The following is a 112,451-nucleotide window of genomic DNA, read 5'->3' on the forward strand; positions in this document are numbered from 1 at the left end:
GAGAATTTTTCCGACGGCATCGTCGCGCCCGCCTTCTGGACCGGCGTCGGCGGCCTCGCCGGCGGCGCCGCCTACAAAGCCGCCAACACCGCCGATTCGATGATCGGCCACCGCACGCCGCGCCACGAGGCTTTCGGCTGGGCGGCGGCGCGCTTCGACGATTGGATCAACCTGCCGGCATCGCGGCTAACGGCGCTGCTGATCGTGCTGGCGGCTTTCCTGGTAAGGGGCGCCGATCCCCGCACCGCCTGGCACGCGGTGTGGCGCGACGCGAAGAAACACCGCTCACCCAATGCCGGCTGGCCGGAGGCGGCGATGGCCGGTGCGCTCGGTCTGGCGCTCGCCGGGCCGCGCAGCTATGGCGGCGTGCTGGTCGACGACGCCTTCATGGGCGAAGGCGGCCGGCGCGACGCAGACAGCATCGACATCAGGCGGGCGCTGAAGCTCTATCGCGTCGCCGACTATCTGCTGATCGGGCTGTTCGGACTGATCTCGGTGATTGTCATTGTGGCGTGATCTCACCCTCCCCCTTGTGGGGAGGGTCGGCGCGCGGCGCCGGGGTGGGGGGCGGCGGCGAGCACCCCCACCCCGCTCCGCTTCGCGGATCGACCCTCCCCACAAGGGGGAGGGTAAGAAGTTCAGAACTCGATCCCCTGCTGCGCCTTCACGCCGGCCGAGAAATGGTGCTTGGTCACGCCCATTTCGGTGACGAGGTCGGCAGCCTCGACCAGTGCCGGCTTGGCATTGCGGCCGGTGACGACGATATGCAGACCCTCGCGACGAGCCTTAAGCGCCGCAACCACCTTGTCGAGATCGAGGTAGTCGTAGCGCAGCGCGATGTTCAGTTCGTCGAGCACCAGCAGGCTGATCGACGGATCGGCCATCAGTTCGAGCACCTTGGCCCACGCAGCTTCGGCGGCGGCAATGTCGCGCTTCAGATCCTGTGTCTCCCAGGTAAATCCCTCGCCCATCGCATGCCAGACGACGCGGTCGCCGAAGGCGGCAAAGGCGTCTTTCTCGCCGGTATGCCATTTGCCCTTGATGAACTGGACGACGCCGACGCGCTTGCCATAGCCGAGCATCCGCAGCGCAAGACCAAAGGCGGCTGTCGTCTTGCCCTTGCCTGGGCCGGTGTTGACGATAAGCAGGCCCTTCTCGATGGTCTTGGCCGCGACCTCGGCATCCTGCACCGCCTTGCGCTTGGCCATCTTGGCGCGATGGCGTTCTTCTTCCTTTTGGTCGATCTCGGTCATGTCATTTCACCTTGAGCGGCAGCCCCGCCACCATCAGCAGCACCGTATCGGCGACCGCGGCGACCTGCTGGTTGAGCCGGCCGGCGGCATCGCGGAAACGGCGCGCCAGTGCATTGTCCGGCACGATGCCTTGCCCGACTTCATTGGAAACCACGAACCACGGCCCGCGTGGCCGCGACAGCAGAGCCGCCAGCCGCCGACATTCGAGGTCGAGATCATGTTCGGCCAGCATGTGATTGGTCAACCACAGCGTCAGGCAGTCGACAAGCACCGGCTGATTGTCCGGCACGGCCCCGAGCGCGCCAGTCAGATCGAGCGGCGCGTCGAGGGTCGTCCAGCCTTCGCCGCGTCGCGACCGGTGCAGCGCGATGCGTTCACGCATCTCGTCATCATAGGCTTGCGCCGTGGCGATATAGGTCCATGGCGAGCGCCAGGCCGTCGCCAGCGTTTCGGCGTGCGCGCTCTTGCCGGAGCGCGCACCGCCGATGATGAAGGTCAGCTTGCTGCGATCAGGCAAAGCTGTCGCGCAGGCTGGTCGCGGTGCCGGTGAAGCGGCCGCGCACCACCCCGACAACCACGCCAAGCACCAGCCAGAACACCAGATTGGTGAGCGTCACCGCCACCACGAACTGGTGGTGCAAGCCCTCCGGGATCGCTGTCTCGAAGCTGTCGGGCTGTGGCGCGCCGACGACATGCGGTGCCACGATCAAGGCCACACCCAGGATCGCCAGCGGCAGCGACTTGCGGAAGGCGATCAGGCCAAGGCCGGCCGCGGTCGCCGCAACCGTTGCCCACCACCAGATCTGGCGCTGGGTGAGATCGGCCGCCGGCATGGCCGGCAGTTCCGGCGGCAGGCCGAGGCCGGGCGCCAGCGTGAACACGGCAAAGCCGGCCAGTCCCCAGAATACGCCCTGACGCCAGTTGCCGATTCCCCCGGCGAATTCGGAAACCGCGACCAGGATCAGGGCGAAGCCGATTCCGGTGACGATATTGGCAAGCACGCTGAAAGCGAAACGCTCGAAACCGTCGGCCGGAGACCAGCCTTCGTCTTCCGCCGCCGGAGCAGCTGCTTGCGCCGGCGCCGGCGCGGCGGAACTCATGGCATTCCCCGCCGGGGCGGCCGTGCTCATGGCATTGGTATCCGTTGCGGCCGGTGCGGCATCGTCATGGTGATGGCCGCCGCCGGCCTGTTCGTAGACTTCCGCCTTCAGGATCAGCGGCACGGTGGCGTAGGCCTGCATGCTGGCGAGAACGACGCCGGCCACGAGCCCTGCGATCGCCGCGATGAACACGACGTTGCGAAACAGGTTCATGATGTCAGACCCTTGTCAGTGGCAGGGAAAGGCCATCGAGTGGCGATAGTCGTGGGCGGCATTGTGGACCGCATCGATATGCGAGAAGCCGACAAAGCCCATCACGAAAATGCCGAGAAACGCAGCAAGAGCCAGCTGCATGAAGCGCGACTGCGAGGAGACGGAAGCGCCGAGCGAGACGGAAGCGGTATTCATATCTTGTCCTTTCGCCCTCCACCCGAGGGCATCGAAGTCAGTTTCCTGTCGCCGGCAGGTCTCCTGGCTCGCGGTTCAGCGCCCTTCCCCACCTTCCCGAAGAGAAATCTTCAGTGGCATATGGAGAGGACTACCGCACACAGTTGCGGGGGCAGCCACGGCATTGGGCGAAACTCGCCCGCACCGCATTCCCTCTTGGCTCCAAAATGGAACCGACGACATCAGCGACTATAGGCAGAATCGTCGCCTCCGGCAAACCAAATTCCGCCGCCAACCATTGTGAATGCGTCGTGCCACCAGGCGGTCCACCGGTGCGGTAATTGACAATTTTCCTGGCCGGGTGTCGGCTGCCGCGTCACAGGACGCCAGCCATGCCCAGCCCGAGCCAGCACGATCCCTATAACGGCCTCACCCGGACCGAACCGACGCTGCCATCGTCAGCCTACTGGGACGCGGACAGCTATCAGCGCGACCTCGATGCGATCTGGTACAGAAGCTGGCTGCTCGTCTGCCGCGAAGCCGACCTGGCCCAACCGCTTTGCTTCCGCACCTTCCGCATCGGCACGCAGGAAATCGTCCTGTTGCGGGACGAGACCGGCGAACTGCGCGCCTTCCACAACACGTGCCGACATCGTGGCTCGCAGCTTTGCCAGGAAAGCGAGGGGCGGCTGAAGGCGCGGCTAATCACCTGCCCCTATCATGCCTGGTCCTACTCGTTGCGTGGCGATCTCGTGCGCGTGCCGTCGAAATCGCTGCCGGACGGCTTCGACAAGGCCAACCATCCGCTCTATCGCGTCGCGATGTCAGTGTGGCGCGGCTTCGTCTTCGTCAATTTGCAGGAGGACGCCGCCGGCGCGGCGCAGGCATCCTTCGACCCCGCCTCCGGCGATCTCGGCAACTGGCCGCTGGAGACACTGGTGAGCGGCCATGTGCTGCGCAAGGTGATGAACTGCAACTGGAAGATTTTTTGGGAGAACTTCAACGAATGCCTGCATTGCCCGGGCGTTCACAAGGACCTGTCGCGGCTGGTGCCGATCTATGGCCGCGGCCTGATGAGCCGGCACGACGACCCCGAATGGGCCCGCCACGCCGACAATGACGCGCCGGAGTTTTCCGGCGGCCTGCGCGCCGGCGCGCAGACATGGTCGCGTGACGGCCAGGCGCACGGGCCGGTCTTTGCCGGCCTGTCTCCCGCCGAACGCGCCGCCGGCCAGACCTATGCCACCAACCTGCCGTCGATGTTCATTGTCGGCCATGTCGACTATGTCAGGACCGTGCGGCTGGTGCCGCTTGGCCCCGAGCAGACCGAGCTTGTCGCCGAGTGGCTGTTTGCACCCGAGGCGCTCCCAGCGACCGATATGGACAACATCATCGCCTTTGGCCGCCAAGTGCTGGAAGAGGATGCGGCAATCTGCGAGGTCAACCAGAAGGGCCTGCGCTCGATGCGCCACAAGGCCGGCGTGCTGATGCCCGAGGAGTATGATCTGCACCGCTTCCACAACTGGGTGCGCGAGCGGCACGCGGCGCGCGATGCAACCGGCTAGTCGGCCTTCAGAATTCGCTCCGGCGAGGCATATGGAGTGGTTTTGGAGAACCGGCGCGCAACGGACGTTTGGGTCCGAGAGCACCGGAAGCGGAGAAAATCGCGACAGATGTCCGCCGGATTAGAATTATCAAGGTCGACTAAAGCGACTTCGGCAGATACCGCCAGGTCACCAAGCCGCAAACCGCGGCCAGCAGGCCGAGCGTGACGAACACCGAGCCAAGGCCGAAGAAGGCCAGCACCACCGAATAGACCAGCGGCGGCGTCAGCTCGGAAAAGTCGAGATAGGTGCGGTAGACCGCCGCCATCTGCGCCCGCTCGTAGGAGCGCACCGAGCGCATGAAGGCGGTCGAGCCGAGCGCGTCGAGCGCAATGGTGAAGAAGGCGCCGCACAGCAGGAAGGCACCGGTAAGCAGCGGCGCGGTTTCGCCCACCGCGCCCGCCGCCATAAGCATCGCCGACATAGCGAAATAGGCGAATGTCATGGTCTTGCGGCCACCGAAGCGCTTTCCCGCCTTGCCCCAGAAGATAGCCATGAACAACAGTGCATTGCCGGCCGAAACCAGGAGACCACCGGCCAGCTTGCCCTCGCCGGTGATCACCATGAACAGCGGCCCATAGACGAAGAACGTCGTCCAGAAGCAGGAACGGCCGAAGGCGATCAGCCAGGCCAGCCTCAACCTTGGTTGCGCGACGAAGCGGCCGATATTGGCGAGCGGGTTGGCGGGCCGGGTCTTGCCCGGGCGGATCGAGGGGTTGTCGCCAAGCCGGTAGGTCCAGAACAGCGCCAGCAAGGCCATGGCGAACACAGCCACGGCACCATGCGCGGCATAGATGCCGAAGCGCGTGTAAAGGAAGATGCCGAGCGTCGGCCCGCCCGTCCAGGCGAACATCGACCACGCCATGCGCAGCGATTCGGCCTGCATGAAGTCGGTCTTGCGGATGTTGTCCATGATGTAGAGGTTGAGCGTGATCGACAGCGCGCTGGCGCCCATCACGCGGCACAGCATGCCGGCCAGTTGCCCGGCAAGCGTGTGCGTGACGAAGAACAGCGAGCCGATGGCCAGCAGGCACGCACCGGCGGTGTAGACCCAGCGTCTGGCAAAGCGGCGGATCAGCATCGGCATGAACAGCGTCACCGACAGGCCAAGCAGCGCCACGATGGTGTAGAGGATCGAGACGATCTGTTCGTTGTGGAGGATCTCGTACGCCTGGATCGGGATGACGCTCGAGACCGTGGCGCGCGCGAAGGATTCGACGGCATACAGCGAAGCGAAGGTACGCGCATCCGCGGCCTTGAGGGCCGGAAGCCAGATCGGATGGCGCACATGGGTGGACATTGCTTCCCCAAAGCAGAATCGCGGCATCGAATCTGCCGCCGCGATCCATTCCCCGGTAACAGGAAACCGACGCCTTCCCGGTAAAATGCGAAATCGGTCAAAGGCTTTCCGGCACTGGCCTAAAGCCGCGCGTGATCCAGCGTCCATTGCGCCGTCCATGCCGAAGCTCCCGACCTTCTTTTGTCAGGTGCAACCGTGATAGTCGTCTTGCGGGGCTGAATCAGATCGCGAGACCATGAGCATCCATACGCCGACCGCACCCGTCCAGGATCAACCGAAGCGTATCATCGCCATCGACATCGTGCGCGGCATCGCGCTCATCGCCATGGCGAGCTACCATTTCACCTGGGATCTGGAATTCTTCGGCTACACCGATCCTGGCCTGACCGCCTTCGGCTGGTGGAAGATCTACGCGCGCTGCATCGCCTCGACCTTCCTGTTCCTGGTCGGCGTCAGCCTGTACCTCGCCCATGGCCGGCGAATCCGCTGGAACGGCTTCTGGAAGCGTTTCGCCATGGTCGCCGGAGCGGCGGTCGCCATTTCGGTCGTCACCCGCATCGCCACGCCGGACGGTTTCATCTTCTTCGGCATCCTGCACGAAATTGCACTCGCCAGCCTGCTTGGCCTGCTGTTCCTTCGGCTGCCGGCTTTGCTGACGCTTGTCGTTGCCGCTCTCGTCATCGCGGCGCCCGTCTATCTGCGCCTCGAGGCCTTCGACCATCCGTGGCTGTGGTGGGTCGGCCTCTCGGCAACCAGCCCGCGCTCCAATGACTACGTTCCGCTGTTCCCATGGTTCGGCGCGGTGCTCCTCGGCATCGCCGCGGCGAAACTCGCCTCCGCCTCCGGTGTACGGGCGCGCCTGGCGAGCCTCACGCCGGGTCGCTGGGCCAATCCGCTGGTCTTCATCGGCCGGCACAGCCTCGCTTTCTACCTGATCCACCAGCCGCTGCTGATCGGCTCTGTCTGGCTGTTTTCGCAGGTGATGCCGGCCAAGGTCGAAACCCCGCAGGTGAATTTCCTGAAGACCTGCCAGTTGTCGTGCGAGCAGTCGCGCGACACCGAATTCTGTGCGAGCTATTGTGTATGCATGCTCGATACGCTCGAGGGCGAGGCCTCTCTTGATCGGCTCTACAACAACGACCAGACTGCAAACTGGAAGGCGCATCTGTCCGACCTTGCCGGAATGTGCACCGCCAAGACCGAAGACAAGATGACGGAGGGAGGGGCACAATGACCGACAGCCAACCCAAGCCTGGGGTGATCCCTTGGCCGCCGCTGATCTACATCGCCGCCATCGTCATCAGCGTCGCCCTCGGTCTTTTCTATCCCCTGCCCTGGATCGGCGACCTGCTCGGCGACATCCTGTTCGCCGCCGGCTGGGTGGCGCTGTTCGGCGTCGCGGCACTCTGGTTCACCGCGATCCGCACCATGACCCGGGCCAAGACAACGCTCAACCCCAACGCGGTGCCCAATCACCTCGTCACCACAGGTCCCTTCGGCATCACCCGCAATCCGATGTATCTGGCCAACACGCTGCTGTTGATCGGCGTCGGCTTTGTTTCGGGGATCGCATGGTTCCTGCCGTTTGCCTTCATCGCCGCCTTCGCCACGCAGAAGGTCGCGATCGAGGGGGAGGAAAAGATCCTGGCGGCGAAGTTCGGCAAGAAATACCGGGACTACGCCAAACGCGTGCGGCGCTGGATCTGAGGAGCGGCAGGATCAGTCCGAAGCCTTGCCTGGCGCGCCTGCCGTGTCCGGAAGCAGTTTCCGGCCGACATGAAACAGCACCGGGATCAGCAGCACGATGGCCAGGACAATGGCGGGCGCTGTCAAGGCGAAGCCGGTCGCCGAAATATATCCCTCGCGAAATGCCCGATGCAGCAGAGCCGCGGTGACAGGCAGGTTCAGTGCAAGAGCGGTCGCGGTCCCCGGCATATAGCGGCGCGTGACCATTGTGACGAGGAGATGTGGAAAAGCCACGTTGAGCAGCATCGCAAGCGCATAACCCGACAGGACGTAGGCGCCGAAACTCTCCCGTCCCTGCACGGTGGCGAGCAAAGCCGCAACGACAGCAAGAACAACCAGAACGACCACCGCGAACCGGAATTCGTTGGCTCCGACGGGGCGGTGCCAGCGGCCCGACTGCTCGGACCAGGCGGGCAGGAAAACCGCCTCCTCCAGATTGTGGACGGTGACAGCGGCGGCAAACAGCCAGGCGAGAGTGATGAACATGACGTGATCGATCGCCGGTTCAAGCCTTCACGGTTCCTGGCGGCGGGATATCGGAGCAACCGCACCGGTCAGGTGTTGACGCCGAGCTCCACCAGCCGCTCGACGCAGGACTCTTCGGCCTGGTCGAGTTCGGCCAGCGTCTCCTCGAGGTCGCGGCGCTTCTGCCGCAGATCCTCTCGCTTTTCCTCGATCCGCCTGATCATCAGCTTGAGTTGACCGACCTCGCCCGGCGGCTCCTTGTACATCTGGATGATTTCGCGGATCTCGTTGATCGAGAAGCCGAGCCTCTTGCCGCGCATGATCTGGCGGATGAGGTGGCGATCGGATGGGCGAAACAGCCGCGTGCGGCCACGCCGCACCGGCTGCACCAGCCCCTCGTCCTCATAGAAGCGCAGCGTCCGCGTCGACACCTCGAATTCGCGGGTCAGCTCGGTGATCGTATAGTATTCCCGCATTGTCACTCCAAATGCCGGAATCCCGGGCGATCGCAATGCGGCGTTCCCTTCTGTCCCGAACCAAACCCATGACATGCCGGAATCGTCGCAGCACCCCGCGCAAGCCTCGCACGGCATTTACGTAAAAGTCAATTGACGGCGCGACGCATGCTTCAGGACACCCCGAACCACCACGTGGCAATGCCAAGGAAGGCGAAGAAGCCGACGACATCGGTGACCGTGGTGACGAAGACCGCCGAGGCGACCGCCGGGTCGATCTTGAAACGGTCAAGCAGCAGCGGGATCAGAATGCCGGCCAAGGCGGCCGCGAACATGTTGATGATCATCGCCGCGGCAATGATGCCGCCCAGATTGTTGTCGTGGAACCAGGTCGCGGCGACGATGCCGATCAGGATGGCGAACACGATACCGTTGATGAAACCGACGCCCATCTCGCGGCGGATGATGCGGCCGGCATTGTAGATATCGAGATCCTTCGTCGCCAGCGCGCGCACCGTCACCGTCATCGTCTGCGAGCCGGCATTGCCGCCCATGCCGGCCACGATCGGCATCAGCACCGCCAGCGCCACGATATGCTCGATCGTGCGGTCGAACAGGCCGATCACCGAAGCCGCCAGGAAGGCGGTCAGAAGATTGACCAGCAGCCAGGGAACGCGCGAACGCGAGGTCGAAAAAATACTGTCGGAAAGCTCTTCGTCGCCGACACCGCCCATGCGCAGGAGGTCTTCTTCCGCTTCCTGCTGGATGACGTCGACGACGTCGTCGATGGTCAGCACGCCAACCAGCCGCTCGTTCTCGTCGACGACGGCGGCCGACAACAGGTCATATTGCTCGAATTCCCGCGCCGCCTCTTCCTGGTCCATGGTGGCCGGAATGGCGTGCCGCGTCTCATGCATGACCTCCTCGACCTTGACCGCGCGCTTGGTGCGCAGGATCTGGTCGAGGTCGATGGCGCCGAGCAGCTTGAAGGTCGGATCGATGACGAAGATCTGGCTGAAGCGCTCAGGCAAGTTCCTGTCCTCGCGCATGTAGTCGATGGTCTGGCCGATCGTCCAGAACGGCGGCACCGCGACGAATTCGGTCTGCATGCGCCGCCCGGCCGTCTCTTCCGGATAGTCGAGCGAGCGGCGCAGCCTGATCCGCTCGGTGAACGGCAGTTGAGACAGGATCTCGTCCTGGTCTTCCTTTTCGAGGTCTTCGAGAATGTAGACGGCGTCGTCGGAATCGAGATCCTGCACCGCCTGCGCGATCTGCGCGTTGGGCAGGTTGTCGACGATCTCCATGCGGATCGCCTCGTCGACCTCGGTCAGCGAGGAGAAATCGAAGTCGGCGCCCAACAACTCAACCAGCAGGCGGCGCTGTTCGGGATGCAGCGCCTCGAGCAGGTCGCCAAGCTCCGACTGGTGCAGATCGTCGACTTCATGCTTGAGCGTGAGCGTGTCGCGATCGGCGATCGCCGCGCCGATCTGGGCCAGGAAGGACGAAAGGACGACGCCGTCCTCGCCATAGATGTCGGCGTGGTGCTCGTCGGCGGCCCTGGCGCCGGTCGTCCGTTCGTCCTGGCCTTCTTCCACCAGCGCCTCCCGCCTTCGCGATCCCGGAAAAGGTGCCTCTGAGGTCTAAAGCATCGGACTCAAAAGTGGAAACCGGTTTGGGGAAAATCCGATGCTCAAAAAGAAAGCTGCGAAACGCGCGGGAATATCAAACGGGGTGAGCCCCGCCCCATTGAGCCGGAGGCTGACACAGATCGGAGTCTGGGAAGAGAGAATGGTGCGGTCGAGAAGACTCGAACTTCCACGGGTTGCCCCACAGCGACCTCAACGCTGCGCGTCTACCAATTCCGCCACGACCGCACGTGGTAGGAGCCGGAACCGACCGGCTCGCGGCGTGTAGCAAATCGTTTCCGGCGAAACAAGTGCACGGCAAGCAATAATCTCCAGCGATTGGCATAACACTCCACAGGATTGGAAAACACGGCCGGAACTGGACGTTTCGGCCTGATATCGCCATATGGTGGGCAAATGCATATCGCCCAGAAGTGCAAGGCGGTTTTGGGGTACGATATGCATAAGCAAAAAGCGACACGCCATGCCAGAACGCAGCCAGATCGCCACGTCGTTCCTGCCGTTGCCCGGTTCAGCGCCGGTCGAATGGCGCATCGAGCCTGGCCTGACCGCCTATCCCGATGCGCTCGCCTTCATGGAGGCTCGCGCCGAGGCGATCCGAAGCGGCACCGCCGGCGAAATGGTCTGGCTGGTCGAGCACCCACCGCTCTACACCGCCGGCACCAGCGCCCGCATCGAGGACCTGATCGACGCCAACCGCTTCCCGGTGTTCGCGGCGGGGCGCGGCGGCGAATACACCTACCATGGGCCGGGCCAGCGGGTCGCCTATGTCATGCTCGACCTGAAAAGCCGGCGCGAGGATGTCCGCGCCTTTGTCGCCGCGCTCGAACAGTGGATCATCGGCACGCTCGCCGCCTTCAACGTGCGCGGGGAGCGCCGCGAAGACCGCGTCGGCGTCTGGGTGGTGCGGCCGGATCGCCCTGCCCTGCCGGACGGCTCGCCGGCCGAGGACAAGATCGCCGCCATCGGCATCAGGCTGCGGCGCTGGGTGAGTTTTCATGGCATCGCCATCAATGTCGAACCCGATCTCGACCATTTCGGCGGAATCGTGCCCTGTGGCGTGCAGGACCACGGCGTCACCAGCCTCGTCGACCTCGGCCTTCCCCTGACAATGGCCGATCTCGACCTGGCGCTGAAATCCGCCTTCGAGGACGTCTTCGGTCCCGCCACGGCTTCGCATCTGGAAGTGGCCCGCAAGGCCGGTTGACGCTTCCGGTCCGGGGCTGATCAGGTCAACTGCGCCGACGCCCACAAGACGCCATAGCCATGGATGGCGAATACCGCCAGCAGCGCTGCCGCCATGGCGAGGCGATCGATGGTGCGGATTGGCTTCAGCTCGTGGCGCGGCTTTACCCCGCTGCCCACGGTCAACAGGCTGAGGATTGAAAAGATCGCTCCGGCCGCGAGCAGAAAGCCAGAGGAGAAGCCGGCCTGCCGGCCAAGCACCAGGAAGGCCGAGAGCAGGAAGAAAGAGGCCAGCGCCAGCACGATCGGCCCCGGGCAGATCTGGCGCAGCACCTGGCCGCCGTCGAACTTCCAGACCGGCACAAGATTGCCGATGTTGAACAACGCGACGCAGCCAGCCAGCGTTGCCAGCAGCATCGCCGCCAGCCGATGTCCTTCCGCGCCGGCCAAGGTACTGGCGGCGATGACGACCGGCACCAGGAAGGCGGAAAAGCCGGCGCCCATCAACGCCACGAAGGCCACCTCGAACCGGCTGTCATAGGGCCGGCCGCCAATGGCGATGCCACCGAGCAGCGGGATGAAGATCATCCGCGCCTTGCTGTGCCCCATCAGGCGAAACGCCGCCATGTGGCCGAGCTCGTGCAAGGCCACGACCGACGTCAGGATCGCGGCCAGAGCCAGCCCGCCGAGGTGAAGGCCGAAGAATGGCCACAGAATCAGTGCCGAAAGACCCGCGAAGCCGACCTGGCTCAGCGGATGCTCGAACCAGCCGCCCTTGCGATACTGTCCGGTCCTGGCCCAGCGCTGCAGCTTGCCGAGTTCGCGGCGCATGGCGAAATAGCGAAACACCAGGAAGGCAACGCCACGATAGCGATCGGTCTGCCTGAACGTCACCCGCGTGCTGCCGCCCTCGGAAACGAGTTCGACGCTTTCGCGGTAGTTCGCCCAGAACGAGGCATCGAGCGCCGTGTCCTCGATGACGCGCATTGAGAAATGGCTGCCCTCGACAACCTCCTCGAACTGCGACCTGCGCTCGATCGGCTCGCCGTCGCGGCCTTCCCAGGACAGCACGATGCGGGCCAGGCCCTTCCCATCCAACGCCTCGGCGGAAAGGATCTCGCCGGACCAGCCGGCATCGCTGCCCAGCGGCCACAGCGCCTGCCAGAGGCTGTGACGGTCCATCGCAACCAGGCGGCTCAGCCTGACCGTGCGCAAACCAAGCGGCACGGTCATCAAAAGAAAGATCAACCCGAGATTGCTGGCCACGAGGATGGCCGTAACGATGGGCGGCACGTGAGATTGCTCCTTGCCTTAGCAGGGATACCCTAACGTCACGGCGGGCAAGAAAAGCTTAACGGCGGAGCGGTCTTTGCCTGCCCGAGCAGTTCATCGTTTCACGGAAACGCGGAACTGCTTTGTCCCTTTGTTCTGGCTCAATTGCCAACGGAAAGCGCTATGCGCTTTTTCCGGGAAAACCGTTTCACACATTTCCTGGAATTGCGCGGCAACAGCGGCGGCTGATGCCTTCAGCTCACATGGCTCCGATCCAGATCGCCATGGAAATGAGAAAGGTGCTCATGCAGACCAGCGAGACGACATCCTGAACCAGATCGGTCATAACTCTCTCCTGTTGTTGATATGTTCTCAATTTGTTCTAATTTTGTGCTATTGTCAACGACCAGAATCCGACCGCATCCGGAATTTCCAGCGATCAGATCGGCAGGGTTAAGGAAAGGTTGACGAGCGTGCGGCGAGCAAATGGTGGAGTGCAGGCACGCTCTGGTGGCGGACTATCGGTGAGCCCGCCAGGCTATGGCGAGACTGAAGATCAGCCCGAGCCGAGAGGCACCACCTTGCCGTCGGCGAGCGTGACGCGCCGGTCCATGCGCGCTGCCAGTTCGTGATTGTGGGTGGCGATCAGCGCGGCGAGGCCCGATTGCCTGACCAGTGCGCCCAGCGCATCGAACACATAGGAGGCGGTGACCGGGTCGAGATTGCCTGTCGGCTCGTCCGCCAGCAGCACCAGCGGCGCGTTGGCAACCGCACGCGCGATGGCAACGCGTTGCTGCTCACCACCGGAGAGTTCGGATGGCCGGTGCGACGCGCGCTTGCCGATCTGCATGTAGTCGAGCAGCTGCGCCGCGCGCTCTGCCGCCTCCTTGCGCGGCAGCCCCTTGATGAGCTGCGGCATCATGATGTTTTCCAGCGCCGTGAACTCCGGCAGCAGGTGATGGAACTGGTAGACGAAGCCGACATCGTTGCGACGGATCGACGTGCGTTCGTCGTCGGAGAGCCGTCCGCAGGCACGACCGGCCAGAATCACGTCGCCGGCGTCGGGGCGCTCCAGCAGGCCCGCGGTGTGCAGCAGCGTCGACTTGCCGCTACCGGACGGCGCCACCAGCGCCACCATCTCGCCGCGCTTCAGCGAGAAATCGGCGCCGTTGAGAATGGTGAGCTTGCGCGGACCCTGGACGTAGTGCCGCTCAACGCTCTTCAACTCGATAATGGCCTCGGCCATCATTCATACCTCAAGGCTTCGACGGGATCGAGCCGGGCGGCCCGCCACGCGGGAAACACCGTTGCCAGGAAAGACAACCCGAGCGCCATGATGACGACGTAGGTGGTCTCGCGTGGATCCATCTTCGCCGGTAACTGGCTGAGGAAGTAAAGCTCTGGGTTGAACAGCACCTTGCCGGTCATCCAGGAGAAGAACTGGCGGATCGATTCGATGTTGGTGCAGATGACGATGCCTAGCAGGACGCCGGCGAGCGTACCGGTCACGCCGATCGCAGCCCCCGTCATCAGGAAGATGCGCAGGATGGCCCCTCGGGTAGCGCCCATGGTGCGCAGGATGGCGATGTCGTGCCCCTTGTCCTTCACTAGCATGATCAGGCCGGAGATGATGTTGAGCGCCGCCACCAGCACGATCAGCGTCAGGATCATGAACATGACGTTGCGCTCGACCTGCAGGGCGGAAAAGAAGGTCTCGTTGCGTTGGCGCCAGTCGACGAGGTCGATCGGCCGCTGCGCGGCCTCCTCCACCTTCGGCTTCAGCGCGTCGACGTTGTCGGGATTGTCGACATAGATCTCGATCGTCTGCGCCCGGCCGTCCATGTTGAAATAGAGCTGCGCTTCCGAAAACGGCATGTAGACGATCGAACTGTCATACTCCGACATGCCGACTTCGAAGATCGCGGTGATCGGATAGCCCTTCATGCGCGGCGTCGTGCCGAGCGGCGTCACGTCGCCGTCGGGCGATATCAAGGTGATGGTGTCGCCGAGCGCCAGGCCGAGATTCTCGGCCATGCGCTTGCCGATGGCGACGCCCTCGCCCGTATCGAAACCGGCGATCGAGCCCTGCTTGATGTTGCCGGCGACGATGGCGATTTTGCCCAGATCCTCGCCGCGTATGCCGCGCACCAGCGCGCCGGTGCCGCCACCGACATTGCCTTGCGCCAGCACCTGGCCGTCGATCAGCGGGATGGCGTATTTGACGCCGGGCACGCCGTTGATGCGGCCGGCGACCTGCGCAAAGTCCTCGAGCGGCGAATCGAGCGGCTGCACGATCAGATGGCCGTTGACGCCGAGGATGCGCGTCAACAGCTCCGCCCTGAAGCCATTCATCACCGCCATGACCACGATCAGCGTGGCGACCCCCAGCATGATGCCGAGGAAGGAGATCGAGGCGATCACCGAAATCACCGTCTCCTTGCGCCGTGAGCGCAGATAGCGCCATGCAACCATGCGCTCGAAGATGGAAAAGGGTCCGGCGCCCGCCGATCTTGCCGCCACCGCCTCGCTCATGCGGCGGCACCGAAGCGCTTTTTCGCGGCGGCGACCGGCAGCGTCTCGCGCTCGCCGGTCTTGCGATTCTTGATCTCGATCTCGCCGGCGGCGACGCCGCGCGGGCCGACAATCACTTGCCATGGCAGGCCGATCAGATCGGCGGTGGCGAACTTGCCGCCAGGCCGTTGGTCGGTGTCGTCGTAGAGCACGTCCTTGCCGGCGGCGACGAAAGCGGCATGCAGTTCATCGCAGACGCGGTCGCACTCGGCATCGCCCGCCTTCATGTTGATCAGCCCGATGTCGAACGGCGCCACCGCTTCCGGCCAGATGATGCCGTTGTCGTCATGGCTGGCTTCGATGATCGCCGCCACCAGCCGCGACGGCCCGATGCCGTAGGAGCCCCCGGAAACGAAATGATCCTTGCCGTCGGGTCCGGTCACCTTGGCTCCCATCGGCTTGGAATATTTGTCGCCGAAATGGAAGATATGGCCGACCTCGATGCCGCGCGCCGAAACCTTGTCGTTTTCGCCGATCTCTTCCCAGGCCGCCTCGTCATGCATCTCGTCGGTGGCGGCGTAGGGCGTCGTCCACGTCTTGACGATGTCGCCGATCTCGGCGTCGTTGGCGAAGTCGGTATTCTCGCCGGGCACATCGAGCGAAAGATAGTCGCGATGGCAGAAGACCTGACTCTCGCCAGTGTCGGCGAGAATGATGAATTCGTGGCTGAGATCGCCGCCGATCGGCCCCGTGTCGGCCCGCATCGGAATCGCCTGCAGCCCCATGCGCGTAAAAGTCCTGAGATAGGACACGAACATGCGGTTATAGGCCGCCTTTGCGCCCTCGAAGTCGAGATCGAAGGAATAGGCGTCCTTCATCAGGAATTCTCTGCTGCGCATGACGCCGAAGCGCGGCCGCACTTCGTCGCGGAACTTCCACTGGATGTGGTAGAGATTGAGCGGCAGGTCCTTGTAGGATTTCACGTAGGCGCGGACGATCTCGGTGACCACTTCCTCATTGGTCGGACCGTAAAGCATGTCGCGGTCCTGGCGATCCTTGATGCGCAGCATCTCCTTGCCATAGTCGTCATAGCGACCGCTTTCGCGCCACAGATCGGCCGATTGAATGGTCGGCATCAGGATTTCCAGCGCACCGGCGCGGTCCTGCTCCTCGCGGATGATGCGGCAGACCTTGTCCAGCACCCGCTTGCCGAGCGGCAGCCACGAAAAACTGCCTTGCCCCTGCTGGCGGATCATGCCGGCGCGAAGCATCAACCGGTGCGAGACAATTTCGGCCTCTCGCGGATTTTCTTTGAGGATAGGCAGGAAATAGCGCGACAAACGCATGGACTGTTCCGTGAGAGAGTATGGCCCCGCCGGAATCGGCGCGACGCAGGCTGCTTGCCCCGGCTTCATAGCCATTTCATGACGGAATGGAAACCCGGCGAAGGCGGCACATCGATGCCTTCGCGCCCGCAATCGTCCGGTTCCTGGATCTTGTCGCGCCGGCTTGCTTGCGCTGACAAGCCGTGGGAGTCTGTCAGTTGCGGGTGGATTGGGTCATTGCGGTTTTACCTGGCAGTCATCCTAGCGATCTTTTTCGTCTCGGCGGCCCACGCCGAGCGGCGGGTCGCGCTCATTCTGGCGGCCGACGACTACCGGAATGTGCGTCCACTGAAGAACGCGGTAAACGACAGCCGAACGATCGAATCCGCGCTGAAAAAGCTCGGCTTCGACGTCACCACCGAAGCGAACCGTGACTTGAAGCGTATGCGCCGGGCGCTGGAGGACTTTCGCGACGATGCGGCCGGCGCGGATGTCGCGCTGATCTATTTCTCCGGTCATGGCGTCGAGATCGCGGGCGACAACCGGCTTCTGCCGGTCGATGCCGATCCGTCTTCGCTGGATCGATTGAAGGCCACAACCCTTCTGCTTGAAGAGGTGCGTGAGACAGTGACTGCGGTCGGCAAGATCGGCCTCGTGGTGCTCGATGCGTGCCGCAACGATCCTTTCGGCCAATCTGGGGGCAGCGAATCCGGCGACAGCAAATCTGGCGAAGGGCGCGGCGTGGTGTCCATCGCGCCGGAGGTGAAAGGCGAGGCCAAGCCGGGGCTCGGACGCATGGGCCGGGCGGAAAACGTGCTGTTCGCCTTCTCCGCGGCGCCCGGACAGACGGCGTCTGACGGCGCATCCGGCAACTCCGAATTTTCCGCCGCATTGGCCAGGTTCCTGCCCACGGACGGGCTGGAAATACGATCCGTGCTGACGCTGGTGCAGCAACAGGTCTACGACCTGTCGCGCGGCAAACAGCTTCCCTATGTAGAGAGCGGCTTGCCTCAGCTTTTCTTCGCCGCACAGGCCAGCAAGGACGCCCTGCCCGAGCGCGACCGGCTACTGCTCGCCATGGCCGACGTCACGCCGGACTTGCGCGTCGAGGTCGAGGCCGTGGCGGCCAAGGCCGACATGCCGCTAGCGCCGCTATACGCCGCGCTTATCACCTCCGGCGGCAAGGCGATGGCGCCAAGGCAGCGCCAGCAGAAACTCCAGGAAGCGGCCGACGCTTTCACGAAGGTCCGGACCGATTTGCGCAACTTCGCCTCCTCCGATCCGCAGGTGACGGCGCTGCGCCAACAGGCCGAAGCGCAATTGGCGCTTGGCTCATTCGACGAGGCACGTGCGCTGCTTGGCAAGGCGGCGGATATCGACGGCAAGTCGCGCGACGATCTGAAAACCCGTTTCATCGAGCGTACGCTGTCGGAGGCAACGACGCATTATCTCGCTGGCGGCGCGTCGCAGGCGCAATTGCGTTACGACCTCGCCATCGAGGACTACCGCAAGGCCGTGGCGCTCTACGCCGATGTCGAGGGTTTCCACATACCGGACGACGCCCGCTACCAGCAGACACTGTCATGGGAACTGATCGGCACGCTGGAAACGACCGTCGGCCATTTGCAGGAAGCCGGCAAGGCATACGATTCCATGGTCCGATCCGCTGAGAAACGCGCGGCTGCCGAGCCTGACAAGATCGACCACCAGCGCGATCTTGTCGTGGCACAGAACAAGGTCGCCGACGTCAAGAAGACGATGGGAGATAGCGCCGGCGCGATCGCGCTTTACGAGCAGGCGCTCGCCACAATGAAGGCTATCGTCGAAAAGCAGCCTACGCTTGGCTATCTGCGCGACTACGCCGTCTGCTTCAACCGTATCGGCGACGCCATGCGGATTTCGGGCGACGGACCCGGCGCGCTGGCGAACTACCGTTCGGCGCTCAAGGTCGCCGAATTCCTGGTGGAGAAAGCGACGGATGATGATGGCTTTCGGCGCGACCTTTCCGTCAGCCATTCGAAGGTCGGATTGGCGCTCAGGCTGACGAACGATCTGCAAAGCTCGATCGCCGAATATGACGTGTCCTTGCAGATCACCGAGGCGCTGGCGAAGAAGACCCCAGACGACGCGGAATTGCAGCGCGACATAAGCGTCAGCCTCAACGCAATCGGAGACCTGCAGCGGCTGACCGGGCACAACGAAAAGGCTTTCGAGCTCTACCAGCGCAGCGTCGAGATCGGGCGCAAGCTGGTGTCGCGGGACCCTGGAAACACATTGTGGCGGCGTGACCTCGAGCTTGCGCTGGGCAAGGTGGCCGACGCCCGAAACGAGGCCGGCGACCTCGATGGTGCACTCGCCAACCATCGCTCCGCGCAGGCCATCGCGGACTATCTGGCCGAACTCGACCCCGACAATGCCGAATGGCAGCGCGACCTCGCGGTCGGCCACAACCGCATCGGCGACGCGCTGATGAGCAAGGGGGCCAAAGTGGACGCGGCGGCGGAATACCAGGCCGGTTTCGCCATCGCCAACGCGCAGTTGCAAGCCGACCCGGGCAATGCACAGCGCACGGTCGATGCCGCCTACAGCCGCTATAAGCTGGCAGTAGCTGGCGTTGATCCGTCGACAAATCTCAAGGCCGCGCTGGCCATGCTGACCGGCCTGAAATCGCAGGGACGCCTGCCGGGTGCCAACGAAGGCTGGATCGGCATGATCGAGAAAGCGATGGCTGGGGCTGGCTTCGCAAAGTAGGTTCCAGCCGACTGTGAGACAGAGCCCAACCTCTTCGGGTTCGGCGCTCCAGTTCTTTACGCGCGCCAATTCAGGAAGGGTTAAAAGCTCCGCCGATCCTATTGGTCGTTTCCCAAGCAACGCCTGCCGCACTATTGTGCAGTGCAGCACGAGAATGCCCGTTTCAAGGCAAAATTCTTCGTGACATTTTCATTCGCGTTAGGCTAATGTGCCCGGATAACCGAGAGGGTAGAGAAAAATCTGCTCTCCTACGCGGTCAAAGTCTTGGGAGGATGCGATCTAGGCGCGGTTACTCGCTGCCGCCGGAAACCGGAAACAGATCGGACGCGTTTAAATTGCAAGGCCTCGTGCCTTGCATTTTTTTTGTGCAATCACCTGCTTAGCGCAACGAGTTGCCAAACCGCTTTACCCTGCGTCAGCGCCCGTCGAACCGGAAGAACGGTACGGCGCCTCAAAGCGAAGCCCTCGGCTCCACCATACAGAAATGCAGTCGTCAGACGGTCTATTTTGCTGGAGTCTGGCCGAAGTCCGGCACGATGTGCGGGATGTCGTTGAGGCTGTATCCCAGCCCATGCGTCAGGCCGTAGAAAATGCCCATCAGAACCGCCGTGGCGATGGTGGTGCGCACCACGGCGCGCAGCATATGGGGGCCGCGCGGCGCGCTTGGAACCGTGCCCAGCGTCACGTCATGATCGTCATCCTGCGTCCTCATGCTGAACGGCAGCACGGCAAACAGCACCACCCACCAGGTCGCGAAGAACAGCGCGGTGAACGAAACCCAGCTCATGATTGCTCCAGTTCGATCAGCGTGCCGAAGAAATCCTTCGGGTGCAGGAACAACACCGGCTTGCCATGGGCGCCGGTCTTCGGATTTCCGTCGCCCAGCACGCGGGCGCCGGAAGCCTTGAGCTGGTCGCGCGCGGCCAGGATATCGGCGACCTCGTAGCAAAGATGATGCATGCCGCCGGAAGGGTTCTTGTCGAGGAAGGTGGCGATCGGCGAGCCCTCGCCCAACGGCTCGAGAAGTTCGATCTTGGTGTTGCCGACATTGACGAAAACCACCGTGACGCCATGCTCCGGCAGCGCCTGCGGCTCGGTCACTTCGGCGCCGAGCGTGTTGCGATAGGCGGCAACCGCCGCGGCCAGGTCCGGCACGGCAAGCGCGACATGATTCAGGCGTCCGAGCATAGGGTGCTCCGTCGAAAGTCAGGGGAGGAGCAGGGCCTGCTCCCCTATTCCTCACCTGGTGACGAACACCGTCACCAGTGGTTTCTTGCCCCAGGCTTCGTTGGCCGCACCGCGCACCGCGCGCCGTACGGCTTCTTGCACGAGGTCGAGGTCTTTTCGGCGCTGACGGGGGATCGAGTCCACCGCGCCGATTGCCGCATCGATCATCAGGTCCTCGAGCGTCTCGCCACCGGCGTCGGCCTCGGCAACGCCAATGGCCACCAGATCGGGATCGCCGGCGAGCTCGTACTTCTCGTCAAGCACGACATTGACCGCGACGTGGCCGGCAAAGGAGAGCTTGCGCCGGTCGCGAATGCCCATCGCCTGGTCGGTGCCGATCAGCCTGCCGTCCTTGTAGATGCGGCCGAACGGCACCTGGTCGATGATGGTGGCAGGGCCAGGGGCAAGCCTCAGCATGTCGCCGTCGCGCACTTGCGCCACCTGGCCTATGCCTGAGGTCGACATCAGCGACCCCTGCGCCACCAGATGCGCCGCTTCGCCATGCACCGGCACGCCGATCCGTGGCCGCACCCACTCATACATCTTGCGCAATTCGCTGCGGCGCGGATGGCCGGAGACATGCACCAATGCGTCGCCATCCTCGATGATCTTGATGCCGAGATCGATCAGGCGGTTCTTGATCTCGAGGATCGCCTTCTCGTTGCCGGGAATGGTGCGCGAGGAAAACACCACCGTGTCGCCAGCCGTCAGCGACACCGATTTCATCTCGTCGCGTGACAGCTTGGCAAGGGCCGCCAGCGGCTCGCCCTGGCTGCCGGTGCAGATGATGACGAGGTTTTCGCGCGGGATGAAGCCGAAATCCTCTTCGGCGATGAACTCCGGCAAGCCGTCCATGTAGCCGAGTTCGTCGGCCACATCGATGACTCGCTTCAGCGAGCGGCCAAGCACCAGGCACTGGCGGCCAGCATCGCGCGCCGCCTTGGCAATGGAGACGATGCGCCCGACATTGGAGGAGAATGTGGTGACGGCGACGCGGCCCTTGGCGGCCTGGATGACACCCTTGAGGCCTTCGCCGACGGCCACTTCCGAAGGCGACTCGCCTTCCCTCATCGCATTGGTCGAATCGCAGATCAGGGCAAGGACGCCCTTGTCGCCATAGGCGCGGAAGCGCGCCTCGTCGGTCTTCGGGCCGATCGTCGGTTCCGGATCGATCTTCCAGTCGCCGGTGTGGATGACAGTGCCGGCAGGCGTGGTGATCGCCAGCGACATCGGCTCAGGGATCGAGTGCGCGACAGGAATGGCTTCGATCTCGAAGGGGCCGACAGTGAATTTCTCCCCTGCCCGATAGATCGTCAGCGGGATCTTCGGCGCGCCCTGCTCGCCCTGGCGCTTGGCTTCCAGCAAGCCGGCGCTGAACGGCGTCATCCACACCGGCGCCTTCAGCTTCGGCCAGGTGTCGAGCAGCGCGCCATAGTGGTCTTCGTGCGCATGGGTGATGATGATGCCGCGCAGATTGGCGAGATTCTCTTCGATGAAACGCGTGTCGGGCAGCACCAGATCGACGCCAGGCAGGCTGGCATCAGGAAAGGTGACGCCGACATCGATGACGATCCACTCGCGCGCGCTCGGCGGGCCGTAGCCGTAGAGAGCGAAGTTCATACCGATCTCGCCGACGCCGCCGAGCGGCACGAAGACGAGTTCGGCGTTTTCCGCTTTCGCCATGATTTTTCCCTTCCTGGCCCTCAGGCCAAGCCCGTTAGATCCGGGCAGACGCGACCGCGCCAAAATGCACGTCGCCGGCGGCGATCGTCAGAACCGAACCTTCATCGTCGCGGATCACGAAACGGCAGTCCTCGTCAATGGTTTCAAACACCCCACGCACCACATTACCGTCAATTCTGACGGCAACCTCGCCGCCGAGCCCCGCCGCACGAGCCAGCCAGCGTCGTCTTACAGCGGCAAGTCCGCGCCCCTCATCCCACAGCCGGGCATTCTCGCTCCAGGCATCCGACAGCGCCAGGAACAGCGTTTCGGCGTCGCATGTCGCGCCCAATGCACTGAGCGAAGTCGCCGGATACGGCAAATCCTCGGGATAAGCCACCACATTGACGCCGATGCCAACCGCAACCGCGAAGCGGCCGCCTTCCAGTATCGCCGATTCCAGCAGGATGCCGGCCAGCTTGGCGCCCGAGGCAAGCACGTCATTCGGCCATTTCAGCTCGAAACGGTTTTTGCCCGCGCCTGCACCGTCGAGGCCAATGGCGATCCGGCCCTTCGGTACGACGGCGTCGAGTGCATCGGCAAGCGCCAGGCCGGCGACAAAGCCGAGCGTCGCGGCAAGGCGAAGCTCGGCATTGGTGATGACAAGCAGCGTCGCCGCCAGATTGCCTTCGGGCGTCGCCCACACACGGCCGCGGCGGCCGCGCCCGCTTTCCTGCCTCTTGGAAACGACCCACAATTTGCCCGGGTCGCCTGCCCGGGCGTGATCCAGCGCCAGCGCATTGGTGGAGCCGACGCTGTCATGCGCCTCGAGCCGGAACCCTTCCGACGCCGAGGTTGGGGCCAGCCGAAATGCCATGCCGGCTAGAAAAAGGTCTTGGCGGCGGCTTCGGCATAGGTGCCGATCGGACCGCCGATCAGCACGTAGAACAGCACGAAGGCGCCGGAGACGCCGAGCACGAGGCGCAGTTCACTGGCCATCGGCACGAAACCGCCGACCGGTTCGTCGAACCACATGATCTTGATGATGCGCAGATAGTAGTAGGCGCCCACCACCGAGGCCAGCACGCCAATGATCGCCAGCGCGTAGAGGTTGGCATTGATGGCGGCGAGGAACACGTACCATTTCCCCCAGAAGCCGGCGAGCGGCGGAATGCCGGCCAGCGAGAACATCAGGATGGTGAGGATCGTCGCCATGATCGGATTGGTCGACGACAGGCCGGCCAGATCGCTGATCTGCTCGACATTGCCTTCCTTGCGCCGCATGGCGAGGATGAAGGCGAAAGTGCCGAGCGTCATCACCAGGTAGATCAGCATGTAGATGGCAACGCCACGCACGCCGGCCTGGCTGTTGGCGGCAAGACCGACCAGCGCGTAGCCCATATGGCCGATGGAGGAATAGGCCATCAGCCGCTTGATGTTGGTCTGGCCGATGGCGGCGAAAGCGCCGAGCGCCATCGAGGCGATGGAGATGAAGACGATGATCTGCTGCCAGTCGGCGGCGATCGGCTTGAACGCGCCCATGGTGACGCGCACGATCAGCGCCATCGCCGCCATCTTGGGTGCCGCCGCCAGGAAGGCCGTTACCGGCGTCGGCGCGCCCTCATAGACGTCGGGCGTCCACATATGGAACGGCACCGCCGAGATCTTGAAGGCAAGGCCGGCCAGCACGAAGACGAGGCCGAAGACAAGACCAAGCTGGCGCTCGCCGCTGCCCAGCGCCGTGGCGATCTCTTGGAAACCGGTGTTGCCGGTGTAACCATAGACCAGGCTGATGCCATAGAGCAGCATGCCCGACGACAGCGCGCCGAGAACGAAGTACTTCAGGCCGGCCTCGGTCGAACGCAGATTGTCGCGGTTGATCGCCGCCAGCACATAGATTGCCAGCGATTGCAGTTCGAGGCCGAGATAGAGCCCGATCATGCCGTTGGCCGAGATCATCAGCATCATGCCGAGCGTGCAGAGCAGGATCAGCACCGGGTATTCGAACTTGTCGAAATGCTCCGACTTGGCAAAGCGCATCGACATGACCAGCGTCACAGCCGAACCGATCAGCGCCAGCACCTTCATGAAACGGGCGAAGGAATCCTGGATGAAGGCGTTGCCATAGGCGCTGCCCTGCCCCGTGTAAAAGATCAGCCAGGCGCCAGCGATCACCAGCACGGCGACGGCAAGGCCGGTCACGGTGTTGGCGGTGTTGGCGCGCGAATAGGCACCGACCATCAGCAGCGCCAGCGCGCCGATGGCAAGGATCAGCTCTGGCGTCGAAAGCGACAGGCTGGAGAGAAGGTCCGGCGTCATGGTTCGCAAAACCCCTGGTCAGTTCGCCGCCGCGGTCTGCGCGGCGCCGATGGATGCAGTGACATTGGTGACGAGCGACTTGACCGATTCGGCCGTCGCGTCGAAGACCGGTGCGGGATAGACGCCGAAGAAGATGACCAGCACGACCAGCGGATAGATGATGACCTTCTCGCGCGTCGACAGGTCGAGCAGGCCCTTCAGGCTGTCCTTGGTCAACGCGCCGAAGATCACCCGGCGATAGAGCCACAACGCGTAGGCGGCCGACAGGATGACGCCGGTGGCGGCGAAGAACGCCACCCAGGTGTTGACCCGGAACACGCCGAGCATGGTCAGGAACTCGCCGATGAAGCCGCTGGTGCCGGGCAGACCGACATTGGCCATGGTGAAGATCAGGAACACGGTGGCGTATTTCGGCATGTTGTTGACCAGGCCGCCATAGGCGGCGATCTCACGCGTGTGCATGCGGTCATAGATGACGCCGACGCACAGGAACAGCGCGCCGGAGACGAGGCCGTGGCTGAGCATCTGGAAGATGGCGCCCTGCACGCCTTCCTGGTTCATGGCGAAGATGCCCATGGTGACGAAGCCCATATGGGCCACCGACGAATAGGCGATCAGCTTCTTCATGTCCTCCTGCATCAGCGCCACCAGCGAGGTGTAGATGATGGCGACGACCGACAGCGCGAAGACCAGCGGCGCGAACATTTCGGACGCCAGCGGGAACATCGGCAGCGAGAAGCGCAGGAAGCCGTACCCTCCCATCTTCAAGAGGATGGCGGCCAGAATGACCGAACCGGCCGTCGGCGCCTCGACGTGCGCGTCCGGCAGCCAGGTGTGCACCGGCCACATCGGCATCTTCACCGCGAAGGAGGCGAAGAAGGCGAGCCACAGCCATGTCTGCATGTTGGCCGGGAAGTTGTGCGTCAGAAGCGTCGGGATATCCGTCGTTCCGGACTGATAGAACATCGCCATGATGGCGAGCAGCATCAGCACCGAACCGGCCAGCGTATAGAGGAAGAACTTGAACGAGGCATAGACGCGCCGCTTGCCGCCCCAGACGCCGATGATGATGAACATCGGGATCAGGCCGGCTTCGAAGAAGACGTAGAACAGCACGATATCCAGCGCGCAGAACACGCCGATCATCAGCGTCTCGAGCAGCAGGAAGGCGATCATGTAGGCCTTGACGCGCTTCTCGATCGATTCCCACGACGCCAGGATGCAGAGCGGCATCAGGAACGTCGTCAGGATGACGAACAGCATGGAAATGCCGTCGACGCCCATGTGGTAGGAGATGCCGGAGTCGAGCCAGGCGACCTTCTCGACGAACTGGAAGCCGGGCTGCGAATTGTCGAAGCCGGTCCAGATGAACAGCGAGATGATGAAGGTGAACGTCGTCGTCAACAGCGCGATGGCGCGGATGTTGCGGCGCGCGTTTTCGCTGTCATCGTTGATGAACAGGATGAGCAGCACACCAACCAACGGCAGGAAGGTGACCAGCGAGAGGATTGGCCAGGCGGTCATCAGAGCATCATCCAGGTGACGAGTGCGGCAACGCCGATCAGCATGGCGAAGGCATAGTGGTAAAGGTAGCCGGTCTGCAGCTTGACGACGCGGTTGGTGACATCGACGACACGTGCCGAAATGCCATCCGGACCAAGACCGTCAATGACGGTGCCATCGCCGGTCTTCCACAGGAAATGGCCGAGGCGCTTTGCGGGCCGCACGAACAGGAAGTCGTAGAGCTCGTCGAAATACCATTTGTTGAGCAGGAAGGCGTAGAGCCCGCGATGCTGCGCGGCGAGGTTCACCGGCATTTCCGGCGAGCGGATGTAGAACTTCCAGGCCAGCGCGAAGCCGATCAGCATGGCGATGAAGGGCGACAGCTCGACCCACAGCGGCAGTTCGTGGATCTCGTGCAGGATGTGGTTGTCCGGCAGCGTGAACAGCGACGCCTTCCAGAACTCGGCATAGCCCTCGCCGATGAAGGCGCCGTGGAAGATGATGCCGGCAAACAGCGCGCCGGCGGCCAGGATGAACAGCGGCACCAGCATCACCGGCGGCGATTCGTGGACATGGTGCATCACCTCGTGGCTTGCCCGCGGCTTGCCGTGGAAGGTCATGAAGATCAGCCGCCAGGAGTAGAAGGAGGTGAAACAGGCGGCGATGACCAGGGCCACGAAGGCGAGGCCGGCAACCGAATTGTGGCCGGCAAAGGCGCTCCCGATGATGGCATCCTTGGAGAAGAAGCCGGCGGTGCCGATGACCGTCACCGGAATGCCGACGCCGGTCAGCGCCAGCGTGCCGATCACCATCATCCAGTAGGTGGTCGGGATCAGCTTCCGCAGGCCGCCCATCTTGCGCATGTCCTGCTCGTCGGAGACGGCATGGATCACCGAGCCCGAGCCGAGGAACAGCAGCGCCTTGAAGAAGGCATGCGTGAACAGGTGGAAGATCGCCGCGCCATAGGCGCCGACGCCGAGCGCGACGAACATGTAGCCGAGCTGCGAGCAGGTCGAATAGGCGATGACGCGCTTGATGTCGTTCTGGACGAGACCGACGGTCGCCGCGAAGAAGGCGGTGAAGGCGCCGATGAAGGTCACGACCGTCAGCGCCGAATGCGACAGCTCGAACAGCGGCGACAGGCGCGCCAGCATGAACACGCCAGCCGTCACCATGGTGGCGGCATGGATCAGCGCGGACACCGGCGTCGGGCCCTCCATGGCGTCCGGCAGCCAGGTGTGCAGCGGCACCTGCGCCGACTTGCCCATCGCGCCCATGAACAGCAGCAGGCAGACGACGGTCATTGCCGCCTGCTTGTCCAGCGCATGGCCGAGGAAGGTCAGCACGGCAGCACCCTGCGGGGCGCCTTCGGCGGGGATGAACGTCGCCGCATTGGCGAAGATGGTGCCGAGATTGACCGAGCCGAACAGCACGAACAGGCCGAATATGCCGAGCGCGAAGCCGAAATCGCCGACGCGGTTGACGACGAAGGCCTTGATGGCGGCGGCGTTGGCCGACGGCTTCTTGTACCAGAAACCAATCAGCAGGTAAGAAGCGAGGCCCACCCCTTCCCAGCCGAAGAACATCTGCACCAGATTGTCGGCCGTCACCAGCATCAGCATGGCGAAGGTGAACAGCGACAGATAGGCGAAGAAGCGCGGCCGGTTCGGATCGTGGTGCATGTAGCCGATCGAATAGATGTGAACCAGCGCCGACACGGTGTTGACCACCACCAGCATCACCACCGTCAGCGTGTCGATCCTCAGCGCCCAGGATGCTTCGAGCCCGCCGGACTGGATCCAGCGCAGCACCGGTACGGTGAACACCTCGCCATGGCCGAAGCCGACGCTGAAGAAGGCGATCCACGACAGCACCGCCGCGATCACCAGGAAACCGGAGGTGATGTATTCGGACGCCTTGGCGCCGAGCGACGTGCCGAACAGGCCGACGATCAGGAAGCCGAGCAGTGGAAGGAAGACGATGGCCTGGTACATGGTGGTTCCGTCAACCCTTCATCATGTTCACGTCTTCGACCGCGATCGAGCCGCGGTTGCGGAAGAAGACGACGAGAATGGCAAGTCCGATGGCAGCCTCGGCGGCCGCGACCGTCAGCACGAACAGCGCGAACACCTGGCCGACCAGATCGCCGAGCGAGGCCGAGAAGGCGACGAAGTTGATGTTGACCGCAAGCAGGATCAGCTCGATCGACATCAGGATGACGATGACGTTCTTGCGGTTAAGGAAGATGCCGAACACGCCGAGCGTGAACAGGATCGCCGATACGGTCAGATAATGCGCGATGCCGACAACCATCTCAGAGTCCCTCGCCCGTCTTGACCTTGCGGATTTCCATGCCGGTCGCCGGCGTGCGGCCGACCTGGGCTGCGATCGACTGCCGCTTGACCCCTTCCTTGTGGCGCAGCGTCAGCACGATGGCGCCGATCATGGCGACCAGCAGGATGAGGCCCGAAATCTGGAAGTAGTAGAGGTAGTCCGTATAGAGGATGTCGCCGAGTGCGGCCGTGTTCGAACGCGTAGCGAGATCCGGGATGGGTTTCGAGACCGTCGAGGCAAGCTGCGGCGCGAATGTGTAGCCGCCGAGCACGATGATCAGTTCCGCCGCCAGGATCAGCCCCACCAGCGCACCGACCGGCGCGTATTGCAGGGCGCCGCTCTTCAGTTCGGCGAAATCGACGTCGAGCATCATGACGACGAACAGGAACAGCACCATCACCGCGCCGACATAGACGACGAGCAGGATCATCGCCAGGAACTCGGCGCCCGTCAGCATGAACAGGCCGGCGGCGTTGAAGAAGGTCAGGATCAGGAACAGCACCGAATGCACGGGGTTGCGCGACGAAATGACCATGAACGCCGACGCCACCGCGATAAAGGCGAAGAGGTAGAAAAAGGCCGCCTCTAGTCCACTCAACATGGGGTTCCCCCGGGTTCCTGTCCGAACATGACGCTCGCGTCCTGCCCGATCTTGCTTGCCGCCGCCTCCGGTCGGCAAGTTTCGTTGTGTCCTAGCCCATGTTCCGATCGGGTTGAAAGACCCGATCGACAGAAACATGGGCCACTGTGAATTCCGGAGGATGATCTGGTCCGAAAAGTCTGCAACTTTCGGGATCATCCTCTGGACGAGGCCCCTCGCCCCGTCCATGCGTCAAATATCAGCGATACGGCGAGTCCAGCGAGATGTTGCGCGCCAGTTCGCGCTCCCACCGGTCGCCATTCGCCAACAGCCTGTCCTTGTCGTAGTAGAGTTCCTCGCGCGTCTCCGTCGCGAATTCGAAATTCGGCCCTTCGACGATGGCGTCGACCGGGCAGGCCTCCTGGCAGAAGCCGCAATAGATGCACTTCACCATGTCGATGTCGTAACGCACCGTGCGGCGCGTGCCGTCATTGCGGCGCGGGCCGGCCTCGATGGTGATCGCTTGGGCCGGGCAGATCGCCTCGCACAATTTGCAGGCAATGCAACGTTCCTCGCCGTTGGGGTAGCGGCGCAAGGCGTGCTCGCCACGAAAGCGCGGGCTGGTCGGCCCCTTCTCGTGCGGATAGTTGATCGTTTCCTTTGGCGCGAAGAACTGGCGCATCGACAGGAAGAAGGCGCTGACGAAATCCTGCAGCAGCAGCGATTTTGCGGCCTGGGACAGAGCGGACATCACGCAAACCCCGTGATCTTGAGGAAGGCTGCGGTGGCGACCACCATGAACAGCGAAATCGGCAGGAACACTTTCCAGCCGAGCCGCATCAGCTGGTCGTAGCGGTAGCGCGGCACGAACGCCTTCACCATGGAGATGCCGAAGAACACGAAGCAGACTTTCAGCACGAACCAGATGACGCCCGGCACCCAGGTGAACGGCGCGAAGTCGAAGGGCGGCAGCCAGCCGCCGAGGAACAGGATGGTGGCCAGCGCACACATCAGCACGATGGCGACATACTCGCCGAGGAAGAACAGCAGGAACGGCGTCGATGAATATTCGACCATGTGGCCGGCGACCAGTTCCGATTCGGCTTCGACAAGGTCGAAAGGCGGGCGATTCGTCTCGGCCAGCGCCGAGATGAAGAAGATGATGAACATCGGGAACAATGCCAGCCAGTTCCAGTCGAGGAAGGTGTTGGGCAGGCCAAGCCGCGTGCCGAGCCCGTCATGCTGCGACAGCACGATGTCGGACAGGTTGAGCGAGCCGGCGGTGAGCAGCACGGTGACGATGACGAAGCCAATCGAGACTTCGTAGGACACCATCTGCGCCGCGGAACGCAGCGCGCCGAGGAATGGATATTTCGAATTGGACGCCCAGCCGCCCATGATCACGCCATAGACCTCGAGCGAGGAGATGGCGAAAACATAAAGAATGCCGACATTGATGTTGGCGATCGCCCAGCCCTGACTGACCGGAATGACCGCCCAGGCCGAGATCGCCAGCACCGCGGACACCAGCGGTGCCAGCAGGAAGACGCCCTTGTTGGCGCCGGACGGGATGATCGGTTCCTTGAAGACGAACTTCAGCAGGTCGGCGAAGGCTTGCAGCGTGCCCCAGGGGCCGACGACGTTCGGACCGCGGCGCAGCTGCACCGCCGCCCATATCTTGCGGTCGGCGTAGAGGATGTAGGCGACGAAGACCAGCAGCACGACGATCAGCACGACCGACTTGAGAAGGATCAGCAGCGCCGGCAGCACGTAGAAGGAGAAGAAGGTGTCCATGCTTATTCCGCCGCCTGCTTGAAGCCGCTCTTGGCCAGCGCCGAGCATTCCGCCATCACGGCCGATGCCCGCGCGATCGGGTTGGTCAGGTAGAAATCCTTGACCGGCGAGGTGAAGGTGCCCTTGTTCAGCCGCCCGCCGAGCTTCGCCACCCTGGCGATGTCCTCGGCATTGCCGGCCGCGACCTGGTCGATGCGGGCCAGATGCGGATACTCGCCGTAGAGCTTGGCGCGCAGCTGCGGCAGCGAATCGAACGGCAGCTTCTTGCCCAGCACATCCGACAGCGCCCTGACGATCGCCCAGTCTTCGCGGGCATCGCCGGGTGCGAAGCCAGCGCGGTTGGTCTGCTGCACGCGGCCTTCGGTGTTGACATAAGTGCCCGACTTTTCGGTGTAGGCAGCGCCCGGCAGGATGACGTTGGCGCGGTGCGCTCCGGCGTCGCCATGGGTGCCGATATAGACCACGAAGGCGCCACCGGTCTTGCCCATGTCGATCTCGTCGGCGCCGAGCAGGAACAGCACGTCCATCTCGCCCAGCATGCCGGCAACGCTCTTGCCGCCCTCGCCCGGCACGAAGCCGAGATCAAGACCGCCGACGCGCCCAGCCGCGTTGTGCAGCACGGCAAAGCCGTTCCAGTCCGCCCTTGCGGCGTTGACGGCCGTGCTAAGCTTCGCCGCCTGGCCGAGCACGGCGGCACCATCGGCGCGTGCCAACGCGCCCTGGCCGACGATGATCAGCGGATGCGTCGCCTTCTTCAGCGTCTGGAAGAACTTGCCATTGCCGTCGGCCAGATCCTTGAGCGAATCCGGCCCGGCACCCAGCTGTTCATACTCGTAGCGCGTGTCGCCGATATCGCCGATGACGCCGACCGGCAGGTTGCCAACCCGCCAGCGCTTGCGGATGCGGGCATTGAGCACGGAGGCTTCATAGCGCGGATTGGCGCCGATGATCAGCACCGCGTCGGCCTGCTCGATGCCTTCGATGGTCGGGTTGAAGATGTAGCTGGCCCGGCCGAGCGCCGGATCGAGTGCCGCCCCGTCCTGACGACAGTCGGTGTTCTTCGAACCAAGCGAAGCCATCAGCAGCTTCAGCGCGTAGATTTCCTCGACCGCGGCGAGATCGCCGGATATGGCGCCGATCTTGTCGGGTGCCGCCTTCGATACCGCGTCCTTGATCGCCGAAAAAGCCTCGGCCCAGCTCGCGGGAACCAGCTTGCCGTCCTTGCGCACATAGGGGCGGTCGAGGCGCTGCGTGCGCAGACCGTCCCAGATGAAGCGGGTCTTGTCGGAGATCCACTCCTCGTTCACCTGCTCGTTAACGCGCGGCAGGATGCGCATCACTTCGCGGCCCCGGCTGTCGACACGGATCGCCGAGCCGACGGCGTCCATCACGTCGATGGATTCGGTCTTGCTCAGCTCCCACGGCCGCGCCTGGAAGGCGAACGGCTTCGAGGTCAGCGCGCCGACGGGGCAAAGGTCGATGACGTTGCCCTGCAGCTCCGAGGTCATCGCCTGTTCGAGGTAGGTGGTGATCTCGGCATCCTCGCCGCGGCCGATCAGGCCGAGCTCGGAGATGCCGGCGACCTCGGTGGTGAAGCGGACGCAGCGCGTGCAATGGATGCAGCGGTTCATCACCGTCTTGACCAACGGGCCGATATACTTGTCTTCGACAGCGCGCTTGTTCTCTTTATAGCGCGAGGAATCGACGCCAAAGGCCATCGCCTGGTCCTGCAGGTCGCACTCGCCGCCCTGGTCGCAGATCGGGCAATCCAGCGGATGGTTGATCAGCAGGAATTCCATCACGCCTTCGCGGGCCTTCTTGACCATCGGCGTGTTGGTGAAGATTTCCGGCGGCTCGCCATTTGGGCCGGGACGCAGGTCGCGCACGCCCATGGCGCAGGAGGCCTGCGGCTTGGGCGGCCCGCCCTTCACCTCGACCAGGCACATGCGGCAGTTGCCGGCGATCGACAGCCGCTCATGGAAGCAGAAGCGCGGCACTTCCGCGCCTGCGTCCTCGGCCGCCTGCAGCAGCGTATAGTGGTCGGGTACAGTGATCTCTTTCCCGTCGACCTTGAGCTTTGCCATTCGCCTCAAACCCCTGCGGATTTCCCGCAATCTCTTTTTCCGGGCGCGATCGAAACCGCGTCCCGCATTTCATTCACTTCTTGACGGCGAGCGCCGCCGCCTGGGCAGTCCAATCGTCGCGGCCGATGCGGCCGGAGAGCGACAGATAGTCCTCGACCCAGGCAACCTCTTCCTGCGTCCATGCCGCGATCTGGGCATACGTCCAGATGCCGAGGCCGTTCAGCACCTTCTCCAGCTTCGGGCCGACGCCCGATATCGCCTTGAGGTCCGACGGCTTCGCCGGCTTGTCCATGGCCTTGGGCTGCCTGTAATCCTCCGGCATCAACCCGGCCGGAACCGCGCCCGCCATTGGGCCGGCATCGACGACTGGCGCCGTGTCGGCTGCCTCCCTGGCGACCATGTCGGTCACATCCTGCGCGAAGGACTGGGCTTCGGCGATCAAGGTCTTGGTCGCCGCGCGCGCCTTGGAGTCGTTTCTTTCCATCTCCGACAAGCGCTCGGTGCGCGCCTCGAAGTCGTCGACAATCGGCTGCAGCAGCCGCTGCGAGGCTTCGGCCGCGCCCGAAAGCGCGCCCATCCAGACGCCGAAAGCGTGGTTGGCGAGCCCAATGCCGAGCGCCGACATGGCCGCAACGCCAGCGACAGGGTGCGCGAGAAGGTTGACGGCGCTCGCCATCTCCTTCGGCATCATCCTGGTCAGGTCCTGGTTCATCTTCTCGAGCTGGTCCAAATTGGGCATCAATGGGTGGGGTGTCGAATACGGCGCCATAGATATCTCCTGGTCGTTTGTTCGTTCGCCCGCCCCGGCTTTCTCGCTTCAGGCTTTCGCCCGCATTCCCGAATTCGTCTATTCCGCCGCCACCATCACCGGCTCGGCCCGATGCGCGTTGCGCGAAAACTCGTCGATCCGCCGCTCCACCTCGCCGCGGAAATGCCGCATCAGGCCCTGGATCGGCCAGGCCGCCGCGTCGCCCAGCGCGCAGATCGTGTGGCCTTCGACCTGCTTGGTGACGTCGAGCAGCATGTCGATCTCGCGCTTCTGCGCCTCACCGCGCACCAGCCGCTCCATAACCCGCCACATCCAGCCGGTGCCTTCGCGGCACGGCGTGCACTGGCCGCAGCTCTCATGCTTGTAGAAATAGGAAAGCCGCGCGATCGCCTTCACGACATCGGTCGACTTGTCCATGACAATGACAGCCGCCGTGCCGAGGCCGGACTTGAGGTCGCGCAACGCGTCGAAATCCATCGGCGTGTCGATGATCTGCTCGGCCGGCACCAGCGGCACCGAGGCGCCGCCCGGGATGACCGCGAGCAGATTGTCCCAGCCGCCGCGAATGCCGCCGCAATGCGTCTCGATCAGCTCGCGGAACGGGATCGACATCGCCTCTTCGACGGTGCACGGGTTGTTGACGTGGCCGGAGACGCAGAACAGCTTGGTGCCGACATTGTTCGGCCGGCCGAAGGACGAGAACCAGGCGGCCCCGCGACGCAGGATAGTCGGCGCCACCGCGATCGATTCGACATTGTTGACGGTGGTCGGGCAGCCATAGAGGCCGACATTGGCCGGGAATGGCGGCTTCAGCCGGGGCTGGCCCTTCTTGCCTTCCAGGCTTTCGAGCAGCGCCGTCTCCTCGCCGCAGATATAGGCGCCGGCGCCGTGATGCATGTAGATGTCGAAGTCGTAGCCGGACGTGTTGTTCTTGCCGATCAGCTTGGCTTCGTAAGCCTCGTCGATGGCCCGCTGCAGTGCCTCGCGCTCGCGGATGAACTCGCCGCGCACATAGATGTAGGCGGCAATCGCGCCCATCGCGAAACCGGCGAGCAGCGCACCCTCGACCAGCGTGTGCGGATCATTGCGCAGGATGTCGCGGTCCTTGCAGGTGCCGGGCTCGGATTCGTCGGCATTGATGACGAGGTAGCTCGGCCGGCCGTCGCTCTGCTTGGGCATGAACGACCATTTCAGGCCCGTCGGGAAGCCGGCGCCGCCGCGTCCGCGCAGGCCAGACGCCTTCATCTCGTTGACGATCCAGTCGCGCCCCTTGGCAACGATGCCGGGCGTGTTGTCCCAGGCGCCGCGCGCCATCGCGCCGGCCAGCGACTTGTCGAAGAGGCCGTAGATGTTGGTGAAGATACGGTCTTTGTCCTGGAGCATTTTTCGTCCCTCAGACCGGCTTCTTGCCGAAGACGCGGATGTATTCGGCGACGCCACCCTTGGCGAGCGCCTTGGCCTGCTTGACCCAGTCGTCGCGCTCGATACGGCCTTGGAAAGAGAGGTAGCCATCCACCCACTCGCGCTCGGCCTTCTTCCACGACGCGACCTGCGCGAAGGTGAAGATGCCCAGCGTATGCAGGATGCCCTCGATCTTCGGGCCTACGCCGGAGATCAGCTTGAGATCGTCGACCAGCGCCGGTCTGTCTACACCAGCCGGACGGTTCTTGTCTTCCAGCGACGGCTTGGCCGCAGCCTTCGCGGCTGGCGCCTTGGTTTCCGGGGCCTTGTAAGCAGCGGCAGGCTCGGCCTTGGTCTTGGGACCGTTGCGCTGCTTGGAGACCTGCTCGACCTCTGGAGCGGACGTGTTGGCATTGGCGGCCGAATGCAGCGGTGCGGCCACACTCGCCGCCTTTTCAGCCGCCGGCGCGACCTTGGTCTTTGATGGCGTCTTCAAGGCCGGGCTGGTTTCAGGAGCATCCGTCTTCGGCTTGCTGGCATTCGAAGGCGCCACCGGTGCGGCTGCGGCCGAAGCGGTGGCAGCAGCTGGCGCCGCGTCCTTGGCGGCCTTGGTGGCTGCCTTGGCTTCCTTGTCGCGGGTCGACTTGAGGATCGCCTTTTCGCTCTTCAACGTCGTCAGGCCAGAGGCCGGCTCCGAGCCGGTGCGGCCGTTCTGTGGTCCCGGAGCCACCGAGGCACCCTTGCCGGCGCCGTAGAGATCGATGATTTCGGCAAGCCGTTCCGGCGTCAGATCCTCGAATGTGTCCTTGAAGATCATCACCATCGGCGCGTTGACGCAGGCGCCGAGGCATTCGACCTCTTCCCACGACAAGGTGCCCTTGTCGTTGGTGTGGAACTGGTCGTGATGGATCTTCGTGCGGCACACATCCATCAGCGCTTCGGAGCCGCGCAGCATGCAGGGCGTGGTTCCGCAGACCTGGATATGGGCGCGCGTGCCGACCGGGTTCAGCTGATACTGCGTGTAGAAAGTCGCGACCTCGAGCCCGCGAATCCGAGGCATGCCGAGCATGTCCGAAATCGTCTCGATCGCCGCCTTCGTCACCCAGCCTTCCTGCTCCTGCGCCAGCATCAGCAGCGGGATGATCGCAGACTGCTCACGGCCCTTCGGGTACTTCTTGATCCATTGCTTCGCCGCTGCCGCGTTCGCCCGGTTGAAGGCGAAGGAGGCTGGCTGGACACTGGCTTCTGCGAGACGGCGGACTGACATTTAGCGATCGACCTCACCAAACACGATGTCGAGGGAGCCGAGAACGGCGGTGACGTCGGCCAGCATGTGGCCGCGGCAGAGGAAATCCATGGCTTGCAGATGCGCGAAGCCTGGCGCGCGCAGCTTGCAGCGGTAGGGCTTGTTGGAGCCGTCGGAGACCAGATAGACGCCGAACTCGCCCTTCGGCGCCTCGACGGCGGCATAGACCTCGCCGGCCGGCACGCGGTAGCCCTCGGTGTAGAGCTTGAAATGATGGATCAGCGCTTCCATCGAGCGCTTCATCGCCACACGCTTCGGCGGCACGACCTTGCCGTCGAGGTTCGAAACCGGGCCGGTGCTTTCCTTGCCGAGCAAAAGATCGACGCACTGGCGCATGATCTTGGCCGACTGGCGCATTTCTTCCATGCGCACGAGGTAGCGGTCGAAGCAGTCGCCGTTCTTGCCGATCGGAATGTCGAAGTCCATTTCCGAATAGCATTCGTAGGGCTGCGACTTGCGCAGGTCCCAAGGGGCGCCCGAACCACGCACCATGACGCCCGAAAAGCCCCAGGCCCAGGCATCGGCCAGCGAAACGATGCCGATATCGACATTGCGCTGCTTGAAGATGCGATTGCCGGTCAAAAGCGCGTCGAGGTCGTCGATCGACTTCAGGAATGGGTCGATCCACTTGCCGATGTCCTCGACCAGCTTCTGCGGCAGGTCCTGGTGGACGCCGCCGGGACGGAAATAGGCGGCGTGCATGCGCGAGCCGGAGGCGCGCTCATAGAACACCATCAGCTTTTCGCGCTCGACGAAGCCCCACAGCGGCGGCGTCAGCGCACCGACGTCCATCGCCTGCGTCGTCACATTGAGGATGTGCGACATGATGCGGCCGATTTCGCAGTAGAGCACGCGGATCAGCTGGCCGCGCTTCGGCACTTCGATGCCGAGCAGACGCTCGGCCGCCAGCGCGAAGGCATGCTCCTGGTTCATCGGCGCGCAATAATCGAGCCGGTCAAGATAGGGCACCGCCTGCAGATAGGTCTTGGCCTCGATCAGCTTTTCCGTACCGCGATGCAGCAGCCCGATATGCGGATCGACACGATCGACGACTTCGCCGTCGAGCTCCAGCACGAGGCGCAAAACGCCATGCGCCGCCGGATGTTGCGGACCGAAATTGATGTTGAAGTTGCGGACGGAGGTTTCAGCCATTCTGGCGCCTCAATTCGTCTTGGCTTTTTCATCGCCCGGCAGGACGTAATCCGTCCCTTCCCATGGCGAGAGAAAATCGAAATTGCGGAATTCCTGCTTGAGCTCGACCGGCTCGTAGATGACGCGCTTGGACTCGTCGTCGTAGCGCACCTCGACGAAGCCGGTGAGCGGGAAATCCTTGCGCAGCGGATGGCCTTCGAAACCGTAATCGGTCAACAGGCGGCGCAGGTCGGGATGGCCCGAGAACAGCACCCCATAGAGATCGTAGGTCTCGCGCTCGAACCAGTCGGCGCCGGGATAGACGCCGGTGATCGACGGCACCATCGTCTCCTCGTCGGCCTGCACCTTGACCCGGATGCGCACATTCTGCTTCGGCGACAACAGGTGATAGACGACATCGAAGCGCTTGGCCCGCGACGGATAGTCGGCGCCGCAGACGTCGATGATCGAGATGAACTGGCAGCGCGCATCGTCGCGCAGGAAGGTCATCACCTCGACCAGGTCGCGCGGCTCGACATGGACGGTGAGTTCGCCATAGGCGATCGCCGTGTCATTCACGCGGCCGATCAGCTTCTCGCCGAGATAGGTCGACAGTTCGCTCAGGGATGCGGTCATGGATTTACCGTTCGATCGTGCCGGTGCGGCGGATCTTCTTCTGCAGCAGAAGAATGCCGTAGAGCAGCGCTTCGGCGCTCGGCGGACAGCCGGGCACATAGATGTCGACCGGCACGATGCGGTCGCAGCCGCGCACCACCGAATAGGAATAATGGTAGTAGCCGCCGCCATTGGCGCAGGAGCCCATCGAAATAACGTAGCGCGGCTCCGGCATCTGGTCGTAGACCTTGCGCAGCGCCGGCGCCATCTTGTTGGTCAGCGTACCGGCGACTATCATGATGTCGGACTGGCGCGGAGACGCGCGCGGCGCGACACCGAACCGCTCCGAATCGTAGCGCGGCATCGAGGTGTGGATCATCTCGACCGCGCAGCAGGCAAGGCCGAAGGTCATGAACATCAGCGAGCCGCTGCGCGCCCAGGTGATCAGCGCCTCGGTCGAGGTGACGAGAAAGCCCTTGTCGGCCAGCTCGTTGTTGATCTCGAGGAAAAAGGGATCGTCCTCCCCAACCGGCCTGCCGGTGTTGGGATCGATCAGGCCCTTGGGCTTCGGCGCGATGAGCGTGCCGGAACTGTCGTTCAATCCCATTCCAGCGCTCCTTTTTTCCATTCATAGGCAAAGCCGATGGTCAGCACCGCCAAAAAGACCATCATCGACCAGAAACCGAGCATGCCGATCTTCGAGAACGACACCGCCCAGGGAAACAGGAAGGCGACTTCCAGATCGAAGATGATGAACAGGATCGACACCAGGTAGAAACGGATGTCGAATTTCATGCGGGCGTCGTCGAACGAGTTGAAGCCGCACTCGTAGGCGGATAGCTTTTCGGGATCGGGATTGCGGTAGGCCACCAGGAAGGGTGCGGCCAGCAGCGCCAGGCCGACAACCAGCGCCACGCCGATGAACAGGACGATGGGCAGGTACGAACTGATAAGTGCGTTCATGCAGCGGCTTTCCGTTGGCGCCAATCCATTCTGATTACAGCACCGGACCCTAATGCGGAAGCGTGACAGTTTAACCGCTGAACCGTTTTAAGGGCCTATGCTGCAACGCGGCGAGGGTTAGCGCAGCACTTCCGGCGAAGCAAGTCAAACCTTGTTCAAAACGTGGTGCTGGATGGCATATACGGGGAAACTGGTCCGATCCGCTCCTGTTTGATTTCCTTCATTTTTTACTCCACTTTTCTCTCCTGACATGGTTGCCGCCAAATCCCTGCTAGCATGGGCTGGAATCACCCATCGGACCCTCGGCTGAAACGCCCTCAGAGTAATACCTGCATGAAGGAAAATATCTCGCTCGCCACAGCCCGGCGTATCGCACTCGCCGCTCAGGGTTTTCTCGATCCCCGCCCAAATGGCACGCCCGACCGCCGCCACTTCGCCCGCGTGCTTGCCCGCACCGGCTTGCTGCAGATCGATTCCGTCAGCGCTGTCGTGCGCGCTCATTATATGCCGCTCTATTCGCGCCTTGGCCCCTACCCGCTCGCTCTGCTGGACAACGCCGCCGTGACCCGCAAGCGCACGGTCTTCGAATATTGGGCGCATGAGGCCTCATTCCTGCCGGTCGAGACCTACCCGCTGATGCGCTGGCGCATGCAGCGGGCCGAACGCGGCGACGAGATGTATTCGGGCCTGGCCAAATGGGGCCGCGAGCACGCCGCCTATATAGAAGAGATCTACCGTGCGGTCCTCGAGCGCGGCCCGATCGCCGCTTCGGCACTGGAAGGCCAGAAAGGCTCGGGCGGCTGGTGGGGCTGGAGCCATGCCAAGCACGCCTTCGAATGGCTGTTCTGGGCCGGCCGCATCACCACTGCGCACCGCCGTGGCTTCGAGCGCTTCTATGACCTGCCCGAGCGCGTGCTGCCGCAGGCGATCCTCGATCTGCCGGTGCCGGCCGCCGAGGACGCACACCGCGAACTGCTGCGCATTTCCGCTCGTGCCCATGGCATCGCGACATCAGGCGATTTGCGCGACTATTTCCGCCTGTCGCCGGCCGACATGAAGGGCCGGCTGGAGGAGCTGGTTGAAACGGGCGAGTTGCTGCCGGTGCGTGTCCAAGGCTGGGACAAGCCGGCTTACCTTCACAAGGATGCCCGCATCCCCCGAAAAATCGAGGCGCGCGCGCTGCTGGCGCCGTTCGATCCGGTCGTCTTCGAGCGCGCGCGCACCGAGCGGCTGTTCGATTTCCGCTACCGCATCGAGATCTACACGCCGGCAGACAAGCGCCAATACGGCTACTATGTCCTGCCGTTCCTGCTCGGCGACAGGATCGTCGCCCGCGTCGACCTCAAGGCTGACCGGCCGGCAAGCATACTGCGCGTCCATGCCGCTTATGCGGAACCAGGCGCGCCGCCGCAAACCGCCGCCGAACTGTTCGAAGAGCTGAAGCAGATGCAGGGCTGGCTAGGCCTCGAACGCATCGAAGTGACGCCGGCGGGCGACCTCGGACAGCCACTTGCCGACATTGCCGCGTCGTAGACGTGCGTTGACACGGCTGTCCCTACAAGCCTAAATCCGGTCCAGACGGTCTCCTCTCGGCAAAGGGAGGAGCCAAGAGGGAATGCGGTGCGGGATCGCAAGATTTCAAATCCGCGGCTGTCCCCGCAACTGTAAGCGACGAGCCTGGGCCGAAAACCACTGGGATGTTCCCGGGAAGGCGGCACCCGAGGCGATGACCCGCGAGCCAGGAGACCTGCCGTCTGAGAGATAAAGAATCCGATCGCCTGGCGGGTTTTCCGGGCAAGGAGCCTGATTTGGAACGCGACAGCAGTTTTTCGGCTGAGACAGCGGACATATTGTCCGGTGACGCCTTGACCGGCGTTACCGTGATCGTCTGCGCCTCCTGTCGCGACGAAACCGGTTCCGACGCCCATCCCCGTGCCGGCGAGATGCTCGCGCAGGACACGCGCCGCGCCGCCTCTGGCGAAGATATCCGCATCCGCAGCGTCGAATGCCTCGGCAATTGCAAGCGCCGGCTGAGCGCCGCGATCCTGCGCGACGGCTGCTGGAGTTACGTCTTCGGCGACCTGACCACGACCAGCGGCGCCGACCTCATCACCGGCGCGAAACTCTTCGCCACCTCGACGGATGGCCTCATCCCATGGCGAGGCCGTCCCGATTCCCTCAAGCGCGGCCTCGTGGCCCGCATTCCTCCCCTCGACACGCTGAAGGACCAGATATGACAGCCTCCGTCTCCCGCGTTCCCTGCACTGTCGTCACCGGCTTCCTCGGCGCCGGCAAGACGACGCTGATCCGCCATCTCCTGGAAAACGCCGGCGGCAAGCGTATCGCCATCATCGTCAACGAGTTCGGCGACATCGGCATCGACGGCGAGATCCTGAAGGGCTGCGGCATCGACACCTGCCCGGAGGAAAACATCGTCGAATTGGCCAATGGCTGCATCTGCTGCACCGTCGCCGACGATTTCGTGCCGGCGCTCGACCAGATCCTGTCGCTGACGCCGAAGGTGGACCACATCCTGATCGAGACCTCCGGCCTGGCTTTGCCCAAGCCGCTGGTCCAGGCCTTCCAGTGGCCGTCGGTCAAGAGCCGCGTGACCGTCGATGGCGTCATCGCGGTGGTCGACGGCCCGGCGCTGGCCGAAGGCCGCGTCGCCAACGACATGGACGCCTTGCAGGCGCAGCGCGCCAAGGACGAGACGCTCGACCACGACGACCCGGTCGAGGAAGTGTTCGAGGACCAGATCGCCTGCGCTGACCTCATCATCCTGTCGAAAAGCGACCTGATGGACGCCGCCGGTTCGGCCCGCGCCAACGCCATCGTCAACGAGCACGCCGCCCGTGCCGTGAAAATCCTGCCGGCGTCTCACGGCAAGGTCGATCCCTCCATACTGCTCGGGCTCGGTCTCGCCGTCGAGGACGACATCGAGAACCGCAAGTCCCATCATGACGGTGCATTCGACCACGAGCATGACGACTTCGATACGTTCATCGTCGACATTCCCTCGATTGCCAATCCGGACGAGCTGGCCAAGCGCGTCGCCACCGCTGCCGAGGAAGAAAACGTGCTGCGCGTGAAAGGTTTCGTCGAGGTCGGCGGCAAGCCGATGCGGCTTTTGCTTCAGGCCGTCGGGCCGCGCGTCAATCACTACTATGACCGCGCCTGGACCGTCGCGGACGACCGCCGCTCGCGCCTCGTCGTCATCGGCCTGAAGGGGCTGAACCGCCCGGCGATCGAGCGTATCCTCGCCGGCTGATTTCGGACACGAGCCGCGATGCACATCCTCACCACGACCTCCGCCTCGCTCGACGACCTCGCCGAGCCGGTCGATCTGCGGCAGACGCCGGCGGATGTCGTGGCACTGTCCTTCACCGACAGCGATCTCGCCGGATTGGCGGCAGCGTGGAAGTCCGACGCCGGTCGCCTGCCTGCGATGCGGCTGGCCGCACTGCGCGACCTGCGCCATCCGATGTCCGTCGACCTCTGGGTCGACAGCGTCGCCCGCCACGCCAAGGTCATCCTCGTTCGCATTCTCGGCGGCTACGACTGGTGGCGCTATGGCTGCGACCAGCTTGCCTCGATAGCCCGCGACCGCGGCATAAAACTGGCGCTGCTGCCCGGCGAGTGCCGCGACGAGGATCTTCGCCTGATCGAGGCCTCGACGCTGCCGCGCGACGAGCTTGACGGCCTGCTCGACTATTTTCGCGAGGGCGGCCCGGCGAATATGAGCGCGCTGGTGCACCGGCTTGCACGGTTGGCGGGATCGGATGCGGCTGTCGCCGAACCAGTCGCGGTTCCGAAGGCTGGGTTTTACGCGCCGGGACATGGCGTCATGGAGCCCGGCCTACCCCTCCCCTTCGAGGGAGAGGGAAACGTCGTGCCCATCCTGTTCTATCGCTCGATGCTGCTCGCCGCCGATGTCGCGCCCATCGATGCCCTTTTTGAAGCGCTGCGGCAGCGCGGCATGCGCCCGGCCCCCATTTTCGTCTCCAGCCTGAAAGACCCGGCCTCGCTGGCGTTCGTCGAGACCGCGCTCGCCGCGCTGAAACCCGCCGCCATCATCACCGCGACCGCTTTCGCCTCCGGCGCCGAACCCGGCATCGAAACCCTGTTCGACCGCACCGGCGTGCCAGTCTTCCAGGTCATCGTCGCCACCACCCGCCGCGACATCTGGGAGACCAACCAGCGTGGACTGGCACCCGCCGACCTCGCCATGCATGTCGTGCTGCCCGAGTTGGACGGCCGCATCCTTGCCGGCGCGATTTCCTTCAAGGGCGAGAGCGAGACTGATCCCGCGCTTGGTCACCGCGCCTTCGCCAACCGGCCAGAAGCGGATCGCGTAGCGCAAGTGGCGAACCGCGTCGCGGCCTTCATCAGGCTGCAGCAGGCCCCTCGCGCCGAACGCAAGCTCGCCATTCTCATCCCGGACTATCCAAGCGCTCCTGGTCGCACCGGCTATGCCGTCGGCCTCGACGTGCCGTCCAGCGTGCTGGCGATGCTGCACGATCTGAGGGAACAGGGCTACGCCGTTGAGGGGATTCCGCAAACGTCGCGCGAGCTGCTGGATTTGCTGGAACGCGGCAATGACGGGCTGGGGCTGTGGGACTATCTGGACTTCTCAAAGGGCCTTCCGGTTGAGGCAATAGCTGCGGTCGAGGCTGCGTGGGGCGCTGCCGATACTTCACCCTCCCCCTTGTGGGGAGGGTCGGTTCGCGACATTCGCAAAACGGATGGCGCGAAACGGGGTGGGGGTAGCGGCGCACCGCCCCCATCCGGCCCTGCGGGCCACCCTCACCACAAGGGGGAGGGTAAGAGCGCGTTTCCCTTCCGCGCCGCGACCTTCGGCAACATCACCGTCGCGCTCGCCCCCGATCGCGGCCGTTCCGCCGACCGCCGCGCCGACTATCACGATCCGACGCTCCCCCCGCGCCATGCGCTGATCGCCTTCGGCCTCTGGCTGCGCAAGTCGCTCGGCGTCCATGCGCTTATCCATGTCGGCGCCCATGGCACGCTGGAATGGCTGCCGGGCAAGACGGTTGCCCTCTCGCAAAACTGTTTTCCAGAGATCGTCACCGGTCCCCTGCCCGTCATCTATCCCTTCATCGTTTCCAACCCCGGCGAGGCGGCGCAGGCCAAGCGGCGCATCGCCGCCGTCACCCTTGGCCATCTGCCACCGCCGCTGACCGGCGCCGGACTGGACGAAAACCAGCACAGGCTTGAGCGCCTGGTCGACGAATATGCCCAGGCAGACGGCCTCGACCGCCGCCGGCGCGACCGCCTGGCCAAGCTGATCGTTGACACGGCGCAAAAGACCGGCCTCGCCTCAGAAGCCGGCGTTGCCAGGACCGACGCGCCCGACGAGGCGCTGCGCCGCATCGACGCCTGGCTATGCGACCTCAAGGATTTCGCCATCAAGGATGGGTTGCACATTTATGGCCGCGCCTCTGACGACGAGCCAGACGCCACGCGCCGCCAAAGTGCGGCAGCCGAAAAGACGGCGCTGCTTGCCGCGCTCGATGGCCGCCACGTCAAGGCCGGTCCGGCCGGTGCGCCCGCGCGCGGCCGTTCCGACGTTCTGCCCACCGGCCGCAACCTGTTCACCTCGGACCCGCGCACCATGCCGACCCCAACCGCCTATGATCTCGGCCGAGCGGCGGCGGAAGAAGTGGTGCGCGGCTACATGCAATCGCATGGCGACTGGCCGCGTTCGCTGGTCATCGACCTGTGGGGCTCGGCATCGCTGCGCACCGGCGGCGAGGAGATCGCTCAAGGGTTGGCGCTGATGGGATGCCGGCCGCAGTGGGACGCCGCGACCGGCCGCATCACCGGCATCGAAGTGTTGCCGCCGGCCACGCTTGGCCGCCCGCGCGTCGACGTCACCTGGCGCATCTCAGGCCTGTTCCGCGATATGTTCCCGACCCAGATCGCGCTGATCGATGCCGCCGCCAACGCGGTTGCCGCCCGTGATGAGGAGGATTCCGAAAATCCGCTCGCGGCGAGAACCCGCGCTGACGGCAAGATCAGCCCGCGCATTTTCGGCACCTCGCCCGGCACCTACGGCGCCGGCGTCGAGGATTTGCTGTCGAGCGGCGACTGGGCGGCGCGCGAGGAGATCGGCCGCGCCTATCTCGACGCCACCTCGCATGCCTATGGTGGCGAAGGCGGCGAAGGCGTCTCGACGCCCGGCGCCTTCGAGGGACGCATCGCCGAGGCCGATCTTCTCGTCCACACCGGCGACGACCCCGGCCGTGACATTCTTGAAGGTTCCGCCGACGTCGCCTTCATCGGCGGCTTTTCGGCAGCGCTTGCGGCCCTCGGCAGGAATGCCGACGTCATCGTGCTCGACACCACGGATCCGCAGAAGCCGAAGCCGCGCTCGATTAGCGAGGCGGTGGCCCGCACCGTGCGTGCCCGCGCCGTCAATCCCCGCTTCATATCAGGCCAGATGCGCCACGGCCCACGCGGCGCTTCCGAATTCGCCGAGACGGTCGACCGGCTGGTCGGCTTCGCCGAAACCACCCACGCCATTGCGGGCACGCTGATCGAGGCCGTTCATGATGCCTATGTCGGTGATCCCGAGGTCCGCGCCTTCATCCTGCGCGAAAACCCTGCCGCCGCGAAGGTCATTGCCGAGCGCTTCCTGTCGGCGCGCCGGCGCGGTCTGTGGCATCCCTTGCGCAATTCCATCGACGACGATCTGGCCGCGCTGATTGCCGAGGCCGAGGCGCTTGGGGTGGCAGCATGAACGCCTTTTCGCGCCGTGGCGCCTGCCCCGCTTTGGCAGCTCCCATGCAGACCGGCGACGGCCTGCTGGTGCGGCTTAACCCTGTCGCTGGAGGATTGTCACCGAAGTCTTTGATCGGGTTAGCCGAATCCGCCCTGCGGCACGGCAACGGCATCATGGAAGTCACCGCGCGCGGCAGTTTGCAGATACGCGGCCTGACACCGGATGGCGCGCGACTTCTGGCGATTGAGGTTGATGCGCTGGGCATTGCAGTGCGCACCGGCGTGCCGGTCGAGATCGGACCGCTGGCTGGCATCGATCCCTATGAAATTGCCGACCCGCGCCCGCTGGCTGAACGAATTCGGGTAGCGGTTGAAGAAGCTGGGCTCACGCCACGGCTCGGCCCAAAGGTTGCGCTCGTTGTGGACGGCGGTGGGCAGCTGATGATGGATACGTTGACGGCCGATGTGCGGCTAAAGGCGGTACGAGCCGACAACGACATCATTTGGAGCGTATCGGTTGCCGGCGACGGCCGAAACGCGAAGGTTTTGGCAAAGGTCGATGCGGATGCCGCGAGAGACATAGCCGTCGCTGCACTGAGGATGGTCGCTGAAAAAGGCCGCGAAGCGCACACGCGGGATTTGTCGGGTCGACAGTTGGCCTCGCTCGCAGGTTGGCATTCCTTCGCGCCCCCCTCCGGCAGGACAGAGCGGGACGCCATAGAGCACAATCGCCCGTCAATCGGCCTCTTCGATCTGAACAACGGCACCGCCATCGGCATCGCCCTACCCTATGGCAGCATGCCCGCGGACAAGATCATCGGCCTCGCGCAACGCGCCCTCGCACTCGGCACAACCGAAATCCGCCTCGCCCCGTGTCGCGCCCTGCTTTTCCTCGGTCAGCCGGCAGCCGCCAACCTGCCCCTCAGGGACACAGCCGCCAGCCTCGGCTTCGTCACCGACGCCTCCGATCCGCGCACGCGCATTGCCGCTTGTCCCGGCGCGCCGGCCTGCGCATCCGGCCGGATCGCCACGCGCGACATTGCCGAGACGATCGCCGCTGAAAATGCCGACATCCTCGACTTCATCCTGCACATTTCCGGCTGCGCCAAGGGCTGCGCCCACCCCGGCCCGGCGGCGCTGACCGTCGTCGGCGACGAAAACGGAGCCGGACTTGTCGTGAACGCGACGGCAAAGGCCCTTCCTGCCGGGTACAGGCCGGGCTATGACGCCGCGCGCGGCATCAGCCGCGTCGCGGCGATGATCCGCAGCGCACGACTTCCAGGCGAAACAGCCGCCGCTTGCCTGACAAGGCTTGGCGCGGCGGGCATCGCCGAGGCTTACCGACAGGCCCAAACTAAAAAACGGAAATGAGCATGGCCGCCTACGACTACATCCACGACGGCACGGCGATCTACGAGTGCTCCTTCGCCATCATTCGCGCCGAGGCGGACCTGTCACGCTTCTCCGAAGCCGAGGCCGATGTCGCCATCCGCATGATCCATGCCTGCGGCCAGGTCGAAGCCGCCAGGCATTTTGTTTTTTCCACCGATTTCGTGGCCGCGGCGCGCAAGGCAATTTCGACCGGCGCACCGATCTTCTGCGATGCGGAAATGGTCTCCCACGGCGTCACCCGCGCCCGGCTGCCTGCCGGCAACGAGGTGATCTGCACCTTGCGCGACCCGCGCACACACGAAATCGCCAGGGAGATCGGCAACACCCGTTCGGCCGCCGCGATCGACCTGTGGGGCGAGCGCATGGCCGGTTCGGTGGTCGCCATCGGCAATGCACCGACCGCGCTCTTCTATCTGCTGGAAAAACTGCGCGACGGCGCGCCGAAGCCGGCGGCCATCATCGGCATGCCGGTCGGCTTTGTCGGGGCCGCGGAATCCAAGGATGCGCTGGCCGACAATTCCTACGGCGTGCCCTATGCCATTGTGCGCGGCAGGCTTGGCGGCAGCGCCATGACCGCCGCCGCGCTCAATTCATTGGCGAGGGCTGGCCTGTGAACGCGCTTTCCAAAGGCCGTCTCGTCGGCGTCGGCACTGGTCCCGGCGACCCCGAACTGTTGACGCTGAAGGCCGCGCGGGCCTTGGCCGAGGCCGATGTCGTGGCCTATTTCGCCAAGCGCGGCAACAACAGCAACGCGCGCGCCATCGTCGAAGCGCGGTTCCGCCCCGGCATGACGGAACTGCCGCTGCTCTATCCCGTCACCACCGAAATCGACAAGGATCACGACGACTACCGGTCGCAGATCACGGGTTTCTATGAGGCGTCGGCCGAAAAGGTCGCCGAGCACCTCGAAGCAGGCCGAATGGTCGCCGTTCTTTCCGAGGGCGATCCGCTTTTCTACGGGTCCTACATGCATCTGCATGTGCGCCTGGCTCATCGTTTTCCGACCGAGGTCATTCCCGGCATCACCGCAATGTCTGGCTGCTGGTCGGCGACCGGCCTGCCGATCGTCCAGGGCGACGACGTGCTGACCGTGCTGCCCGGCACGATGAGCGAGTTCGAGCTGACGCGCCGGCTTGCCGACACCGATGCCGCCGTCATCATGAAGGTCGGCCGCAACCTGCCCAAGATCAGGCGTGCGCTGGAGGCGACCGGCAAGCTGACGCGTGCCGTCTATGTCGAGCGCGGCACGATGCCGGGCAGCATCTCGATGAAGCTTGCCGACAAAAAGGACGACAAGGCCCCCTATTTCGCGATCGTGCTGGTCGCCGGCTGGTCCGGCAGGCCCGGCGCCGTGGGAGCCGAGGCATGAGTGGCCGTCTCACCGTCATCGGGCTTGGGCCCGGCAATTCCGATCAGGTCACCCCTGAAGCCAGCCGCGCCGTGGCGCAGGCAGAGTTCTTCTATGGCTACAAGCCCTATCTCGACCGGCTGGAGCTACGCCCGGACCAGACCCGCGTCGCCTCCGACAACCGCGAGGAACTCGCCCGCTCCAAGGATGCCTTGACCAAGGCGGCCGAGGGCCATGACGTCGCCGTGGTTTCTGGTGGCGATCCCGGCGTGTTCGCCATGGCTGCCGCCATCTGCGAGGCGATCGAGGCCGGCCCGGCCGAATGGCGCGCGGTCGATGTCGCCGTGGTGCCCGGAATCACCGCCATGCTGGCCGTCGCCGCGCGCATCGGCGCGCCGCTCGGCCATGATTTCTGCGCCATCTCGCTCTCCGACAATTTGAAGCCCTGGGAACTGATCGAACTGCGCCTGCTGGCCGCGGCCGGCGCCGGCTTCGTCATCGCGCTCTACAACCCAATCAGCAAGGCGCGCCCCTGGCAGCTTGGCCGCGCCTTCGAATGCCTGACCGCGATCCTGCCGGGCACCACGCCGGTGATTTTCGGCCGCGCTGCCGGCCGCCCGGACGAGCGCATCGAGGTCTATCTGCTGGCCGACGCCGATGCGCGGAAGGCCGACATGGCGACCTGCATCATCATCGGTTCGCCGGAAACCCGGATCATCAAGCGCGGCGACAAGCCGGCGCTGGTCTACACACCGCGTTCGGCAGCGGGCTCGACAAAATGATCGGCCCCAAGTTGATCAATAAGCGCGCCCAGCGCTTCGACGGTTTCAGCCGAAGGCACGTCCGGCAGCATTGGCCTGCGGACCATGATCACATCGATGCCAAGCGCCCGCGCAGCGGCGATCTTGCCGTAGGTCGCCTCACCACCGCTGTTCTTGGACACGACGACATCGATGTGGTGCTTTTCGAGCAGCGCGCGTTCATCGGCTTTCCCAAACGGTCCCCGAGCCAGGAGATAATCAGCATCGGGAACCGTGAGCTTCGGTTCGACCGGGTCGACGCTGCGGACGAGGTAATGGTGCTGGGGCGCGGCTTCGAAGGCCACGACCTCCTGTCGGCCAAGCGCCAGGAAGACACGGCGCGGTGCCGGCCCAAGCGCTCGCACGGCATCGCCAACCGTATCGACCGGCGTCCAGCGGTCGCCTTCGACAGGCGCCCAGCCGGGGCGCCGCAGGGCAAGGATGGGCACGCCGGTAGCGCGCGCGGCTTGCGCGGCATTGGCGGAGATTTGCGCCGCATAGGGGTGCGTGGCGTCGATCAGCAGATCGGTGCCCGTTTCCCGGAGATGGACGGCCAGACCATCGGCGCCGCCAAATCCTCCGCTTCGCACAGGCACGCCTTGCGCAACCGGGCTTTCGGTACGGCCGGCCAGCGACAGCGTGACGGAGAGATCTGCACACGCTGCCAGTTTTCCAGCCAGCTGCCGGGCTTCCGTGGTTCCGCCGAGGATCAGAATGCGGTGGGTCATCATGCCTGCTGAGGGTCCGCGCGGTGCCAAATTCAACTCACGATGGCTGACGGTCGTCGGCATCGGCGAGGACGGTTTAGCGGGTCTCGGCGACGAGGCCAAGCAACTGATTGCCAAGGCGGAAGTCATCTTCGGCGGCAAGCGGCACCTGGCCCTCGTCGCTTCCTTCGCCAAGGGCGAGCCGCGCCCCTGGCCGGTTCCCTTCGATGCCGGGATGGCTGACGTGCTGGCGCTTGCCGGCAGGCGCGTCTGCGTACTCGCCTCCGGCGATCCGTTCTTCCATGGCGTCGGCGCTACCCTCGCCCGCAAGGTCAAGCCGCGGCAGATGCGTGTCATTCCCGCACCGTCGGCCGTTTCGCTGGCCGCCGCGCGACTGGGCTGGGCGCTGCAGGACATCGAGACCGTCTCGCTGCATGGCCGGCCGCTCGACCTGATCCGGCCGCTGCTGCAGCCGAACGCACGCATCCTGGCGCTGACGTCGGATGCGGAAGCACCGGCGGCAATCGCCCACCTGCTCGCCGAACTCGACTTCGGCGCGTCGCGACTGACGGTTCTGGAGGCTTTGGGCGGGCCGAACGAGAATCAGCGCTCGGCCAGCGCCGACGCCTTCGATCTCGGAAACATCAATCCGCTCAACGTTCTGGCCATCGAAATTGAATCCGGTCCGGATGCTCGCATTCTGCCGCTGGCGTCCGGCCTTGCCGACCACTTGTTTGACCATGACGGCCAAATCACCAAACGCGAAGTCCGCGCCGTCACCCTGTCGGCGCTGGCGCCGAGGCGCGGCGAACTGTTGTGGGACATCGGTGCCGGCTCCGGCTCCATCGGCATCGAATGGATGCTTGCCCATCCCTCGATGCGCGCCATCGCCATCGAAGCCGACCCCACGCGCGCCGCCCGCATTGGCCGCAACGCCGCCGCTTGTGGCGTTCCCGGTCTCGTCGTGGTGGAAGGCAGCGCGCCCAAGGCGCTTGCCAGGCTGGACACGCCGGACGCGATCTTCATCGGCGGCGGCGGCAGCGATGCCGGCGTGTTGAACGCCGCCATCAAGGCTTTGCGTACTGGCGGTCGCCTCGTCGCCAACGCGGTGACGCTGGAGATGGAAACCTTGCTTCTTGCCCGCCATGTCTCGCTGGGCGGCGATCTCATCCGCATAAACATATCCCGCGCTTCACCGGTCGGCACGATGCAGGCATGGCGGCCGGCGATGCCGGTCACGCAATGGAGCTGGGTGAAGCCATGATGGTCGCGGGCATCGGCAGCCGAAAGGGCGTGAGCGTCGAGGACGTGCTTGCGGCGATAGAAACCGCTGTCGAAGCGCATGGCCTGACGATGACGGCGCTGTCTGCCTTGGCGACCGTTCCTCTGAAACAGGACGAAAAGGCCATCCTTGCCGCCGGACATCAGCTCGATCTGCCGGTCATCGTCGCCGATGCGGCCGCGATCGCGGCTTCCGCATCAGCCACAATCAGCCGCTCCAGCCTGTCGCAGGATTTGTCCGGAACACCATCGGTTTCCGAGGCATCCGCCCTTGCCGTTGCCGGCAAAGGCGCCAGGCTGCTCGGCCCCCGCACGGTGCTCGGTCCGGTCACCTGCGCCATCGCCATCAGCGGAGATGCGCCATGACCGTTCATTTCATCGGCGCCGGTCCGGGCGCGGCCGACCTCATCACGTTGCGCGGCGCGAAGCTGCTGGCAAGCTGCCCGGTCTGCCTCCATGCCGGTTCGATCGTCGCGCCCGAGCTTTTGCAGCACTGCGCGCCGGGAACCAAACTGATCGACACCGCGCCGATGTCGCTGGACGAGATCGAGGCCGCGTATCTCGACGCTCACCGAGCCGGCCATGATGTGGCGCGCCTGCATTCCGGCGACCTGTCGGTGTGGAGCGCCGTTGCCGAGCAGATCCGCCGGCTGGAAAAGCATGGCATTCCCTACACGCTGACGCCGGGCGTGCCCTCCTTCGCCGCGGCAGCAGCGGCGCTTCGGCGCGAACTGACCATCCCCGAAGTGGCGCAGAGCCTGGTGCTGACCCGCATTTCCGGCCGCGCGTCAAAGATGCCGCCTGGCGAGACGCTGGCCGGTTTCGGCCGCACCGGCGCCACGCTTGCCATTCATCTGGCCATCCACGCCATTGATCGCGTCGTCGCCGAGCTGACGCCGTTCTATGGCGACGATTGCCCGGTGGCGATCGTCTTTCGCGCCTCCTGGCCGGACGAGCGCGTGCTGACCGGAACACTTGCGACCATCGAGGCGCAGCTCGCCGCCGATCCGATGGAGCGCACAGCGATCATCTTCGTCGGCCGCTCGCTGGCGGCGGAGGGTTTTGGCGAGAGTTCATTGTACGACGCCCACTACCAGCGGCGTTTTCGCGGACGGGACGGATTGTGAGCGGCGGTATCAAAAAAAACGGCGAGAACGCCACGCTCGAACAGGCGCTCGCCCGGCTGAACTTCAAGCCGCGCCGGCTCGAGCCGGGCCATGTCTGGCTGGCCGGCGCCGGCCCCGGCGACCCAGGCTGCCTGACCCTGGAAGTGCTGGCAGCCTTGGCCGAGGCTGATGCGCTGGTCTACGACGCGCTGGTCTCCCCCGATGTCGTCGCCGTCGCCGGGAATGCAGAGCTTTTCTTTGCCGGCAAGCGCGGCGGCAAACCGTCGATGAAACAGGACGACATCACCGCACTGCTGGTGCGGCTGGCGCGCGACGGCCGCCGCGTCGTCAGGCTGAAGGGTGGCGATCCCTATATTTTCGGCCGTGGCGGCGAAGAAGCCCTGGCGCTGGCGCGCGAAAATATCCCGTTCCGCGTCCTGCCCGGCCTGACCTCGGGCCTCAGCGCGCTCGCCGCCACCGGCATCCCGGCCACCATGCGCGGCATCAACAAGGCGGTGATCCTGGCCACCGGCCATGCCGCCGGCACCGATGACGACATCGACTGGGGCGCAATCGCCCGCACCGGCCAGCCTGTCGTGGTCTATATGGGCATGGCCAATTTGCCCCTGATCGCCGCCGCCCTGCTCGATGGCGGCTTGGCGCCATCGACGCCGGCGGCGGTGATCGTCGCCGCGACGACGCCGCAGGAACGAACCGTCGTCGCCACGCTCGCAACCATTGCCGAGCAAGCAGCAGCAGCCGGGCTGGCCTCGCCGGCGCTGATTGTCGTCGGCGGCATCGTTGCCATGCGCGCGGCACTGGCGGGGCAGGCATGACGGCCCGTGCCATCATCATCGGCGCGCCGCGCTCCGGCTCGGGCAAGACCAGCGTCACCATCGGCATCTTGCGCGCGCTCACCCGGCGCGGCCTGAAAGTGCGCGGCGCCAAATCCGGCCCGGATTATATCGATCCCGGTTTCCACACCGCCGCCACGGGGCTTTCCGGCGTCAATCTCGACAGCTGGGCGATGCCGCCGTCGCTGCTCAACGCGCTCGCCGCGCAGGCGGCCGACGATACGGATTTCGTCATCCTCGAAAGCGCCATGGGCCTGTTCGACGGCATTCCGGCCGCGCCGGGGCGCACCGGCTCCGCCGCCGATCTCGCCCGGCTCTACGGCCTGCCGGTGCTGCTGGTGCTTGATGTTTCCGGCCAGTCGACCACGGCGGCGGCCGTCGCCAAGGGCTTTGCCACCTACGATCCGGACGTCCGCATGGCCGGCGTGGTGCTCAACCGGCTGGGCAGCGAGCGCCACCGCCGGCTCTCGGGCGACGCCATCGAGGCGCTCGGCCTGCCGGTCGTCGGCGCCATCCTGCGCGATCCTTCGCTGAACCTGCCCGAGCGCCACCTGGGCCTCGTCCAGGCCGGCGAATATGATGACCTGATGGCGCATCTCGACCGGCTGGCCGACATGGCCGAAAAATCACTCGACCTCGACGCCATCATGTCCCTGGCGAGCCCCCTCACCCCGGCGCCCGGCGGCTTCGACTATGCCCTGGCGCCGCCCGGCCAGCGGATTGCCCTGGCCGAGGATGCCGCCTTCACCTTTCTCTATCCGCATGTCGCGGCCTATTGGCGCAAGGCCGGCGCCGAGATCGTCCCGTTCTCGCCGCTCGCCAACGAGGCACCGGACGAGGACTGCGATGTCTGCTGGCTGCCGGGCGGCTATCCAGAGCTTCATGCAGGCCGCCTTGCGGCAGCCGAGACTTTCAAAACCGGTATGGCAAGTTTCGCCGCGGCGAAGCCCATCCATGGCGAGTGCGGTGGCTTCATGGTACTCGGCGAAGCGCTGGAGGATGCGGCTTCCGAGACGCACAAGATGCTCGGCCTGCTCGGCCATTCCACCAGCTTTGCCAAACGAAAAATGAATCTTGGTTATCGCGAGGCACGGCTGCGTGCCGATTGCCCGCTCGGTGCGCAAGGTGCACTGATCCGCGGCCACGAATTCCACTATGCGCAGATGACCGGCACTGGGAACGACGACCCGCTGGCCGACCTGGCCGATGGCCAGGGCAATCCGATCGGTGCCTCCGGCTACCGGCGTGGCCATGTCAGCGGCACCTTCTTCCACGCCATTGCGAGGGGCTAGAGCATGATCCCGAAAAGTGGCAATCGGTTTTCGGAAAAAATCCGGCTCATGTTCCAGAACATGAGCCTTTCGCCCAGGCATATCCTCGATGATATCGCGCTCTGCCTGGTCTTCTTCACCCGCCTGCCGTTGCCCGTCTTCGATTTTCGCGGCCGCAGCCTTGCCGCCGCGATCTGGGCCGCACCGGTCGCTGGCCTCGCCATCGGGCTGATCGGCGCGATCGTCTATGCCACGGCGGAGAGGTTTGGCCTTGCCATGGGCCCGGCGGCCGCCCTTGCCCTTGCGGCAACTCTGCTCACCACCGGCTGCCTGCATGAAGACGGTCTTTCCGATGTCGCGGACGGTTTCGGCGGCGGCAACTCGCGCGGCCGCAAACTCGAGATCATGCGCGACAGCCGCATCGGCGCCTATGGTGCCGCGGCGCTGGCCCTGTCGCTGCTGATCCGCTGGAGCGCGCTTTCGGAATTCGTCGACCCCACACAGGCGCTGTTCGCCCTCGTGGCCGCACACGCGGCCTCGCGCGGCGTGCTAGGCGCCTTCATGCATCTCTTGCCCCCCGCGCGGTCCGAAGGCCTCTCTGCCGGCGCCGGCGCCGTCTCTGCTGAAACCGCTATCGCTGGCGCTGTGCTCGGTGCGATCCCGCTCCTCCTGCTGGGGCTCGGTGGTGCGGTTTTCGCGCTCATCCTGCTTGGCCTGCTGTTTGCCGCCTTCCGCGCCCTTTGCCTCACCCAGATCGGCGGCCAGACCGGCGACACGATCGGCGCCTTGCAGCAGGTGAGCGAAATCGCCGTGCTGCTCGTCGCTTCCGTAGCCCTTTCTTGATTCCCTTTGTCCTGATTCCCTTTCGGAGACTTTGCCCCCATGCCCTTCAAATCACTCGATGAACTGCGCGCCGCCTGCCTCGACCTGCCCGCCGGCAGCGATGCCGCCGCCAATGCGGTCGCTCGCCGCCAGGACACGCTGACCAAGCCGCAAGGCAGCCTCGGCCGGCTGGAAACAATCGCCGCATGGCTGGCGCGCTGGCAGGGCCGCGATATGCCCAGGCTCGACCGGGTGAAGGTCTTCGTCTTCGCCGGCAACCATGGCGTCACCGCGCAAGGCGTATCGGCCTATCCTTCGGAAGTCACCGTGCAGATGGTGGCGAATTTCGCCGGTGGCGGCGCCGCCATCAACCAGCTTGCCCGCATCGCCGGCGCCGAACTCGACGTCATCCCGCTCGACCTCGATCATCCCACGGGCGACTTCACGCAAGTGCCGGCAATGGATGACAGCGCCTTTCTTGCCGCCGTCTCGGCTGGCTACGACGCGGTGACCAAGGAGCTCGACCTCATCTGCTTCGGCGAGATGGGCATCGGCAACACCACGCCGGCGGCTGCCATTTCAGCCGCCCTGTTCGGCGGCGGTGCGGAAAAATGGACCGGGCGCGGCACCGGGGTCGATGACGCCGGCCTGAGGCGCAAGGTGGTCGCCATCGAGGCCGGCCTGAAGCGCCACGCCGCCGCCCTTGCCGATCCGCTGGGCGTTGCTGCGGCACTCGGCGGACGCGAACTCGCCGCCATCTTCGGCGCCACCCTCGCAGCCCGCCATCTGGGCGTGCCAGTTCTGCTAGACGGCTTCGTCTGCACCGCCGCCGCCGCGCCGCTGGCCAGGCTGCACCCGGCCGGCCTCGCCCACACGATCGCTGCCCACGTCTCGGCCGAATCGGGTCATCGCGGCTTGCTCGAAGCCCTCGGCCTGCCGCCGCTGCTCGATCTCGGCATGCGGCTCGGCGAAGGCTCCGGCGCCTGCCTCGCCGTCAACATCGTCCGCTCGGCGCTGGAGTGCCATGCCCGTATGGCAAGTTTTGCCGAGGCTGGCGTTTCGGAGAAGTAACGAGACAGCCCATCGGCATGGCCTGCCCTTCAGTCAAATCTCCGGTTCTGGTAACTGGCTCCTGAGATCGTCTGATTTGACGACGAGGCTGATCCATGGACATGGACCAGCCAAACGAAGCGCCGCGACAATCAGCAAGAATTGTTCATGATTTGTGATTTACTTCACATATCAAATACAACAACCATGCCAATTACATTGAGTCACTATTTTTATCATGGAAATAGTAATAAAGAAGGAGGAAGACATGGCTCGCTCAATTCGAATCCTCTACAGGGGTCAACATGGTACAATTCGCAAGAATTTCAATTGGGATCCAATCAATCTGGACTCCACGGTAATCATAACAGCTGCGGAATTTACACCTGCCTTCGGTGGCCTTGGCGGCGGACCCAAGACACTCGGGCGCCCTAACCTTGGCCTGGCCAATGTCTACGTGACCAATGTTGGGCCCCACGGCCGAGCTGGCGTTGAAGCAGGGGGCGTTGAATTCCTTCTTCACGTCGACTGGAACAGCCCGCTGGACATAGTTGTAACCATCACCGTTTTGGATGACATCGAACAATTCGTCCAAGCGTAGCGGACATCACTGTCACTTGGTGTAGCGTTGGCAGCAGCGGTCTGATCCGGCATTCGCCAGTTGGGCTTGGCGCTAAGAGAAGCGGCCCAATTGGCGATCGCTCCGCCTCGTAGCCCCTAGCGGCTCATTTCGCCGCGAAGGCTCGCCGCACACGAGAAAAGGAAAATATCAGCGGAAAAATGGTGGGTGCGCACAGGATTGAACTGTGGACCCGCTGATTAAGAGTCAGCTGCTCTACCAACTGAGCTACGCACCCACTCGGCCGGCAGAAACCGGCGTTGGCGGGCATATAGCCGCCACCATCGGTCCTGTCCAGCCCTGCCGGAATCATTTCCCGACAAATCGACAAACCCCGCTTGCGATCAGACGAACAGCTTGCCTTCCGCCACCTTGACCGCGTTGCCGCCAATGCGCGCCGAGGCCAGTTTTCCGCCTTCGACATTCAGTTCGAGGCGGATGCGCGACGGCCGGCCCATCTCCAGCCCCTGCTCGATCCACAGCTGCGAAATGCCGTCGGTCGGGCCATCGAAATGCATGATGGCGCCGGCAAAGGCGGCAGCCGCCGAGCCGGTCGCCGGGTCCTCATAGGAAGGCGTGCCCGGCACGATCATGCGCACATGGAATGCGCTTTCGTGGTTCACCGTCTCGCGGCAATAGACATAGGGGCTGGCGAAGGCCCAGTCGCTCTTGCGCGGCGCCAGTTCCGACCAGGCCTGGTTGTCCAGCCGAATGCGGCCCGCCGCCTCGAGATTGGCAACCGGGATGGTCACATAGGGCACGCCCGCCGACCAGAACGCGACGCGGTGATTCTCGAAGCCGATTTCGTGCGGCGCCAGGCCAAGGGCCGCGCCAATCGCCTGCGGATCGGCCTCGAGCTTCAACGGCTCCGGCAATTTGGCCAGATCGAACTCGGCGAAGGTGGCGCCATCGTGCTTGCTGACGGCACAGCGCACCGGGCCAATGTTCTCCTCCAATACGAAGATGCCGGCGCCGCCCTCTTCGGCCAGTTCGGCCAATGCGATCGCCGATCCGACGGTCGGATGGCCGGCGAACGGCATTTCATAGTCGGGCGTGAAGATGCGGATGCGGTTTTTATGCTTGGGATTGTCCGGTGGCAGCACGAAGACGGATTCGGACAGGTTGAATTCGCGCGCGATTGCCTGCATGGCGCGCGTGTCCAGGCCTTTGCAATCCAGCACGACGGCCAGCGGATTGCCTGCCAGCCGCTCGGTCGTAAACACATCGTAAAGCAAGTAGTTTCGGGTTTTCATTCCTGCCTCAATCCAAACATGGGCGAAATTTAATTTGATATTCGAACCAGTAAGCCTGATCTGTGCACAGATAGGGACACTGCGCATTATAGGGGTCCGGCGTGGACCAGATTGTCAATCTGCCAAAGACGGAATCGGATTCCGCCATCGAGACCGCGCTCGGACTTGACAGACAAGGTTTGCGCAAGTCGCGCCGGCGTGGCTGGCTCTATGCGCTACTGGTGCTGATCGTGCTCGCCGCCGGCCTCGGCGTCTATCAGTGGTATGCTGGCTCGCCCACCAGGATCGACTACACCACAGTGCCGGCCGCCAAGGCCGACCTCACTGTCCAGGTGTCCGCGACAGGCACGCTGCAGCCCCTCACCCAGGTCGATATTTCCAGCCAGCTCTCGGGCATTATCCGTTCGGTATCCGTCGAGGAGAACCAGCAGGTCAGGAAGGGCGATGTGCTGGCCGCACTCGACACCACCAAGCTGCAGGTCCAGATCGAGCGGGCGCAGGCGTCCGCCAAGGCGGCGGCCGCCAATGTCGAGGACGCCACGGTAACGCTTGCCGAGAACGAAAGCGCGCTTGTCCGCGCGGCGGCATTGACCAGGCGCGGCATGGCGACCGACCAGTCGCTCGAAGCGGCGACCGCGACGCGCGACCGTTCCAAGGCGGCCCTCGACAGCGCCTGGGCCAATCTCGCCATCGCCAATGCCGATCTGAAATCGCAGCAGACCGACCTCGCCAACAGCACCATCTATGCGCCGATCGACGGCATCGTGCTGACGCGCTCGGTCGACCCCGGCCAGACGGTCGCGTCGTCGCTGCAGGCGCCGGTGCTGTTCATCATCGCCGCCGACCTGAGGAACATGGAACTGGTGGCGGCGATCGACGAGGCCGACATCGGCGCGGTGAAGACCGGCCAGCATGCCCGCTTCACCGTCGACGCCTTCCCGGAGCGGCCGTTCGATGCCGAGATCCGCGACATCTCCTATGCCTCGGTCACCACCGATGGCGTCGTCACCTACAACGCGCGGCTCGAGGTCGACAACAACGAGCTGTTGTTGCGGCCCGGCATGACCGCGACCGTTTCGGTCGTCACCCGGCAGGCCAAGGGTGTGCTCACCGTCCCGGCCACCGCCTTCCGCTACCGGCCCGCGGCGCCTGTCGCCCGCGCGTGGAGCCTGAGCGACCTGTTCACCGGCCGCATGGGTCGTCCAGGCGGCAATCGCCAGCGCCAAGTCGCGCCGCCCACCGACGGCTCGCGCACGCTCTACGTGCTGGAGAACGGTCGGCCCCGTCCGGTCAACGTCAAGATCGGCTCGACCGACGGCGAACTGACCGAGATCACCTCGGGCCTGGAGGAAGGCGCTCAGGTCATCACCGCGTCGCAGCAGCGGAGCTGAGGCCGTGGCTTCGGGCGCGCACCTCATCACCTTCGACAAGGTCTGGAAGAGTTATGGTCAGGGCGAGGCTCGGATCCATGCGCTGGCCGGCGTCGACCTTGCCATAAGGCGTGGCGAATTCGTCGCCATCATGGGCCCGTCCGGCTCCGGCAAGTCGACGGCAATGAACATCATCGGCTGCCTCGACACGCCGACGGCCGGAACCTACTCCTTCATGGGCATCGATGCCGGCCGGCTCGACCGCAACCGCCGCGCAATGCTGCGCAACCTCTATGTCGGTTTCGTCTTCCAGGGCTACAATCTGCTGGCCCGCACCACCGCCGCGGAGAATGTCGAGCTGCCGCTGATCTATCGTGGCGTGGCCAGCCGCGAGCGCCGCGACCTCGCCATGCAGGCGCTGGCCCAGGTCGGCCTTGTCGGCCGCGAGCACCATACGCCAGCCGAGTTGTCCGGCGGCCAGCAGCAGCGCGTGGCGATCGCACGCGCCATCGTCACAAGACCGACGCTGCTCGTCGCCGACGAGCCGACCGGCAATCTCGACACCGCCCGCACCCATGAAATCATGGAACTGCTGACGAAGCTGAACGAGGAGCTAGGCCTGACCATCACCATGGTCACCCACGAGGCCGATGTCGCCGAATATGCCAAGCGCACCATCCGCTTCGTCGACGGCCGCGTCGCCTCGGACACCGCGAAGCTGGAAGTGGCCCAGCCATGACCCCGAAAAGTGGACTCCGGTCTTCGGAGAAGATCATGGCCAAACCGGAAAATAGAGCCCCATCCCGGTTCTATCGGGATGGAGGGCTCTGACCATGATCTGGGAAACCGTCCGCCTCTCGCTCCGCTCGATCCGCCGCAACGTGCTGCGCTCGTTCCTGACATTGCTCGGCATCGTCATCGGCGTCGCCGCCGTCATTGCCATGCTCACCATCGGCTCCGGCACCACCGAAAAGGTCAAGGCCGACATCTCCAAGCTCGGCAGCAACCTCCTGGTCGTCCGTTCCGGCCGCCCGGCCGGTCCCGGTGGCCCGGGCGGGCTCGAACAGGTGGTGCGTCCACTGGCCGAGAAGGATCTTGCGGCGCTGGTTGCGCATCTCACCGGCGCGCGTGCCATCTCGCCGGCCTCGCAGAAACAGGTTCGTGTCATCTTCGGCACCGAGAGCCTGACCTCGGGCGTCACCGGCACCGACAGCGCCTATCTCGATGCGCGCGACTGGAAGCTGGTATCCGGCCGCCCGTTCAGCGATTCCGAAACCCGCTCGGGCACCGGCGTGTGCCTGATCGGCGAAACGGTGCGTCAACAATTCTTCGGCGCCGGCGACCCCGAGGGCGAGATCATCCGCGTCAACCGAACCTCCTGCAAGATCGTCGGCCTGCTCGAGCCCAAGGGCTATACCGGCTTCGGCCAGGACCAGGACAATGTCGTGCTGATGCCGCTGCACGCCTATCAGCGCCGCATCGCCGGCAACCGCGACATCGACAGCATCTACATCGCCGCCGACGACCGCACGCCGACCAGCGAACTGCAGCCACGCGTCGAGGACATTTTGCGCGATGCGCGCCGCATCACGCCCGACCGCGAAAGCGATTTCGCCATTCGCGACATGACCCAGATCGCCGACGCCATGGCCAGCGCCACCGCCACCATGACCGGCATGCTGGGCGCGGTCGCCGGCGTCAGCCTGCTGGTCGGCGGCATCGGCATCATGAACATCATGCTGGTGTCGGTCACCGAGCGCACCCGCGAGATCGGCATCAGGCTGGCCATCGGCGCGCATGAAAAGCACATCCTCATCCAGTTCCTGGTCGAGGCGACGGTGCTGTCGCTGCTCGGCGGCATCATCGGCATCCTGATCGGCCTGGCGCTGGCCGGCCTCGCCTCGGTGACACTGACCATCCCGTTCGCGCCGAGCCCGGCGGTCATCCTGCTCGCCGTCGGTTTTTCGGCGCTGATCGGCATGGTGTTCGGCTTCTTCCCGGCGCTGCGCGGCGCCAGGCTCGATCCGATCGACGCGCTGCGCCACGAGTAGGACAGGCCCTGCATCCGGCACCCGATCTGATTTTGCACAACTTTTGACGTTTCCGCCCTGCCTCCACTGTCGCGCTGCGGTTTCGCGGTGTCAGGGCAAGGCATCTCCGATCGAGGAATGGCGTGATGACGCGACTGATCCTGGTGATGGGGATCATCGAAGCTGTCCTTGCCCGCAACGATCGCAAGGCGGCGCAGAACAAGGCGCGCCGCTAACCCTTGCCCGCGAAATGCCACTCGATCAGCGGCTTCATGTGCGCCGACAGCCCGTCCGGCAGGTCGGCGGCATGGCGGATGATCACCGGCCCCTCGATCTCCGGATCGGTCTCGGCCGCGACAAAGGCCGAGATACGCCGGGCGATCTCGTCGGCTGGCGCCGGCTCATGATAGCGGCGGAAGATCACCGTGCCGCTGTTCGTCGACAAAGCGTGATAGCGATGGCCGCGTTCAGCAATCGACAGGTCCAGGCCGGTCTCTTCGCGCACTTCACGGATCATGTTGAAATCGACATCGACCAGCCCATCGCGGAAATCGATCGGCTCGAACGAGCCGGCGGCGAAGTAGACGCGACCGGCATTGACCGTGTGGGGCCCCATGCGGATCGCCACCAGCGCGTTGTCGCCGGCCACCAGCATGGCATGGGCATAGGCATGCTCGGCGCCCGAATTCTCGCGCCGCTTACGCCATAGCATGAACGTGGAGTAGTTGACCGCGTGGCAGCGCCCGACGAGGCTATTGTCGCGCCAGGCGAGTTGCGACAGCAGCACCACCGTGCCGTCGAACAGCGCCGGATTGGCTGATATCTCGCGCTGCCAGTTCTCGGCGATCGCCTCGGCGTTATCCAGCGCGAAGGGGTGCGGGCCAGGATCGAGCCGGACGTCGACGGCGTCGACCGGCAGGATGACATTGCGCGGCAGATCGAAGCGCATGAGCGTGTCAAGCCATGTCCAGGGTGATCGCCACCGGGCAGTGGTCGGATGCCTTCGGCCGGTCCCAGCCGGCGCGCGGAAAGCGCTCCACCTCCTGGCCCGGCGGAAAGATGGTGCGCCAGGGCTGGCCGTTGCGAATGATGTCGGGAATGGCCGTGGCGTTTTTCTCCGCCAGCCCCTTGGAGAGCAGGATGTAGTCGAGTTGGCACAGGTGCCGCTCTTCCGGTCCACGCGTGTGGTAGAAGCTCCAGCGGTTCATTTCCGGCCGCCGCTCGACGACGTTCTCGCAGAAGCCACCGGCCGTCAGCACGTTGATGCAGGACTGGTTTTCATCGACCACCTCGAAGCGGTAGCCGTCGACGGCATCGCCGGCGATCTTCACGCGCTGCCGATAATCGTTCATGTCGCCGCAGATCGCCCAGCTTTTGTCGGCTGCATGATCCTTGCCGAAGCGCTCCTCGATGATGCGGCGCACCGCTTGCGCCTCGGCGATGCGCAGCGGCATCGTCGCCTCGCGTCCGTCGAGCCCGTTGCGCGGCGAGCCCATCGATTTGAAATGCACGAGATAGAGCGTCAGCGGCACGCCGCCGACAGTCACATCGATTTCCAGGCAGTCGCGGCGGAAGATGCGCTCATTGGCTTGATTGCCAAGAGCTTCCAGCTCCGGCGTATGCAGGCCGAACTGCTCGAAGGTGACATAGGCGTGGCTGGTCATGCGCACGAATTCGATCGGCTGGCCCCGCGCGGTCTCGGCGCGCATCATCACGGCCACATCGATGCCACGCGAATCGTTGCCGGCAGTGGTGTATTTCTGCCGGTAACCCTCCCCCACCATCTTGAACAGATAGCCGTATTCGAAGGCCTTCAGCGCCTCGATATTGTCGACCTCCTGCATGCAGATGATGTCGGCGCGGGTCGCCGCGATCGCCAGCGCCGTCAGCTGGCGCGTGTCGTCGGACTGCGCGATGGCGCGGGCCTGCTCCAGCATCTTGTATTCGGCTTCGCTCTGGATATCGAAAAGCGCCAGCGTGCGATCCTCGTTGAGCTGGTTGCGATACCCGGAAAAATCGAACCTGCTCATCAGGTTCTCGACATTGAAGGTGGCGAGGCGCAGCGACATGTCCTGACCTTTGCCCACAAGCGCGGGAGAAAACAAGGTCGCAGGACCACCTGTCGATATCGATTGGTCCTGACGGCGCACGCGCCATGGTTGACGGAACCTTTCCGTTCATCCGCCGTTCAGACGCAAAGGTCCACATTGGCCCCATTCCCAAGGTTGGCGTGGGGCCTGTATCTCTTGGAGAGTGCAATGAATTCGCTCTTTTCTTCCTCGGTCAAATCCGGGCTGATAGCGCTCGGCATCCTCTCGGGCATCACGGCACCGTCGGCGGCCGGCCCGATCCTGCAGCCGGACCTGTCGATTCCCACAAGCACGGCGGCGCCGACGATCACGCCAGTCCGCGACAGTTGGGCGGGCGGCAATGACCGCCAGCTCTACAACGAGAATTGGAGATGGCGCCGGTCGGGCCATTGGAATGGAAACCGGCACTGGAACGGTGGAAACTGGAACGGCGGAAACTGGAACGGTGGAGGCAACTGGCGTTGGCGTCACCGCCACTATCACGACCGCTACTATGATGATGGTGCGGACGCCGCGATCCTGGGCCTTGGCCTCGGGCTTGGCCTTGGCAGCATGTACAACAACTACGATTACTACGACGCGCCGCCGCCGCGCCGCTACTACCGCGCGGGCCGGCTTTCGAGCGCCCATGTCCAGTGGTGCTACAACCGCTACCGCTCGTATCGCGCCTGGGACAACACGTTCCAGCCTTACAACGGCCCGCGCCAGCAATGCTGGTCGCCCTATAGCTGAGCTATCCCGTAGCTGAGACACAATGAAAAAACGGCGCCACGTGGCGCCGTTTTTGATTCTGCTGTTCGAAGCTACTGGCTTCGAGCCTCTGGATTTCGGTCAGTTCTTGGCCTTGTCGACCAGCTTGTTCTTCGAAATCCACGGCATCATCGCGCGCAGCTTGGCGCCGACTTCCTCGATCTGGTGGCTGTCGTTCATGCGGCGGATGCCCTTGAACCGAGACATGCCGGCGCGGTATTCCTGCATCCACTCCGAGGTGAACTTGCCGGTCTGGATATCCTTCAGCACGCGCTTCATCTCGGCCTTGGTCTCGGCGGTGATGATGCGCGGGCCCGAGACATACTCGCCCCATTCGGCGGTGTTCGAGATCGAATAGTTCATGTTGGCGATGCCGCCTTCATAGATCAGGTCGACGATCAGCTTGACCTCGTGCAGGCATTCGAAATAGGCCATTTCCGGTGCATAGCCGGCTTCCACCAGCGTCTCGAACCCGGCGCGGATCAGTTCGACCAGGCCGCCGCACAGCACCACCTGCTCGCCGAACAGATCGGTCTCGCATTCCTCGCGGAAATTGGTCTCGATGATGCCCGAACGGCCACCGCCGACGCCGCAGGCATAGGACAGAGCCAGATCAAGTGCGTTGCCCGAGGCGTCCTGGTTGACGGCGACCAGGCACGGCACGCCGCCACCCTTCTGGTATTCGCCGCGCACCGTGTGGCCCGGACCCTTTGGCGCGATCATGACGACATCGACCGAAGCCTTTGGCTCGATCAGGCCGAAATGCACGTTGAGGCCGTGCGCGAAGGCGATCGCCGCGCCGTCGCGGATGTTCGGCGCGATCTCGTTCTTGTAGATGTCTGCCTGCAGTTCGTCGGGCGTCGCCATCATCATCAAGTCGGCCCATTTGGCGGCGTCGGCCACGCTCATCACCTTGAGCCCGTCGGCCTCGACCTTCTTGGCGGTCGCCGAACCAGCCTTGAGGCCGATGGCGATGTCCTTGACGCCGGAATCCTTGAGGTTGAGCGCATGCGCCCTGCCCTGGCTGCCATAGCCGATGATGGCGACCTTCTTGCCCTTGATCAGGTTGAGATCGGCATCACGATCGTAATAGACACGCATTTTGTCTTCCTTCCCGTTTTATGAATCAGAGGCCTTGCGGCCCGGTTTTGCTCCATGAAGAGCGAGAAACTGCTGCGTCGCCCGTGCGGCATCGCCGCCAATCGCCGCCTCAGTCAATTCCAGCCGGTCGCCAAGCAGCAGACGGATCTGCACGTCGCGGGCGACCAGCCCGAAAAAGGTACGGAACGCCGTCTCGGCATCCGCGAAATCGAGAAGCCCGGCCTGCCGGCCTGCCTCAAGCACCGGCTTCAGCCGTTTCGCCAGCGCGAAACGGCCATTCTCCAGCACGACGGCGCCGAGATCGTCCTTGCCCGATCCGGCATGGCTGACGGCCACGCGGTTGAGCGCGATCGAGGTGTCGCTCGAAATCACCTTCAGCCAGTCCGAGGCGAAGCGCTCGAGGCTTGCCGTCAGCGAGGCAAGATCGAGCCCCTTGCCGTCGACCGGAGCCACCCGCACTTTCGAGGCTTGCCACTGGACCGTCGCCGTCAGCAGCCCGTCACGGTCGCCGAACCATTTGTAGAGGGTTTCCTTGGAACAGCTCGCGCGGCGCGCCACGGCGGTCATGGTCAGGTGATCGCCCTCCTCGACCAGCAACCGCAACGCCGCATCCAGAACGGCCTTCTGCCGCTCCGTCAGCGCCTGGCTGTTGTCGATGTCGGCGTTTGCCAGCAACACGCTTTGTTCCCGTTTGATGGTGGCGGCAGCGCGGGGCAAACGGCAGCCGTACCGTACGTTACGGTTCGGCATATTGCGCAATCCGATGATTGGCGCAAGAGGTCGCACTGAAAAATATCTCGAAGCAGCCGCACAATGCCGTGCGGCGAGTTTGCTCAATCGCTGGCAGGCGGATGGCGCAGCCGGCCAAGCAGCGCCGACATCATGCCCAGCTCATCCGCCGAGAGTTTGGCGCCGACCAGTTCGGCGATCGACCGTCCATAGACGGACCACATCCGACGGCGCGTGTCGCGACCCTTGGCCGTGATGCGGATGGTCTGACCGCGGCCGTCATCGGCCACCGGCAGTTTCTCGACCAGCCCGTCGGCCTCGAGCCGCGCCAGCAGCCGGGAGATATTGTACTGCGCAAACAGGGTGCGCTCGATCAACTGGAATGGCCGCAGCCCGCCCTCGCCCGCTTCGGCCAGTTCATGCAGCACGTCGTACCAGGCAAGCGGCGGCAGGCCACCCTTCTTCAACGCCTCTTCGGCGCTCTCCACCAGATGGCGCGAAACCCGCATCAGGCGGGCCCAGGCCTTGATGGCTTCGGGCGAAGGTATGGCTTGCTCTGTCATGACTGCATCCTATGCGATAGATGCAAATGCATCAAGCTTGACGATTAATGCATCCGCATCTATATAGATGCAATTGCATTAACCTGGAAGGCGAATCCCATGAAACATGAAATCTGCAAGGTTGACGACATTCCACCAACGGGCAGCATGATCGCGTCGTTCTTCGGCCGTGAGATCCATGTCTGGCGCAGCGGCGAGCGCATCCGAGCCGCCGCCAATGTCTGTCTGCATTTCGGCGGACCGCTCGACTGCAAGGACGGCAGGCTGGTCTGCCAGTGGCACGGCGCCTCCTTCGACATGGCAAGCGGTGATCGGCTCGACGGTCCGGCGCCAAAGGGTTCTCGCCTGATGTTCCTGTCGACACGCGTCGAGGACGGCGCGTTGAATTATGTCTGGGGAGAGTGAGATGGCCTACAAGCTCATTCTCGTCAGTCACCATCTCTGCCCCTATGTCCAGCGCGCGGCGATCTCGCTGGCAGAGAAAGGCGTGCCGTTCGAGCGCGTCGACATCGACCTCGCCGACAAGCCGGACTGGTTCAAGGCGATCTCGCCGCTCGGCAAGGTGCCGCTGCTGCGTGTGAAGCGAAATGGCGAGGAGACGGCAATCTTCGAGTCCGCGGTCATCCTCGAATTCCTAGAGGAAACACAAACCAACCCCCTCCACCCTGCCGATCCTTACGGCCGCGCCCGGCATCGCGCCTGGATCGAGTTCGGCTCGGCCACCCTCAACGCCATCGGCCGGTTCTATTCCGCCTCGACCGAGGCTGGCTTCCTTGCGGAAAGCGAGTGTCTTTCGGCGATGTTCGGTCGCCTTGAGGCCGAGCTGGCGGAATCCGAACGGAACGGACCATGGTTCGCCGGCGAGCGCTTCTCGCTCGTCGACGCGGTTTACGGACCGGTCTTCCGCTACTTCGACGCTTTCGACCGGATCGGCGATTTCGGCATTCTGGATGGCAAGCCGCTTGTCAACGCCTGGCGCCAGGCGTTGAGCGGACGCCCGTCGATCAGGCACGCCGTGGCGCCGGACTATCCGCAGCGCCTGCACGCCTTTCTGCGGGCGAAGGGGTCCTGCCTTTCGAACCTCATCCGCCAAAACGATCCGGCCACCGCGCTTCGGCAAGCCCAATCCGCCTGAACGGATCGATCACGGTTCCGGCCACCATCGAGGCGAGAAACTGTGGCGCCGGCGGGATTTTCGCCACCGTCGCCACCAGCCTGTCACGGATGAAGGGCAGCGCCACGGAGTCCGACTGGTAGAATGGCGTGAATGCCAGCGACAGCGCCTGGAAGACACGCACATGCCAGCGCCGCGCTGCCGCATAGGCTTCGAGCGCCGCTTCGACACTGTCCGTCCGCGCCAGCGCATGGCTGAGCGCCGCAGCGTCGAGCAGCGCCATGTTCGCCCCTTGCCCAAGTTGCGGGCTGGTCGAATGCGCGGCGTCGCCGATGACGGCCAGCCGCCGGCCTATCGGGCGCCTCATCGTGTGGTGGCCGTAGCGTGCCAGCGAAAGCTGGTCGAAACTGTCGATCTGGCTGGTGAACGCCTCACTCCGCGGCCACAGCCGGACCACCCTCTCCTTCCAGGCCCCGAGGCCCCGGGCGCGCACCGCGTCGGCGTCCGCCGGCTTGAGGCTCCAGAAGAAGGCCGCCATCTTTTCGGCGCCCGGCTCCGGCCGGCCGATCGGCAGCACGCCGATCATCACGCTGGCCCGGTCGTAGCGCTGCAGCAACGCATGCTCGTCGAAGCCGTCGCCACGCCAGCCGAGCGACGCCCAGAACGCGCCATAGGTGAGTGGACGCGGCGCGCCGGCATTGCCCGCGCACTGCCGCAGTTTCGAGCGCGAGCCGCTGGCGTCGACGACCAGGTCGAACGGCCCCGCCCTTCGCCCGTCGCTCCGGATCAGGCTCGCCCGTTCGCCGGTTTCCGCGGTCTCGATCTCCACGCCGGTTTCAATGGTGACCGCTTCGCGCTGTGCGGCGCGAAAGAGCACGCCGAACAAGGCCGCCCGGTGCACAGCCAGGCCAAAACGGCGACCGCGCTGGGCGTCATAGCGGACATCGAGCACGGTGCGGCCGGTCGTGGCGTCGGCGCCATGCAGCCGATCGATGCGGCTGCCCAGCGCCAGTATGTCATCGAGCAGGCCGAGATCGGCCAGCACCGTCAGCCCGGTCGGCTGCAGGATCAACCCGGAGCCGACCGGCTTCGGCTCCTCGAAGCGCTCGAACACGGTGACCCGATGCCCGGCACGCCTGAGATAGAGCGCCATCGCCAGCCCTGCCGGCCCGGCGCCCGCAATTGCGATATCGTAGGAAATGCCAAAGCCCCCAAAGCCGGATTGGTCGGGACAATCCTTCAGCGGCCGGACTAAATCAAGCCGCCTCCCTTGGCACTAGCCGCCGTTCAAACCTGGGCGGCATCAAAACCGGCACGCGCCTCGCGCACCGCGTCATGGTTGAGTTCGGCCCACAGGATCAGCTGGTGCAAGGCGCCGAACATCGACCGCCCGAGGTCGGTTAGACTGTACTCGACGCTCGGCGGCTTGGTCGGGAACACCTCGCGATGCACATAGCCGTCGCGCTGCAAATCGTGGAGCGTCTGGGTGAGCATGCGCTGCGAAATGTCGGGCACCAGCCGCCGCAACTCGCCGAAGCGATATGGCTGCTCGGCCAGGGCCCCCATCAAAAGCGAACTCCATTTGCCGCTGAGACCCTGCATCACATCGCGAACCGGGCAATCGGCAAGGTTTCCGCCATCGCTCATGGCTTTGTAGATCTCGAGCTTGGATCTCAGATTGACGATCGTGTTGTCCACGGATGGTTCCTTGCCTGTGCCTACCTCCCGAAAAACTGCCTTCTTTACGGCCAGGGGTCAATTCCTATTTTAGTGCTGGTCTCTTTTTGAGACCAGCACCTGCCCCTTCCCTCCGACCCATGCCAGGATCACCAATGAGCAAAACTCTCCTCGTCACCGGCGCTTCCGGCCAGCTTGGCCGCAGCGTCATCAACCACCTGCTGGACACATTCAAGGTGCCGGCGGCGCGGATCATCGCCACCACCCGCACGCCGGCCAACCTTGCCGACCTGGCAGCGCGCGGTGTCACCGTTCGGGCGGCCGACTTCGACGATCCGGCTTCGCTCGCCGAGGCCTTTCAGGGCGCCGACCGGGTGCTCATCATTTCGACCAACGAACTGGCGATCCAGGGAAAGCGGCGCGAGCAGCAGCTCGCTGCGGTCGCTGCGGCGAAACAGGCAGGCGTCGCCCATCTGCTCTACACCTCGATGCCCGACCCCGAGCCCGGTTCGCCGGTCCTTTTTGCGCCCGACCACCACGGCACCGAACAGGCGATCAAGGCGAGCGGCATCCCCCATACGATCTTCCGCAACAGCTGGTATGACGAGAACCTGTTCATGTCCCTGCCGCAGACCCTGGCGTCGGGTCACTGGTATACGTCGGCGGGCGATGGCCGCATTTCCTATGGCGCGCGCGACGACCTGGCGGCGGCGATCGCCGCCGGGCTCGCCTCCGGCGCCGACGACAGCAAGACCTACACGCTGACTGGCCCCAAGGCCTACACTGTCGATGAGGTCGCGGCGCTGGTCACCGAAGTCACCGGCAAGCCCATCCAGGTCATCCAGCTTTCCGACGAAGCATTGACCGAGGGGATGAAGTCGGCCGGCCTTCCCGAACCCATCGCCCGGCTTCTCGTGTCGTTCGACGCCGCCACGCGGGTCGGTGGCCTTGGCATGGTAACGGACTCCGTGGAAAAGCTCTCCGGCCGCAAATCGGTGTCGCTGAAGCAGTTCCTGGAGACCAACAAGGCCGCTTTGGCTGCCTGACGATCGGCGCGGCGGGGAGCCCTATCTCGGCTTCCCGCCGCGTTGCTTCGATGTCTTCAGCAATCCAAGCCCGATCAAGCTTTCGCCAGTTGCAACCAGCGCATCTTCGCGTGGTCGCGGTGCCCAGCCGAGCATGCGCACCGCCTTCTCGTTGCTGGCGTTCTTGGCCTTGCCCAGTTCCGGCACGATCTGCGCGGCTTCCGCGCTGAACAGCCCGACGAAGCGGACCAGCCAGTCGGGAAGCATCCTCGTCGAGACGCGCGCCGCCGCATCGCCCAGCCGTGCCCTCAAGGTTTCGGCCATCTCCCGCACGGTCATGAAGTCACCGGCAACCGCCAGGAACCGTTCGCCCCTGGCGGCGGGGTTGGTCATCGCGCGCAGATGCAGATCCACCACGTCGCGCACGTCGACGACGCCGAAGGACAGGCGCGGCAAGCCAGGCATGGCGCCGTCCATCATGCGCTGGATGAATTCGGTGGAGGTCGAATGGTCGGCCCCCAGAACCGGTCCGAAGATACCGACCGGATTGACGACCGCAAGCTCCAGCGCCCCGCCCTCTGCGGCAATGAAATCCCACGCCGCGCGCTCTGCCAGGGTCTTCGATTTCACGTATGCGCTGACCTTGCCCGCCGGATCGGTCCAGTTCTCCTCGGTGAACGGCCTGCCGCCACTCGGCAGCCTGCCATAGCCGATGGCCGCGAAGGACGAGGTGAGCACGACGCGCTTCACCCCTGCGTCCCGCGCCGACCGCAACACCCGCAGCGCGCCCTCGCGGGCCGGTATGATCAATTCATCTTCATGCTTCGGAACACCGGGTGGAAAGGGCGAGGCGACATGCAGGACATAGTCGCAGCCGGCGACGGCTCGCGGCCAGCCGGCATCGGCCATGAGATCGGCGATGGCGAACGAGGGTACCGCTCCGGGCTCAGCGCCGCCGGCCTTGAGCATGGCGAGCACATCGGCTTCACGCTTGGCGGACCGCACGGTCGTGCGCACGCGGTAGCCGGCCTTCAGCAGGTCGAGAATACAATGAGCGCCAAGGAAGCCGGATCCGCCGGTGACAAGCACCAATTCGCCACTCATTCCCGCCTCCTCGGCTATCTGGCTGTTCTACACCCTTAAATGGCGACCTGGGTGCCGATTTCGACGACGCGTCCGGTCGGAATCTGGAAATACTCCGTCGCGTCGGCCGCCGTGCGCGCCAGCCCGATGAACAGCCGGTCCTGCCACACCGGCATGCCGGAATTGGGCGAGGCCTTGAGCGAGCGTCGCGACAGGAAGAACGACGTCGTCATGATGTCGAACTTCCAGCCCTGCTTGCGGCAGATCGCCAGCGCCCGCGGGATGTTGGGCTGTTCCATGTAGCCGAAGGTCAGCGTCACCCGCATGAACAGCTCGTTGACCGTCTCCATCTTGACCCGGTCGCTGTCGGGCACCACCGGCTGCGGCGCGGTCACCACCGAAAGGATGACGTTCTGCTCATGCAGCACCTTGTAGTGCTTCAGGCTGTGCATCAGCGCGGTTGGCGCGCTGAGCGGATCGCTGGTCAGGAACACGGCGGTGCCGGACACCAGCTGCGGTTTCTTCTTCAACAGATTGCCGGCGAGGAAATCGAGCGGGATTTCGTTGCGGCGGGTCTTGTCGAACAGATAGCGGCTGCCGCGCACCCATGTCCACATGGCCAGCACGATGGTGAAAGCAACCGCCAGCGAGGCCCAGCCGCCTTCGAACACCTTGACGATGTTGGAGGCGAAGAAACCGATATCGATGAAGGCAAACAGCGCCGTCAGCGAGATTGCCAGCCAGAGCTGCCATTTCCAGATGCGCGTCATCACGACATAGAGCAGCACCGTCGTCACCAGCATGTTGCCGGTCACCGAGATGCCGTAGGCCGAGGCGAGCTTGCTGGATTCGCCGAAGCCGACGACCAGCAGCATCACCACCAACGCCAGCAACAGGTTGACGCGCGGCATGTAGATCTGGCCGGACTGTCGTTCCGACGTGTGCAGGATTTGCAGGCGCGGCAGCATGTTGAGCTGCACTGCCTGCCTGGTCAGCGAGAAGGCACCGGAAATCACCGCCTGGCTGGCGATGACCGTCGCGGCGGTCGCCAGCACGACCATCGGGATCAGCGTCCAGCCCTCGTTCATCTCGAAGAACGGATGGCCGACGACACCGTTCTTCGCCAGCACGAAAGCGCCCTGCCCGGCATAGTTCAACAGCAGGCAGGGAAACACGATCGACAGCCAGGCGAGCACGATCGGCTTGCGTCCGAAATGACCGAGATCGGCATAGAGTGCCTCGGCACCTGTGACGGCCAGGAAGATGGCGCCGATCGTCACGAAGGCGACGTCGGGCGAATGGATCAGGAACGCGACAATGTAGTGCGGGCTGATCGCCCACAGGATTTCCGGATCGGCGATGATGTGGTTGAGGCCTGACAGGCCTATCGCTAGGAACCATACCGCGGTCACCGGGCCGAACACCAATCCAACCCCGCCCGTGCCGAAGCGTTGCACCGCGAACACCATTGCAAGAATGACCAGCGTCAAAGGCACGACGTAGGGCTGGAAGGCAGGGGTGACGACGTTCATGCCTTCGACCGCCGAAAGCACCGAAATCGCCGGCGTGATGACGGCATCGCCGAAAAACAGCGAGGCGCCGACGATGCCGATGCCCAGGATCACCGCCGAGCGCGTCGGAAAACTGCCGCGCGCCAACGCCATCAGCGACAGCACGCCGCCCTCGCCGCGGTTGTCGGCGCGCAGCACGAACATGATGTATTTGATCGTCACGATGATCGTCAGCGACCAGATGATCAGCGACAGCACACCGAGAATATCGCCGCGATCAGCGACGGCGCCGTGGGACGATGCCACCAGCGCCTCGCGAAAGGCGTAGATTGGACTGGTGCCGATATCGCCATAGACAACACCGAGCGCGCCCAGCATCAGCACCTTGGTGCTGTGCTGTTCGATTTCTGGATGGCTCGATTGTTCGACGGGTTCTGCCTCACTACCAGTATTGGCAAGGGCCATGGACGACACTCCGATAAGCGCGCGGTGCTCTACGCTTGCTGCGATGCAATATCAAGTGCCGTTGCGTGATGGCTGCCATGCCTGCCGCGTTGGGCTGCTCAGGCAAATGGCTGATCATCCGATGTTCGTGGGCTGAATCTGCCGCCACGACCGGCACGGCGTACACCCACAATACCTGCCGTATGTGCCTTAGATAGCTACTTGCGTGCCGATTTCGACGACGCGTCCGGTCGGAATCTGGAAATACTCCGTCGCGTCGGCCGCCGTGCGCGCCAGCCCGATGAACAGCCGGTCCTGCCACACCGGCATGCCGGAATTGGGCGAGGCCTTGAGCGAGCGTCGCGACAGGAAGAACGACGTCGTCATGATGTCGAACTTCCAGCCCTGCTTGCGGCAGATCGCCAGCGCCCGCGGGATGTTGGGCTGTTCCATGTAGCCGAAGGTCAGCGTCACCCGCATGAACAGCTCGTTGACCGTCTCCATCTTGACCCGGTCGCTGTCGGGCACCACCGGCTGCGGCGCGGTCACCACCGAAAGGATGACGTTCTGCTCATGCAGCACCTTGTAGTGCTTCAGGCTGTGCATCAGCGCGGTTGGCGCGCTGAGCGGATCGCTGGTCAGGAACACGGCGGTGCCGGACACCAGCTGCGGTTTCTTCTTCAACAGATTGCCGGCGAGGAAATCGAGCGGGATTTCGTTGCGGCGGGTCTTGTCGAACAGATAGCGGCTGCCCCGGATCCATGTCGACATGATCAGCCCCATGAAGCAGGCAACTGTGATCGACACCCATCCGCCTTCGACGATCTTCACGACATTGGCCAGGAAGAAACCGGTGTCGATAACGCCAAACAGCAGTGCCAGTCCCAGTGCGAGCGCCAGCTTCCATTTCCACAGCTTGCGCATCACCACGAACAGCAGGATGGTCGTCATCAGCATTTCGCCGGTCACGGAAATTCCGTAGGCGGAAGCCAGCGAACTCGAGCTGCCGAAACCGACAACCAGCACCATCACCCCCATCGCGATAAGCAGGTTGACACGCGGCATATAGATCTGACCGAGCTGCATTTCGGACGTATGCTGCACCTCGATGCGCGGCAAAAGGTTGAGCTGAACCGCTTGACGGGTCAGTGAAAACGCACCCGAGATGACCGCCTGGCTGGCGATAACGGTCGCTGCCGTTGCCAGGCCCACCATCGGCATGAGCGCCCAGTCCGGCAGCATCTGAAAGAATGGATTGGTCGGCCTGCCGCCATTGGCAAGGACAAAGGCGCCCTGCCCGAAATAGTTGAGCAGCAGGCACGGAAATACCACGCAAAACCACGCCAATACGATTGGCTTGCGCCCAAAATGGCCGAGGTCGACATAGAGCGCTTCGGCCCCCGTCACGGCCAGGAACACAGCGCCGACGGTGACGAAAGCAGCGGTCGGCGTGCTGACAAGATAGGCGACGGCATAATAGGGATTGATCGCCAGCAGGACCGAAGGATCGTCCATCAGGTGATAGAGTCCGGCGACGCCTATCGCCAGGAACCACAGAGCCGTCACCGGTCCGAATACGGCCGCCACCTTGCCGGTGCCGAAGCGTTGCACCGAGAACAAAAAGGCCAGGATGATCAGCGTAATGGGAACGACAAAGGCGTCCAACGTTGGCGTCACCACCTCAAGGCCTTCGACCGCGGACAGCACGGAGATGGCCGGGGTTATGATCGCATCGCCGAAGAACAATGCCGCGCCGCATAGCCCGATCGCCAGGATCAGGCGGGCGCCTTTGGGATAGGCGGTGCGTGCAAGCGACATGAGCGACAGCGTGCCACCCTCGCCCTTGTTGTCGGCACGAAGCACGAAAGCGACATACTTTATGGTCACGATGATCGTTAGCGCCCAGACGATCAGCGACAACACGCCCAGGACATCGGTGCGCGTATCGGTGCCGGGCGACGCATGAAGCGCCTCGCGGAAGGCGTAGATCGGGCTGGTGCCGATATCGCCATAGACGACGCCAAGTGCACCGAGCATCAGGACCTTGATGCTGTGCTGTTCGACGGCGGAATGACTCGATGGTTCGACGGTTTCAGCCTCGCTACCGCTGCTGGCAAGGGCCATCGACCAATCCCCGATAAGCGTGCGATGCTTTATTCATGCTGCGCTACGATATCAATTGCACACGACGGCTGCCATACCTGCAACGCGAGGCTCCTGTTTCTACCATCCGCAAGCCTTCAGAAATCGCCCCACCGTACCGGCCATGCCATACTCCAACGCGTCGGCTGTCAACCCATGTCCGATCGACACTTCGGCCAAGGCCGGAATGCGCTTGACCAGCGCGGGCAGATTGCTCACCACCAGATCGTGCCCGGCATTGACCTGAAGGCCGACAGTGAAAGCTGCGTCGGCGGTTTTTCCCAGTCTTTCCAGTTCCTTGGCCGCTCTGGCAGGATCGGAATGATAGCTGCCATATGGACCCGTATAGAGTTCGATACGGTCGGCGCCGGTGTCACGCGCGGCGGTCACGCAATCGGGGTCCGGATCGGAAAACAACGACACGCGGAAGCCCCCCTTCTTCAGGCGCTTGACGATCGGTGTCAGGAAGGCGGCCTCGGCGGCGAAATTCCAGCCATGGTCGGAAGTCGCCTGGGCCGGATCGTCGGGCACCAGCGTCACCTGTTCCGGCTGGTGCTTTTCCACCAGCGCCAGGAAATCCTCGGTCGGATAGCCCTCGATGTTGAATTCCGCCTTCGGGAACTCGTCGTCGATCAGGGACCGTATCTCCGGCAGATCGGAGTGTCTTGTGTGGCGCTCGTCGGGGCGCGGATGCACGGTCAAGCCATGCGCCCCGGCTGCGAGCGCGATGCGGCCGAGACCGATCACGCTCGGCCACGGCAGGTCGCGCCGGTTGCGCAGCATGGCGATGGCGTTGAGATTGACGGAGAGCTTTGCGGGCATGGAGCGGCCTCGGAATTCGTTCGACGCGCCACCTATAATGCCTTTGGCGGGAACAGACAGGGGGTTTCGGGTGTTCCAGGGAGACGAACTGGTCCCGCGAAAGGAAGCACCCATGAATTTTCTCGACACAGTGCCGGCGATCCGCCGCATCGACACCGATCGCGACGACCTTTTTGCCATCGATGTCGTCGGTTATGTTTCAGCCGCGGACGCCGAAAACCTGTTCGGCCTGCTGGAGGCGGCCTATGCCCTCCACCCACGAATCGATGTGGCCGTACGCCTGGTCGACCACGAGGGCGTCGACTGGGCCGACATTTCGGACGACACGTTGAAACAGGGCACGATCCGTGCCCTGGAGCATGTCGGCCGTTGCGCGGCGATCGGCGAACCGGACTGGACGGCGGACGCACGGCGTTTCATGCCGGTTCCAGCCCCTGTCGAGCTCAGGCACTTCAGCGCCGAGGAGGAAGCCATGGCCTGGCAATGGCTCGACGCCGAACCGATCGGGGGGCAATAGCGCGGGCGGAAAAAGGCGGCCGTCGAATGGAACACTTTGTCCGAAAGTCCCGGCAAACACTTACCTGACGATCGTCAGCCGCTCAGCCGCGCGGGTGATCGCGGTATAGAGCCAGCGCTGGCGGGTTTCCTTGAAGGCCCAGCTCTCGTCGAACAGCACGATCTCGTTCCACTGCGAGCCCTGCGCCTTGTGCACGGTCAGCGCGTAGCCATAGTCGAAATCGTCGAAGCGCTTCTTCTGCTGCCAGGGAATATCGGCGTCCGGATCCTCGAATGCCGCCTTGAGCAGCTTGATCTTGGCGACGCCACGATCGGGATCGTCCTCTTCCGGCGAGACCAGAAGGTTGATGCCCGGCTTCACCGTCTCGCGCGACGAGGTCATCACCTTCCACAGCGAACCGTTGAGCAGCCCCTTGGCCGGGTCGTTGCGCAGGCAGACCAGCTTGTCGCCGGCTTGCGGGTAGTCGGCGTTGAACCCTTTCAGTTCGCGCAGACGCTGGTTGTAGCGGCGACGGGTGCGGTTGGTGCCGACCAGCACCTGATCCGCCTTCAGCACCAGCTCCTGGGTGACGTCTTCCTTGCCGATCACCTGCGCCGTGCCGTAATCGCCCCGCATGAATTCACGGCCCTCGCGCACATCGAGCGCCAGCCTCAGGATCGGATTGTCGCGCGCCTGCCGATGGATTTCAGTGAGCAGGAAATCCGGCTCGTGGTCGGTGAAGAAGCCGCCGCCCGAGATCGGCGGCAGCTGGCCGGGGTCGCCGAGCACCAGGATCGGCGTGCCGAAGCTCATCAGGTCGCGGCCAAGCTGCTCGTCGACCATCGAGCATTCGTCGATGACGACGAGCTTGGCGCGCGAGATCGGGCTCTGCCGGTTGAGCGAAAAGGTCGGCGACATCGAGGTCTTGCCGGTGACCTCGTCCGATACCGATTCCTCGCCCTTTGGTCGGTAGATCAGCGAATGGATGGTGCGGGCGTTGACCGCGCCCTTGGAGCGCAATACCTGCGCCGCCTTGCCGGTGAAGGCGGCGAACGGCACCTGGCCGTCGACATGTTCGGCGAAATAGCGCGCCAGCGTCGTCTTGCCGGTGCCGGCATAGCCGAACAGCCGGAACAGCTGCGGCTTGCCGGTCTTCAACCAGCGGGCAACCGCTTGCAGCGCCTCGTCCTGTTGGGGAGAGAATTCCATCAGTGCGACAGACCGGATTCGCGAGGGAAAGACAAGCTCGGCGGCCACCACGATCAATCCTTGGCGGCAAGGGTCAGCCTATCAGGCTCAAACTGGAACGTAAAGTGAACGCGCGGAACAGGCGGGGCAAGCCGCGAAGACTTATTCGGCCGGTCCGGGATCGTTCTCCAGCAGGATCGGCTTGCCGTGAGGCGTAGCGTGTGCGGCGCGCTCCCAAGCTTCGGTCATGGCATCGACATCGGGTTTGGCGGCCAACCCCTTGGATGCAAGCAAGCCCTCCAGCGCCGCCAGCCAATGCTCATAATAATCATGACCATCAGCCGCGGCGCCCGGCTTCTTCACCTCGGTCGACAGCGCCTCTGCCCAATCGCTCCACGAAAACAGGCCCTTGTCGTGCAGCGCGACCGTCATCGCGAAGGCTTGCGCCTGCCAAGGCTCGGCAAAGACCGGCGCATCGACGCCCGCCGGCAAATCGGCGGCGTGTCCGTTTGCCTCACGCCGGTTCAAGATAGCTCTCCCAGGCGTCGATCGACACGGTGAGCGTCGGATCGGCCCCCTCGCCCCAGATCTCAGCCCCTTCGAAAACGACGGTATAGACCCATTGCGGATTCTCGCCGTGGCCATGAGCGTTGCTGTCGGGAAACACGAAGCCGTCGCGCACCGCCTCGACTACTCCCTGCTTGCCGCGCGCATAGCGCGGCAGCCGCGTGTGACCGGTGGGATTGAAATTCTTCGTCCGCACATGCTGGCCGGCCTTGAACCGCGCCGGCGTGGCGACCGGCCGATCGCAGGGACCGCCCTTGGCCAGCACCGCCGGCACGTTTTCCGCCTTCAGCACCCTTTTGGGCGTCACTGCCGCGTCGAGCGCCTTGCCTGCCGCCAGATCGCGCTCGCTGACGAAGCCATGGCGCTTGAGCAGCACCTCCAGCGCCTTGATCCAGATCTGATAATAGCTGGAGGCGTAATAGTCCGCCGGATGCAGCGATTCCCGCGCATGGCGGCTCTCGTCTATGGTCCAGGCACCCATGGCACCGGCGCACAGGCTCACGCCGAGCGCCCGCTTTTCCCATTCGGCATGAAAATACGGTTCGTCTTTCTCCGGCGCCACCGGCCCGAAGCCCATCTGCCCGCCGAGATCCTGCGGCCCGTTCATGCTGGCTCTCGCGCCAGGGCAGTGCCGATCATCGCATCACGCGTCACCAGGTCGGCCAGCCGCTCCTCGCTCCAGCCCTCGGTGCCCTCGGGCCGCATCGGCACCACGAGATACCGCAGTTCGGCTGTCGAATCCCAGACGCGGATCTTCCTGGCCGCCGGCAGCGTCAGCCCGAATTCCTCCAGCACCCCGCGCGGATCGATGACCGCGCGCGAACGATAGGGCGGCGCCTTGTACCAGACCGGCGGCAGGCCGAGCACCGACCACGGGTAGCAGGAGCACAGGGTGCAGACCACGAGGTTGTGGGTGTCCTTCGTGTTGAACACCGCCTGCATGTGCTCGCCCTGGCGGCCGCTATAGCCGAGCGAGCCGATCGCCGCCGTCGCGTCACGCTTCAGCCACGCCGCGAATTCCGGGTCCACCCACGCCTTGGCCACCACCCTGGCGCCGTTGCGCGGGCCGATCTTGGTCTCGTAGGTGTCGACGATGACGTCGATCGCGGCCGGGTCGATCAGCCCCTTGCGGGTGAGGATCGTCTCCAGCGCGCGCACGCGCGCGGCAAAAGGATCGAGTTCGTTGTCGTGGTGGTCGTGATCGTGTGACATGACGGCAAACTACGATCCCAGACACAAGGCCGCAAGCGCGACGGCTTGGGCCAGCGCGTTCGCGGCCGGGCGGCGCTATTCGGCCGCCGCCTTCTGAGGCTCGACCAGCGGCTCCTCATCGACATCGAACAATGACGGCTGGGCAGGAGCTTCGATTGGACGCGGTTCGCCTTCGCGCTTCGGCCACAGCCCGACAAGCCAGCCGGAGAAACGCTCCATGTAGACATAGATCACCGGCGTCACGAACAGGGTCAGCGCCTGCGAGGCGACGAGGCCGCCGACCACCGCCACGCCGAGCGGCTGGCGCAGTTCGGCGCTGGCGCCGGTGCCAAGCGCGATCGGGATCGTGCCCATCAGCGCCGCCAGCGTCGTCATCATGATCGGGCGGAAGCGCATGATGCAGGCCTTGTGGATGGACTCGATCGGCGACATGCCGTCTCGTCGCAATTCGAGCGCGACGTCGATCATCATGATGCCGTTCTTCTTGACGATGCCGATCAGCATCAGGATGCCGATGACGGCAATGACCGACAGGTCCATCCCCGCGAGCCTGAGCGCAACCAGTGCGCCCAGCACGGCCGAAGGCAGGCCGGTCAGGATGGTGAGCGGATGGATGAAGCTCTCGTAGAGGATGCCAAGCACGATGTAGATGGTGAGGATCGCACCGCCGATCAGCAGGCCCTGGTTCGCGAGTGAATCCTGGAAGGTCTTGGCCGTGCCGGCGAAGGTGGTCGAGATCGCCTTCGGCATGCCGATCTGCTCTTTCAACGCGTCGATGCGGGTCACGCTATCGCCGAGCGCCACGCCTTGCGGCAGGTTGTAGGAGATCGTCACCGCGGGAAGCTGGCCAAGCTGATTGACGGTCAAGGCGCCGGCGGTTCGGTCGACACGGGCAAAGGCGCCGAGCGGTACCAGGCTGCCGCTGGCCGTCCTCACCTGGATGGCCAGCATCCGCTCGGGCGACCACTCGATCTTCGGATCGAGTTCCATGACGACCTCGTAGCTGTCGGCCGAGCCGAAGATGGTCGAGACCTGCTGGGTGCCGAAACCGCCATAGAGGCTCGAGCGCAACGTGTCGGTATCGATGCCAAGCGTCGCCGCCTTGTCGCGGTCGACCACCAGCGTCGCCTGCAGGGCATTGTTCTGCAGATCGTCGGTGACGTCGGTGAAGGTCGTGTGATCGGCCGCCATGGCGTCGTTCAGCTTCTGCGCCCAGAGGTCGGTCTGGCCGGTATCGAGGCCCTGGACCACCAGCTGATAGGCGCTTGCCGAAGAGCGCGAGCCGAGCCTGAGGTTCTGCACCGGCTGCATATAGGTTTCGATGCCTGGCACGTTGGCCAGTTGCTTGCGCAGGTCCGACAGCACCTTGTCGATGTCGGGGCGCTGGTCCTTGTCCTTCAGCTGGACATAGAGCTGACCCTGGTTGAGCGCCCTGCCGCCACCGCCCGCCGAATAGGCGACATGCGAGACATAGGGCGAGTGGGAAAAGACATTTGCCACCTGCCCCTGCAGCTTCACCATCGCGTCGAACGAGATGTCCTGGCGCGCAATGGTCGTCACCGAGACCTGGCCGATATCCTCCTGCGGGAAGAAGCCCTTCGGCGAAATCTGGATCAGCCAGACCGACGCCGCCGCCGTTCCGATGAAGACCAGGAAAACCAGGAATGTGTGGCGCAGGCAGAAGGTCAGCAGCCAGTCATAGCCGCGCATGAAGAAATTATGCTTCTGGCCCTCGCTGTGCGCGGCTTCCCGCTCGGCCCTCGACACCGACAGCAGCCTGGAGCAAAGCATCGGAGTGAGCGTCAGCGACACGAACATCGACGCCAGGATGGCGACCGTGACCACCACAGCGAACTCGTTGAAGATGCGCCCGATGACGCCCCCCATCAGGAGCACGGGGATGAACACGGCGACCAGCGAGATCGAGATCGAGATGATGGTGAAGCCGATCTCGCGCGCGCCTTTCAGCGATGCCTCGAAGGCCGAGAGCCCGTCCTCCTCCATGTGGCGGAAGATGTTTTCCAGCATGACGATGGCGTCGTCGACGACGAGGCCGACCGCCAGCGTCAGGCCCATCAGCGAGATGTTGTCGATGGAGAAGCCGAACAGGAACATCACGCCGAGCGTGGCGATCAGCGAGATCGGCACCGCCACCGCCGGGATGATCGTCGCCGTCACCCGGCGCAGGAACAGGAAGATCACCATGATCACCAGGGCGATGGTGAGCAGCAGGGTGAACTGCACGTCGTCGACGGCGGCTCGGATCGAGGTCGAGCGGTCGTTGAGCAGCTTGATGCTGGCCGCCGCCGGCATCTGGTCCTGGAAGGACGGCAGCATCGCCTTGACGCGGTCGACGACGTCGACGGTGTTGGCGTCGGGCTGACGCTGCACCGCCAGAATGATGGCGCGCGTGCCGTCATACCAGCTCGCCGTCGTCGAGGTCTCGACCGAGTCGATGACGCGGGTCACCTCCCCCAGCCGCACCGGATGCCCGTTCTTGGTGGCGATGATGAGATTGGAAAATCCCGCCGCGTTGGTCAGCTGCGTGTTGGCCGTGATGGTCAGCTGCTGCTGGTTGTTCTGCAGCACGCCGAGCGGCGTGTTGCTGTTGGCCGAGGCAATCGCCGTCTGCAGCTGGTCGATCGAGATGCCACGCGCGGCAAGCGCCGTCGGATCGATCTGGACGCGCACGGCGTATTTCTGCTGGCCGAAGATCGAGACCTGCGCCACGCCGTCGATTGTCGACAGCGACGGCGAGAGGACATTCTCGGCAAAGGCATCGAGATCGGTCAGTGGAACCGTGTCGCTGACCAGGGACATCAACAGGATCGGCGCGTCGGCCGGATTGACTTTGCGGTAGCTCGGCGGCGAAGTCATCTCCGGCGGCAACTGGCGCTGCGTGCGCGCGATCGCCGCCTGCACGTCGGCCGCTGCCGCGTCGATATCCCGGTTGAGCACGAACTGGATGGCGATCGAGGTCGAGCCGAGCGAGTTGGTCGTCGAGATCGAGTCGATGCCGGCAATGGTGGCGAACTGCTTGATCAGCGGCGTCGCCACCGAGGTCGCCATGGTTTCCGGCGAAGCGCCCGGCAGCGAAGCCGAGACATTGACCACCGGAAACTCGGCGCTCGGCAGTGCGGCCACCGGCAGGAATTTGTAGGCAAAAAGCCCGCCCAGCACGAGGGCGAACGACATGAGCAGTGTGGCGACCGGCCTGCGGATGCAGAATTCGGAAATCATTGGCGTGCCTCGCCGGCCTTGTCGGCCTCGGCCACCTTGGGAGCGGCCTGGCCATCGGCGCCGGCTGAAGCCTTGCCTTCATGCACCGCGGCACCCTCCTTCAGCCTTGTCTGGCCTTCGACGACAACCTTCTCGCCACTTTTCAGACCTTCGGCGATGGCACTGTTTTCACCCTCGGTCAGCGCCACCTGCACCGGCCGCATCTCGACCGTGTTGTCCTGCTTGACCACATAGACGAACGGCCCCTTCTGGCTGGGCTGCACCGCGACCGTGGGAACCGATGTCATTTGCGGCATGATGCCGGCATCGAGCACGACGTTGACATATTGCCCCGGCCACAAGGAGAGATCGGAGTTCGGCACGCTCGCCCGCGTCGCGATCGTTCCGGAGGCGGTATCGACGCTGGAATCGACGAAATCGAGCGTGCCCTTGCCGACCGGCGTCGGATCGCCGTCCTTGATAAGCGTCACGGCACCTTGCTGCGGCGTCGCCAACGCCCTGTGCAGAAGGGCCAGATTGCTTTCGGGAAGGTTGAAGTTGACCTGCAGCGGGTCCATCTGGGTGATCGTCACCAGCGGGGTCGCCGTGCTGCTGTTGCCATTGCTTGTGGTGACGAGGTCGCCGACCGCGACACTGACGGCGCCCAGCCTGCCGGAAATCGGTGCCCTGATCGCGGCAAAGCCAAGCTGGACGTTGTCGGCGTCGATTGTCGCCCTGTCGGCATCGACGGTCGCCGCCGCGGCCTTCTGCGCCGCTATCGCCTGATCGTAGGTTTGCTGCGTGCCGGCCTGCTTGGCGACCAGGTCCTTGGCGCGCTGAAGATCGGACTGCGAGCTGGCGAGCAGCGCCTGGTCCTTGGCGAGCGTCGCCTGGTCCTTGGCGAGCTGCGCCTTCAGCGCGCGGTCATCGAGCGAGAGCAGAAGATCGCCGGCCTTCACCATCTGCCCGTCCTTGACGTCGATCGACACGATCTGGCTGGATACACGCGCATTGATGTTGACCACGGCCGGAGAGGAGACGAAGCCGATCGCATAGCGCCGGATCGGGAAATCAGCCGTCGTTGCTGTCGCGGAAACGATCGAGGTCGAGCGAGCGCCGTTGCCGCCGGCAGCCTGCTTGCCGGCCGCCTTGTCCGACGCCGCGACCGGCTTTCCGCCGAAGATCTGCTGAACCTTGCCCATCGTGTCGGGCGAAAGGTAAAGCCAGGCAGCGCCTATGCAGGCGACCGCAAGCATCGAAAGGATGGCTTTTCCACGCATGATCAAAAGGCCCTCTCCATCCGACACGCCGTGGCCTGATGGTCTTATTCTAGCGCAAATCACGGCCTCTTGCCGCGATTTCGCCGAATAGATAGGACACGCCTTGGGCGGAAAAGGGCCAAAGCACGGCATTACGAAGATTTAATGTGCACTGCACAATAGCTGTGCACTCCGGCCTTTCTTCCCAGCGGAACAGCCAGCGACCTAACGCAGCATCGGCCAGAGCGTCGCCGCCAGCAGCACGCCCATGGCGATGTTGAACCACTTGAGCCGCACCGGGTCCGACAGGAAACCGCGCAGCGCGGTGCCGAAACCCGCCCACACCGAGACGCTCGGCAAATTGACGATGGTGAAGGCGACCGAGATCAGCACCACCGAGAGGAACGGATGCTGCGGATTGGTATAGACGGCCATGGCGGTGATCGCCATTACCCAGGCCTTGGGGTTGACCCACTGGAACGCAGCCGCGTCGATGAAGCGCATCGGTTGCCCCTTCGCCTCGCCCTTGCCGGCAAGCGAACGCGACATGGCGATCTTCCAGGCAAGGTAGAGCAGATAGGCGCCGCCGGCGATCTTGAGTGCGGTATGCAGTGCCGGAAACGCCGCCAGCACCGCGCCAAGACCAAGCCCGACCGCCACCAGCAGCACCAGGAAACCGATGCTGATGCCGAACATGTGCGGCACGGTCCTGACGATGCCGAAATTCACCCCCGATGCCAGGAGCATGAGGTTGTTCGGCCCCGGCGTGATCGAGGTCACGAAGGCGTAGACCAACAAGGCGAGGAATGCGTCAAGCGACATGATATCCTCCCAGATACGTCAGCTCTATTGTCTCTTTCCGGCGGCCGCGCAAAGGCCAGTGGCCGGCCTGTGGCCGAGCCAGGCTTTGGCGCGTGCGGAATATCCGGTTCGGCCTGGCCGGCCCTACATGCCCTGCGGGCCGCGGTTCAGCGCCGCCACGCCGGTGCGGCAGATTTCGACCAGGCCGAGCGGCTTCATGATGGCGATGAACTGGTCGATCTTGGAGCCCTTGCCGGTGATCTCGAAGATGAAATGCTCGGTGTTGGCGTCGATCACGCTGGCGCGGAACGCGTCGGCCAGCCGCAGCGCCTCGACGCGGGCTTCGCCGGTGCCGGCAACCTTGACCAGCGCCAGTTCCCGCTCCAGCGGCCGCTCCTGGCCGAACTCATGCGAGCGCACGGTGAGATCGACCACGCGGTGCACCGGCACGATGCGCTCGAGCTGATGCTTGATCTGCTCCAGCACATGCGGCGTGCCGCGCGTCACGATGGTGATCCGCGACAGATGCTTCTCGTGCTCGGTCTCGGAGACGGTCAGGCTCTCGATGTTGTAGCCGCGCCCGGAAAACAGGCCGATGACCCGGGCAAGCACGCCCGGCTCGTTGTCGACCAGCACCGAGAGCGTGTGGTTCTCGGGCTTTTCCGTTTCCTTGGCGATGAAGTAGGCAGAGCCGGTCGGCTGTAGCTGTGCGTTCATGACATGAATCTCGATTTCAAACTCTTGATCTAATTCTCTGTTTGCGCACGGCTTCTCGCGACAGCCCTGCCTCGGCTCGGCCGGACTACACCAGTTCCCTGCCCTTGGCGTCGATGGCATTGGCCACCGCCTCGTCGGTCGCTTCGTCGGGCAGCAGCATCTCGTTGTGCGCCTTGCCCGAAGGGATCATCGGGAAGCAGTTGGCGAGCGTCGCCACGCGACAGTCGAACAGCACCGGCTTCCTGACCGAGATCATCTCCTTGATCGCGTCGTCCAGCTCGTCCGGCTTCTCGCAACGAATGCCGTGGCCGCCATAGGCTTCCGCCAGCTTGACGAAGTCCGGCATCGCTTCGGTATAGGAATGCGACAGCCGGTTGCCGTGCAGCAGCTGCTGCCACTGCCGCACCATGCCCATATACTGGTTGTTGAGGATGAAGATCTTGATCGGCGCGTCATGCTGCACCGCAGCGCTCATCTCCTGCATCGTCATCTGCACCGAAGCGTCGCCGGCGATGTCGATGACCAGCGCGTCGGGATGCGCGATCTGCACGCCGAGTGCCGCCGGTAGGCCGTAGCCCATCGTGCCCAACCCGCCTGAGGTCATCCAGCGGTTCGGCTTCTCGAAATGATAGTGCTGCGCGGCCCACATCTGGTGCTGGCCGACCTCGGTGGTGATGTAGGTGTCCATGCCCTTGGTCAGTTCGTAGAGCCGCTGGATGGCGTATTGCGGCATGATCACGTCGTTGTTCATCTTATAGGCGAGCGAGTCGCGCGCGCGCCATTTGGCGATCTGCTCCCACCAGGGATAGAGCGCCTTCTTGTCGGTCTTGGCGGTCGCCCGCCACAGCCGCACCATATCCTCCAGCACCCGGCCGACGTCGCCGATGATCGGCACTTCGGTGTGGACGTTCTTGTTGATCGACGACGGGTCGATGTCGATGTGGATCTTCTTCGAGTTCGGCGAGAAGGCGGTCAGCCTGCCGGTGATGCGGTCGTCGAAGCGCGCGCCGATGCAGATCATCACGTCGCAATCATGCATGGCCATGTTGGCTTCATAGGTGCCGTGCATGCCGAGCATGCCCAGCCAGTTCTTGCCCGATGCCGGATAGGCGCCGAGCCCCATCAGCGTCGAGGTGATCGGGAAACCGGTGAGATCGACCAGTTCGCGCAGCAGATGGCTCGCCTCGGGGCCGGAATTGATCACGCCGCCGCCGCTGTAGATGATCGGCTTCCTGGCGGTGGCCATCAGCTCGACCGCCGCCTTGATCCTTTCCAGATCGCCCTGGACCTTGGGCTGGTAGCTGGTGCGCGGCGCCATCTGTGGTGGAACGTAGAAGCCCTTGGCGAACTGCACGTCCTTCGGGATGTCGACGACCACCGGACCAGGACGACCGGTCGTCGCGACATGGAAGGCCTCGTGAATAGTCGCGGCGAGCTCGTTGACGTCCTTCACCAGCCAGTTGTGCTTGGTGCAGGGGCGCGTGATGCCGACCGTATCGCATTCCTGGAACGCATCCGAACCGATCAGCGAGGTCGGCACCTGCCCGGTCAGGCAGACCAGCGGGATCGAATCCATCAGCGCGTCCTGCAGCGGCGTCACCGCGTTGGTGGCGCCCGGGCCTGAGGTCACCAGCATGACGCCGGCCTTGCCGGTCGAGCGGGCATAGCCCTCGGCCGCGTGACCCGCGCCCTGCTCGTGGCGCACCAGGATGTGCTCGACCTCGTCCTGCTGGAAGATCTCGTCGTAGATCGGAAGGACGGCACCGCCCGGATAGCCGAAGACATGCTTGACGCCATTGTCCTTCAGCGCCTGCACCACCATTTCGGCGCCTGTCATCTCGCGCCGCTCGCTCTGTCCGTTGCTCATCGGTCTGGTCCCGTACTGTCGCCCTTTGGGCGTTGCCATTTGGGTGTTACTGGTCGTTTAGTCGTGTTTCAGGCAATAAAAAAGGCCCCCGAGGGAGCCTGTGTGTTGCGCATGGGAGGTTTTCGCCCGGCGGTTACACCGCCTTGCCCACGCGCCTTCCTACGAGAATGAGTGCCGTTTTCATGGTGGCGGACACTAAGGGCGGGAAAGGCAGCCTGTCAACGGGAAAAATCGAACCGGCAGTCGGCGCGCAGCTGCGTTGCCTGGCTCCCGGGTGAGCCGCCCGCGCCGCTTATCCGGGTTTCGTCCGGCCTCAGCGCCGGGCGGTCAGCCCGGCACCTTGCAGCGGGAACGGGCGGATCGCACTTGGATATCGTCTTCGCCTGCATCGTTGCCGGCGGACGGTGAACGGCTCTCCCTCGACTTGTTTTGGGCAAGTCGTTGAAATCACTGGAAACTATGGTGGGGCGTGACGAAGGCCGCCATCTCTGCCGATACTTGATCGTCCGGCTTGCAAGTCGGGAGGAGCCACCATGACGATTTGGATTTTACGGGAGGAACGCTGATGCTCGACAAGGCCCCAAACAAGAAACTGTCCGACCTGCTCGATCAATTCGGCGCCGCCCTTGCCGCCAACGAGATAGACAAAGCCGTCAGCTGCTTTCAGGAGGATTGTTACTGGCGCGACCTCGTCACCTTCACCTGGAATATCAAGACCATGGAAGGCCGCGATCAGGTCCGCGACATGCTGGAAAGCCAGCTGTCGAAGATCAAGCCGTCACATTTTGCCATCGCCAAGGGCGAGGACGCGACAGAAAGCGGCGGGCTGATCGAAAGCTGGATCAGTTTCGAGACCGGGGTGGCGCGCGGCTTTGGCCATATCAGGCTGAAGGACGGCAAGATCTGGACGCTGCTGACCACCATGGTCGAATTGAAAGGCCACGAGGAGCCGGCGGGCTTCGCGCGGCCAATGGGCGCCAAGCATGGTTCGGGCAAGAACCGCCTGACATGGAAGGAGGAGCGCGAAAAGGAAGCCGCCGAACTCGGCTTCAAGACGCAGCCCTACACGGTGATCATCGGCGGCGGCCAGGGCGGCATCGCGCTCGGCGCGCGGCTGCGGCAGCTCGGCGTGCCGACCATCATCATCGAGAAGAACGAGCGGGCCGGCGACAGCTGGCGCAAGCGCTACAAGTCGCTCTGCTTGCACGATCCCGTCTGGTACGACCATCTGCCCTATATCGATTTCCCGAAGAACTGGCCGGTCTTCTCGCCCAAGGACAAGATCGGCGACTGGCTGGAAATGTACACCAAGGTCATGGAGCTGAACTACTGGTCCTCGACCGAGGCCAAGAGCGCGTCCTACGACGACAAGAAGAAGGAGTGGACCGTCGTGGTCCACCGCGACGGCAAGGACATCACCCTGAAGCCCAAGCAGCTGGTGCTGGCCACGGGCATGTCGGGCCGGCCCAATCTGCCGAAGTTCAAGGGGATGGAGAACTTCAAGGGCGAGCAGCACCATTCCTCGAAGCATCCCGGTCCCGACAAATATGTCGGCAAGAAGGTGGTCGTCATCGGCTCGAACAATTCCGCCCACGACATCTGCGCAGCGCTGTGGGAGACTGGCGTCGACGTCACCATGGTGCAGCGCTCCACCACACACATCGTCAAGTCCGACACGCTGATGGATATCGGCCTTGGCGCGCTTTATTCGGAACAGGCGGTGCAGAACGGCATGACCACGGCCAAGGCCGACCTCATCTTCGCCTCCCTGCCCTACAAGATCCTGCACGAGTTCCAGATCCCGCTCTATGAAAAGATGAAGGAGCGCGATGCCGACTTCTACAAGGGGCTGGAAAAGGCTGGCTTCATGCTCGACTGGGGCGATGACGGTTCGGGCCTGTTCATGAAGTATCTCCGGCGCGGCTCCGGCTACTACATCGATATCGGTGCCTCGCAGCTGATCATAGACGGCGCCATCAAGCTGAAGAGCGGCGTCGACGTGAAGGAGATCAAGGAACATTCCGTCCTGCTCAGCGACGGCACCGAACTGCCGGCCGATGTCATCGTCTACGCCACCGGCTACGGCTCGATGAATGGCTGGGCGGCGGAGCTGATCTCCAAGGAGGTCGCCGACAAGGTCGGCAAATGCTGGGGTCTCGGCTCGAACACCACCAAGGATCCCGGCCCCTGGGAAGGCGAACAGCGCAACATGTGGAAACCGACGCAGCAGGAGGCGTTGTGGTTCCATGGCGGCAATCTGCACCAGTCGCGCCACTATTCGCAGTTCCTGGCCCTGCAGTTGAAGGCCCGGCAGGTCGGCCTGCCGACGCCGGTCTACGGGCTGCAGCAGGTCCATCACAAGGGATAGTCTCAAGACCATCCGGCGAAACGAAAAAAGAGGGAGGCACGGTGCAGACCGTGCCTCCCTCTTGTTCGATCGCGAATGGCTACGCCGCCTTGTCGGCCGCGAACCTGGTCACCACCTGCTGCAGCAGCGGGACATAGTCGCGAAACGTTCGCGTCTTCATGTTGGCGATCTTGCCACTCTCATCCCAGATACGGACCCGGACCGCTTCCTCGTGGAAGGGATTCTTGCGGAACTCCGCCACCTCCTCGGCGCTCATCGGTCCACCCTGAAGCGACAGCGTGTGAATCGAGGCCGGCGAAAGCTTGCCGAAATAGGTCGGATCCGTGGCGCAGAGATAGCGCTTGGCCGCTACATGCAGCCTGACGCATTCGACGATGACGGGCGGAAAGAACGGCGCCAGCACCTCGCCACCGGCCTCGTCATGATGCTTGTCCTCGACATCGTCGGGCGAATAGGTGCCGAACTCGCTGGTATAGTGGCCGATGTCGTGCAGCAGGGCCGCCGCCACCAGTTCGTCCGGCGCGCTGTCCTGCTCGGCGAACCACGCGCCCTGCAGCATATGCTCGGACATGGTGACGGGTTCGCCGAGATAGGATTCCGCGCCCCGGCGTTCAAAAATGTCGGCGATGAATTCGACGATATTGTCCGCGTTCAGGTCCTGGCCGCTCATTCCGCCGCCTCCTTGAACCCGTGTTCGATCGCCGCCAGCGTCGACAGCAGGCCGTCCTTGTCGGCATAGCAACCCTGCAGCCAGCGCTTGCCTGTACCGGAAAACGCCTTGCGCGCATGCATGACGCGCGTGTTGTCGACAATGAAGGCCTGGCCTGCTTCGAGCTTGAACGTGACTTCGAAGGAGGGATCCTCGATCAATTCGGCGAACCGGCGATAGGCGGCGTAGTAGGCGTCCATGTCGGCGAACGGCACGTCGACTGTCGGCGCAAGCGAGCGGTTGTTGAAGCGGATGCAGATCAGCTCGCCATCGGGCCCGAGTTCGATCATCGGCCGCTTCGCCTGAAGTCGCACGCCCGACGAGCCGGCATATTCGAAGCGTGCCGGCCATGAACTCAGGAGCCGGAAGCCTTCGGGGTTTTCAGCCCGCAGCGCGGCCGCGACGGCGAAACCGTCGACGACGCTCGACTCGCCACCCTCCACCGTATTCTCGATGCAGGACAGGATCTGCAGCGTCGGCACCGGATCGCGATAGGGATTGTCGGTATGCGCCTGGAGGCCGAGATTGGTGTAGGCGAGATTGCTGGGATTGACCTCGGCGCGCACTTCGAACCAGCGGCCGTAATTGGTTTCCCTGATATAGCCGAACAGGTCCGACACCTTGCACAGGGCACCGGATTCGGCCGGCAAGCCATCCATCACGGCAAAGCCATAGGCTCGCACCGCCGACAGCCACCGCCGCAGGACGTCACGGTCGCGGCTGGCGGTCGCATAGTCGGCGCGCGGCACGGAACCCTGCATCGTTGCCCCGGTCCATCGCTTGATCCCGACATCCGTCCAGCCGGTTTGGCGCGCCTCGCCACGATCATAGGCGTTGGCGTTCAGCCATGCCGTCGGAAATCGCACCGTCTTCTGCTCGGGCACGAAGCTGATCTCGAGGGCGCTTGCCTTGATCAGTGCGCCACTGATCCGCGTCTCGGCCGGTATGTCGAGGATGGTGATGAGCCGCTGACCGTTGCCGGCGCTGCGCGTCTTGTCGTCCAGCGCGTTGTCGCGCAGCCACATCGCATGAAAGCGGGTGCGCGTCCCGTCCTTCCAGCCAAGTTCGATTGTTCTGCCTTCGTCGCCAATCAGCGCGTGGGTAAGCATGGAAATCCGTTCCTGTCCGCTACGCCCCCGCGGCCCGGTCCGCAGGGTTTCGATTGCATGTTGACCGCGCGAAAGGCATAACTCAAATTATCATTTTTTAGGCAATGACCACAACCAGCTAATGGCTCGAAGAACCATCCCGGCCTTGCCTCCCCTCGACTGGCTGCGCAGTTTCGAGGCCGCGGCGCGGCTGTCGAATTTCACCGCGGCGGCAGCCGAGCTTGGCCTGACCCAGGCGGCCGTCAGCCAGCATATCCGGCATCTCGAGGAGCGGCTGAAGACACGTCTGTTCTTGCGGCTGGCGCGCGGCGTCGCGCTGTCGCCGGAGGGCGCGGCCTACCTGCCGCACATCCAGTCGGCCTTTGCCACCATCGGCAACAGCACCGCGGAACTGTTCGAGCCGCGCGCCGTCCAGACTGTCTCCATCAGGGCGCCGATCTCCTTTGCCTTGCTGATGCTGGTTCCGGCGCTGCCCGATCTTGCGAAAGCGCTGCCGCGCGTCCAGCTCGACCTGGTGACGATCCATCGCCCCACCGACTACGACCTGCCCGGCTCGGTGCTCGACATCCGTTTCGGCAACGGATCCTTTCCCGCGCGGGAAGCCGACAGGTTGACTGGCGAGCGGCTGGTGCCGGTGGCGGCTCCGGCCCTGGCCGGTGGCGCCGACTGGACATCCCTGCCGTTGCTTCTGGTTGCCGGCGCGCGCGAGATGTGGGGGGAATGGTTCACCGCCGCGGGCTTGGCCGGCCATCCCAGGCGATCGCACCGCTTCGACAGTTTCGTCGCCGCCATGGAAGCGGCGAGCGCCGGCGCTGGAGTACTGCTGGGGTCGCGGCCGCTCATTGATGCGGCGCTCGACAGCAGGGCGCTGGTCAGGCTTTCAGACTTCGAACTTTCCAGCACCTCGGGGCATTTTCTGACCAGGGCATCGACCGCGCGCCTGACCGGCGCCGAGCAGGATTTCCGCGACTGGCTGCTGTCGCGCCTCTCCGGTGCGGCGTCGACGTGACCGGGACCGGCATGAGTTACGGGGATGGCGTGCCGATACGCTTCCAGTAGATCAGCGTACCGGTCAGCCCGCCATGCGGCTTGAAGGCATAGTCCGGTATTTCGCCGGCCAGCGTGAAACCGAGTTTTTCGTAGAGGCCTGAAGCGCCCTCCTCCGTCGCAGTGTCCAGAACCAGCAGCGTGCGGCCCTTCTCAACGGCAACCCTTTCGGCAGCGCGCATCAGGTGCGTTCCCACGCCCCTGCCCCGATGATCGACGCGCGTCATCAGCTTGGCGATCTCGGCCCGGTGCGGCTCGTTGGGCGGGCAGTCGAGCAGCAGGGTCACGGTGCCGACCAGAACCTCGCCGTCCCAGGCGCCAAGCACCGCTCTTTCGCCTCTTGCCGCCGCAGCCAGCGACTTCTCCCAGAACGCGCTTGCCGCTTCTGGCGCCAGCGGATGCATGAAGCTCACCGAACCCCCGGCAGCAACCGTTTCGATCAGCAGACCAGCCAGCCTGTCCCGCGTTTCCATCGTCGGGGTCAGGGCTCTGATTTCGAGGAAACTCATCCGTGCGTCCTGTAATTGTGGTGAAATGGGTCGTTGCGGATTCACCGCCGTCAATCGAGATGGCGCGCGCGGCGTCGCTTGCGTGCCGCCTTGATCGCGGCAATGCGTTCGGTGTCTTCTTCCCGGAGATGCCGCCCCCGCTCCAGAATCTCGAGCGTGTACTCCTCATAGGTCAGGCCCAGCCGTTCGGCCTTGTCCATGCGCAGCAGCATGACCTCGCGGCTCGGCGCCTTCCACGCCTTGGCGTGGGCCGCCTGCCAGGCAAGGAAGATGTAGGGGTCACCCTTGCCCCATGGCGGCCCCTTGTACTCATCAAGAGGCGGCCCCCCATTGTGGGAGCGCTTTGGTCGTCTCGCCATGATGTCAGCCCCTGACCAGCGCGACGAGATAGTCGGCGCCCGGTCCCAAGGCATGGAAGGTGCAGTCCGCCGGCGCACCAAGCGCCAGGCAGTCGCCGGGCTCAAGCCTGTGCACCACATCGCCTTCGACGAATTCGAGCCGCCCTGAGATCAGCCATATCTGTTGCTTGATGAAGGCATAGGACGCGGCGGGAAAACTGACCTTGGCGCCCGCCGGCAGTTGCACCCTGATCAGTTCGAGCGGCATGTCGCAAGATGGCGAGAGATGCCGCCTGACATAACCGGGATCGGGATCGCGCCACACCGGTTGATCGCTCTCGCGCAGCAACCCGCCGCCCTGCAATTCGGCGCGCGCGATGAGGGTCGACAGCGTCATGCCGAACGCCGACGCGATCCGCACCAGAAGGGCCGCCGTCGGGCTGGTCTTGCCGCGCTCGATCGTGCTCAGCATCGCTTTCGACACGCCAGACCGCTCCGCCAGCTCGGCCAGCGACCAGTCCCGAATGATCCTCTCGGCGTGAATCCTTCTGCCGATGGTCGAGGAAATATCGTTCGCTATATCATCCATGCGTCCATTATAGCGAAATACCGGGATTGGAGAAGAGCCGTCTCGCGACAATTTGCACGAACCGCTTAATCCTCTCTACACCATCCGACCTCATCCCGCTTTAACCCCATTCCTGTAGGGTCGACGCTCCAGGGAAATTGGGATTGGCCTGTCCATGTTTGTCGAACGCGAAGCTCCCGGCGGAGAACCGACATCGCAGGAGCGCCGTAATGCAGAGCAGAACGACAGGCGCGTCCTGGGCAATGTCGTGCAATGCGACGGCGCGCGCGCCACCATCAGCGCCTACGCCGACGATATCGACGGCGCGGTGACCGGCCTGTGGACGGTCGGCAAGATGATTTCCATCAATCTCGGATCCACGCGAACCGTCGGCCTGGTCTACGGGATCGGCAAGTCGGATCGCGCCTGGAGCAACGAGGGCCAGAACCCGATCGAAGTCAGCATAGAGCTGATCGGCGAAGTCCGTGACGGAGCTGACCCAAGCGCCAAGCCGATCTTCGATCGCGGCATCACCACCTATCCGCATATCGGTGCCATCGCCCACCGCATCCGCACCCGTGACCTGCAGGCGGTCTATGATCTCGCCGGGCGTCATTCCATCACCATCGGCACGCTCTCGCAGGACGAGTCGATCGCTGCCAACATCGCCATCGACGATACGCTGGCGCGCCACTTCGCCATTGTCGGCACCACCGGCGTCGGCAAATCCACCGCCGTCTCGTTGCTGCTGCGCAAGTCGATCGCGGCGCGGCCCGACCTGCGCATCCTGATCCTCGATCCGCACAACGAGTTCGCGGCGTCGCTGCCCGAATATTGCGTCAGGGTCGATTCCAAGACGCTCGATCTTCCGTTCTGGATGTTCCGGCTGGAGGAATTCGCCGAGGTGCTGTTCCGCGGGCGTGAGACCGTGCCGGAAGAAATCGACGCCTTGCGCGACCTCATCCCGGCCGCCAAGAATCTGTACCGCAATCCGAATTCGGGCACCTATCTGCGGCGCGGCAGCGATGCGCTGACCGCCGACACGCCGGTCCCTTACCGCATCGCCGACCTCATCAAGCAGATCGACGAGCGCATGGGCCTGCTCGAAAGCAAGAACGATCGCCCGACGCTCAAATCGTTGAAGACACGCATCGAATCGGCGGCGGCCGATCCGCGTTACCGTTTCATGTTCAACTCGCGCCTGATCGAGGACACCATCCACGAGACGATCGGCAACATCTTCCGCGTGCCGCATCACGGCCGCCCGGTGACCTGCTTCGAGATGGCCGGCATGCCGTCCGAAGTGGTCAATTCCGTCTGTTCGGTTCTGGCGCGCCTGGCCTTCGATCTCGCTTTGTGGAGCGAGGGCAAGCTGCAGCTTCTGTTGCTGTGCGAAGAAGCGCATCGCTATATGCCGGCCGACGCCCGCCTCGGCTTCGCGCCGACAAGGCACGCGCTGTCGCGCATCGCCAAGGAAGGCCGCAAGTATGGCTGCTATCTCGGCGTCGTCACCCAGCGCCCGGGAGAGCTCGATCCGACCATTCTGTCGCAATGCTCGACCTTCTTTGCCATGCGGCTTGCCAACGAGCAGGACCAGGCGATCATCCGCTCGGCGATTGCCGACTCCTCGGCATCGACACTTGCCTTCCTGTCGTCCATGGGGCAGCGCGAAGCCATTGCCTTTGGTGAAGGCGTAGCGACGACCATGCGACTGAAGTTCGAAAAACTGCCTGCGGAATTGATCCCGGGCACGACCAAGCGCGAAGACGCCAAATCGTCGAAAGTCGGCGATGATGTCGATCTGGTGGCGATCGTCGAGCGGCTGCGCAACGTGCCGAAACCGCAGCAGCAGGCGATGGCCTTCGCCGAAGTCGTCGACTCGGGCCGCCAGGCCGGCGACCCCGACTACCGCAAGCCGCCGGCCACCCGCGTGCAATCGGACGACGATTTCGACATGCGCTATGGTCTCAAGCCAGCGACTTTCGGCCTGCGCCCCCAGAACGATTGAACCGGCAGGGTACGTCGTTCTACCGACCGATTGAGAAGCCGCATCAAGTTTCCATTGAGTCTGCCTCGTTGGCCAGCCTGGTAAATCCCGTCGGGGAATTCGTCAGGCTGAGCCGGATGGTGCTGTTTTCGAGAACCGGAGCGGAGCGGACAGTCAGTCCGTGAGCACCGGAAGCGGAGAAGACGGCGGCAGACGGCCTGCCTCACGAATTCAGCGATGGGATTTCAGGCGCAGACGCGGTTGCGGCCTTGCCTCTTCGCCTCATAGAGCTGGCGGTCGGCGCGGCGGTAAAACTCCTCCGCTGTCTCCTTGCGGTCCCAGACGGCAAGCCCAACGCTGGTGGTGATCTTGAGGCGGACATTGCCGGAGAGCACCGACATGTTGGCGATCGCCTTGCGGATGCGCTCGGCAAACTTGCCCAGAAGTGCGGCGTCCATGTTGGGCGTGACCACGGCGAATTCCTCGCCGCCCAACCGCGCCACCACGTCGTGATAGCGCGTCATGTCCTTGAGGCAATTGGCGACGGCCTTGAGCACCTCGTCGCCGACATCGTGGCCATGGGTGTCGTTGACCTGCTTGAAATGGTCGAGGTCGAGAATCATCAGCCCGACGGGCTTTTCGATGCGCCTGAACTCCTCGAGATATTCCTTCAGCGCATCGTCGAAATAGCGCCGGTTCTGCATGCCGGTCAGACCATCGGTCAGGGCGGCGTGCTCCAGCGTTTCCGAACGGGCGCTGAGCGAAACCGTCATGGCGCGCAGCTTGCCTTCTTCCGTCGCCTGTTTGCGGATCAGCGGATAGATGAAGAAGATGCCGAAAAACAACGCCGTGGCCAAAAGCACGCCAGTCGCGAACAAGAGCTTGTTGAGGTAGATGATCTTCTCTTGGCCGGAAGCCGTATGCAGCTCGGTGGCGAAGGATTGCAGAAGCCCATAGGCATGCAGCGTCACCAGACCGGCGGCCAGGATCACAAAAATAAAGACGAAAAATGCTGATTCCGCCTTGTGGAAACGCATCTGCTCCCCGTTGGAAAAATGCCCACCGACCTTATGGCATGGTGGGCCTTACGGAGGGTTAATTCGGACAACCGCAACGGGAACCTTTCGTTGCAGGTCAACTTTTCAGGTTGTAGTGGAAACAAGCTGTCGGATCGTGGTTTCCAGATCGTCACCGGGACGTAATCTTTGCCATTCCGGCCCCAGTTGATTCCTGAACCAGGTCGCCTGCCGCTTGGCATATTGCCGGGTCGCGATCTTGGCGAGCTCGATCGCCTCGGGAAAGCCGATCTTTCCTGCCATCGCCGCCTGTAGTTCGCGAACGCCGATCGCCTTCATCGCCGGCAAGTCTGGATTGAGGTTGAGCGCCACAAGTCGCTTGACCTCATCCAGCGCGCCCATGTCCAGCATCTTGTCGAAGCGCGCTTCGATGCGGCGGACCAAAGCTGCCCGGTCCGGCTCGATCACGAGGAAACGCGCGCTCTGCCTGTCGATGAGCGGCCGGCCGCGTTGCGCTTGCCATTCCAGGATCGAGCGGCCCGACGCATCGAGCACCTCCAGCGCCCGCACGATGCGTTGGCTGTCGGTCGGCTTCAGCGTCATGGCGGCCGCCGAATCCTCGCGCAGCAGCAGGCTGTGCAGCTTGACGGCGCCCTGTTCCTTCAGTTCGTAGCGCCAGCGGTCACGGATCCGCTGTGGAATGTTGGGTATTTCTGAAATGCCCTCGGCAAGCGCGCGAAAGTAGAGCCCGGTGCCACCGACGAAAATCACTGGCCGCTCCAAGAGCGAGCCATCACCCGGCCGTTCGAAGAACGTGCCATCCGGCCGCGCGGAGAGCGTGCCTTCGTCGATCAGCTTCATCACATCGCGCAGCCAGGCGCCGGTGGAATAGGCGGTGGCCGGGTGGACGTGCCCGTAGAGAAAATGCGGCGCGCGGGCCAGATCGGCTGCCCCTGGCCGGGCCGTCAGCACGTCGAGTACCGAATAGCCCTGCATGGAATCGGTATTGACGATGACGCCGCCCTTGCGCTCGGCCAGATCGAGCGCGAAGGCCGACTTGCCGCTCGCGGTCGGCCCGGCTATCAGGATCGCGTTCTTCACGCGGCCCTCGCCCGCTTGTCCGTCGGAATGTTCCATGCCGCTCGTCGCCACGCTTGTTTCCCGTCCCGCCGACCACGCTCTGTCGCTGTCGCTTGCGAATATGGCGTCGCGGTCGGTCGGCGCAAGCGCTGTTGTCTGGCTGGCCGAAGGGATTGCCTGCGATCTTGCCCTGCCGAGCCAGGCCGACGCCGCCGATGCGACAGCCGCCTTGCGCGCCTCGCTTGCCGGCGAACCGGTCGACGTGATCGTCCAGCAGGCTGAAACGCGCCGCAAGAAGATCCTCATCGCCGACATGGATTCAACCATGATCGACCAGGAATGCATCGACGAACTGGCCGACGAGATCGGCGTCAAGGATCGCGTTGCCATCATTACTGCGCGTTCGATGAACGGCGAGATCGCTTTCGAACCGGCCCTGCGCGAGCGGGTGGCGCTGCTGAAAGGTCTCGACGCCGCCGTGGTCGACCGCATCGTCGCCAATCGCCTGACTTTGGCCTCTGGCGGCCGCGCCTTGGTTCAGACCATGCGGGCCAATGGCGCCTGCACGGCGCTTGTGTCCGGCGGGTTCGAGGTCTTCACCACACGCATCGCGGCCATGCTTGGCTTCCAGGAGAACCGCGCCAACCGCCTGCTCGAGCAGGACGGCCGCTTCACCGGGCTGGTCGGCGAACCTATCCTCGGCCGCGCCGCCAAGGCCGACGCGCTGATCGAAATTTCGGCGCGCCTTGGCCTGACGCCCGCCGACGCCATCGCGGTCGGCGACGGCGCCAATGATCTCGACATGATCCGCCTGGCCGGGACGGGCGTCGCGCTTCATGCCAAGCCGACCGTGGCGGCGCAGGCAAAGGTTCGCATCGACCATGGCGACCTGACCGCGTTGCTCTATTTGCAGGGCTACAGGCAGGAAGAGTTCGCGCAATGAAACCAATGCGTACCGGGCGCCTTGTCCTGCGCAACTGGCAGGATCGCGACCGCGAGCTGTTCCACCGGATCAATTCCGATGAACGGGTCATGGAGTTCTTCCCGTTCCGCCGCGACCGCGTCCAGGCGGATGCCAAGATGGACGAGTTGCGAGGCGTGATCGACCGCGACGGCTTCGGCTTTGCGGCGGCCGAGGTCGCCGCAACCGGCCAGTGCATCGGCTTTGTCGGCATCACGCGAACCGACCATCTGCCGTTCCTGCCGGCCGGCACCGTCGAGATCGGCTGGCGGCTGGCGCCCGAATTCTGGGGCAAGGGCTATGTCACCGAAGCCTCGGAAGCCTGGCTGGCCTTCGGCTTTGAAACACTCGGCCTTGGCGAGATCGTCTCCTTTGCCGTCGAGAACAACCGGCGCTCCACTGCCGTCATGGAACGCCTCGGCATGACCGCCGACCCATCGGCGGACTTCGATCATCCCGGCATTCCAGACAGCCACGCCGCGCTCAAGCGGCACGTCTTCTATAGGCTCGGGCGCGCTGACTGGCAGCAACAGACACAGAAAAGGGCGGCTCGCTAGCCGCCCGTCTTCCTTCAGATCATAGTGTCGCCGGATTTTCCGGACGTCAGTCCATCCGGATCGTCACGAACCTCAACTCGCCGGTCTTGGACGCCAGCATCAAGAGCGCGTTCTTGCGGCCCTGCTCCTTCAGTGCGCCGATCCGGTCCATGACGTCCTTGGGCGTGGCGACCGATTCCTGCGCGATCTCCGTGATCACCTCGCCGGGCTGAATGCCGCGTTCGGCGGCGGCCGAGTCCTTGGTGACGTCGGTGATGACGACGCCGGAAACATCGGCGGCGATGCTGAACTTCTTGCGTGTCTCGTCGTTGAGTTCGCCGACGGTCATGCCGAGCACCGAAGCGGTCGAAACGGCCGGAGCCTTGTCACCCTTGTTCTGGTCGGTGTTGCCACCCTCTTCGCCGCTGGCGAGCTTCTCGCCATCCTCGAGCCGGCCGAGCGTCACCTTTACCGTCTGTTCGACGCCCTTGCGCACGATCAGCACATCGACCGCCTTGCCGACCGGGCTTTCGGCGACGACACGCGGCAGGTCGCGCATTTCATGGATGTCCTTGCCATCGAACTTGAGGATGACGTCGCCCGCCTGGATGGTGCCATTGTCGACAGGACCGCCCTTGATGACGCCGGCGACCAGCGCGCCCTTGGCGGTCGCCATGCCGAGGCTCTCGGCGATATCGTCCGTCACCGGCTGGATGCGCACGCCGAGCCAGCCGCGCCGCGTCTCGCCGAACTGGCGCAACTGGTCGACGACGCCCGAGGCAAGCTGCGAGGGAATGGAGAAGCCGATGCCGATCGAGCCGCCGGACGGTGAAATGATCGCGGTGTTGATGCCGATGACCTCGCCTGAGCTGTTGAACAGCGGACCACCGGAATTGCCGCGGTTGATCGCGGCATCAGTCTGGATGAAATCGTCATAGGGGCCGGAATTGATGTCGCGATTGCGGGCCGAGACGATGCCGACCGTCACCGTGCCGCCGAGGCCGAATGGATTGCCGATCGCCATCACCCAGTCGCCGACGCGCATCTTGGTGGAATCGCCGAACTTCACCGCCGTCAGCTTGTGACCCTTCGGATCGACCTTCAGCACGGCAACGTCGGTCTTGGTGTCGGTGCCGACAAGCGTTGCCTTCAGCGTCACGCCGTCCGAGAAATTGACCTCGATGTCGTCGGCGTCGGCGATGACGTGGTTGTTGGTGACGACGATGCCTTGCTCGGCGTCGATGACGAAGCCAGATCCCAGCGACTGCACCTTCTGCGCGCCATTGTCCTTGTTGCCACCACGGTTCTTGAAGAAATCGTCGAAGAAATCCTGGAAGGGCGAGCCCTCTGGTAACTGCGGCATCGGCACCGCGCCCGGACCTTCCGTGCCCTTGACCGTCTGCGAGGTCGAGATGTTGACCACTGCGCCAAGCAGGCCTTCCGCCAGATCGGCGACCGAAGCTGGCCCGTCAGCAGCAATTGTCGGCGTCACGAAGGACGGGACAGCGGCGGCGCCGACAAGAAGCGCCGCGGCGCCGGCGATGAACGTCCGCCGAGCCACGCGCAAAAGGGTATTGGATGTCATCGAGAAGCCTCCCGGTATGTCTGAAAGAGAAACGCGCTTCGACGAAAACGCCGCGTCGCGCCATGTTGGCAAAAAATACGGCACGTTTGCGGCTATGACCATCGGCAGAGGATAAATCATCCGTTATCCCATGGATCGAAGCTCGTATCCCAGGGATCGAAGCTCGTATCCCAGGGATCGAAGCTCGAAGCTCGTATCCCAGGGATCGAAAGTCGTATCCCGAAAACCGAAGCCGGCCGCCTTCATCCGCCTCGCACCAGCCAGACGATGCCGACCCCGATGGCGATCGCCGCCAGCCCGGCGATCCGCAACGCGTTCTCGGGCATCGACAGCACTTCGGTGGCCAACTTCCTGGCAAGGCCGGGAAAGCCGCCATAGACCAGACCTTCTATCACGAGGACGAGGCCCATGGCGGCAAGAAAATCCTGCACCGGCCGTTACTGGCCGGTGCTGGGCTGTGCCGCCTGCGCAGCAGGTGCCGTCGGCGGCGAAGCCGGCTTCGCCGGTCCCTCCTTGCCGTCGGGATCGCGGAAGAAGCGGAAGAACTCCGAATTCGGCGACAGCACCATTGTCGTCCCGGTGTTGTCCAGCGCCGTGCCATAGGCATTCATCGACCGGTAGAAGTCGAAGAAGGCCGGATCGCGCTGATAGGCTCCCGCGAAGGTGGCGCTGCGCTGGGCTTCGCCCTCGCCACGCAGAATCTCGGACTCCTTTTGCGCCTCGGCGATGATCTCGACGACCTCGCGGTCGGCGCGAGCCCTGATACGCTGCGCCGCCTCGTTGCCGCGTGCCCTCAGCCGCTCGGCCTCCGCCAGGCGTTCGGCCTTCATGCGATCGAAGGTCTGCTGCGACACCTCGGCGGTGAGATCGGTCCTGCGGATGCGGACATCCTCGATCTGCAGGCCGAGCGACGTGGCGTCCGGCCGAAGCTGATCGCGCACTTCGCGCATCATCACGGCGCGCTCTTCCGAGAGCGCCGCCTCGAAGTCGCGCAGGCCGTAGACGCGGCGCAAGGCAGCGTCGAGGCGTGTCCTGAGCCGCGCCTCGGCCAGTTCGATCTGGCCGGACACCGCGGCGCGGAAGACGCGCGGATCCGAGATGCGATAGGCGATGAAGGCATCGACCTCGTAGAACTTGCCGCCCGACACCTGGACACGGATGTTGTCGAGGTCGAAGCGCAGCACCCGGTTCTCGATCAACTGCACCGTGTCTGCGTCGAAGAACGAGAACGGCGCCTTGAAGTAGATGCCGGGTTCGGTCTTGACGTCGACGATCTCGCCGAACCTGAGCACCAGCGCCTGCTGGCGCGCATTGACCACGAAGACCGACGAATAGATCAGGAACAGGATGACAGCGGCGATGACGACGAAGATGGGAAGACGGTTGGCCATCACTGGTTCCCTCCCGTAACGCCACCAAGGGCGGCTGGTGCCGGCGCTTTCTGTTGCAATGCCGGCAGTGGCAGATAGGGAACGACCCCTTGCCCGTTGCCTTGCTCGACGATCACCTTGTTCGAGTCCTTCAGCACCTTCTCCATGGTTTCCAGATAGAGGCGCTTGCGCGTCACGTCGGGCGCCTTGGCATATTCGTCATAGACGGAGATGAAGCGCTGGGCCTCGCCTTCGGCTTCCTGCACCACCCGGTTCTTGTAGGCGGCCGCGTCTTCGCGGACCTGTGCGGCCTCGCCGCGCGCCTGGCCGAGCTTCTGGTTGGAATACTGGTTGGCCTGCTCGACGAACTTGTCCTCGTCCTGTTCGGCGCGCTGCACCTCGTCGAACGCATCGGCGACTTCGCGCGGCGGTGCCGCGTCCTCGATCGAGATGGCGTTGACGTTGAGGCCAGCCTTGTAGCCGTCCAGTGTCGTCTGGATGATTTCGCGAACCGAAGCCGCGATGCCCTGGCGGTCATCGCGGAAGATGTCCTGCGCCGGCCTGCGGCCGACGGCTTCGCGCATGGCGCTTTCGGCAACCTGCCGCAGCATGCCGTCGGGATCGGACACGTCGAACAGATAGGCCCTGGGATCGGAGACCTGATAGGCCACCGAGAACTGGACATTGACGATGTTCTGGTCGCCCGAGAGCATCAGGCCGTTGCCGCTGGTGTTGCCACCGCCAATGTCGACGAGCTGCTCGGAAATCTTGGCCGTCTCGACGGTTTCAAGCGGCCACCAATGGAAATGCAGGCCGGGCTGCGACAGCTCCGCCTTCGGCTTGCCGAAGCGCAATTCAACCGCGACCTCGTCGGGTTGCACGGTATAAACCGCCTGGAACGCCCACAGCACGACAAGGGCTGCCGCGATCAATCCGAACACGGCCGGGCTGGCGCCGCCGCCGCCCGGCAGAACGCGCCGCAGCCGATCCTGGCCGCGGCGAATGATGTCTTCGAGATCGGGAGGCGAGCCCTGCGGACCGCTCGGTCCCTTTGGTCCCTGCCCCCAGGGTCCCTGATTGTTGCCGCCGCCGCCCCACGGGCCGCCGCCGCCGCTCTTGTCGTTCCAGGGCATGAATGTCCTTTCGCTTGGAATTCCCTCAAGCGCCGGTACTACGGCGCAAAAACCAGTGTTGTCCTTCTATAGGGACGCCACGCGGCGCTTTCAACGCGATCCGCTTCCTATTGACGTCAGAGGAGCGACAATTGCTCTTCTTCGGCGGTATGCGTTTGCGCCGTGGCGATCATCGAGGAATATTTGTTTAAAAAGGAAGCCACTTGAGGGTCTGCACGCAAAAGGCGATCTGTCGCCTCAAATCGATGCTCTGGTTTCAACCGCACCAAAGTGGTGATCCGAAACGGATAATCGTCCACATCAGATTTTACATACTCCTTTTCCTTGTAGTACCTCCATTGCTTCCTATCAAATTCCCAGTCAAATTTGGCATCGCCATTAATTCTTGCAAAGACCTCAGTTAAATAAACTTTATTGATATATTTACGAAATTCGCCATATATTCTTTCGCCGCCAATTACGAAAAATTGCTTTTGAAAATTGCAAATAGAATAAACGTCCGCCAGAAGAAGCGCCGTCTCAATATCTTTTGCCCACTTTATTCCACGAGCATCTTCCAAAGGGGTTCTAGAGAGCACAATATTTTCGCGTTTAGGAAGTGGCCGGCCAATCGACTCGAATGTACGCCTCCCCATAATTATGGCGTGCCCTTCAGTTCTTTTCCTGAAATGACGAAGATCTGTTGCCAGATGCCAAGGCAGCTTATTCTCGATTCCTATGACGTGATCGGGATAGCTCCTCGCCACGATCGATGTCGCAGAAGGCATTTGTAATTTATTCGCGACCAATCGCCCGCCTCCCACGCTCAGCAGTTGTAGGCTTGGGTAAATGCCATCAACTTCGATGCGATCAGGCTTCTATGTCTTATCAAATCCAATTGCGCCAGTGACGAAGCGCCGCAACAAAAACAGTCCCGCCCGATGACGCCGTTCTCGGCGATGGCGACATAGATGGCGACGTGCATCAGTTGCCGTTCCCGCCATTCCTGTCCGACGGATCGAGGATCAGGATGTCGATGTCGTGCTCGGGATAGAAATCGTCCGCGGTCATCTGGAAGGTCGTCGGCCCGATCTTCTTGACATTGTCGCCGCAGAACGAAACCAGGGCCTTCGGATTGCCTTTGTCGACGGTCAGCTTGAACTTGCCGATGCTGCCCGCCGCCCAGTTGCCACCAGTGGTCAGGATATAGGCAATGCGGCTTTCATAATATTTCGGATAGCCGTCGGGATCGTCCTTGGCCGCCTTGCGCACGGCATTCTCGAACGTGCCATCCATGCAGTAGCGGGACTTGTAGGCGGCATACTGCCCCTGGAACTGGCCGTCATAGAAGAAGCTTATCGATGAAGTGGCGCCGACGCTCGGCTTGTAGCGGTGGGAGACGTGAACGTCCTTGTTGGCCGGAAAGGTTGAGCGCCACCAATAGGTCGAGCGCAATTGCCAGAACGGCACATAGGTGGATTTCATGCCGCTGCCGTCATCGGCGGTGTCCTCGATGATGATGCCGCGGTTGACCCAGTCGTCGGCCACCGCCTGCGGCAGCTTCGCCAGTGCCGCCTTGGCCGCGTCGCCGAACGGGTTGAACGGCACATTCTGCGCCTTCAGGTCGGCACCGATATCGATGCCGAGCGCGAACACCTTCTGCTCGAGCTGCGGCTTTGCCGCGACACCGTCGATCGTCACCTCGAAGCCGAGGAAATTGTCGCTCTGGTTTTCCGGGATCGCCGGCATCTCTTCGGGATCGCCCGAGATGTCAGGCATCGGGAAGGCGACGATCGCGTCGACATCCTTGTCGGTGTTGTTGTGGAAGACGTAGTCGACCGTCACCTTTTCCGGCGAGATGGTGAGGTCCTCGCTTTGCATCGCCACGGCATCGCTGCGCGACAGGATCAGGCCGCCGGTGCCGAGCTCCGCGATCGAATCATTGGCAAGCGCGGGCGTGGCGCACAGCGTCAGCGCGGCAATCAGGACGTGTCGAAACATGGAAGCCCCCCTCGGCGACAATATCGGCATGACCCTAGCGGTTTCAATGTGGCGTTTCAAAGCCCTTCCACGCGCCTCAACGCTTGCCCACATGCCGCGCTTGTCTGGACACCGACGTTCCGATCGGGCAGGAGTCCGCGCATGCGCAAGCTTCTCGTCATCGGCATCGGCGCCGGCAACCCCGACCACATGACCGTGCAGGCCATATCAGGCCTGAACCGTGCCGACGTGCTGTTCATCCCCGACAAGGGCGAGAAGAAGAACGATCTTGCCGGACTGCGGCGCCAGATCTGCGACCGCTTCGTCACCAACCCGAAATCACGCCGCGTCGAATTCGACGTCCCGGTACGCGCCGAGCCGGCGCCCTCCTACCGCTCGACGGTCGACGACTGGCACGAAGCGATCGCCGCCATCTATGAGAGCCTGATCCGCGACGAGATTGCGGAGGACGGCTGCGGCGCCTTCCTGATCTGGGGTGATCCTTCGCTTTACGACAGCGCGCTGCGCATCCTCGAGCGCGTGCGCCAGCGAGGCAATGTCGCCTTCGAGCTTGAAGTGATACCCGGCATCACCGCTGTCCAGGCGCTTGCCGCCAGCCACAAAACGGCGCTGAACCGCATCGGCGATTCCATCCTGATTACCACCGGCCGCAGGCTTGCCGAGGAGGGTTTGGCTGGCAATGCCGGCAGCACAGTCGTCATGCTGGATGGCAAATGCGCGTTCAACACGTTGGATGACAAGGATGTCGTCATCCATTGGGGCGCCTATCTCGGTACGCCGGACGAGATCATCATCTCCGGCCGCGTGGGCGATGTCGGCGCGAGGATCGAACAAACCCGCGAGGAAGCCCGCCGGCAAAAGGGCTGGATCATGGACACATATCTGCTGCGCAAGCCTGGCGGGCCCGAAGATATATAGCCACTGGCCTGCAGTCGCCACGGCAAGCGGGTAACAAGACCGGCGAGACGGATTGGCAACCCGCAAGAGTTAGAAAAAACAGCGTTTTATGCTAATTTGATAATCAAGCACTGCCTGGCGGAGCCCATTCGCTTGGCGTATATCTCACATATTGACGTTAAATTCACAGAATTGTATGATCACTTGGCCGGTTCGAATCCTGCCGCTGTGTCATCGGCGGCCCGCAATCGGCAATGGCGGATCCCGGCGAGGATGATTTCCATGATGTTCAGCGCCACCCTTGTTCGGGATCAATTCGCAACGCGTACCGGCTCACGCTGAACGGGATTATCATGTCCAGCCTCCTGCTTGGGATCGACAACGGCCTGACGGTGACGAAGGCAGTAATCTTCGATGCCGACGGCTCGCAATTGTCGGTGGCCAGGCGCCGCGTGCCGCAATCGATGCCGCATCCCCGCTGGGTGGAACGCGACATGCTGGGCCTCTGGCAGGCGACCGCCGAGGCGATCAGGGAAGCCATCGCCCTAAGCGGTCGGTCACCTGGCGACATCAAGGCCGTGGCGGCGACCGCGCATGGCGACGGGCTATATCTGCTCGACAGGAACCGCCTGCCGCTCGGCCCCGGAATCCTGTCGCTCGACAGCCGCGCGGGCGAGATCGTCGATGAATGGGCAAAGGGTTCGGTTTTTGCCGAAGCCCTCGCCCTGACCGGACAGGTTCCGCACGCTTCGGCGCCCTCGGCGATACTGGCCTGGCTGAAAAAGCATGCCCCGGAACGCTTCAGCCAGATCGGCCATATCGTCGGCTGCAAGGACTGGCTGCGCTTCTGCCTTACGGGCACCGTCGGCACCGATCTGACCGAGGCGAGCACCTCGTTCACCGACGTACGCACGCAAGCCTACGCGCCTGAGGCGATGCGCATCTTTGGCCTGGAAGAGCTGTTCGCGGCTTTGCCCCCGGTTGCGCGTTCGGCCGACATCGTCGGCTACGTCACCGCCGAAGCGGCCGCACTGGCAGGGCTTGCGGAAGGCACCCCGGTTGCCTGCGGCCTGCATGATGTCACCGCCTCGGCGCTTGGCATCGGTGGCCACGAGGATGGCGTGGTCAGCATCGTCGCCGGTACCTACTCGATCAACGAAGTGGTCTCCACCGAACCGCGTACCGACCCGCGCTGGTTCTGCCGCAACGCCATCGACCTCGGCCGCTGGAACAACATGTCGATCTCGCCGGCCTCGACGGCGAACTACGACTGGTTCCTCGACACGCTCTGCCGCGCCGAGCACGAAGAAGCCAAAAAGACCGGCGGCTCGATCCACGAGATACTGGCAGCGGAGATAGACACCGCGCTGAAGAAGCCGTCGACCTTGCTCTTCCACCCCTACCTGTTCGGTTCGCCCTACGGCAATGCCGCCAGCGCCAGCTTTGTCGGCTTGCGTGGCTGGCACGACCGCGGCGACATGCTGAAGGCAGTGCTGGAAGGCATCGCCTTCAACCACCGCGGCCATGTCGAAGCCCTGCGCGACGGCTTTGCCGTCCACGAGGTGCGGCTGACCGGCGGCGGCTCGCGCAATCCGGCCTTCGCGCAGATGTTCGCCGACGTGCTCAACGTGCCGGTCATCGTCACCTCGACCGACGAGGCGGCCGCCTACGGCGCCGCCCTTTGCGCCGGTGCGACAGTCGGCCTGTTCGCTTCGCCGCAGGAAGGCGCGGGCGCCACCTGCACGGTTAGCCGCGAATACCGCCCGGACCCGGTACGCAGCGCCGTCTTCGACGAGCGCTATTCCATCTATGGCCGCATTGCCGAACAGCTCAGGCCGAAATGGGCGGAAATCGAAAGCCTTGCAAGGCAAGAAATGGGGGGCACAGCATGATCAAGGCCGACGAACGGCGCGAAGAGATCGCCGAATACGTGATAAAGCTCGGCCAGGTGCGCATCGACGATCTGGTCGAGCATTTCGGCGTGTCGCGCATGACCATCCACCGGCACATCGACCAGCTGGCGCATCAAGGCGTGCTGCGCAAACTGCATGGCGCCGTCACCGTGCAGCCATCCGGCCTCTACGAAAGTGCCTTCCGCTACCGGGTGACGGTTGGGCGGGCGGAGAAGGACGCGCTGGCCCGCGCCGCGATGGACTATGTCGAGCCGGGACAGGCGGTAATCCTGGATGATTCGACCACGGCCAACGCCGTTGCGCCGCTGCTGCTCGAGGTCACGCCCCTGACCGTCATCACCAACAGCGTGTCGACGGCTGCATTGCTGACCAATGTCGACGACATCGACTTCATCTGCCTCGGCGGCCAGTACCATCGCACCTACAACGCTTATATCGGCATCGTCTGCGAGAATGCGATCTCGCGCCTGCGCGCCAATCTCTTGATTTGCTCGGCCTCCGCGATCAGCGGCACCACGGCCTTCATCCAGGACCAGCATGTGGTGCGGGTCAAGCAGGCGATGATGGCGGCGGCGATCAAGCGCATCCTTCTTGTCGACCATTCCAAGTTCGACAAGGTGGCTCTGCACGTGCTCGACGACCTGATCAGCTTCGAGGCGGTCCTGGTCACCGACGGCATCAGCGACAAGCATGCGCAAAAGCTGGAGCAGGCCGGGGTACAGTTGCGCGTCGTCAAGACGGCGAGGCCATGACGCCAACTGCCGAAAGCCATCACGGCTCCGAACGGCGCGCCGGCGTTCCCCGGGACGGCGATGTCGATGTCGTCATCCTCGGCGCCGGGATCAATGGAGCCGGCCTGTTTCGCGATCTCTGCGCACAGGGCGTCAGCTGCTGCATCGTCGACAAGGCGGATTTCGGCTCCGGCACGAGCGCGGCCCCCTCGCGCCTGATCCATGGCGGGCTGAAATATCTGGAGACCGGCGAATTCGGGCTGGTGGCGCAGTCGACGCTGGAGCGCAACCTGCTGCTCAAGAACGCACCGCACTATGTCAGCCCGCTGCCGACGGTCATCCCGATCTTCTCCTGGGGCAAGGGCATGTGGGCGGCGCTCCGCACGCTCCTGGGCTCGACCAGCGCGCCGCGCAGCCGTGGCGCGATCCTCATCAAGATCGGCCTGATGATCTATGATTTCTACGGCTCGCGGCACCGGGTGATGCCGCGCCATCGGCTCGTCGGGCGCCGTCAGGCGCTTCGCGACATGCCGGCGCTGACCGGCTCGATCGTCGCCACCGGCACCTACTACGACGCCAAGATCACACATCCCGAACGGCTGGTGCTCGAGTTGATCGCCGATGGGCTGGAGGCCAGCCCCGGCTCCAGCGCGGCCAACTACACCTCGCTGGTCTCTTCCTCGAACGGAGTGCTGGCCTTCAGGCGACAGAACGGCGGCGAGTTCTCGCTGCGGCCGAGACTGGTCGTCAACGCCGCCGGCCCATGGATCGACCATGTCAACGCAGCACTCGGCGCGCCGTCGAAGATGATCGGCGGCACCAAGGGCTCGCACATACTCCTGAGGCACGACGCGCTGGTGCAAAGCCTGGCCGGGCGCATGCTCTATTTCGAAGCCGATGATGGCCGCATCTGCCTTGTCTACGACTATCTCGGCAAGGCGCTCGTCGGCTCGACGGATCTTGCGGCCGACAATCCGGATTCGGTCCGCTGCGAGCCGGCGGAAATCGACTATCTGCTGGAAAGCGTGCGCACGCTGTTGCCCGGCATGAATTTCGAACGCGACCAGATCGTCTATGCCTATAGCGGCATCAGGCCCCTGCCCTCATCCGACGCCGCCGTTCCCGGCCTGATCAGCCGCGATCATTCGGCGCCGGTGGCGGAGCCGGAGCCGTCGCGCCCCTTCCCCATCATCTCGCTGATCGGCGGCAAATGGACGACGTTTCGCGGTTTCGCCGAGGAAGTCGCCGACACCGTGCTCGATCGTCTCGGCCGCACCCGCGAGGTGACGACGCGCTCGATGCCGATCGGCGGCGGCAAGGACTTTCCGGCCGACACAGCGGCTCGGTCAAGCTGGCTGGCCAATGCCGCATCGGCCTCAGGCATCGACGAGGCCCGGCTCGATCAACTCTTGTCGCGCTATGGCACCAAGGCATTACCGATAGCCCGTTACCAGGGTGCATCGGGCACCGAAGATCGCTTGCCGGACTCGCATGACTACAGCGTGTCGGAGATCGACTACATCGCTCGCAACGAATTCGTCGAACATCTCGCCGATATCGTCATGCGGCGCACGACCCTGGCCATCAGCGGTTCCCTGACAACAGGCGACTTGCGGCAGATCGCCATGATTGCTGGCCGGGCGCTCGGCTGGAAACCGCAGAGGATCGGCGAGGAGATCGACGCGGTTGTCGCGCAGCTCAACGGCACCAATTTGATGGGGCTGCTATCGGAGCGCCTCCCGCGAACCACGAGCGATCGCGCCAAACTGGCTTGAGCACGGCACAGCCTCCTCGCCGATTTGAAAGCAAGCGTATCACAGCGCTTGTGAGGTGTTATTGATTTTTAAAAATTCAACAAAATCAAATGCATTGCTCGATTCATACCAGTCGAACGGTCACATGAATGTTACATTATCGGCAAAGTATCACAGTCATTGACGGTAACTTCACATCGATGTATGGTCGATTGCGCTGGAGGAGCACGCTGCGGGAGGGGTCGATGCAAGTGGACTGCCGTACAGCGGCTTATGCGGCGCTTCGCGCCAACAAAACGAAATGCCACCCCTCATCGCCGCCACTACACAGGTCGTAACAGCATGAGTTCGCAGCCAGCAACCACCACGATGAACCGGCGAGGATCGCCAGGCGTCCGCTGGGTGGCCGCTGCGGTCGCGATCCTGGTGCTGCTCGGCGCGATGATCCTCGACACCAAGATCGTCATGATCGGCTCGGCCGAGGACACCCGCAAGGCGGCGTTTTCGCCGGAGGCGTTCGGCAAGGCTGAATTTCCGAACGTGCAATCCGCCGTGGAGCAGCGCGCCGTCGATGCGCCGACGCTCGCCGCCGCCATCGCCAAGGACAAGGCGGCCGCGGAGAAACAATATGGCGTGCCGGCCAATGTCGGCACCGAATTCTCGGTCAAGTTCACCGGTGTGGTTGGCGAGGGAAAGTCGGGCATCTACACCGTCAAGGTCGCTGACGTCCCGGACAATCTGGTCATTCGCGTCCAGACCGGGCCGGCGATCAACGGCACAGATCTGCGCGACGCCACCGGCGCGATCACCTTCGGCCAGTTCACCAACCAGATCGAGTACCAGAACGCGGGCTCGGCCCTGAACAACGAGATGAAGAAGCAGGTGCTGTCGGCCATCGACAACACCCAGCTCACCGGAAAGACCATCTCGGTCGTCGGCGTCTTCAAACTGATCAATCCCAAAGGCTGGCTGGTCGCGCCGGTGAAGCTGAGCGTCCAATGAATGCGGCGCCCGAATTCGAGCCCGCGCCCGGCGACACCGTGCTCGCGGCCCGCCACATCGTAAAGACCTATGGCGGCACGCATGCGCTGAAAGGCGTCAATTTCGACATCCGTCGCGGTAAGGTCACGACGCTGTTTGGCGAAAACGGC

Annotated in this window: 108 protein-coding genes, 2 tRNA genes and 2 riboswitches (2 of these 112 only partly in view); of the genes, 41 read left to right on the forward strand and 69 right to left on the reverse strand. The window is 63.9% G+C overall.

Translation table 11 applies throughout. The features are described from left to right. Positions 1 to 516 carry the 3' portion of an adenosylcobinamide-phosphate synthase CbiB gene (gene cbiB, locus OOJ09_RS17200; RefSeq protein ID WP_269906321.1) on the forward strand. The gene continues 453 nt to the left of window position 1, outside the view, so the window shows 516 of its 969 coding nt (coding positions 454-969); its start codon lies off the left edge, out of view; it ends in the stop codon at positions 514 to 516. Positions 517 to 638: 122 nt separating this feature from the next. Here the strand turns inward: cbiB and cobO are convergent, their stop codons facing one another. From cobO to OOJ09_RS17220, 4 genes are read right to left on the reverse strand one after another with little or no spacing between them, the layout of a single operon-like run. Continuing rightward, entirely contained in the window at positions 639 to 1,253 is a 615-nt protein-coding gene (gene cobO / locus OOJ09_RS17205; RefSeq protein WP_091575528.1) for a cob(I)yrinic acid a,c-diamide adenosyltransferase, read from the reverse strand. Between the two features lies 1 nt (position 1,254). Then, a complete protein-coding gene (gene cobU, locus OOJ09_RS17210; protein ID WP_269906322.1) occupies positions 1,255 to 1,770 on the reverse strand; it encodes a bifunctional adenosylcobinamide kinase/adenosylcobinamide-phosphate guanylyltransferase in 516 nt (171 codons plus the stop codon). Further along, entirely contained in the window at positions 1,763 to 2,566 is an 804-nt protein-coding gene (locus OOJ09_RS17215) for a CbtA family protein (RefSeq protein ID WP_269906323.1), read from the reverse strand. The genes cobU and OOJ09_RS17215 overlap by 8 nt, the downstream gene beginning before the upstream one ends. A gap of 15 nt (positions 2,567 to 2,581) precedes the next feature. Beyond that, the gene (locus OOJ09_RS17220) at positions 2,582 to 2,761 is read right to left on the reverse strand and encodes a CbtB domain-containing protein (RefSeq protein WP_091575531.1); all 180 of its coding nucleotides are present in this window, start codon (positions 2,759 to 2,761) and stop codon (positions 2,582 to 2,584) included. A 35-nt stretch (positions 2,762 to 2,796) separates the two neighbouring features. Continuing rightward, a riboswitch (cobalamin riboswitch) is annotated at positions 2,797 to 2,993 on the reverse strand. 139 nt (positions 2,994 to 3,132) lie between these two features. Here OOJ09_RS17220 and OOJ09_RS17225 point away from each other — a divergent pair. Next, positions 3,133 to 4,305, forward strand: coding sequence for an aromatic ring-hydroxylating oxygenase subunit alpha (locus OOJ09_RS17225; RefSeq protein WP_269906324.1), 1,173 nt, complete (start codon positions 3,133 to 3,135; stop codon positions 4,303 to 4,305). Between the two features lie 139 nt (positions 4,306 to 4,444). On the opposite strand, the gene OOJ09_RS17230 is transcribed toward OOJ09_RS17225, so the two are convergent. After that, a complete protein-coding gene (locus OOJ09_RS17230) occupies positions 4,445 to 5,644 on the reverse strand; it encodes an MFS transporter (protein WP_269906325.1) in 1,200 nt (399 codons plus the stop codon). A 235-nt stretch (positions 5,645 to 5,879) separates the two neighbouring features. Between OOJ09_RS17230 and OOJ09_RS17235 the strand changes: the two genes are divergently transcribed. Further along, complete coding sequence (locus OOJ09_RS17235) at positions 5,880 to 6,878, forward strand: heparan-alpha-glucosaminide N-acetyltransferase (RefSeq protein ID WP_269906326.1); 999 nt, start codon at positions 5,880 to 5,882, stop codon at positions 6,876 to 6,878. Next, positions 6,875 to 7,351 (forward strand): methyltransferase family protein, encoded by a 477-nt coding sequence (locus OOJ09_RS17240; RefSeq protein WP_269906327.1) that lies wholly within the window; start codon positions 6,875 to 6,877, stop codon positions 7,349 to 7,351. The genes OOJ09_RS17235 and OOJ09_RS17240 overlap by 4 nt, the downstream gene beginning before the upstream one ends. Before the next feature lie 12 nt (positions 7,352 to 7,363). On the opposite strand, the gene OOJ09_RS17245 is transcribed toward OOJ09_RS17240, so the two are convergent. From OOJ09_RS17245 to OOJ09_RS17260, 4 genes are all read right to left on the reverse strand, one after another. Next, on the reverse strand, positions 7,364 to 7,876 hold the full coding sequence (locus OOJ09_RS17245; protein ID WP_269906328.1) for an HXXEE domain-containing protein: 513 nt from the start codon (positions 7,874 to 7,876) through the stop codon (positions 7,364 to 7,366). Positions 7,877 to 7,944: 68 nt separating this feature from the next. After that, positions 7,945 to 8,331, reverse strand: coding sequence for a MerR family transcriptional regulator (locus tag OOJ09_RS17250; protein ID WP_269906329.1), 387 nt, complete (start codon positions 8,329 to 8,331; stop codon positions 7,945 to 7,947). 152 nt (positions 8,332 to 8,483) lie between these two features. Beyond that, entirely contained in the window at positions 8,484 to 9,905 is a 1,422-nt protein-coding gene (gene mgtE / locus OOJ09_RS17255) for a magnesium transporter (protein ID WP_269906330.1), read from the reverse strand. 194 nt (positions 9,906 to 10,099) lie between these two features. Next, positions 10,100 to 10,184: transfer RNA gene (locus tag OOJ09_RS17260), tRNA-Leu, on the reverse strand. Between the two features lie 235 nt (positions 10,185 to 10,419). On the opposite strand from OOJ09_RS17260, the gene lipB reads away from it, so the two are divergent. After that, the gene (gene lipB / locus OOJ09_RS17265) at positions 10,420 to 11,163 is read left to right on the forward strand and encodes a lipoyl(octanoyl) transferase LipB (protein WP_269906331.1); all 744 of its coding nucleotides are present in this window, start codon (positions 10,420 to 10,422) and stop codon (positions 11,161 to 11,163) included. A 20-nt stretch (positions 11,164 to 11,183) separates the two neighbouring features. Here lipB and OOJ09_RS17270 read toward each other — a convergent pair whose 3' ends face one another. The 4 genes from OOJ09_RS17270 to proS form a co-directional block, all read right to left on the reverse strand. Further along, the gene (locus OOJ09_RS17270) at positions 11,184 to 12,434 is read right to left on the reverse strand and encodes a site-2 protease family protein (protein WP_269906332.1); all 1,251 of its coding nucleotides are present in this window, start codon (positions 12,432 to 12,434) and stop codon (positions 11,184 to 11,186) included. A 535-nt stretch (positions 12,435 to 12,969) separates the two neighbouring features. Further along, complete coding sequence (locus tag OOJ09_RS17275; protein WP_269906333.1) at positions 12,970 to 13,662, reverse strand: ABC transporter ATP-binding protein; 693 nt, start codon at positions 13,660 to 13,662, stop codon at positions 12,970 to 12,972. After that, positions 13,659 to 14,945 carry a lipoprotein-releasing ABC transporter permease subunit gene (locus OOJ09_RS17280; protein WP_269906334.1) on the reverse strand — a complete coding sequence of 429 codons (1,287 nt, stop codon included), beginning with the start codon at positions 14,943 to 14,945 and terminating at the stop codon, positions 13,659 to 13,661. Before OOJ09_RS17280 ends, OOJ09_RS17275 begins: the two co-directional genes overlap by 4 nt. Then, a complete protein-coding gene (gene proS / locus OOJ09_RS17285; protein WP_269906335.1) occupies positions 14,942 to 16,270 on the reverse strand; it encodes a proline--tRNA ligase in 1,329 nt (442 codons plus the stop codon). Before proS ends, OOJ09_RS17280 begins: the two co-directional genes overlap by 4 nt. A gap of 216 nt (positions 16,271 to 16,486) precedes the next feature. Here proS and OOJ09_RS17290 point away from each other — a divergent pair, with 216 nt between their 5' ends. Further along, positions 16,487 to 19,000 (forward strand): caspase family protein, encoded by a 2,514-nt coding sequence (locus tag OOJ09_RS17290; protein WP_269906336.1) that lies wholly within the window; start codon positions 16,487 to 16,489, stop codon positions 18,998 to 19,000. Positions 19,001 to 19,502: 502 nt separating this feature from the next. On the opposite strand, the gene OOJ09_RS17295 is transcribed toward OOJ09_RS17290, so the two are convergent. From OOJ09_RS17295 to OOJ09_RS17385, 19 genes are all read right to left on the reverse strand, one after another. Beyond that, a complete protein-coding gene (locus OOJ09_RS17295) occupies positions 19,503 to 19,787 on the reverse strand; it encodes a DUF1467 family protein (protein WP_269906337.1) in 285 nt (94 codons plus the stop codon). Further along, positions 19,784 to 20,188, reverse strand: coding sequence for a methylmalonyl-CoA epimerase (gene mce, locus OOJ09_RS17300; protein ID WP_269906338.1), 405 nt, complete (start codon positions 20,186 to 20,188; stop codon positions 19,784 to 19,786). The genes OOJ09_RS17295 and mce overlap by 4 nt, the downstream gene beginning before the upstream one ends. A gap of 51 nt (positions 20,189 to 20,239) precedes the next feature. Continuing rightward, positions 20,240 to 21,910 carry a ribonuclease J gene (locus OOJ09_RS17305; protein ID WP_269906339.1) on the reverse strand — a complete coding sequence of 557 codons (1,671 nt, stop codon included), beginning with the start codon at positions 21,908 to 21,910 and terminating at the stop codon, positions 20,240 to 20,242. Between the two features lie 34 nt (positions 21,911 to 21,944). After that, a complete protein-coding gene (locus tag OOJ09_RS17310; RefSeq protein ID WP_269906340.1) occupies positions 21,945 to 22,766 on the reverse strand; it encodes a biotin--[acetyl-CoA-carboxylase] ligase in 822 nt (273 codons plus the stop codon). A gap of 5 nt (positions 22,767 to 22,771) precedes the next feature. Then, positions 22,772 to 24,208, reverse strand: a complete 1,437-nt coding sequence (nuoN, locus tag OOJ09_RS17315) for an NADH-quinone oxidoreductase subunit NuoN (RefSeq protein WP_269906341.1) — start codon at positions 24,206 to 24,208, stop codon at positions 22,772 to 22,774. An 18-nt stretch (positions 24,209 to 24,226) separates the two neighbouring features. Then, the gene (locus OOJ09_RS17320; protein ID WP_269906342.1) at positions 24,227 to 25,732 is read right to left on the reverse strand and encodes an NADH-quinone oxidoreductase subunit M; all 1,506 of its coding nucleotides are present in this window, start codon (positions 25,730 to 25,732) and stop codon (positions 24,227 to 24,229) included. After that, a complete protein-coding gene (nuoL, locus tag OOJ09_RS17325; protein WP_269906343.1) occupies positions 25,732 to 27,705 on the reverse strand; it encodes an NADH-quinone oxidoreductase subunit L in 1,974 nt (657 codons plus the stop codon). The genes OOJ09_RS17320 and nuoL overlap by 1 nt, the downstream gene beginning before the upstream one ends. A gap of 10 nt (positions 27,706 to 27,715) precedes the next feature. Continuing rightward, the gene (gene nuoK / locus OOJ09_RS17330) at positions 27,716 to 28,024 is read right to left on the reverse strand and encodes an NADH-quinone oxidoreductase subunit NuoK (protein ID WP_091575549.1); all 309 of its coding nucleotides are present in this window, start codon (positions 28,022 to 28,024) and stop codon (positions 27,716 to 27,718) included. 1 nt (position 28,025) lies between these two features. After that, positions 28,026 to 28,646: an NADH-quinone oxidoreductase subunit J gene (locus OOJ09_RS17335; protein ID WP_269906344.1), complete on the reverse strand. Its 621-nt coding sequence runs from the start codon at positions 28,644 to 28,646 to the stop codon at positions 28,026 to 28,028. Positions 28,647 to 28,884: 238 nt separating this feature from the next. Beyond that, entirely contained in the window at positions 28,885 to 29,376 is a 492-nt protein-coding gene (nuoI, locus tag OOJ09_RS17340; RefSeq protein ID WP_013531098.1) for an NADH-quinone oxidoreductase subunit NuoI, read from the reverse strand. Next, entirely contained in the window at positions 29,376 to 30,419 is a 1,044-nt protein-coding gene (nuoH, locus tag OOJ09_RS17345) for an NADH-quinone oxidoreductase subunit NuoH (RefSeq protein WP_269906345.1), read from the reverse strand. Before nuoH ends, nuoI begins: the two co-directional genes overlap by 1 nt. 2 nt (positions 30,420 to 30,421) lie before the next feature. Then, a complete protein-coding gene (gene nuoG / locus OOJ09_RS17350) occupies positions 30,422 to 32,503 on the reverse strand; it encodes an NADH-quinone oxidoreductase subunit NuoG (RefSeq protein WP_269906346.1) in 2,082 nt (693 codons plus the stop codon). 73 nt (positions 32,504 to 32,576) lie between these two features. Next, a complete protein-coding gene (locus tag OOJ09_RS17355) occupies positions 32,577 to 33,272 on the reverse strand; it encodes an NADH-ubiquinone dehydrogenase (protein ID WP_269906347.1) in 696 nt (231 codons plus the stop codon). Positions 33,273 to 33,350: 78 nt separating this feature from the next. Beyond that, positions 33,351 to 34,655 carry an NADH-quinone oxidoreductase subunit NuoF gene (nuoF, locus tag OOJ09_RS17360; protein ID WP_091575553.1) on the reverse strand — a complete coding sequence of 435 codons (1,305 nt, stop codon included), beginning with the start codon at positions 34,653 to 34,655 and terminating at the stop codon, positions 33,351 to 33,353. A 10-nt stretch (positions 34,656 to 34,665) separates the two neighbouring features. After that, positions 34,666 to 35,940 carry an NADH-quinone oxidoreductase subunit E gene (locus OOJ09_RS17365; protein WP_269906348.1) on the reverse strand — a complete coding sequence of 425 codons (1,275 nt, stop codon included), beginning with the start codon at positions 35,938 to 35,940 and terminating at the stop codon, positions 34,666 to 34,668. Next, complete coding sequence (locus tag OOJ09_RS17370) at positions 35,941 to 37,131, reverse strand: NADH-quinone oxidoreductase subunit D (RefSeq protein WP_269906349.1); 1,191 nt, start codon at positions 37,129 to 37,131, stop codon at positions 35,941 to 35,943. It abuts the gene before it with no gap. 9 nt (positions 37,132 to 37,140) lie between these two features. Continuing rightward, complete coding sequence (locus OOJ09_RS17375) at positions 37,141 to 37,746, reverse strand: NADH-quinone oxidoreductase subunit C (RefSeq protein ID WP_269906350.1); 606 nt, start codon at positions 37,744 to 37,746, stop codon at positions 37,141 to 37,143. A 4-nt stretch (positions 37,747 to 37,750) separates the two neighbouring features. After that, a complete protein-coding gene (locus OOJ09_RS17380; RefSeq protein WP_091575557.1) occupies positions 37,751 to 38,332 on the reverse strand; it encodes a NuoB/complex I 20 kDa subunit family protein in 582 nt (193 codons plus the stop codon). Then, positions 38,323 to 38,688, reverse strand: a complete 366-nt coding sequence (locus tag OOJ09_RS17385) for an NADH-quinone oxidoreductase subunit A (protein WP_269906351.1) — start codon at positions 38,686 to 38,688, stop codon at positions 38,323 to 38,325. Before OOJ09_RS17385 ends, OOJ09_RS17380 begins: the two co-directional genes overlap by 10 nt. Before the next feature lie 333 nt (positions 38,689 to 39,021). Between OOJ09_RS17385 and OOJ09_RS17390 the strand changes: the two genes are divergently transcribed. The 8 genes from OOJ09_RS17390 to OOJ09_RS17425 all read left to right on the forward strand — a co-directional run bounded on the left by OOJ09_RS17390 (position 39,022) and on the right by OOJ09_RS17425 (position 48,951). After that, entirely contained in the window at positions 39,022 to 40,221 is a 1,200-nt protein-coding gene (locus OOJ09_RS17390) for a winged helix-turn-helix domain-containing protein (protein WP_269906352.1), read from the forward strand. A gap of 29 nt (positions 40,222 to 40,250) precedes the next feature. Then, a riboswitch (cobalamin riboswitch) is annotated at positions 40,251 to 40,458 on the forward strand. A 38-nt stretch (positions 40,459 to 40,496) separates the two neighbouring features. Beyond that, positions 40,497 to 40,925 carry a DUF1636 family protein gene (locus OOJ09_RS17395; RefSeq protein ID WP_269906353.1) on the forward strand — a complete coding sequence of 143 codons (429 nt, stop codon included), beginning with the start codon at positions 40,497 to 40,499 and terminating at the stop codon, positions 40,923 to 40,925. Then, entirely contained in the window at positions 40,922 to 41,959 is a 1,038-nt protein-coding gene (cobW, locus tag OOJ09_RS17400) for a cobalamin biosynthesis protein CobW (protein WP_269906354.1), read from the forward strand. The genes OOJ09_RS17395 and cobW overlap by 4 nt, the downstream gene beginning before the upstream one ends. 18 nt (positions 41,960 to 41,977) lie before the next feature. Continuing rightward, positions 41,978 to 45,448 carry a cobaltochelatase subunit CobN gene (gene cobN, locus OOJ09_RS17405; protein ID WP_269906355.1) on the forward strand — a complete coding sequence of 1,157 codons (3,471 nt, stop codon included), beginning with the start codon at positions 41,978 to 41,980 and terminating at the stop codon, positions 45,446 to 45,448. Next, entirely contained in the window at positions 45,445 to 46,800 is a 1,356-nt protein-coding gene (gene cobG / locus OOJ09_RS17410; protein ID WP_269906356.1) for a precorrin-3B synthase, read from the forward strand. Before cobN ends, cobG begins: the two co-directional genes overlap by 4 nt. Positions 46,801 to 46,802: 2 nt before the next feature. Beyond that, positions 46,803 to 47,435 (forward strand): precorrin-8X methylmutase, encoded by a 633-nt coding sequence (locus OOJ09_RS17415; RefSeq protein ID WP_269906357.1) that lies wholly within the window; start codon positions 46,803 to 46,805, stop codon positions 47,433 to 47,435. Then, positions 47,432 to 48,190 (forward strand): precorrin-2 C(20)-methyltransferase, encoded by a 759-nt coding sequence (locus OOJ09_RS17420; RefSeq protein ID WP_269906358.1) that lies wholly within the window; start codon positions 47,432 to 47,434, stop codon positions 48,188 to 48,190. Before OOJ09_RS17415 ends, OOJ09_RS17420 begins: the two co-directional genes overlap by 4 nt. Further along, positions 48,187 to 48,951: a precorrin-3B C(17)-methyltransferase gene (locus OOJ09_RS17425; protein WP_269906359.1), complete on the forward strand. Its 765-nt coding sequence runs from the start codon at positions 48,187 to 48,189 to the stop codon at positions 48,949 to 48,951. Before OOJ09_RS17420 ends, OOJ09_RS17425 begins: the two co-directional genes overlap by 4 nt. Here the strand turns inward: OOJ09_RS17425 and OOJ09_RS17430 are convergent. Then, positions 48,915 to 49,697: a cobalt-precorrin-6A reductase gene (locus OOJ09_RS17430; RefSeq protein ID WP_269906360.1), complete on the reverse strand. Its 783-nt coding sequence runs from the start codon at positions 49,695 to 49,697 to the stop codon at positions 48,915 to 48,917. The genes OOJ09_RS17425 and OOJ09_RS17430 overlap by 37 nt on opposite strands. Position 49,698: 1 nt before the next feature. Between OOJ09_RS17430 and cbiE the strand changes: the two genes are divergently transcribed. From cbiE to OOJ09_RS17470, 8 genes are all read left to right on the forward strand, one after another. After that, the gene (cbiE, locus tag OOJ09_RS17435; protein ID WP_269906361.1) at positions 49,699 to 50,940 is read left to right on the forward strand and encodes a precorrin-6y C5,15-methyltransferase (decarboxylating) subunit CbiE; all 1,242 of its coding nucleotides are present in this window, start codon (positions 49,699 to 49,701) and stop codon (positions 50,938 to 50,940) included. Then, on the forward strand, positions 50,937 to 51,323 hold the full coding sequence (locus tag OOJ09_RS17440) for a cobalamin biosynthesis protein (RefSeq protein ID WP_269906362.1): 387 nt from the start codon (positions 50,937 to 50,939) through the stop codon (positions 51,321 to 51,323). Before cbiE ends, OOJ09_RS17440 begins: the two co-directional genes overlap by 4 nt. Further along, complete coding sequence (gene cobM / locus OOJ09_RS17445; protein ID WP_269906363.1) at positions 51,320 to 52,084, forward strand: precorrin-4 C(11)-methyltransferase; 765 nt, start codon at positions 51,320 to 51,322, stop codon at positions 52,082 to 52,084. Before OOJ09_RS17440 ends, cobM begins: the two co-directional genes overlap by 4 nt. Continuing rightward, a complete protein-coding gene (cobA, locus tag OOJ09_RS17450) occupies positions 52,081 to 52,899 on the forward strand; it encodes a uroporphyrinogen-III C-methyltransferase (protein WP_269906364.1) in 819 nt (272 codons plus the stop codon). Before cobM ends, cobA begins: the two co-directional genes overlap by 4 nt. Then, entirely contained in the window at positions 52,896 to 54,209 is a 1,314-nt protein-coding gene (locus OOJ09_RS17455) for a cobyrinate a,c-diamide synthase (protein ID WP_269906365.1), read from the forward strand. Before cobA ends, OOJ09_RS17455 begins: the two co-directional genes overlap by 4 nt. Positions 54,210 to 54,257: 48 nt before the next feature. Continuing rightward, positions 54,258 to 55,031: an adenosylcobinamide-GDP ribazoletransferase gene (gene cobS / locus OOJ09_RS17460; RefSeq protein ID WP_420107521.1), complete on the forward strand. Its 774-nt coding sequence runs from the start codon at positions 54,258 to 54,260 to the stop codon at positions 55,029 to 55,031. A gap of 39 nt (positions 55,032 to 55,070) precedes the next feature. After that, entirely contained in the window at positions 55,071 to 56,081 is a 1,011-nt protein-coding gene (gene cobT, locus OOJ09_RS17465) for a nicotinate-nucleotide--dimethylbenzimidazole phosphoribosyltransferase (RefSeq protein ID WP_269906367.1), read from the forward strand. A 247-nt stretch (positions 56,082 to 56,328) separates the two neighbouring features. Beyond that, positions 56,329 to 56,661, forward strand: a complete 333-nt coding sequence (locus tag OOJ09_RS17470) for a hypothetical protein (RefSeq protein WP_269906368.1) — start codon at positions 56,329 to 56,331, stop codon at positions 56,659 to 56,661. A gap of 180 nt (positions 56,662 to 56,841) precedes the next feature. Here the strand turns inward: OOJ09_RS17470 and OOJ09_RS17475 are convergent. Both OOJ09_RS17475 and OOJ09_RS17480 read right to left on the reverse strand, forming a co-directional pair. Further along, positions 56,842 to 56,917: transfer RNA gene (locus OOJ09_RS17475), tRNA-Lys, on the reverse strand. Positions 56,918 to 57,023: 106 nt separating this feature from the next. Then, positions 57,024 to 57,932, reverse strand: a complete 909-nt coding sequence (locus OOJ09_RS17480) for a PhzF family phenazine biosynthesis protein (RefSeq protein ID WP_269906369.1) — start codon at positions 57,930 to 57,932, stop codon at positions 57,024 to 57,026. A 101-nt stretch (positions 57,933 to 58,033) separates the two neighbouring features. Here OOJ09_RS17480 and OOJ09_RS17485 point away from each other — a divergent pair, with 101 nt between their 5' ends. The 3 genes from OOJ09_RS17485 to OOJ09_RS17495 all read left to right on the forward strand — a co-directional run bounded on the left by OOJ09_RS17485 (position 58,034) and on the right by OOJ09_RS17495 (position 61,353). Then, positions 58,034 to 59,323, forward strand: coding sequence for an efflux RND transporter periplasmic adaptor subunit (locus tag OOJ09_RS17485; RefSeq protein ID WP_269906370.1), 1,290 nt, complete (start codon positions 58,034 to 58,036; stop codon positions 59,321 to 59,323). A gap of 4 nt (positions 59,324 to 59,327) precedes the next feature. After that, entirely contained in the window at positions 59,328 to 60,041 is a 714-nt protein-coding gene (locus OOJ09_RS17490) for an ABC transporter ATP-binding protein (protein ID WP_269906371.1), read from the forward strand. Between the two features lie 94 nt (positions 60,042 to 60,135). Beyond that, positions 60,136 to 61,353 carry an ABC transporter permease gene (locus tag OOJ09_RS17495; RefSeq protein ID WP_269906372.1) on the forward strand — a complete coding sequence of 406 codons (1,218 nt, stop codon included), beginning with the start codon at positions 60,136 to 60,138 and terminating at the stop codon, positions 61,351 to 61,353. Between the two features lie 211 nt (positions 61,354 to 61,564). Here the strand turns inward: OOJ09_RS17495 and OOJ09_RS17500 are convergent, their stop codons facing one another. Together OOJ09_RS17500 and OOJ09_RS17505 are read right to left on the reverse strand one after the other, a co-directional pair. Further along, positions 61,565 to 62,281 (reverse strand): hypothetical protein, encoded by a 717-nt coding sequence (locus OOJ09_RS17500; protein ID WP_269906373.1) that lies wholly within the window; start codon positions 62,279 to 62,281, stop codon positions 61,565 to 61,567. Between the two features lie 7 nt (positions 62,282 to 62,288). Then, positions 62,289 to 63,401, reverse strand: a complete 1,113-nt coding sequence (locus OOJ09_RS17505; RefSeq protein ID WP_269906374.1) for an endonuclease/exonuclease/phosphatase family protein — start codon at positions 63,399 to 63,401, stop codon at positions 62,289 to 62,291. Positions 63,402 to 63,590: 189 nt separating this feature from the next. Between OOJ09_RS17505 and OOJ09_RS17510 the strand changes: the two genes are divergently transcribed. After that, on the forward strand, positions 63,591 to 64,154 hold the full coding sequence (locus OOJ09_RS17510; RefSeq protein ID WP_269906375.1) for a BA14K family protein: 564 nt from the start codon (positions 63,591 to 63,593) through the stop codon (positions 64,152 to 64,154). A gap of 99 nt (positions 64,155 to 64,253) precedes the next feature. Here the strand turns inward: OOJ09_RS17510 and ilvC are convergent, their stop codons facing one another. The 3 genes from ilvC to OOJ09_RS17525 all read right to left on the reverse strand — a co-directional run bounded on the left by ilvC (position 64,254) and on the right by OOJ09_RS17525 (position 66,565). Then, entirely contained in the window at positions 64,254 to 65,273 is a 1,020-nt protein-coding gene (gene ilvC / locus OOJ09_RS17515; RefSeq protein ID WP_269906376.1) for a ketol-acid reductoisomerase, read from the reverse strand. 18 nt (positions 65,274 to 65,291) lie between these two features. After that, a complete protein-coding gene (locus OOJ09_RS17520; protein WP_420107518.1) occupies positions 65,292 to 66,023 on the reverse strand; it encodes a TetR/AcrR family transcriptional regulator in 732 nt (243 codons plus the stop codon). Between the two features lie 83 nt (positions 66,024 to 66,106). Continuing rightward, on the reverse strand, positions 66,107 to 66,565 hold the full coding sequence (locus tag OOJ09_RS17525) for a MarR family winged helix-turn-helix transcriptional regulator (RefSeq protein WP_269906378.1): 459 nt from the start codon (positions 66,563 to 66,565) through the stop codon (positions 66,107 to 66,109). A 99-nt stretch (positions 66,566 to 66,664) separates the two neighbouring features. Here OOJ09_RS17525 and OOJ09_RS17530 point away from each other — a divergent pair, with 99 nt between their 5' ends. Together OOJ09_RS17530 and OOJ09_RS17535 are read left to right on the forward strand one after the other, a co-directional pair. After that, complete coding sequence (locus OOJ09_RS17530) at positions 66,665 to 66,970, forward strand: Rieske (2Fe-2S) protein (protein WP_269906379.1); 306 nt, start codon at positions 66,665 to 66,667, stop codon at positions 66,968 to 66,970. A gap of 1 nt (position 66,971) precedes the next feature. Further along, positions 66,972 to 67,700, forward strand: a complete 729-nt coding sequence (locus tag OOJ09_RS17535; RefSeq protein WP_269906380.1) for a glutathione S-transferase family protein — start codon at positions 66,972 to 66,974, stop codon at positions 67,698 to 67,700. Here the strand turns inward: OOJ09_RS17535 and OOJ09_RS17540 are convergent. Together OOJ09_RS17540 and OOJ09_RS17545 are read right to left on the reverse strand one after the other, a co-directional pair. Next, complete coding sequence (locus OOJ09_RS17540) at positions 67,648 to 68,832, reverse strand: FAD-dependent oxidoreductase (protein ID WP_269906381.1); 1,185 nt, start codon at positions 68,830 to 68,832, stop codon at positions 67,648 to 67,650. The two genes, OOJ09_RS17535 and OOJ09_RS17540, sit on opposite strands and share 53 nt — an antisense overlap. Before the next feature lie 134 nt (positions 68,833 to 68,966). Next, the gene (locus tag OOJ09_RS17545) at positions 68,967 to 69,377 is read right to left on the reverse strand and encodes a winged helix-turn-helix transcriptional regulator (RefSeq protein WP_269906382.1); all 411 of its coding nucleotides are present in this window, start codon (positions 69,375 to 69,377) and stop codon (positions 68,967 to 68,969) included. Between the two features lie 134 nt (positions 69,378 to 69,511). On the opposite strand from OOJ09_RS17545, the gene OOJ09_RS17550 reads away from it, so the two are divergent. After that, positions 69,512 to 70,402, forward strand: a complete 891-nt coding sequence (locus OOJ09_RS17550; protein WP_269906383.1) for an SDR family oxidoreductase — start codon at positions 69,512 to 69,514, stop codon at positions 70,400 to 70,402. A 21-nt stretch (positions 70,403 to 70,423) separates the two neighbouring features. Here OOJ09_RS17550 and OOJ09_RS17555 read toward each other — a convergent pair whose 3' ends face one another. The 4 genes from OOJ09_RS17555 to OOJ09_RS17570 all read right to left on the reverse strand — a co-directional run bounded on the left by OOJ09_RS17555 (position 70,424) and on the right by OOJ09_RS17570 (position 76,383). Next, positions 70,424 to 71,485: an SDR family oxidoreductase gene (locus OOJ09_RS17555; RefSeq protein WP_269906384.1), complete on the reverse strand. Its 1,062-nt coding sequence runs from the start codon at positions 71,483 to 71,485 to the stop codon at positions 70,424 to 70,426. 35 nt (positions 71,486 to 71,520) lie between these two features. Then, entirely contained in the window at positions 71,521 to 73,440 is a 1,920-nt protein-coding gene (locus tag OOJ09_RS17560; RefSeq protein ID WP_269906385.1) for a potassium transporter Kup, read from the reverse strand. A 189-nt stretch (positions 73,441 to 73,629) separates the two neighbouring features. Continuing rightward, positions 73,630 to 75,543, reverse strand: a complete 1,914-nt coding sequence (locus tag OOJ09_RS17565; protein WP_269906386.1) for a potassium transporter Kup — start codon at positions 75,541 to 75,543, stop codon at positions 73,630 to 73,632. Positions 75,544 to 75,642: 99 nt separating this feature from the next. Next, positions 75,643 to 76,383 carry a pyridoxine 5'-phosphate synthase gene (locus OOJ09_RS17570; protein WP_269906387.1) on the reverse strand — a complete coding sequence of 247 codons (741 nt, stop codon included), beginning with the start codon at positions 76,381 to 76,383 and terminating at the stop codon, positions 75,643 to 75,645. Positions 76,384 to 76,495: 112 nt separating this feature from the next. On the opposite strand from OOJ09_RS17570, the gene OOJ09_RS17575 reads away from it, so the two are divergent. Beyond that, positions 76,496 to 76,900, forward strand: a complete 405-nt coding sequence (locus OOJ09_RS17575) for an STAS/SEC14 domain-containing protein (protein WP_269906388.1) — start codon at positions 76,496 to 76,498, stop codon at positions 76,898 to 76,900. 60 nt (positions 76,901 to 76,960) lie between these two features. On the opposite strand, the gene OOJ09_RS17580 is transcribed toward OOJ09_RS17575, so the two are convergent. From OOJ09_RS17580 to OOJ09_RS17620, 9 genes are all read right to left on the reverse strand, one after another. After that, positions 76,961 to 78,088 (reverse strand): ATP-dependent DNA helicase, encoded by a 1,128-nt coding sequence (locus OOJ09_RS17580; protein WP_269906562.1) that lies wholly within the window; start codon positions 78,086 to 78,088, stop codon positions 76,961 to 76,963. A 141-nt stretch (positions 78,089 to 78,229) separates the two neighbouring features. Continuing rightward, on the reverse strand, positions 78,230 to 78,595 hold the full coding sequence (locus OOJ09_RS17585) for a nitrile hydratase accessory protein (protein ID WP_269906389.1): 366 nt from the start codon (positions 78,593 to 78,595) through the stop codon (positions 78,230 to 78,232). After that, the gene (gene nthB / locus OOJ09_RS17590) at positions 78,582 to 79,241 is read right to left on the reverse strand and encodes a nitrile hydratase subunit beta (RefSeq protein WP_269906390.1); all 660 of its coding nucleotides are present in this window, start codon (positions 79,239 to 79,241) and stop codon (positions 78,582 to 78,584) included. The genes OOJ09_RS17585 and nthB overlap by 14 nt, the downstream gene beginning before the upstream one ends. Next, entirely contained in the window at positions 79,238 to 79,846 is a 609-nt protein-coding gene (gene nthA / locus OOJ09_RS17595) for a nitrile hydratase subunit alpha (protein ID WP_269906391.1), read from the reverse strand. Before nthA ends, nthB begins: the two co-directional genes overlap by 4 nt. A gap of 75 nt (positions 79,847 to 79,921) precedes the next feature. Next, the gene (locus OOJ09_RS17600) at positions 79,922 to 83,086 is read right to left on the reverse strand and encodes an efflux RND transporter permease subunit (protein ID WP_269906392.1); all 3,165 of its coding nucleotides are present in this window, start codon (positions 83,084 to 83,086) and stop codon (positions 79,922 to 79,924) included. Next, entirely contained in the window at positions 83,083 to 84,345 is a 1,263-nt protein-coding gene (locus OOJ09_RS17605) for an efflux RND transporter periplasmic adaptor subunit (protein ID WP_269906393.1), read from the reverse strand. Before OOJ09_RS17605 ends, OOJ09_RS17600 begins: the two co-directional genes overlap by 4 nt. 204 nt (positions 84,346 to 84,549) lie before the next feature. Beyond that, positions 84,550 to 85,146 carry a LysE family translocator gene (locus tag OOJ09_RS17610; RefSeq protein ID WP_269906394.1) on the reverse strand — a complete coding sequence of 199 codons (597 nt, stop codon included), beginning with the start codon at positions 85,144 to 85,146 and terminating at the stop codon, positions 84,550 to 84,552. A 123-nt stretch (positions 85,147 to 85,269) separates the two neighbouring features. Further along, a complete protein-coding gene (gene ilvN / locus OOJ09_RS17615; RefSeq protein ID WP_091580555.1) occupies positions 85,270 to 85,842 on the reverse strand; it encodes an acetolactate synthase small subunit in 573 nt (190 codons plus the stop codon). An 85-nt stretch (positions 85,843 to 85,927) separates the two neighbouring features. After that, on the reverse strand, positions 85,928 to 87,709 hold the full coding sequence (locus tag OOJ09_RS17620; RefSeq protein WP_269906395.1) for an acetolactate synthase 3 large subunit: 1,782 nt from the start codon (positions 87,707 to 87,709) through the stop codon (positions 85,928 to 85,930). Positions 87,710 to 88,274: 565 nt separating this feature from the next. Here OOJ09_RS17620 and OOJ09_RS17625 point away from each other — a divergent pair. After that, positions 88,275 to 90,077, forward strand: a complete 1,803-nt coding sequence (locus OOJ09_RS17625; protein WP_269906396.1) for an NAD(P)/FAD-dependent oxidoreductase — start codon at positions 88,275 to 88,277, stop codon at positions 90,075 to 90,077. A gap of 79 nt (positions 90,078 to 90,156) precedes the next feature. Here the strand turns inward: OOJ09_RS17625 and tmpB are convergent, their stop codons facing one another. Together tmpB and tmpA are read right to left on the reverse strand one after the other, a co-directional pair. Then, entirely contained in the window at positions 90,157 to 90,747 is a 591-nt protein-coding gene (tmpB, locus tag OOJ09_RS17630) for an HD domain-containing protein (RefSeq protein ID WP_269906397.1), read from the reverse strand. Then, the gene (gene tmpA / locus OOJ09_RS17635) at positions 90,744 to 91,895 is read right to left on the reverse strand and encodes a gamma-butyrobetaine dioxygenase (RefSeq protein ID WP_269906398.1); all 1,152 of its coding nucleotides are present in this window, start codon (positions 91,893 to 91,895) and stop codon (positions 90,744 to 90,746) included. The genes tmpB and tmpA overlap by 4 nt, the downstream gene beginning before the upstream one ends. Positions 91,896 to 92,016: 121 nt before the next feature. Between tmpA and OOJ09_RS17640 the strand changes: the two genes are divergently transcribed. Beyond that, entirely contained in the window at positions 92,017 to 92,904 is an 888-nt protein-coding gene (locus tag OOJ09_RS17640) for a LysR family transcriptional regulator (protein WP_269906399.1), read from the forward strand. Positions 92,905 to 92,920: 16 nt separating this feature from the next. Here the strand turns inward: OOJ09_RS17640 and OOJ09_RS17645 are convergent, their stop codons facing one another. The 3 genes from OOJ09_RS17645 to OOJ09_RS17655 are packed head-to-tail and all read right to left on the reverse strand — an operon-like array spanning position 92,921 to position 94,378. Continuing rightward, entirely contained in the window at positions 92,921 to 93,451 is a 531-nt protein-coding gene (locus OOJ09_RS17645; RefSeq protein ID WP_269906400.1) for a GNAT family N-acetyltransferase, read from the reverse strand. A 50-nt stretch (positions 93,452 to 93,501) separates the two neighbouring features. Then, positions 93,502 to 93,810, reverse strand: a complete 309-nt coding sequence (locus OOJ09_RS17650; protein ID WP_091580539.1) for a hypothetical protein — start codon at positions 93,808 to 93,810, stop codon at positions 93,502 to 93,504. A gap of 4 nt (positions 93,811 to 93,814) precedes the next feature. Continuing rightward, positions 93,815 to 94,378: a helix-turn-helix domain-containing protein gene (locus tag OOJ09_RS17655; protein ID WP_269906401.1), complete on the reverse strand. Its 564-nt coding sequence runs from the start codon at positions 94,376 to 94,378 to the stop codon at positions 93,815 to 93,817. A 154-nt stretch (positions 94,379 to 94,532) separates the two neighbouring features. Between OOJ09_RS17655 and OOJ09_RS17660 the strand changes: the two genes are divergently transcribed. Further along, positions 94,533 to 96,365: an ATP-binding protein gene (locus OOJ09_RS17660; protein ID WP_269906402.1), complete on the forward strand. Its 1,833-nt coding sequence runs from the start codon at positions 94,533 to 94,535 to the stop codon at positions 96,363 to 96,365. Positions 96,366 to 96,589: 224 nt separating this feature from the next. Here OOJ09_RS17660 and OOJ09_RS17665 read toward each other — a convergent pair whose 3' ends face one another. Continuing rightward, positions 96,590 to 97,381, reverse strand: coding sequence for a GGDEF domain-containing protein (locus OOJ09_RS17665; RefSeq protein WP_269906403.1), 792 nt, complete (start codon positions 97,379 to 97,381; stop codon positions 96,590 to 96,592). 105 nt (positions 97,382 to 97,486) lie between these two features. After that, positions 97,487 to 98,497: a tRNA (adenosine(37)-N6)-dimethylallyltransferase MiaA gene (gene miaA / locus OOJ09_RS17670; RefSeq protein WP_269906404.1), complete on the reverse strand. Its 1,011-nt coding sequence runs from the start codon at positions 98,495 to 98,497 to the stop codon at positions 97,487 to 97,489. On the opposite strand from miaA, the gene serB reads away from it, so the two are divergent. Together serB and OOJ09_RS17680 are read left to right on the forward strand one after the other, a co-directional pair. Further along, a complete protein-coding gene (serB, locus tag OOJ09_RS17675) occupies positions 98,496 to 99,383 on the forward strand; it encodes a phosphoserine phosphatase SerB (protein ID WP_269906405.1) in 888 nt (295 codons plus the stop codon). The two genes, miaA and serB, sit on opposite strands and share 2 nt — an antisense overlap. Beyond that, positions 99,380 to 99,958, forward strand: a complete 579-nt coding sequence (locus OOJ09_RS17680; protein ID WP_269906406.1) for a GNAT family N-acetyltransferase — start codon at positions 99,380 to 99,382, stop codon at positions 99,956 to 99,958. The genes serB and OOJ09_RS17680 overlap by 4 nt, the downstream gene beginning before the upstream one ends. Before the next feature lie 46 nt (positions 99,959 to 100,004). Here the strand turns inward: OOJ09_RS17680 and OOJ09_RS17685 are convergent, their stop codons facing one another. The 7 genes from OOJ09_RS17685 to OOJ09_RS17715 form a co-directional block, all read right to left on the reverse strand. Further along, a complete protein-coding gene (locus OOJ09_RS17685; protein WP_269906407.1) occupies positions 100,005 to 101,522 on the reverse strand; it encodes a DegQ family serine endoprotease in 1,518 nt (505 codons plus the stop codon). A 242-nt stretch (positions 101,523 to 101,764) separates the two neighbouring features. Beyond that, on the reverse strand, positions 101,765 to 101,953 hold the full coding sequence (locus tag OOJ09_RS17690; RefSeq protein ID WP_269906408.1) for a DUF2065 domain-containing protein: 189 nt from the start codon (positions 101,951 to 101,953) through the stop codon (positions 101,765 to 101,767). 6 nt (positions 101,954 to 101,959) lie between these two features. Continuing rightward, positions 101,960 to 102,913 carry a protease modulator HflC gene (hflC, locus tag OOJ09_RS17695; protein WP_269906409.1) on the reverse strand — a complete coding sequence of 318 codons (954 nt, stop codon included), beginning with the start codon at positions 102,911 to 102,913 and terminating at the stop codon, positions 101,960 to 101,962. Beyond that, on the reverse strand, positions 102,913 to 104,025 hold the full coding sequence (hflK, locus tag OOJ09_RS17700) for an FtsH protease activity modulator HflK (protein ID WP_269906410.1): 1,113 nt from the start codon (positions 104,023 to 104,025) through the stop codon (positions 102,913 to 102,915). Before hflK ends, hflC begins: the two co-directional genes overlap by 1 nt. A gap of 116 nt (positions 104,026 to 104,141) precedes the next feature. Further along, complete coding sequence (locus OOJ09_RS17705; protein WP_269906411.1) at positions 104,142 to 104,813, reverse strand: dihydrofolate reductase; 672 nt, start codon at positions 104,811 to 104,813, stop codon at positions 104,142 to 104,144. A 17-nt stretch (positions 104,814 to 104,830) separates the two neighbouring features. Continuing rightward, positions 104,831 to 104,989, reverse strand: a complete 159-nt coding sequence (locus tag OOJ09_RS17710; RefSeq protein WP_269906412.1) for a hypothetical protein — start codon at positions 104,987 to 104,989, stop codon at positions 104,831 to 104,833. After that, positions 104,989 to 106,005, reverse strand: a complete 1,017-nt coding sequence (locus OOJ09_RS17715; protein ID WP_269906413.1) for a DUF4424 domain-containing protein — start codon at positions 106,003 to 106,005, stop codon at positions 104,989 to 104,991. The genes OOJ09_RS17710 and OOJ09_RS17715 overlap by 1 nt, the downstream gene beginning before the upstream one ends. A gap of 141 nt (positions 106,006 to 106,146) precedes the next feature. Between OOJ09_RS17715 and cobF the strand changes: the two genes are divergently transcribed. The 6 genes from cobF to OOJ09_RS17745 form a co-directional block, all read left to right on the forward strand. Beyond that, positions 106,147 to 106,923, forward strand: coding sequence for a precorrin-6A synthase (deacetylating) (cobF, locus tag OOJ09_RS17720; protein WP_269906414.1), 777 nt, complete (start codon positions 106,147 to 106,149; stop codon positions 106,921 to 106,923). A gap of 332 nt (positions 106,924 to 107,255) precedes the next feature. Continuing rightward, a complete protein-coding gene (locus OOJ09_RS17725) occupies positions 107,256 to 108,794 on the forward strand; it encodes an FGGY-family carbohydrate kinase (RefSeq protein WP_269906415.1) in 1,539 nt (512 codons plus the stop codon). Next, positions 108,791 to 109,567, forward strand: coding sequence for a DeoR/GlpR family DNA-binding transcription regulator (locus tag OOJ09_RS17730; RefSeq protein WP_143972706.1), 777 nt, complete (start codon positions 108,791 to 108,793; stop codon positions 109,565 to 109,567). The genes OOJ09_RS17725 and OOJ09_RS17730 overlap by 4 nt, the downstream gene beginning before the upstream one ends. Beyond that, complete coding sequence (locus tag OOJ09_RS17735) at positions 109,564 to 111,321, forward strand: glycerol-3-phosphate dehydrogenase/oxidase (RefSeq protein ID WP_269906416.1); 1,758 nt, start codon at positions 109,564 to 109,566, stop codon at positions 111,319 to 111,321. The genes OOJ09_RS17730 and OOJ09_RS17735 overlap by 4 nt, the downstream gene beginning before the upstream one ends. A 321-nt stretch (positions 111,322 to 111,642) precedes the next feature. Beyond that, positions 111,643 to 112,302, forward strand: coding sequence for a DUF2291 family protein (locus OOJ09_RS17740; RefSeq protein ID WP_269906417.1), 660 nt, complete (start codon positions 111,643 to 111,645; stop codon positions 112,300 to 112,302). Further along, positions 112,299 to 112,451: the 5' end (the start) of a sugar ABC transporter ATP-binding protein gene (locus OOJ09_RS17745; RefSeq protein ID WP_269906418.1), read on the forward strand. 1,428 nt of this gene lie beyond the right edge of the window; 153 of the gene's 1,581 nt are visible here — the first part of the coding sequence; it begins with the start codon at positions 112,299 to 112,301; its stop codon lies off the right edge, out of view. The genes OOJ09_RS17740 and OOJ09_RS17745 overlap by 4 nt, the downstream gene beginning before the upstream one ends.

Source organism: Mesorhizobium qingshengii (assembly GCF_027563465.1).
Classification (GTDB): domain Bacteria; phylum Pseudomonadota; class Alphaproteobacteria; order Rhizobiales; family Rhizobiaceae; genus Mesorhizobium; species Mesorhizobium qingshengii_A.

Excerpts from the sequence above, each read along its gene's own strand:
- cobO (WP_091575528.1), bottom strand. The coding sequence starts at position 1,253 with ATGACCGAGATCGACCAAAAGGAAGAAGAACGCCATCGCGCCAAGATG.
- OOJ09_RS17215 (WP_269906323.1), bottom strand. The coding sequence starts at position 2,566 with ATGAACCTGTTTCGCAACGTCGTGTTCATCGCGGCGATCGCAGGGCTC.
- OOJ09_RS17220 (WP_091575531.1), bottom strand. The coding sequence starts at position 2,761 with ATGAATACCGCTTCCGTCTCGCTCGGCGCTTCCGTCTCCTCGCAGTCG.
- OOJ09_RS17225 (WP_269906324.1), top strand. The coding sequence starts at position 3,133 with ATGCCCAGCCCGAGCCAGCACGATCCCTATAACGGCCTCACCCGGACC.
- OOJ09_RS17230 (WP_269906325.1), bottom strand. The coding sequence starts at position 5,644 with ATGTCCACCCATGTGCGCCATCCGATCTGGCTTCCGGCCCTCAAGGCC.
- OOJ09_RS17235 (WP_269906326.1), top strand. The coding sequence starts at position 5,880 with ATGAGCATCCATACGCCGACCGCACCCGTCCAGGATCAACCGAAGCGT.
- OOJ09_RS17240 (WP_269906327.1), top strand. The coding sequence starts at position 6,875 with ATGACCGACAGCCAACCCAAGCCTGGGGTGATCCCTTGGCCGCCGCTG.
- OOJ09_RS17245 (WP_269906328.1), bottom strand. The coding sequence starts at position 7,876 with ATGTTCATCACTCTCGCCTGGCTGTTTGCCGCCGCTGTCACCGTCCAC.
- OOJ09_RS17250 (WP_269906329.1), bottom strand. The coding sequence starts at position 8,331 with ATGCGGGAATACTATACGATCACCGAGCTGACCCGCGAATTCGAGGTG.
- lipB (WP_269906331.1), top strand. The coding sequence starts at position 10,420 with ATGCCAGAACGCAGCCAGATCGCCACGTCGTTCCTGCCGTTGCCCGGT.
- OOJ09_RS17275 (WP_269906333.1), bottom strand. The coding sequence starts at position 13,662 with ATGATGGCCGAGGCCATTATCGAGTTGAAGAGCGTTGAGCGGCACTAC.
- OOJ09_RS17280 (WP_269906334.1), bottom strand. The coding sequence starts at position 14,945 with ATGAGCGAGGCGGTGGCGGCAAGATCGGCGGGCGCCGGACCCTTTTCC.
- proS (WP_269906335.1), bottom strand. The coding sequence starts at position 16,270 with ATGCGTTTGTCGCGCTATTTCCTGCCTATCCTCAAAGAAAATCCGCGA.
- OOJ09_RS17295 (WP_269906337.1), bottom strand. The coding sequence starts at position 19,787 with ATGAGCTGGGTTTCGTTCACCGCGCTGTTCTTCGCGACCTGGTGGGTG.
- mce (WP_269906338.1), bottom strand. The coding sequence starts at position 20,188 with ATGCTCGGACGCCTGAATCATGTCGCGCTTGCCGTGCCGGACCTGGCC.
- OOJ09_RS17305 (WP_269906339.1), bottom strand. The coding sequence starts at position 21,910 with ATGGCGAAAGCGGAAAACGCCGAACTCGTCTTCGTGCCGCTCGGCGGC.
- OOJ09_RS17310 (WP_269906340.1), bottom strand. The coding sequence starts at position 22,766 with ATGGCATTTCGGCTGGCCCCAACCTCGGCGTCGGAAGGGTTCCGGCTC.
- nuoN (WP_269906341.1), bottom strand. The coding sequence starts at position 24,208 with ATGACGCCGGACCTTCTCTCCAGCCTGTCGCTTTCGACGCCAGAGCTG.
- OOJ09_RS17320 (WP_269906342.1), bottom strand. The coding sequence starts at position 25,732 with ATGACCGCCTGGCCAATCCTCTCGCTGGTCACCTTCCTGCCGTTGGTT.
- nuoL (WP_269906343.1), bottom strand. The coding sequence starts at position 27,705 with ATGTACCAGGCCATCGTCTTCCTTCCACTGCTCGGCTTCCTGATCGTC.
- nuoK (WP_091575549.1), bottom strand. The coding sequence starts at position 28,024 with ATGGTTGTCGGCATCGCGCATTATCTGACCGTATCGGCGATCCTGTTC.
- OOJ09_RS17335 (WP_269906344.1), bottom strand. The coding sequence starts at position 28,646 with ATGTTGAGTGGACTAGAGGCGGCCTTTTTCTACCTCTTCGCCTTTATC.
- nuoI (WP_013531098.1), bottom strand. The coding sequence starts at position 29,376 with ATGTCCGCTCTGTCCCAGGCCGCAAAATCGCTGCTGCTGCAGGATTTC.
- nuoH (WP_269906345.1), bottom strand. The coding sequence starts at position 30,419 with ATGGACACCTTCTTCTCCTTCTACGTGCTGCCGGCGCTGCTGATCCTT.
- nuoG (WP_269906346.1), bottom strand. The coding sequence starts at position 32,503 with ATGGCAAAGCTCAAGGTCGACGGGAAAGAGATCACTGTACCCGACCAC.
- OOJ09_RS17355 (WP_269906347.1), bottom strand. The coding sequence starts at position 33,272 with ATGGCGCCGTATTCGACACCCCACCCATTGATGCCCAATTTGGACCAG.
- nuoF (WP_091575553.1), bottom strand. The coding sequence starts at position 34,655 with ATGCTCCAGGACAAAGACCGTATCTTCACCAACATCTACGGCCTCTTC.
- OOJ09_RS17365 (WP_269906348.1), bottom strand. The coding sequence starts at position 35,940 with ATGTCAGTCCGCCGTCTCGCAGAAGCCAGTGTCCAGCCAGCCTCCTTC.
- OOJ09_RS17370 (WP_269906349.1), bottom strand. The coding sequence starts at position 37,131 with ATGGCTGAAACCTCCGTCCGCAACTTCAACATCAATTTCGGTCCGCAA.
- OOJ09_RS17375 (WP_269906350.1), bottom strand. The coding sequence starts at position 37,746 with ATGACCGCATCCCTGAGCGAACTGTCGACCTATCTCGGCGAGAAGCTG.
- OOJ09_RS17380 (WP_091575557.1), bottom strand. The coding sequence starts at position 38,332 with ATGGGATTGAACGACAGTTCCGGCACGCTCATCGCGCCGAAGCCCAAG.
- OOJ09_RS17385 (WP_269906351.1), bottom strand. The coding sequence starts at position 38,688 with ATGAACGCACTTATCAGTTCGTACCTGCCCATCGTCCTGTTCATCGGC.
- OOJ09_RS17390 (WP_269906352.1), top strand. The coding sequence starts at position 39,022 with ATGAAGGAAAATATCTCGCTCGCCACAGCCCGGCGTATCGCACTCGCC.
- cobW (WP_269906354.1), top strand. The coding sequence starts at position 40,922 with ATGACAGCCTCCGTCTCCCGCGTTCCCTGCACTGTCGTCACCGGCTTC.
- cobN (WP_269906355.1), top strand. The coding sequence starts at position 41,978 with ATGCACATCCTCACCACGACCTCCGCCTCGCTCGACGACCTCGCCGAG.
- cobG (WP_269906356.1), top strand. The coding sequence starts at position 45,445 with ATGAACGCCTTTTCGCGCCGTGGCGCCTGCCCCGCTTTGGCAGCTCCC.
- OOJ09_RS17415 (WP_269906357.1), top strand. The coding sequence starts at position 46,803 with ATGGCCGCCTACGACTACATCCACGACGGCACGGCGATCTACGAGTGC.
- OOJ09_RS17425 (WP_269906359.1), top strand. The coding sequence starts at position 48,187 with ATGAGTGGCCGTCTCACCGTCATCGGGCTTGGGCCCGGCAATTCCGAT.
- OOJ09_RS17430 (WP_269906360.1), bottom strand. The coding sequence starts at position 49,697 with ATGACCCACCGCATTCTGATCCTCGGCGGAACCACGGAAGCCCGGCAG.
- cbiE (WP_269906361.1), top strand. The coding sequence starts at position 49,699 with ATGCCTGCTGAGGGTCCGCGCGGTGCCAAATTCAACTCACGATGGCTG.
- OOJ09_RS17440 (WP_269906362.1), top strand. The coding sequence starts at position 50,937 with ATGATGGTCGCGGGCATCGGCAGCCGAAAGGGCGTGAGCGTCGAGGAC.
- cobM (WP_269906363.1), top strand. The coding sequence starts at position 51,320 with ATGACCGTTCATTTCATCGGCGCCGGTCCGGGCGCGGCCGACCTCATC.
- OOJ09_RS17455 (WP_269906365.1), top strand. The coding sequence starts at position 52,896 with ATGACGGCCCGTGCCATCATCATCGGCGCGCCGCGCTCCGGCTCGGGC.
- cobS (WP_420107521.1), top strand. The coding sequence starts at position 54,258 with ATGTTCCAGAACATGAGCCTTTCGCCCAGGCATATCCTCGATGATATC.
- cobT (WP_269906367.1), top strand. The coding sequence starts at position 55,071 with ATGCCCTTCAAATCACTCGATGAACTGCGCGCCGCCTGCCTCGACCTG.
- OOJ09_RS17470 (WP_269906368.1), top strand. The coding sequence starts at position 56,329 with ATGGCTCGCTCAATTCGAATCCTCTACAGGGGTCAACATGGTACAATT.
- OOJ09_RS17480 (WP_269906369.1), bottom strand. The coding sequence starts at position 57,932 with ATGAAAACCCGAAACTACTTGCTTTACGATGTGTTTACGACCGAGCGG.
- OOJ09_RS17495 (WP_269906372.1), top strand. The coding sequence starts at position 60,136 with ATGATCTGGGAAACCGTCCGCCTCTCGCTCCGCTCGATCCGCCGCAAC.
- OOJ09_RS17500 (WP_269906373.1), bottom strand. The coding sequence starts at position 62,281 with ATGCGCTTCGATCTGCCGCGCAATGTCATCCTGCCGGTCGACGCCGTC.
- OOJ09_RS17505 (WP_269906374.1), bottom strand. The coding sequence starts at position 63,401 with ATGTCGCTGCGCCTCGCCACCTTCAATGTCGAGAACCTGATGAGCAGG.
- OOJ09_RS17510 (WP_269906375.1), top strand. The coding sequence starts at position 63,591 with ATGAATTCGCTCTTTTCTTCCTCGGTCAAATCCGGGCTGATAGCGCTC.
- ilvC (WP_269906376.1), bottom strand. The coding sequence starts at position 65,273 with ATGCGTGTCTATTACGATCGTGATGCCGATCTCAACCTGATCAAGGGC.
- OOJ09_RS17520 (WP_420107518.1), bottom strand. The coding sequence starts at position 66,023 with ATGCCGAACCGTAACGTACGGTACGGCTGCCGTTTGCCCCGCGCTGCC.
- OOJ09_RS17525 (WP_269906378.1), bottom strand. The coding sequence starts at position 66,565 with ATGACAGAGCAAGCCATACCTTCGCCCGAAGCCATCAAGGCCTGGGCC.
- OOJ09_RS17530 (WP_269906379.1), top strand. The coding sequence starts at position 66,665 with ATGAAACATGAAATCTGCAAGGTTGACGACATTCCACCAACGGGCAGC.
- OOJ09_RS17535 (WP_269906380.1), top strand. The coding sequence starts at position 66,972 with ATGGCCTACAAGCTCATTCTCGTCAGTCACCATCTCTGCCCCTATGTC.
- OOJ09_RS17540 (WP_269906381.1), bottom strand. The coding sequence starts at position 68,832 with ATGGCGCTCTATCTCAGGCGTGCCGGGCATCGGGTCACCGTGTTCGAG.
- OOJ09_RS17550 (WP_269906383.1), top strand. The coding sequence starts at position 69,512 with ATGAGCAAAACTCTCCTCGTCACCGGCGCTTCCGGCCAGCTTGGCCGC.
- OOJ09_RS17555 (WP_269906384.1), bottom strand. The coding sequence starts at position 71,485 with ATGAGTGGCGAATTGGTGCTTGTCACCGGCGGATCCGGCTTCCTTGGC.
- OOJ09_RS17560 (WP_269906385.1), bottom strand. The coding sequence starts at position 73,440 with ATGGCCCTTGCCAATACTGGTAGTGAGGCAGAACCCGTCGAACAATCG.
- OOJ09_RS17565 (WP_269906386.1), bottom strand. The coding sequence starts at position 75,543 with ATGGCCCTTGCCAGCAGCGGTAGCGAGGCTGAAACCGTCGAACCATCG.
- OOJ09_RS17570 (WP_269906387.1), bottom strand. The coding sequence starts at position 76,383 with ATGCCCGCAAAGCTCTCCGTCAATCTCAACGCCATCGCCATGCTGCGC.
- OOJ09_RS17575 (WP_269906388.1), top strand. The coding sequence starts at position 76,496 with ATGAATTTTCTCGACACAGTGCCGGCGATCCGCCGCATCGACACCGAT.
- OOJ09_RS17580 (WP_269906562.1), bottom strand. The coding sequence starts at position 78,088 with ATGGAATTCTCTCCCCAACAGGACGAGGCGCTGCAAGCGGTTGCCCGC.
- nthB (WP_269906390.1), bottom strand. The coding sequence starts at position 79,241 with ATGAACGGGCCGCAGGATCTCGGCGGGCAGATGGGCTTCGGGCCGGTG.
- nthA (WP_269906391.1), bottom strand. The coding sequence starts at position 79,846 with ATGTCACACGATCACGACCACCACGACAACGAACTCGATCCTTTTGCC.
- OOJ09_RS17600 (WP_269906392.1), bottom strand. The coding sequence starts at position 83,086 with ATGATTTCCGAATTCTGCATCCGCAGGCCGGTCGCCACACTGCTCATG.
- OOJ09_RS17605 (WP_269906393.1), bottom strand. The coding sequence starts at position 84,345 with ATGCGTGGAAAAGCCATCCTTTCGATGCTTGCGGTCGCCTGCATAGGC.
- OOJ09_RS17610 (WP_269906394.1), bottom strand. The coding sequence starts at position 85,146 with ATGTCGCTTGACGCATTCCTCGCCTTGTTGGTCTACGCCTTCGTGACC.
- ilvN (WP_091580555.1), bottom strand. The coding sequence starts at position 85,842 with ATGAACGCACAGCTACAGCCGACCGGCTCTGCCTACTTCATCGCCAAG.
- OOJ09_RS17620 (WP_269906395.1), bottom strand. The coding sequence starts at position 87,709 with ATGAGCAACGGACAGAGCGAGCGGCGCGAGATGACAGGCGCCGAAATG.
- OOJ09_RS17625 (WP_269906396.1), top strand. The coding sequence starts at position 88,275 with ATGCTCGACAAGGCCCCAAACAAGAAACTGTCCGACCTGCTCGATCAA.
- tmpB (WP_269906397.1), bottom strand. The coding sequence starts at position 90,747 with ATGAGCGGCCAGGACCTGAACGCGGACAATATCGTCGAATTCATCGCC.
- tmpA (WP_269906398.1), bottom strand. The coding sequence starts at position 91,895 with ATGCTTACCCACGCGCTGATTGGCGACGAAGGCAGAACAATCGAACTT.
- OOJ09_RS17640 (WP_269906399.1), top strand. The coding sequence starts at position 92,017 with ATGGCTCGAAGAACCATCCCGGCCTTGCCTCCCCTCGACTGGCTGCGC.
- OOJ09_RS17645 (WP_269906400.1), bottom strand. The coding sequence starts at position 93,451 with ATGAGTTTCCTCGAAATCAGAGCCCTGACCCCGACGATGGAAACGCGG.
- OOJ09_RS17650 (WP_091580539.1), bottom strand. The coding sequence starts at position 93,810 with ATGGCGAGACGACCAAAGCGCTCCCACAATGGGGGGCCGCCTCTTGAT.
- OOJ09_RS17655 (WP_269906401.1), bottom strand. The coding sequence starts at position 94,378 with ATGGATGATATAGCGAACGATATTTCCTCGACCATCGGCAGAAGGATT.
- OOJ09_RS17660 (WP_269906402.1), top strand. The coding sequence starts at position 94,533 with ATGTTTGTCGAACGCGAAGCTCCCGGCGGAGAACCGACATCGCAGGAG.
- OOJ09_RS17665 (WP_269906403.1), bottom strand. The coding sequence starts at position 97,381 with ATGCGTTTCCACAAGGCGGAATCAGCATTTTTCGTCTTTATTTTTGTG.
- serB (WP_269906405.1), top strand. The coding sequence starts at position 98,496 with ATGCCGCTCGTCGCCACGCTTGTTTCCCGTCCCGCCGACCACGCTCTG.
- miaA (WP_269906404.1), bottom strand. The coding sequence starts at position 98,497 with ATGGAACATTCCGACGGACAAGCGGGCGAGGGCCGCGTGAAGAACGCG.
- OOJ09_RS17680 (WP_269906406.1), top strand. The coding sequence starts at position 99,380 with ATGAAACCAATGCGTACCGGGCGCCTTGTCCTGCGCAACTGGCAGGAT.
- OOJ09_RS17685 (WP_269906407.1), bottom strand. The coding sequence starts at position 101,522 with ATGACATCCAATACCCTTTTGCGCGTGGCTCGGCGGACGTTCATCGCC.
- hflC (WP_269906409.1), bottom strand. The coding sequence starts at position 102,913 with ATGGCCAACCGTCTTCCCATCTTCGTCGTCATCGCCGCTGTCATCCTG.
- hflK (WP_269906410.1), bottom strand. The coding sequence starts at position 104,025 with ATGCCCTGGAACGACAAGAGCGGCGGCGGCGGCCCGTGGGGCGGCGGC.
- OOJ09_RS17710 (WP_269906412.1), bottom strand. The coding sequence starts at position 104,989 with ATGCACGTCGCCATCTATGTCGCCATCGCCGAGAACGGCGTCATCGGG.
- OOJ09_RS17715 (WP_269906413.1), bottom strand. The coding sequence starts at position 106,005 with ATGTTTCGACACGTCCTGATTGCCGCGCTGACGCTGTGCGCCACGCCC.
- cobF (WP_269906414.1), top strand. The coding sequence starts at position 106,147 with ATGCGCAAGCTTCTCGTCATCGGCATCGGCGCCGGCAACCCCGACCAC.
- OOJ09_RS17725 (WP_269906415.1), top strand. The coding sequence starts at position 107,256 with ATGTCCAGCCTCCTGCTTGGGATCGACAACGGCCTGACGGTGACGAAG.
- OOJ09_RS17730 (WP_143972706.1), top strand. The coding sequence starts at position 108,791 with ATGATCAAGGCCGACGAACGGCGCGAAGAGATCGCCGAATACGTGATA.
- OOJ09_RS17735 (WP_269906416.1), top strand. The coding sequence starts at position 109,564 with ATGACGCCAACTGCCGAAAGCCATCACGGCTCCGAACGGCGCGCCGGC.
- OOJ09_RS17740 (WP_269906417.1), top strand. The coding sequence starts at position 111,643 with ATGAGTTCGCAGCCAGCAACCACCACGATGAACCGGCGAGGATCGCCA.